We start from the raw sequence: 115,343 nt of genomic DNA, 5'->3' as shown, positions 1-115,343 counted from the left end.
TATAATAAACACTACTAAAAAATACGAAAAATTATTATATTCAAAAGTTACAAAAATAGGAAATACTACAACTGAAAAAATCACAAAAAAACTACGAAATTACATATCAGCAGAAAACAATTACTTTAAAACTCACATAATGGAAGATAATTTATTGCTTTATTCAGATATACTTTTAAGAGAAAACATAATAAAAGATAATAAAATTAGGTTGACATTAGAAATCAATAATAAAAAAGTTGAAGAGACAGTAGATTTGATAAAGTTGCCAGATATAAGCATATATAAATATTATTACGAAGGAACAAGTTTTTCACAAATTTCTACAGGAAAAAGTGATATTATTAAAAACAGTTTTACTAATAGTCACAATCTTAAATTTACGAAAAACTTACCGTTTTATTTTTACAAAATTAATGATAATTTGATAATAAAATATAATTCTTCGTATGACGATAATAATAACAAATTAAATGAAATGTTAACAAGTATTAACAATACCTTAAATATTAATAAGCTAAAAAACATAGTAATTGATTTAAGATATAATTCTGGTGGTCAAGTTAATCATATTAGAAATCTTGAATATGCATTATTAAGATGGGAGATAACCAATCCTGAATTAAACATTAAGATATTAACAGGAAATGCATCATTTTCTGCGGGCACTATGATAATAGATGAGATAAAGCGTAATTTTAAAAATGTTGAAATTATTGGAGAATATACAGGAGGACCTTCTACATGGACGACATCGGCTAATAGAGATATGATTTTTTTAGGTAAAAGCAAGCTTTTTATTTATAGTTCCGATTGGATGTATAGATATGATTATAACTACAAAGACGTGTTACATTGTTCTAACTTAAACAAAGGCGATGGAACAACATGGATACCAGATATATTTATCGAAAATCAAATACAAGATTATGCTGTTGGAAATGACAAGATAATGAACTATGCACTTAGAGATGAGGGAAATAATTCATTGATTGATAAGATAAAGGAAATTTTTAGATAATAGGACTAAAAAATGTGAATACAATTTTGAATTTTATGTGAGGAGTATTATGGTAGTGAAAGTTAGAAGGAAAATGTTAATCAAAAATAATATTATTTTCATTGTAAGCTTACTATTTTTTGTAATATTGACCACAAGTTTTAATTATGAGACTAGTGTGCAAAAATTAGATGAAGTAACAGAGTTTGATATTGAAAATGGGAATTTTGAAATTTTAAAAAATAAAAAAATAAATCCAAATCAACTTATCTCAAAAAAAGATTACCAAAATATTATTATCAATATAAGAGATTTTATGCTTGAAAATCATATTTTTTTTGATGAATTAAATAGAAAAGATTTTCGGAAAAAATGTGATAAATTAATCAAAGCTAACGTACAACATAATATTATAGATACACAATTGGATTGTAGACTTTTGTTAACTAGTTTAAAACAGGGACATGTTGGAATTGACGATATATTTTTTACAAAAATTTTGCCGATTTATATAGAGAAAATAGATAGTAAGTATTATATATTAGCATGCGAAAGAGAAAACAAGGAATTATTGGGAAATGAAATATTAGAAATTAATGATATTAAAATAGATAAAGTTATAAATGTATTACAAAAATATATTTATGGTGAAAATAAAAACTTTTCAGAATATATTACTTGTAGATTTATAAATTGTTATGATTTGCTTTTAAGAGAGGGCATGGCTAGTGGCAATAAAGTAAAGTTAAAATTAAATAATAACGGAAGAATAATTCAAAAAAATATTGAAATAATAGATAATAAGAGTATTTTGCTTTCTGATATAAAAGTATACGATAAATATTTAACAATTAAAGATAATACAGAATTACAAAAAAATATTAATGAAATTTATAATGAAATTTTATACCCGCTTAATTCAATATATGATTATGAAAAATTATATTATATTGAAAGAAAAAAAGATTCTTTAGTAATAAGATATAATTCATGTAGTGAAAACGACAAATATGATATAGAAAAATTTGCTAATCAAATTTCTAACTTTATGTATTCTTATAAACCAAAGAACATAATCATTGATTTAAGAATTAATGGTGGAGGTAATAATGCATTATATCTAGGCATATTAAAAAAGATAAAATTTTATCAAATGATTCATTCTAATACAAGCATTAAATTATTAATTGGGCAGTCGACTTATTCATCAGGAGGAGATGCAGCAAATTTGACAATTAAAAAATTAAATAATGTTGAGATTATAGGTAAAGGATCGGGTTTTCCAGTTAATAGAACGTCAGGAAATTATAAGCTTTGTTATGTTGGAGGTATATATTCATTTATAAAATATTGTCAAGATATATACGAATTTGATTACGGAATTATAGATGTCTTTAAACATAATTACAAGAATTATAACTATTCTGAAAACATGATGACACCAGATTTCTATGCAGAACAATCATTTTCAGATTACATGATAGGAAATGACCCTGCTATGAATTATGCATTGAGAGATGAAGGAGAGAGTTCCTTGTTTGATAAAATAAAGGGATTTTTATGTTCTAAAAATTAAAAAGTTTTTATTAGGATAATATTAGCTAAATATAAATTTATTTTAATAGGAGGAAATGAATGAAGTTATTACTAGATGGAAGAAATCCAGGAGTAGAAACAATCAATAACGATGCCTGCAGTATTACTGAATCTAATTGTGGTAATTTAAGTTGCAATTGTTTCGGGATAAATTGTGAAAATTGCAGGATAAAATTGTTTAATGAGAAAATGAATTTTAAAAATAAAATTATTAACCTATTAGTAGTTATCATATTTATCATGACTACTACTGGTTTTAAATACATAGATAAATTTGATGAAGATACTACACGTATGTATATTTCAAATGAGAATATTAATAAGCTGGAAACTGTGGACATAAATCCACAAGATAAGATAGATATAGAAGAATATAAACAAATCATGAAAGAATTCAGAGATTTTATGGTAGAAAACCATATTTTGTTTGATAATGTTTCAAGAGAAGAATTTAAACGTGAATGTAATAATATTATCAGGAATGCGAATACTAAATCATTATTAGATATGCAGTATGATATGAAATTACTTATGGCAAAGCTTGGACAAGGACATGTACAAGTTATATCCGATTATGAAAATTCATATTCAAATATTATATTAGAGAAATTTCGTGACGGATATTATGTATTTGCAAGTTCGCAAAATGATATTATCGGAAGTAAAGTATTGGAAATAAATGGAATTAATATAGATGAAGTAATTAAACGAATATCTAACTATGTATCTGGTGAAAATGAATCATTTCGTAATAAATTAGCATGCCAGAATATATTGATGATGAATTTATTGAGAAAAGAGAATATAACAAAAAACCATAATATAAGGTTAACTCTAAAAAAAGACAATAATAAATACAATTATAATATAAAATCAAGTGATTTCCCCAAAATTAAAGTAAATAAAATAGAAATAAATAATAAACAATTCTTTACATTCAATATTGGTGAATTTTATTTTAATAATTTAAAAGATGAATTCAATAAAATCAGACCAATACCAAAAAATAAACCAAAAAATAAATTATATTACAATGAAATTAAAAATAATAGTCTAATAGTGCATTATGATTCAGCTCTTGAAAATGAAAACAGCAGTATTTATGAGTTAGAAAAAGATTTTAATGAAAAATTGATTAGCAAAAATCCTAAATGTATAGTTATTGATTTAAGGCTAAATGGGGGTGGGTCTGATTATCTTTTCGAGAAGATAATAATGAAAATAATGCAATATCAATCAAAAAATGAAAATGTAAAGATTAAACTTTTAATAGGAAGGAATTCTTATTCTGCAGCAGGTGATAATGCATTGAGTATATTAAAAGTTTTAGATAATGTAGAAGTTATTGGAGAAAACTCAGGATTTCCTGTGAGAATGGCATCAGGCGCTTTGAATTTATTTTATGTAAAAAGATTTCAAGTATTAGGAACATATTGTCCTAAAGTCTTTAGTAATGATTACATGCTTAGTGATGTATATAACCATAATTATAGGAATTACGATTATATACATAATACAATGACACCAGACTTCCACGCAGAGCAATCTTTTGCAGATTATATGATAGGAAATGATCCTGCAATGAATTATGCACTGAGAGATGAAAAATAATTAAGATTTTTTAGTGATCAGGTTGTCAATTTAATTAAATACTAACTAATCACAATGATGATAGTACAAAAGACCACAGAATTCGAAATGATTCGTGGTCTTTTTGCTTGTGGATAATTATTTTTGAATTATTAATTTATCAACTGGTCTGTCAAACTCTTCGGGGTGCAAATCATTTACTAATTGAAAATCATAGACTATGGATACTTTGTAGGAATCCTCGCCGATTTTGTCGATGAATCTGTCGTAGAATCCTCCGCCGTAGCCAATTCTGTATTTGTTTTTGTCAAAGCATAGTCCAGGTACTAGCATGAAATCAAACTTGGCATTTGATTCAACAGGATTTTTGGGTTCTAGGATTCCGTAAGCTCCAGGAGCCAAATCATCCATGCTTTTGATTTCTACTGCAATCATGTGCCCTTTTGATTTTACATAGGGAACGTATACTTTTTTTCCTTGTTCCAACAAATCTTTTATGAGTTGGTGAGTATTAAATTCAGATCCAAAGCTTACGTACACAAAAAAGCTTTCAGATTTTTTGAATTCTTCTAAGTTTTCCAATTCTTTTAAAAGTTCATCGTCGATTTTTTGTTTGTCAGAGATGGAGTCTCTTTGTTTTAACATTTGTTTTCTAATTTCTTTTTTGTTCATTTTCATCACCTAAAAATATATATACCCTAAAAAGATTTAAATATCCAGTTGTTTAAAAATTTAAAAAGTCTGTGATATAATTAGGTTTACGAGGTGAAAAATGTTAGAATTCGTTCATGTCGATAAGACATATAAAAATAAAGTGTGCGCACTAAACGATTGCAATTTTAAAATAGAACAAGGTGAATTTGTTTTTTTGATTGGACCAAGTGGTGCGGGTAAATCAACTATTACTAAACTAATACTTAAAGAGATAAATCCAGATAGAGGTAAGATTTACCTTTACGGTGAAGACATAACCAGATTAAAAGCGAGGAAGGTTCCTAAATTAAGACAAAGTATAGGGATGGTGTTCCAAGATTTTAAATTATTGGAGAATAAGACTGTGTACCAAAACATAAAATACGTTATGCAAATTTTGGGAAAGAGTTCTTCAGAGATAAAATCTACGATTGATACTGTGCTTGATTTGGTAAATTTGAAAGACAAAAAGAATGCGTATCCACACGAATTATCCGGTGGGGAAATGCAAAGAGTGTGCATTGCACGTTCAATGGTTAATAAACCAAAACTACTTATTGCAGACGAACCTACGGGGAATTTGGATCCAGTTACAAGCATGGACATTGCAAATGCGTTGGTCAGAATAAACGAACGTGGTACGACTGTGATGATGATAACTCACGAGAAGGATATCGTGAACAAATTACAAAAAAGAGTAATTCAATTGGACAAGGGTATTATTGTTAGAGATGAAGAAGGTGGAATGTATGAGAAGAATTAGAGTTATGATATCCACTTTGAAAGAAGGATTTGTAGGGATTTGGAAAAACAGATCAATGGGACTTGCATCTTTGACGACGATTTCTCTGGCGCTTTTGATTTTGGGATCTGTAATTATATCTATGTTGACGATGAATCAAGCTGTAAAAGACATCGAAGGAAAAGTTAATCTTGTCAATGTTTACTTGGAAAATGGAATACAAGAGGACAAAACGAAAAAGATTGAACAGTTTATCAAACAAAAAGATGGCGTTAAGGATTTGAAGTATGTGTCTAACAAACAAGCTATGGAGAATTTCTCCAAATCTTTGGATGATAAAACTTTGATTGAAGGAATGGAATCAGCTTTTCCTGCATCATTTGAAGTTACATTGAAGGATGTAAATGACGCTGAAAAATACGTGAGAGAATTTCAAAAAATAGATGGAGTTGAAAAGGTAAGCTTTTACAAGGATTTGATAGCAAAAATCTCAAACGCATCTAGAATTGTAAAATACGCTGGATCAATTGTAGTGGCAATATTGGTGATGATTTCAATTATAAATATTTCAAACACAATCAGATTGACAGTGTATGCTAGAAGAAAAGAGATTGCTATTAAGAAAAATATTGGTGCATCTAATTTGGTAATTTCTGCACCGCTTGTTGTAGAGGGAATATTTTTCGGAATTATTGGTGCTGTTGTTGCTTTTTTGGCTTGTTATTACCTGTACAGATATGGATATTTGAGGTATAATAAGACTGTGTATGGATTGATATCAACTTATTTAGTTCCACCGGTAATGATTAGGTGGGATTTGTTGAAGATTTTTATCAGTCTAGGTATCGGAATTGGGGCATTCGGTTCCGTATTAAGCAGCAAAAAATATCTCAAAATATAAGGAAGGAATTATGAAGAAGAAAATTGTCGCATTAGCCTTGTGCATGATGCTTATGACTAATGCAGTGTATGCAGACAAATTAACCGAATTAAATAACGAAAAAAAAGCAAAAACTTCGGATTTAAACGAATCTAAATCCAACCTAAATAAATTAAAAGATGACAAAAACGCTGAGATGGAAAAGTTGAAAAACATCAACTTAAAACTAACTCAAACGCAATCAGAACTTGCTATTCAACAACAAGAATTGGCGAAAATCAACAAATCAATAGATGATACTAAAAAAGAGATCGAAAATTACAAATCTAGTATCAATCAAAAAACAAAAGAATTTCAAAAAAGATTAAAGGGAATGTACATATCAAAAGACGGTGCAAAAGTCGATGTGCTTTTCGGATCTGGAAATTTGAATGATTTATTGAACAATGTAAGTTTGATGAATTATATTGCTAGATTTGACAAAAATCTATTGAACGATTTGAAACACGAAAAAATTTCATTAGATTACAAACAAGACGAACTAAAATCCAAAATGCAAACAATGGAAATTGTAAAAAAGAATTTGGAATTAAAAGTCGTAGCGTTAAACGATACATTAGCTGAACAACAAAAATTAATCGACGATATTTCTAAAAATGTAACCATGACTGAATCAGAAATATCTTCATTAATAAAAGAGCTTGAAAAAATCGACGGCAAAATCGATGAAGAAAAAAAGGCAATACTACAAGCAAAATTACTAGCAGCACAAAGAGCTCAAGCTGAAAAAAGAAGACGTGAAATGGCGCAAAGAAATAAAGCCATCAACACAAACATTTCAGCGCCAGTAATCAATAACGACGGAGCGTACTTACAATGGCCTGTACCATCATCTCACAGAATGACTTCTTTTTATGGATGGAGAAGCGATCCATTCGGAAGAGGATCGGGGTTCCACACAGGACTTGATATTGCAGCACCAATGGGAACACAAATCGTATCTGCAGAAGATGGAGTTGTAGTTCACGTTGGATGGAGTGGTGGCTACGGAAATCTTGTAAAAGTTCAACACGATAACGGATCGTTGACATATTATGGACACTTGAGTGGATTTAATTGTAGCGTAGGTCAAAGAGTAAAACGTGGACAACTAATTGCATATATGGGATCAACTGGATATTCAACAGGACCTCATCTTCATTTTGAAGTTAGATTCAATGGTCAACACACTGATCCATTAAACTATTTAAGATAATTATGAAACTAAGTTAGCAATAACTTAGTTTTTTTAATGCAATAAATCACCAGAAAATATTTGGAGAAATATATAACCAAATGTTTGACAATTAAGTGTTTTATTTGTAAGATGGAGTTATAGAAAACGATTGACAATATTTAAGGGGAAATAAAATGAAAAAAACTAAGAGAATTCCAAAAATATTTTTATTTGTATTAACGTGCATTCTTGCATTAAATATGAAATCAAAAGGATTTGCACAGAATGAATTGGATAATGAAATTCTTACATTTCCAATAGAAGATAATTTGAAATTAGGAAATTACAATCCCGATGATTTAAGAGTTAAACAATTGGGAAAAATTGAATTAAACAGAGTACTTACGAAATCTGAGTATGAGAAAGATATGAAGAATTTTATAAGTTATTATTTGGAATGGCAAGCTTATTTAGGAAATTCTACAAGAGAAGAATTAGAAAAACTTGGGGAAGAACTGTTGAAAACATCAGATAATAAAACGGTTTCTGATTTAAACTTGGATTTTGCAAAATTAATTGCAAACACTAATGATGGACATACCTCAGCTATGTATGAAATAGGCAAAAGCTGTATGCCAATTAAGATTAGAATTATAAATGGAGATTATTACATAATTAATACAACACCTGAATACGAAGATTTATTATATTCCAAGATATTAAAACTTGCCGATATTGATACCAAGGACATAACAGAAAGATTATACAAATACACTTCAGCAGAAAATAAATATTTCAAAAAAACGATAATAAAAGATTTCTATCTATATTATGGAGATGCACTAGAAAAAGAAAATATAATTAAAAATGGAGAATTAAAATTACAGATAGAAACTGATGGCAAAAAGCTTAATAAAACAATCAAAATGATAGATCTGCCAGATGTTAAAATAAATAAATATCATTATGAAAATACGGATTTTTCTCACATCATATACGATATGACAGATATTGCAAAAAATAAATTCACAAAAAATGACAAGATGAGATACATGCAAATGAAACCATTTCATTATTATATAAATGATAATAACTTAATCATCCAATACAACAATTGTTATAATACTGATAAAGATAACATCTTGGAAAAGATGATAGAAAAAATGGATAAAGATGTTTCAGAAAATAATGTAGAAAAAATAATTGTAGATGTTAGATACAACACAGGTGGTTGGCCAGCACATGCAAGAGAACTTGAATTGGCACTGAAAAGATATCAACTATTGAATCCTAAATTGGAAATAAAATTATTAACTGGATCAAAAAATTACTCTGCTGGATCATTGTTCGTAGATGGAATCAAGAGAAATTTTGATAATCTTCAGATAATTGGGGAAAATACTGGAGGACCTTCTGGGTGGACGACAGAAGTGTCAACAATTATGTATTTAGGAAATAGTAAATTATTTGTCAAAAAATCAAGTGGAGTTAGAAGATACGATTATACATTAGAAGACGTAGTACACTGTTCCAATCTTAATAAAAGAGATGGATTGACGTGGTATCCCGATATGTTTATCGAAAATCAAATCCAAGATTACGCCATTGGAAATGACAGGGTTATGAATTACGCATTGCAAAAACATTAACTTCAAATATAGCGAGGAGATTTATGAAAAAATTAAAAACAATAACTTTGGTGTCTGTGTTAATAATAAGTCTGTTATTTACAAGCACAAATATCTTTGCAGAAAATGAACTTGATAATATAGAGGTGCTTACATTCTCTGTAGATAGCATGTATAATAAGGGAAACTTGGACACAAACAAGGAAAAACACAAAAAACTTGGAGAGATAGAATTAAATAGAGTTTTATCAAAAGAAGATTACATAAAAGATGTTAATAATTTTAAAAGCTTTTATATCCATGAACAAGGATATCTGGGAGGATACACAAAAGAACAACTAGATTCGGATATTGATAAATTACTACAAAATCCTACAGGAAATACCGTTGGTGATTTGAATTTGCAACTTGCTAAAATAATATCTAACATGAACGATGGACACACAACTGCTATGTATTTTTTGGGGACAGAGCGATTCCCGTTCAGAATAAAAATAATTGGCAACGAATTCTACATCATAAACACAACAGAAAAATACAAGGACTTATTGTATTCCAAAATTGTAAGCATAGAAGGTGTAAAATCGTCAGAAATATTGAAAATAGTGAGCAAATACATTTCTGCAGAGAATGAAACTGGAAGGAAAAATATTTTACATCATGGTTATATGTTATTCACTGATTTACTTAAAAAAGAAAATATAATAAAAGGAGATAAAGTACATTTCCAAATTTCACAAAATGGAAAAATCGTTGATAAAAAAGTAGACACCATTAAAACTGATAATGTTGGGATATACAAAAATTACTACGATAACGAAAGTTACAATCAAATAATGTACGATACTAGTGAATTAAAATGGGACGCATATACAAATTGGGATAAAGAACAATTCACAGAAAATAAAACATTTTACTTCTATAAATCAAACAGAAATCTAGTAATTAAATATAATTATTCTTATGATATGAATAAAGATAACGTATTAAAAGACATGATAACTAAAATGCAAAATGAAATACAAGCAAAAGATATCGACAACATCATATTAGACATCAGATATAATGGTGGTGGCATGTTTACACACGCAAGAGAATTAGAGTTTGCAATAATGCAATATCAATTATTAAATCCAAAAATCAATATTAAAATGTTAATTGGTGAAGAAACTTTTTCAGCAGGCATAAGAATGATAGATAGTGTAAAAAGGAACTTAAAAAATGTACAGATGATTGGAACAAATACTGCGGGAGCTTCAAATTATAATATGTCTGGAGGAAATATTGTATATCTTGGAAAAAGCAGACTATTCATCTACACATCAGGAGAAATGAGAAGATATGATTATACTTACAAAGATGTTATACACTCTTCGAATTTAAATAAAGGTGATGGATCAACGTGGTATCCTGATATGTTTATCGAAAATCAAATCCAAGATTACGCCATTGGCAATGACAGGGTTATGAATTACGCATTGAGAAATAATTGATATTAGTGTATCTGATTATAACGAGAGGAGATATTGTGTATGAATAGCAAAATAAAGTTAGTAGTACTTACTATATTTCTAATAATGACAACTAGTTTTGATATACAGGATGAAATAATAAAGATTAATGAACAAGATTTGATTGATTCACTTAATACTAATAATATTGAAGAATATGATTCTCATGTAATTTTAGGTGATATACCAATTAGTTCAGAAAAATATAAGAAGCAGGTTAGAGATATAAGAGATTTTATGCTGGACAATCATGTTTTTTATGAAGCAGAGAACATGGGTGAAATTACAAATTCTTATAATAAATTGTTGAATGATTCAGACAATAAAACAGTGAAGGACTTAAACCTTGATTTAATGAAAGTATTTTCAAAGTATAGGCAAGGACACGTTTCAGTAAATACAGTATATAATGGAGAACCATCAGTTTTTATTGACGAAAATAATGGCAAATATTACATAGTCGCAACTACAGATAAATACAAGAACTTACTTGGTACAGAGGTCATAAGCATAAATAATATTAAAATGAAAGATATTATAGATAGATTAGAAGCTTACGCTATTGGTGAAAATGAAAGTTTTAGAAATCTTACTAAAAATTCATTCTTGAATTGTCATGAAATATTGAAAAAAGAAAATGTGTTAACAGAAGAACAAAACATTTACGAATTGAAAATAGGAGATAAAATAGTAAAATTAGATTTACCATTTGAAAAATCAAAAGAGTTTATAGTTAGTAAATTAAAAATTAACGGAAGGAAAACTGAACTAATAAATGTTAAACAGAAAAATGACAATAAAGATAAGTATACTATCATCAAACCTCTAAAATTATCAGTAGACAACAACAAGCTACACTATATTGAAACAAAGGATGACAATTTGATTCTTAGGTATAATTCCTGCAAAGAAAATGAGAATTACAAGATTGAAAAATTTACCAAGGATGTTTGCGACCAATTAGACAACAACAAATTTTCAAATATAATTATCGATTTACGATATAACCTTGGAGGAAGTTCATTTCATATCTACAATATATTTGGTAAAATGATGGCGTATCAGGGAGCAAATCCAGATACAAAAATAAAAGTTCTGATAAGCAATCAAACATACTCAGCTGGAGGAGATTGCGCTTTGCTATTTGTGAAGAACTTTCATAATGTCGAAGTGATTGGGAAAAATAGTGGGTTTCCAATATCAACGTCTGCAGGAGATGTAAATGTCGCATATACAAAAGATACGTATATTGGAATAAATTACTGCACAACTGTTTTTAGACAACACTATGAAGATGTAGATTCATTTTTGTTTAATTACAAGAATTTTGATTTTGAAAAGAATACAATGAAACCTGACTTTTACGCATCGCAATCATTCGCGGATTTCATGATAGGAAACGACCCTGCGATGAATTATGCGTTAAGAAATGAGGGGAATACTTCGTTGGCTGAGAAAATTAAAGGCGTTTTTAAATAATTAAAGTTTACAATTTAAAAATTTGTTTCAGGAGGAAATATGGAATTATTAATTACACAATATAGAAAGTTTAAATTTAATAATAAGAATATGTTTTTGTTGATTTTGACCGTATTTTTTTTATTAATACTAAGCATAAGCTCTTTTGCAGATAGTGAATTAGATGATGTTGAAGTATTAACAATAGACGTAAATTCTATGTTTCAAGATGAAAATGTAGACTACAGTAAGCTTAAGACGACTGTTGTACAAAATATAGATTTTAATAAGACTTTAACTGATAAGGAATATAATACAGATTTATCTAATTTTCTTCATTATTTTAATCAATCTCAGTCTTATCTTGGGTATTCAACAGAAGATGAAATGAAAAAAGAATTAAATAAAATTATCCAAAACAAAACAGGCAGAACAGTTTCAGATTTGAAGTTTGATATGGATAAAATTATAGCTATGACCAATGATGGTCATGCTCTTGGCATGTTTAATGTAGGTAGTGCTTATTTACCGATAAAAATGAAAATTATTGATGACGATATTTACATAATTAATACTACAGAAAATTACAAGAATTTACTGTATAGTAAAATTATTAGCATCAATGGAGAGTCTGCAAAAAGTTTGCTTGATAAGTTTTATAAATATGTTTCAGGAGAAAATGAATATTTTAAGAAAGCTAAACTTGAATCATATTACTTGAGTTATATTGATATATATAATAAAGAAAATATAAGTAAGAATAACAAGTTATCACTAGAACTAGAAAATGATGGCAAGATTCAAAATATCGATATAGAAGCTATAAAAATGGAACCTACTAAAATCTTCAAACAATATTTTGAAGGTAGTGAATCAAAGAGATTTGTTTATGATATTAATGATAAAATAGGTAAAAAATTCGTACAAAATAATAAGGAAAGATTTACCGATGACGAAGCATTTTATTGTTACGAAAGAGAAGGAAGCCTCATTGTAAAATATAATCAGGCAGCTGATAAAAGTGATGAGATTAGTTTAAAAAATCTAGAAAAAAATATGGATAGTATTATCAAGAAAAATAATACGAACAAGATCATATTAGACCTTAGATACAATAATGGAGGAGAAACGACACATTTTAGAGAGCTATCTAGAAAACTACAAACATATCAAATATCAAATCCACAACTTGAATTCAGAGTTTTGACAGATTACAATTCTTATTCAGCAGCGACATTTTTAATTGATGATATTAAGAGGGGGTTAAATAATGTTACTATAGTAGGTAATTTTACAGGAGGACCATCTGGTTGGACAACATCTGCAGGTTCTATGTTGTATTTTGGAAATAGTCACCTATTTATTTCATCTGCATCAAGTTATTTATTTAGATTTGACTATAACTATAATGATATAATGCACTGTTCTAATCTTAATAAAAGAGATGGTTTGACGTGGTATCCTGATATGTTTATCGAAAATCAAATCGAAGATTACGCCATTGGCAATGACAAGGTTATGAATTATGCTATTAACAATTAAATAATTTAATTAATATCTTCTTTTATTTATTAAAAGAGGATATTTTTTTAATTAAAAGCACAATAATCTTAGACAAATTGTAACTCAATTTTAATACAAAAAATCGTTAATCTGTTATACTATATATTAGTTAGAGGTGATTTATGAAAACATTTAAAAAAGTTTTTATTGGATTGGGGCTTTGCTTATTGGTGTATCTAAGTTTTTCTGTAGGAAATGCTACAGGAAAAAGAACAGCGATTACCAATGAAAATGGTATTCCATTAGCGAAGATCAATAAGATTGAAAACTTGATTGACCAATATTATCTTTTTGATATAGACAAAAACAAGCAACAAGAAGGAGCTGTGGAAGGCTATGTAAAAGCTTTGGGAGATCCTTATTCTGAGTTTTTGACTAAGGAAGAGATGGATAGTTTGAATCAACAAACTGAGGGAGAATATGCAGGTGTTGGAATTGTGGTTACTCCTTCTGAAACTGGTGCGATAACTGTTGTTAGTGCAATCAAAGGTAGTCCAGCTTTTGAAAAAGGCATCAAAAAAGATGATATTATACTTAAAATTAACGGCAAGGATTACAATGCATCACAAATGAATGATGCTGTAAAAGTTATGAAGGGTAAACCTAATACAGATGTTAAGCTTACTATTGCCAGAATGGAGAATAAAACTAGTAAGATTTTCGATGTAAATATTACGCGTCGTATGATTAGTTTGACTACTGTTAATTCTCAAAAAATTGGAGATATTGGATATATCAACATAACTCAATTTGATAGGAAAACTGACAAGGAGTTTATCGAACAATACGAAAATTTGAAAAAGCAAAATGTGAAATCAATTGTTTTGGATTTGCGTAACAACCCTGGTGGTTTGTTGGATTCTACGGTTAAAATAGCAGATTATCTTCTTCCACAAGGAGTAATAGTTAAGACTGTAGATAAGAATAAAAAAGAAGATGTTCAAAAGAGTGATGCTTCAGAACAAAATCTACCAATGGTAGTTCTTGTGAATGGTTCAAGTGCATCTGCATCTGAAATTTTGACAGGGGCTTTGAAGGATTACAAGAAAGCTACGATTGTCGGAGAGAAAACTTTCGGAAAAGGTATCGTTCAAACGATTATTCCTATGGATAAAGGCGAAGGGTTGAAGCTTACTATTAGCGAGTATTTTTCACCAAATGGCAACAAAATTCACAAGCAAGGTGTTAAACCAGATGTTGAAATCAAATTAGATGAAAAAGCTAAGGGTATCGGAGTTGAGTTTATGAACGAAGATAATCAACTTCAAAAAGCTTTAGAGATTTTAAATAAAAAATAGGAGAAATTATGAGAGAAGAAAGAGAAGCGAGAAGAAAACGCAAGAGAAGAAAAAAAATAATCAGCTCAATAGTTCTTTTGGTTTTTGTATTGGCTGTAGGAAGTTTTGTTGCAGTAAAAGTAGCCAACAGCGAACAAAGTCTTAATCCAAAAGTAGCTGAGAATTCTTCTAAGAAAACGAACAAAAAAAACGTTGAGAAAAAAGAAGAGCCAAAACCAGATCCGAATAAATTAATGAAGGGTTCAAATCATATTTTAAAAGCAGATTCGTATGCTTATGATGCCAAAACAATTAGTCAATTTATTAGACCAACAAAATCTGAGGGCTATGTTAAAAACACTGACAACAAAAAAATTTGTTTCTTGACTTTTGATGATGGTCCAAATCACAGCATAACTCCACAAGTTTTGGATGTATTAAAGAAAGAAAATGTTCCTGCTACATTTTTTGTAGTAGGTAAACATGTTTCACAAGATACAAAAGATATTTTGGAACGCCAATTAAATGAAGGTCATGCAATTGCTCTTCACTCTTTTGAACACGATTATTCAAAATTATATCCAGGAAGAGTTGCAAACGCTGATAGAATTAAAAAGGAAGCAGAAATGGCACAAAAAGCATTGCAAGATGTTCTTGGTCCAGATTTTAAAACAAGCGTGTGGAGATATCCAGGTGGACACATGAGTTGGAAACAATTAAAACCAGGCGATGATGCATTAGAATCTTTGGGAATTCACTGGATTGACTGGAACAGTTTGGTTGGAGATGCTGAACCAAAAAGCAGAAGACCTACGACTGTGGAAGGCATGGTTGAATTTGCAAATACTTCATTAACTTATCAAGCTGAACAAGATTTGGTTGTAGTTTTGTGTCACGATGCACCAGGAAAACAACTAACTGTTGATTCACTTTCAGCAATTATTAAAAATTTTAAAGATAAGGGATATGAATTTGGAATTTTAAAATAATTTTAAAATTATAAATATTAGCTTAAATTTGCCACAATTAAATTATTATGCAGAGCACCTTTTTGATAAGGTGCTTTTTTAATGTTTTAAATCCTACTAACTATATATAGTATGAATAAAAATCAAAAACCCACATATTGATACTATCTGTAGTATTTGATATAATAAAGCAGTAATAAAAATCAAGTAAAAAAGATTTTAATCATATAAAAAAGGAAAGAGAAGAGGGATTGCAAATGCTAACTGTAGAAAAAAGAGACGGACGACAAGTTGAATTTGATGCTAAAAAAATTGTCGTTGCGATAGAAAAAGCTATGAATAGTAGTACAGGAATTTACGAACCGAATTTGGCTGAAAAAATCGCCAACGAAATCGAAGGATACGCCAAAACGATTGGAAAAGTTTTGAGTATTACTGATATTGAAGACCAAGTTTATTATAAGTTAATTCAGTACAACAATCCCGCTACGGCAAGAGCGTACGAAAATTACAAAGCCGTACAAAAATATAAGAGAGAAACTAACACTACTGATGAAAGTATAATCGGTTTGTTGGAAGAAAGTAACAAGGATTTGTTAGAAGAAAACTCCAACAAAAATGCAGTGATAGCTTCTACTCAAAGAGATTTAATAGCTGGTGAAGTTAGTAAGGATATTGCTAGAAGAAAGCTTATTCCTCAAGATTTGCTTCAAGCTCACGATGAAGGAGCAATTCACCTTCACGATATGGATTACATAATTCAACCAATGTTTAACTGTTGCCTTGTAAATATGAAAGATATGCTTGATAAGGGAACAGTTGTAAACGGCAAATTAATCGAATCGCCAAAATCATTCCAAGTTGCATGTAATGTAATGACTCAAATAATCGCACAAATAGCAAGTAATCAATACGGTGGTCAAAGTATCGATATTAGATGTTTGTCAAAGTATTTGAGAAAATCTTACGAAAAGAATTTGAATTTGTGCATCGAAACTCTTGGAGACATCGACATGGCTGAAAAAATGGCAGATAAGATGACTCAAAAAGATTTGGAATCGGGAATTCAAACAATCCAATATCAAATCAATACATTGATGACTTCCAATGGACAAGCTCCTTTTGTGACTTTGTTTATGTTTATTGAAGACCACGATGAATACAAGGAAGAAACTGCAAAGATAATAGAAGAAATTTTGAAGCAAAGAATTCAAGGAATTAAAAATGAAGCAGGAGTGTATGTTACACCAGCATTCCCTAAGTTAATTTACGTTTTGGATGAGAACAACATTCACAAGGACAGCGAATTTTATCATTTGACTTCACTTGCAATTCGTTGCACAGCTAAGAGAATGTACCCTGATTACATTTCGGCTAAGAAAATGAGAGAAAACTACGAAGGAAATGTGTTCAGTCCAATGGGATGCAGAGCGTTCTTGTCACCATGGAAAGATGAACATGGAAACTATCAATTTGAAGGTAGATTTAATATCGGAGTTGTTACGATTAATTTACCACAAATCGGAATTCTGGCAGATGGCGACGAAGATAAATTCTTCGAAATATTAGACAAAAGATTAGAAATGTGTAAGCGTGCAGGAGTGTTGCGTTACGATTTACTAAAAGATGTCACTAGTGATTCTTCTCCAATTCATTGGCAACACGGAGCTATCGCGAGACTTAAACCACACACACCAATCAAAGATTTGTTGATAGGAGGATATGCGACTGTGACTTTGGGTTACATTGGAATTTACGAAGCAACGCTACTAACAATTGGTGAAAGCCACACAAATCCAAAAGGCAAAGAATTTGCAATGAAAATAATGGATATCATGAATGAAAAAATAAAACAATGGAAAAAGGAAACTAATCTAGGATTTGCATTGTATGGAACTCCAGCAGAAAGTCTAACTCACAGATTTAATAGTATAGACAGGGAAAGATTCGGAGTAATCGAAAATATAACAGATAAAGGTTACTACACAAACTCATTCCACGTTGATGTAAGAGAAGAAATATCTGCTTTTGAAAAGTTCTCATTTGAATCGAAATTCCAAGATAAATCATCAGGCGGATGTATTTCTTATGTAGAAATTCCAAACATGAGCAAGAATTTGAAAGCTTTGGAAACTCTTGTCAAATACATTTACGATAATATTCAATACGCAGAATTCAACACAAAAAGCGACTATTGTCAGAACTGTGGTTTCGATGGAGAAATTACAATCAACGAAGATGGTGATTGGCAATGCCCACAATGTGGAAACAAAGACCATGCTACGATGAATGTTGTTAGAAGAACTTGTGGATATCTTGGAGAAAATTTCTGGAACGAAGGAAGAACAAAAGAAATCAAAGATAGGGTATTACACATTTAATGAATTACGCACAAATCAGACAATACGATGTGGCAAACGGTCCTGGAATTAGGTGCACGTTTTTTGTAACAGGGTGCAGCCTCAATTGCAAGAATTGTTTTAACAAAGAATACCAAGATCCCAATTTTGGAGAAAAATGGACCGATACGCAAACAAATCAAGTAATAGATTATTTGAACCAAGAAGAAATTGATGGACTCACAATTTTAGGTGGAGAACCATTCGAATCTTGCGATGATTTGATAGAAATTGTGGGAAAAATCAGAGAAAATACGAACAAAAGTATCTGGATTTTTTCGGGATACACTTACGAAACACTTTCTCAAAAACAAAACTGCAAAAAACTATTGGACATGTGCGATGTACTTGTTGATGGAAGATTCGTAGAAGAATTAAAAGATTTGAGATTGAAGTTTCGTGGATCTTCAAATCAAAGATTGATTGATTTGAACAAGACCACAATGGACGACATCATATTAGTTGATGAAAATAAATTATAAATAAACCGTTAGAATCAGCTGGTTCTAACGGTTTCGTTTTGCAATTAATTACATATTAGATATTATATTTTTGATAAATGAGCCGACGGTTTTGCTAAACATTTCAGGAGATTTAATGTAGCAGAAATCATTGGTGAAGATTTCTTTATCAAAAGTCAAATCGTCTTGTGATCCAGTGAACACACCTAGTAATTTTATTTTTTGCATTCTAGTCAAGAATACTTCTTTTGCGCTGTCTTTTACTGCCAATTCTCCGACATAATCTTCTGCTTTAAATCTGGTTTTGCCGACAAAATTGAGATTTACGATATTGTTGGGCTTACCATCTGTTAGCATTATCAAAAGTTTTGACTCCATTTGTTCCGTCATAATATTTCTCATAAATTTGAGTGCCAATCCGTCTCTGTTGGAGCCTTCTGGGTGATAATGGAAAATATTTTTGCAGTTTTGTTCATCGTAGTCTTTGAATTTTGTGATTATCAAATAATCGTACATATTTTGAAAACCAAGTACACGAACTTTTATCGATAAATCACTTAATGCTTTCGCTATAACATAAGCTTCTGCAGCTATGATTTCCTTTTTTTCGTTTTGGCTTGCAGACATATCCAATAACAAATCCACAGACATGGGGCTGTTTTCGCTTTTATAGATTCTGTTAAAAATCTTATTGTCGTTTAATTTTATGTGACGCCAAGCTCTTTTGATGTCAATCGTTCCAAATGTCGATCTTCTGACATCATCATCTTCATTTTTCAGAAGTGCTTGTTTTAGCATTTCAGATAACACATTCACTTGACGATTGTAAATGAGGATATTTTTTTCAAAATGTTTAAGATTTTCATTGTAAGACTCCAGCAATAAACTTGTTCTGTAATTTTCGATTCTTGTAGAACTTGCATTGACGATGTGAAAATTCACATCAGAGTGAATATCAGTAGACAATTTGTTTTTCAGAGAATTCAGAACAGATTGATCCACTATGCTTTTTCCGTACAATCTTTCGATATTGGTGTGAACATCCTTGGTACGAGAAGTTTTTTGGATAGGATTGTCGCTGTCGACGTCCTCATCTTCTAATAACTTGTACAAATCTTCAGTAAATTCTTGTGATCCGATTGAGTATTTTTCAAGTTGAGAAACACTTTCTTGTTTTGTTATAATTTTCTGGTTAGTTTTCTTAATAACAGGTTTGACTTCTTTTTTTATCTTTTCAAAATTATCATCCACAGAATTTGTCTTATATGAATAGAAGTATTTGTTCACAATTTTAATCAACAGATTTATAAGAGACATGCTATTATCGCACTTTGTTTTAGTCAAAATCAAAATTTCCCTGATGGATTTGTGAGTAGTCCAAGGCTTGTCAGTGTAGTGATATTTCTCTAATTCTTCAGAAATGTTTCTAGGATTGGACCTATAATATTTGTCAGAATAGTATTGTTTCTGTAATCTGTCAAAATCTTCAAGTCCATTTCTTTCGGTAATCATTTTATCTCTTAAATTATTATATAAAATTATTATCAAAATCGTGAAGATATCCGTTTTATTCGACACATTATCAATTATTTTCATGGCGGATTTTATATCGTAAAATCTATGAGAAAAGCCAAAAAGTGCCGTCTGGAAAATCTCTGCATTGATGTTTTCTTTTGTAATCAAATCCAAATTAGGGTTGATGTTGTAATCATCACTCAATAGCCAAAACAGATTTTGAAATCTTGAATCTTTCATTATTCAAAAATCTCTTCCGGTTTCAAATCGTCCTTAAATATAGTGTCGATTATATCCTGTACGATTGTTTTTTCAAATTCATCAAATGTTTTGTTCACTATACCAAGTTTGAGACTGGATTTTACGCTCAAACCTCTTTTCATAGCATGAATTGAAGACAATAAACCCCTCAAATCTATACATCTTCCAGAAATTTCAGAATTCAAACTTTTTTCTTGTAAATCCATGAAAAATTTCACGAACATTTTTTGTGCAGTGTCTGTCAATGAAAACTCTTCTGAAAGTATTTTGTTCAGAGTTTTTTCGTCTGTTTTTGGCATATCTATCACGAAAAATCTGGATAACAACGCCTCATTGATTTCACGAGTACCAGCGTATCCGTAATTCATTGTAGCTAAGAATCTTGTTTTATCGTGAATGTCTACTTTTTCAAAACCAGGTATATCTATAATTCGACGATAATCCAAAACGGAGTGCATAATAGCAACAGAATCGTTCTTAGCCATATTAATCTCATCGAACACGCAGAAACCTCCATTCAATGAAGATTCCAACACTGGACCTGCTCTGAAAATAACTTCATCGTTTTTCAAAGTATCCATACCAATCAAACTTTCAGAATCCGTGTTTACATGAAAAGAAATATTCCATTGTGGTCTTTGGAAAATATATGCCAAATTATCACACAATATATTCTTGCCGGTTGCTTTAGGACCAACCAATAGCAAATTATTCGCTTCCAAAATGCTTGTTATAGCCATCTCCAAAACTTCTTTTCCATAGTAGTTAAATCGTGGTTTAGGAATTCTGGATTTGAATTTGTCATCTACATCATTGTCCTTCAAAAAGTTTTCTACATCTTTTATTAAATTTTTATTTATATTTTGTGATTCAAGTAAATTAATCATATTACCTCTTTCATAAACTATCTAATTTGTGACATTAGTATGATATAATAAATTAAAAGAAATTGGAAGTAGGTGAATAAATGAAGAAAGCATGGGGAGGTTTCGTAAAAGGATTTGCGAAATTTTTGGATGGATTTTTCGGATTTTTAATAGCATTTATAGAAACATTGGTGAATTTAACTGTGGGATTTAGGTATGTACTAGGATCCATACTATCCTTCGGTTGTATATTTATATTGTTCTTTCCTTATATATTTTTCAAATACAAATGGATTACATTTACGGTTTTGTTCATAACGATATTTCCTATTTTGGGTAAAGGATTCGTCAATTATCTAAAATATGTAAAATATTCTATGGTTGAATTCTTACTTGGATACGGGGATTATTATCTCAATAATTCACAAACAAAATACACCTCTTATTCTGATTACAAGAAAAAATACATCTTCAACAAACAAGAAGAAGAAAGAAAAGCGCGTGAAGAACGACAAAGACGTGAACAAGAAGAATGGACTAGAAGATTTAACGAATGGTTCAATCAAAATGGATTTGACTTTAATGATTTTGGATATTATCAACAACAAGGTCAATACGGTGGATACAACCAAGGTTACGGACAACAAGGGTATGGATATCAAAATCAATACCAAAATCCAGTGGACGATTTTGTAAAAACTTATGAACAACACTGCGATACATTAGGAGTGGGATATAACGCAGATAAGTACGAAATAAAATTAAATTACAGAAAGCTTGCCAAGAAATACCACCCTGATATAAATAAGGCAGCTGATGCAACTGCGAAGTTCCAAGAAGTCAACAACGCATACGACTTTTTGTCCAATGAGCAAAACATTGAAAGATATAACAGAATCAAAAACAAAAAATAGTATATTGCTGGGAGAATATCTCCCAGTTTTTTATTAGGGAAACTTAAAAAAAGCCTTGACAAATTACGAGAAATGGTATAAATTAAAACAAATACAACATAAATAATATAATCAATAATGAAGTTTAAGAAAAAACAAAATGCTCAACATTGTTATATAATTTAACAATGAAAATGAAAAAATGAAAGGAAATTAAAATGAAAAATTATAATGGTAGAAGAAAATCAACAAAAAAATTAACTATTGTTTTATGTATGATGGTTTTTGCAATTGTATTTGGTTCAACAGTTTATGCAGTTAAATTAGTTAATGAACAATCCAAAGTTAATGAATTAGAATTGCCTGAATTAGATTCTATGAAGATAACAAAACAAATAAAAAATGGAGAAAGAAATATAAAATCACAATCTATCTCTAGGGAGAATTATAAACAAATACAAGAACGATTGGGAATTTCCCTTTTAAATAGTGAACTTTCAAAAGACGATAAGTATATGATTACAGATGTTGAAACTGACAATAAAGATTATGCGATAATCAAGTGTGATAATTATATTATTGGAGACACATCGAACTACTCTTACAATGAAGAAGATGGATTTTATAGTTATGATGAAGGAAACTTGTACAAATCTCCAATATCACTACAAGCAGATATAGTTTTAAGTGAAACTCAGCTTAATAATTTATGGACTACTGATTATTTGGGAATGTATAGTTTCGTAGAGCAGTTCGTTTCAGAACAAGGGTATAAAGTTAATTTAATTGAAGAAACAATTGACGGAAATCAACCACAAAATTTTGTATCTAAAAAGACAGCTGTTTTCGTAGCGGATGGAATTAGATATACATTGACAGGTAGAACAACAGTTGAAAATATGAAACAAATAGTAAATTCAATGAAATAAAGTATTTGGGTGCTGCACAATAAAACGTGCAGCATTTTTTATTGTAAAAAACAGAAAACTTTAATCACAAAAAGCAAAACTTTGTCTAAATTTTTAAGAATTTATTTTTCATTTTAAAAAATGTAAATTAAAAATATCAAAGTTACAGCAATCAAAAAAATATAATAAAAATGTTTTCATTTATACATATAGCAATTTTTATAAAAAATTCAACAATATATCTAAAATCAATTTAGATTTAAAAAATTATATGGGTTATAATAGGTAGATGTGAGGAAGTGAGTTTATGAAAGATGTAATCAATAAAATAATTGAGATTGATAAAAAAGCACAGGATTTGGATGAAACTTTTCAAAATGATCTTGTGACTGAACAAAAAAAACAAAAAGAAGCTATAAGACAGCTTGAAGACAGATATCAATCAGAATCTGTAACTAAACTTAATTCTGTCCATGACGATATTATTAATAGCCAAAACAATAATATCAAAAATCAAAAGAAGAGTATTGAAGAAAAGAAAAATCACTTGAAGGAAATCTTCGATAAGAACGAGGATAGATTGGTGGATAAATTCTTCAACATTATTACGGAGTAATTATGGGATCTGCAAGATTATATAGTGCGCTTAATACTAAGATTTCTAAGATTAGCTCAGAGCTTTTGTCTGATGAAGATTTTAAGAAATTATTAGAAGCTGATACTAATAAGGATCAATATGATTATCTTTTGAAATTGGGAAAGATTGAGGGTGAATACGCAAACGAGGGCGTGAGTCAGTTTGAAAATAGTCTTAATGATAAGATGATTAGAACTGAAGAAAAGTTGAAGTATTATATGAACGGCAGATACAAGGATTTTTATAATTCTTTGTTGGAGTATTATGTCGTTGAAGATATTAAAACTTTGGCACGTGTTATCGTTAGAAGGGAATACACCGATAGGTTGAATGATAATCTTATAGTTCTCAAGGATACAAAATTTTCTCGAATTTCTTCGTCGACTACGATTCAAGATTTTGTGGATATGTTAGATGAGCCATACAAATCTATTGTCGATAGGTACAAGGAAGAAAATCGTCACAGAATTTTGTTTTTTATTGAGATGAACTTGGATAGAAATTATTATTCAAACATTATCAAGATGAGTCAAGGTTTATCGAAACAAGATTCTAAGATTGTCCAAGATTATTATGGTGAAAAAATCGACTTATTGAATTTGGAATGGATTTATAGAGCTAACAAATATTATGAAATCAATAGCGAGATTATTTTCAACTTTACGATTTTGGGCGGTAAATTGTTCCAATTGGACGATTTGAAGAAGATTTCGTATATGGATTTTGATGATTTGATAAATTTTATTTCCGAAAGTAAGTATTCTTTCTTGGTTAATACCGACAATGATATTGATTTGTACATGGATAGGAGAGTTTACAGATATCTTTATTTCAAGGCTATGGATTTGCTACATACTAATAAGTACAATATTTCGAAACTTATTGCGATTGGCGAATTACTTGAGTTTGAAAAATTTGATATTGAAAAAAGTGTGGAATCTAAGAGATTTAATTTGGATTTTGAAAAGTCCAAGTCTTATCTGATTAGAAGAGTTTAAGGAAGTGGTAAATTGAGAGCAGAAAAAATGTACATGATGAATGTAGTTGGAAATCTGAAGTATCTTGAATCCACTATAAAAGATTTGTTGGATATTGGAAGTGTCGAACTTACTGATAGTTTGAGCCAAATCGAAAACAATACTTTTATCGTTAATATCAATAGTGAAAATATCGAAAAAACTATGGAGTTTAATAATGTTACTGGTTTCGAAAACAGGGATATTAAGGAATTGAATTCTATTGCTGATAATTTGAAGGATATTTTCAAAATTGATTTGAGAGATGAGAGATTAAAAAGAGAGTACAACGAAGATGAAATCAAAGACTTCTACGGTTCTATTAAATATAAGGTGGACAAGATCTACGATTGTGAAAACCAAATTGATGAAAATAAAAAAGAATTGGAAGATTTGTATTTGATTGAAGATTTGGATGTATCTATTGAAAGCTTGTGTGATATGAAGTATTTCGATTATCGCTTTGGCTATTTGTCTAAGGAAAATAGATTAAAGTTGAAGAAAAACTACGATAATATCATGGCAAGTGTACTTCATTTGGCAAGTAAGAACAAAAAGGAAGTTTATGTAGCTATTTATCCAAAAGATGTGTCCATTGAAACAGACAGAATTTTGAGATCGTTGAATTGGACTGATATCAATATTAATAAAAATAGAAAAGAGGTTCCAAAAGAAATAATTTCCAAAATTGAATTGGAAAATGAAAACTTGGGAGCTGAAATCTCAAAATTAAATCAAAGCTTAAATGAGATTTACAGAGATAACAAAAGCAAAATCATTGATATGGTGATTTCTGCTAATTTGTTGATTCAATTAGAAGATGTGAAGAGTTTACTGGCAAGAAGTGAAAACTACTTTTACTTGGCAGGATGGGTTCCTGAATCAGCTAAGAGTGTTGTTCAAGAAAAATTATCAGCATACGATGATATGTTCATTAATTTCTTGGATGCAGATGAAAGTGGACTAACTCCTCCCACCAAGCTCAAAAACAACAAATTTTTTAAGCCGTTTGAGCTTTTAGTTAATATGTATGGCACTCCAAATTACAAGGAAATCGACCCTACTGTATTTTTCGGGTTGACGTATATGTTGTTGTTCGGTGCTATGTTTGGGGATTTGGGACAAGGCGCTGTGATGTTTGTAGCAGGTGTCTTATTAGCGAAATTCAAAGATAAGATGATGGGCGGACTTCTTGAAAGAATTGGTGCAAGTTCCATGGTGTTTGGAATTCTTTACGGTTCTTTCTTCGGACTAGAAGGAATTATTCCGGCATTGTTTTTGAAACCATTTGAAAATATCAACAAAGTTTTGATTATAGCTATTGGACTTGGTGTCGTACTTTTACTGATGGCTTATGTTTTAGGATTATGTAACAATTACATTTTCAAAGATGTGCAAGAAGGACTTTTCGGACAAGAAGGGTTGGCAGGATTTTTGCTATTCTTGTTATTCTTATTATTAGCTGCAACAGTTGCATTAGAATTGCACATTGTTTCTGTTGGAGTGATTGCGGCGTGTATGTTGATTGTGATTTTTGTCATGATTTTCAAAGTTCCATTGACGCAACTTTTGTACAAGAGAAGACCTCTTCACAATGGTTTGGATGTTACAGGTTATTATGTTGAAAGTTCATTTTCAATTATTGAAACTTTGATTTCAATGTTTTCTTCAACTGTATCATTCATAAGAGTAGGGGCATTTGCTATCAACCACGTTGGTTTGTTCTTGGCATTTACATCTATTGGTAAAATGATTGGAACTAATGCAGGTAACATAGCTATGATAATCGTAGGAAATATCGTGATTTTGGGTCTTGAAGGTTTGATTGTGTTCATTCAATCATTGAGACTTGAATATTATGAATTGTTTAGTAAATATTTTAAGGGTGATGGAATTTTGTTCCAACCAACTATAAAGAGAATTTAAAGGAGATAAATTTATGTATTTTATTTTAATTTCAACAGCAATAATAGTTTTATTGACTATAGGTTCAGGTGTTTATTTGTTATACAACAACACTGATTCATCAAAAACAAAATTAAAGAAAGCATTAAGAACTAATCTTTTTGCTATAATTCCATGTCTTGTAATGGCATTTGTATTCTTAATGCCTAACTCTGCATTTGCAGAATCTGCTGCTGGTGCAACTAATGGTCTTGGACTTTTGGCAGCTGCTTTGTCAACAGGTCTTGCAACAATTGGTACTGGTTATGCAGTAGGTGTTGTAGGCTCATCAGCATTGGGAGCTGTTAGCGAAGATCCATCATTATTAGGTAAATCATTAATTTATGTAGGATTAGCAGAAGGTATTGCAATTTACGGATTGGTTATTTCAATTCTTATTTTGCAACAATTATAATTATGAAATCCGTAATTATAAGTGCGGATAATGTTACAAATCTTGGTATGCGCCTTGCTGGAATCACAGGTTTAGTTGCGAAAAACGAAGCTGAAATGAAGAGAGCTTTTAAGGCTGCAACTATTGATGATACTTTGGGCGTTGTCATTATCACTGAAGAAGTGTTCAATACTATAAAAGATGAAGTGACAAAACACAAAGACAAGGGTAAGAAGCCGTTAGTTGTAACAATACCCGGAAGAAAAGGACTTGAAGACAAAGATTTCTTAATGAAATACATTAAGGGGTCTATAGGAATTAAGGTAGATTAGAGGTAGAAATGATTTTATTAGAAAAGAAATTAGATATTTTTAACAAAATAATCTATGCAAATAAGAAAAAAGATTATGAAAAAAAACTTCTTGAAGTAAAAAACTCTAATCAAAATGAGCTAAAAAACTACGAACAAAAATTAATTGATGAATACAATTTAAATTTGAAAAAAAGAACCAGAAAAGCTGAACAAAAATCTATCGAAAAATTGAGAACTGCTGAACAAGAAAGCAGAAGAGAGCTTTTGGTTTTAAAAGAAAATGTATTGCAAAAATTGTTTGATAATGTTACTAAAAAAATATTGGATTTTGTGAAGACTGATGAGTATAAAGAAAGATTAATCAAGAACATTGAAGAAAACTTGACTGATTTGGATTACAAGGTAGTGTTGTTGGTTTTACAAAACGATTATGATTATGTAACTAAGAATTTCAGTTCAGAAAAAGTCGAAGAAATCAAATCCATTGCGAACAATTACTTGGGTGGATTTATGATTCAAGATGTAGAAGAAACGGTGAATTTTGATTACACTTATTTGTCAAAAATGCAAGATTGCAAACATGAAATGGGTGAAGATATTCATAATCTAATGACAGGCGGTGATATCAATGAATAATGGTAAGATTTTTTCTATTAATGGTCCTGTAATAAAAGGAAGAAATATGACCGATTTCACAGCGAAAGAAATGGTGTTAATCGGTGAAAAGAAATTAATCGGAGAAGTTATCAGCCTTGAAGATGATATCGCAGTTATCCAAGTTTACGAAGAAACTGAAGGATTGAAAAAGGACGATGAAATTTATCACACTAATAAACCACTTTCATTAAAATTAGGACCTGGTTTATTGAAAAATATGTTTGATGGAATAGAAAGACCATTAAAAGAAATAAGAGATAAATTTTCAACTTTCATTCCAGAAGGTATCGGACTTATTTCCATCGACGAAGAAAAATTATGGGATGTCACTATAAAAGTTAAAAATGGTGATACAGTTACTCAAGGACAAATAATAGCAGAAGTTCCAGAAACAGAAGCTATCGTTCACAAAATTATGATTCCAGTTGGAGTTAATGGTACTGTAAAAAATGTGCTTGATAATGGCAAATACAATATTGAGACTACTATTATGCAAGTGGAAGATGATTTTGGAAACTTAACAGATATAAAATTGTACCAAGACTGGCCAATCAGAATTCCAAGACCTTCCAAGGAAAGACTAGATGTCGATCGCTTATTGGAAACTGGTCAAAGAATTTTAGATGTGTTCTTCCCTCTTGCAAAAGGTGGTACTGTAGCAATTCCTGGTGGATTTGGTACAGGAAAAACAATGACACAACACCAATTAGCAAAATACGCCGATGCAGATATTATTATTTACATTGGTTGTGGTGAACGTGGTAATGAAATGACAGAAGTATTGGAAGATTTTCCAAAACTTATCGATCCAAATAACGGTAAGCCACTTATGGAAAGAACTGTGTTGATAGCCAATACTTCCAACATGCCAGTAGCAGCCAGAGAAGCAAGTATCTACACTGGAATTACAATGGCAGAATATTTCAGGGATATGGGATATGATGTGGCAATCATGGCAGACTCCACTTCTCGTTGGGCAGAAGCTCTTCGTGAAATTTCAGGAAGACTTGAAGAAATGCCTGCAGAAGAAGGATATCCTGCATATCTTCCATCTAGAATTGCACAGTTCTACGAAAGAGCGGGAATTGTGAAAACTTTGAACGACAACGAAGGATCAGTTACAATTATCGGAGCTGTTTCACCAGCTGGTGGGGATTTCAGTGAACCAGTTACAGAAAACACTAAGAGATTTGTAAATGTGTTCTTAGGTTTGGATAAGGACTTGGCATATTCAAGACACTATCCAGCTATTAACTGGATGAGTAGTTATTCTTCTTATGTAGAAAAATTAAGAGATTATTACGAATCTAAACTTGGCGAAGATGTTGTAGATTTGAGAAATCAAATGCTTAAATTGTTATACGAAGAAGACAAATTAAAAGAAATAGTAATGCTTGTTGGTGAAGATGTTCTTCCAGACGATCAAAGATTGATTTTGGACATTTCAAATGTAATGAAGCTAGGATTTTTGCAACAGAATGCTTTTAGTAAGGTGGATACTTATGTTCCTCTCAAAAAGCAAGTTGAAATGCTTAAAACTATCAAATTATTATACGAAGAAGGACACAAGGCAATCAAAGAACAAATTCCTATTTCTCAAGTAAAAAATGCAGATTTGTATTCAAAAGTTATCGCCATGAAGAACACAATTTCTAATGAAGATTTAAGTGGAATAAAAGATTTAAATGACGAAATCAAAGAATTTTATAGCGATTTGATTAGAAAATACGAAAAGTAGGTGATTTTATGATAAAAGAATACATTAAACTAAAAAAAGTTGAAAGTTCAATTATAGAAGTTGAAAATGTAAATGAAGCATCTTTTGGGGAAGTTGTCGAAGTAAAATCATCTGCATCAGATAAATCAATGGTCGGTAAAGTTGTAAATATTAGCGATGATACTGTTACAATCCAAGTTTTTGGTGACAGTACAGGAATGAGTACACAAAATACTAAAGTTAGATTTTCACAAAGACCATTTGAAATAGCTTTGTCAGAAGATATTTTGGGAAGAAAATTCAACGGAATTGGTCAACCAATAGATGATGGAGGAGATATTTACGCAGCAAAACGCTACAACGTAAATGGACGTGCCATCAACCCGGTTTCCAGAGTTTATCCTAGGGATTTCATCCAAACAGGAATTAGTTCGATAGATTGTTTGATGACTTTGATTAGAGGACAAAAACTTCCAGTATTTTCTGGATCTGGAATGAGTCACAATAGATTGGCTGCACAAATCGTTCGTCAAGCCAAAATCAAAGGCGCAAACGAAGATAACTTCGCTATTGTATTTGGAGCGATTGGTGTAAAACACGACGAAGCAAGATTTTTCGAAGATACTTTCAGACAATCTGGTGTATTGAATAATGTGTGTATGTTTGTAAATTACGCTGATGATTCAATAATGGAAAGAATTATTACTCCAAGAGCGGCACTAACTGCAGCGGAATACTTGGCTTTCGAAAAAAATTATCACGTTTTGGTTATCATTACTGATTTGACAAGTTACGCAGAAGCTCTTCGTGAAGTTTCATCAAAAAGAGAAGAAGTTCCTTCTAGAAAGGGCTATCCAGGATATTTGTATTCTGATTTGGCATCATTGTATGAAAGAGCAGGTATGATTAAAGATGCAGAAGGCTCTGTAACTTTGATTCCAATTTTGACGATGCCTAATGACGATATCACTCATCCTATTCCAGACTTAACAGGATATATTACTGAAGGACAAATTGTTTTGGAAAGAAGTTTGATGCAAAAAGACATATATCCACCAATCAATGTTCTTCCATCTCTTTCAAGACTTATGAAAGATGGTATTGGTGAAGGATACACAAGAGAAGATCATCCGGATGTAAGTAGCCAGTTATTTTCAAGTTATTCTCATGTTCAAGAAGTCAGAGATTTGGCACAAATTATCGGAGCAGATGATTTGAGTGAAGCTGATCAAAAATATTTGAAATTTGGAGACGAATTTGAAAACAGATTTGTAAAACAAGATTATTATGAAAACAGAGAAATAGAAGAAACACTAGATCTTGCGTGGGATTTATTGAAGATTTTACCAGAAAACGAATTGGACAGATTATCACCAGAAATGATAAAACAACATATGAATAGGTGATTATATGGCGGTTTATAAGATGACTCCTACAAAGGGGAATTTAATAAAAGCTAAAAAGACATTGGATTTTTCCAAAAAAGGTTACAATCTTTTGGATAAAAAAAGAACTGTCCTCATCAAAGAAATGATGGGACTAATGAAAAAAGCACAAACTCTTCAAGATTCCATCGAAAAAGAATTCGATGAAGCTTACGAGCTTTTGACAGAAGCATCCATAACAGTTGGAACTGATAGACTTGAAGAAATTTCCCATTCGATTAGTCACGAAAAAGAATTCGATATAATTTACAAATCAGTAATGGGAGTTGAAGTTCCGAATATTGTATATCCAAAATCAAAAGCCGAAGCACAATATGGTTTCTTCAGAACTAATGCCTCATTCGATAGGGCTGTTCTTGCATTCAACAAAATCAGAGAAACTATTTACGAATTGGCTGAAATGGAAAATGCAGTGTATAAATTGGGTAAAGAGATTAAAAAAACTCAAAAACGTGCCAATGCGTTGGATAAAATACAAATTCCAAAATACGAACAATCCATCAAAGATACTGAAGATATATTAGCTGAAAAAGAAAGAGAAGAATTCTTCAGATTGAAGATGGTAAAAAAGAAGAAAAAATAAATTTCGGTTGGGCAGTTGATTTGCCTGACCGTTTTTTTTGTTATAGTATAGATATAACAAATCAATTTAAAGAAGAGATGAGAACTTGATAAAATTTTTAGCACAATGTATTTGGTGGCAAGATATTGGAAAACCAAAGAAAATTTCTGAAAATATTTTAAGAATATTGTATATTGCATTAGAATTATTTATCAGCTGGTTGTTGATAATATATTTGACAAATTTCAGCTTGAATAAAGTTGTTTATGTGATTTTGTCTGTTTATGTAGTGTTATCTTTATTGACATTCGGGGCTATTAAATCGTATGAGTTGGAAATATATGAAGACAAACCTCTTTTATCTTGGGGATTGTGGATTTTAGGATGGCCACTTTCTTTAATCGGCTTATTCTTTTTAGCTTTTAATAAAGAAAATATTTTGAAAATAACTGAAAAATAATTTTAGGGAATTCTAAAACGAATTCCTTTTTTTGTTTGTGATTGATGTGTGTTTGGGGTATTATATAAAGAGAGGTGATTTTATGTGTAATTGGGATTTGTCCAAGATGTATAAGGACAAAAATGCAATCGAAAAAGATATTAAATTAGTTAACGAAAATATTAATAAAATTGATGAGTTGAAGAAAAATGAAAAGGATAATTTCGTAAAAATATTGGATTTACTTTTCGAAACTGACAGAGTAATGGATAATTTGTACACTTACGCTTCAATGAAAAAGGATGAAAACAGCAAGGTTTCAGATAGTGTAAAATTGGAATTGGAATTGTCATCATTGTACAACAAGCTACAATCTAGATTTTCTTTTGTTGAACCATTTGTTTTATCATTAAAAGAAGATGAACAAGACAAACTTATCAGAGAAAATCCAAGTTATGAAATATTCTTCAAGAAGATTTTGAGATTTAAGGAACACACTTTATCTGCAGAAGAAGAAAACATTATTTCTCTTATGAGTGAAGCTATGTCAAGCCCTCACAATGATTTCTACAGTTTGCAAAACACAGATATGGAATTTCCTTATGTAGAATCAATCGATGAAAAGCTTACAAATGCTAATTTTGTTCCACTATTATCTAAGCTTCCACGTGAACAAAGAAAAGAAGTTTTTGAAAAATATTACGATGAATTAGCTAAGTACAACAATACTTTTGGCTCTACTTTGTATGCAAATATCAAAAATTTGGTTATACTATCTAAAATCAAAAAATACGACAGTGCAAGACAAATGGAATTATTCAACGACGATGTTGAAGAAGTTGTGTACGATAATTTAATCGACATTGTGCACGAATACTTGCCATACATGTACAAATACTACAAGGCAAGAACAAAATTGTTAGGATTAGATGAGCACCACATGTACGATGTTTATGTTCCATCTACAAAAGGTTTTGACCGTGAAATTCCATTTGAAGAAGCTAAGAAAATGGTGATTGAAGCTGTAAAACCAATGGGAGAAGAATATCAATCTATCATGAAGAAGGCTTTTGAAGAAAATTGGATTGATGTTTATCCAAAAGATGGCAAGAAACCAGGCGCTTACAGTTGGGGATCATACGATTCTTATCCATACATTTTATTAAACTACACAAATGATGTGGATTCTGTGTTCACTTTGATTCACGAATTGGGTCATTCAATTCATTCATATTATTCAAGAGCTAACAATGAGTTCAAATATGCAGGCTATACTATATTTGTTGCAGAAGTTGCAAGTACTTGTAACGAAATGTTGTTGTTGGATTATATGATTAAAAACGCTAAGAATGACGATGAAAAACTATACTTGTTAGATCATCACATCAACTCATTCAAATCAACAATTTTCAGACAAACTATGTTTGCAGAATTTGAACGAGAAACTCACAAATTAGTTGAAGAAGAAAAGGCATTAACTGGAGAAGATTTCAACGAAATCTACCTTAACTTAAACAAAAAATACTTCGGAGATAGTGTTGTATCAGATGATTTGATTAAGTACGAATGGTCAAGAATCCCTCATTTCTACACTAACTTCTATGTGTATAAGTATGCTACAGGTCTTAGTTCATCATCAATCTTGTCACAAAAGATTTTATCGGGAAATGAGCAAGATTTGGAAAACTACAAGAATTTCTTAAAAGATGGTAACAAAAACTATCCTCTAGTACAACTTAAAAACGCTGGAGCAAACATTAAAGATAAAGAAGTTTTGAGAACTGCTTTTGAAGTTTTTAAAGAAAAAGTATTAGAATTTGAAAAAATTGTCAATAAATAGGGGAGAAATTCATGAAATATAAATCATTACACACATGTATCAGAGTAACTAATTTGCAAAAATCAATCGAGTTTTATGAAAAAGCATTGGGAATGGAAGTTACTAGCAAGAAAGATTTCCCTGAAGATGAGTTCACACTTGTGTATATGACAAGTGATCACGACTATGAAATCGAACTGACTTATAACTACGGAAAGACAGATTATACTCATGGCGATTTCTACGGTCACATGGCTTTTGAAGTTGAAGATTTGAAAAAATCACACGAATATCACAAATCTTTAGGTTATGAAGTTGATGAATTAGGTGGACTTGAAGGTGTTGCAACATTTTATTTCATGAAGGATCCAGATGGATTTAACATCGAAATAATTGGTAAATAGTATGAATCTTGAGTTAAAACATGTGAATAAATCTTTTGGAGATAACAAAGTTTTAACCGATATTTCATTTAAAGTTGAAAGCGGACGTGCTTTTGGGTTTTTGGGTAGAAATGGAGCCGGAAAAACTACAACTATGAGAATCATTACGGATGTTTTGAGTGCTGATAGTGGACAAGTTTTGATTAACGGCTCTCCCATTAATTATAATGAAGTTAATATCGGATATCTTCCAGAAGAAAGAGGATTGTATTCCAACGAAAAAGTGTTCACGCAATTGTATTATTTTGCCAGACTCAAAGGTACAGATAGAAGAAGTGCTCTTCAAAATGTAAGATATTGGTTGGATAGGTTTGATTTGGCAAAATACAAGAACAGAAAATTGTCCACTTTATCCAAAGGTTTAAGGCAAAAAGTTCAAATCATTTCTGCTCTTTTAAATGATCCAGATATTTTGGTTCTTGATGAGCCGTTTTCTGGACTTGATCCAATCAATGCCCACGAACTAAAATTGGCTGTTGGAGAATTTATACAGAATCAAAAAATAGTTGTATTCTCCAGCCATTTGATGAGTTATGTAGAAGAATTTTGCAGAGATATATGCGTTATCGAAGAAGGTAGAATTATTTTGAATGGGGATTTGAATGAAATCAAAACTTCTATGGCTGAGAAGAAAATGCTACTTAATGCAAACAACATGGGAATTTGGGAATTAAAAGAACTGTTAGAAGCAGAAAATTTGATTTATCCAGATGCTGTTGTTAGAGAGTTCAAACTTTTGGTTAGACTTACTGAAAATGTAACAAAAGAAGATATATTAGAATTTATGATGCTCAATCAGATTGACATCAATTGTTTTAGCCAATATGAACCAAGTCTTCAAGATGTGTTCGTGTCAAAGGTTGGTGTTACAGAATAATGAAAAAATTCAGTAGAGTATTTAATTTTGAATTTAACTCCATAATCAGACACAATTCTTACTTGATTGCGACATTGGTAATTACGGTATTGGTGTTTTCTTTGTCTTTTTTGCCAAGAGTTATGCCATCTATTTTTAATAACGCCAATGCAGGGGCAAACAAAAACGCAACCGTTGATATTAATGCACTCACATTTAAAAACACATGCATTTATTCATCTAATAAGGATATTGACGTTGAATATTTGAAGACTATAATGGGTTTGGATAGCAAAGATGTGCTTACATCGGAGGCTGATGTAAAAAAAGCTGTAGAAAATGGTGAATACAATATAGGATTTGTAGTAGAAACTCCAACAAAGTTCAATTCTTATATCAAAAACAAAGAATTTATGGACGATCATTCCGAAAGGTTTACAAGGACTTTGGAAAAGTATAATTATGACAAAAGTTTAATTAATAATGGAGTAGATCCTGGAATAATTGAAAAAAATTCTAAAGCAAAGATTAATTTTACAGAAAAAGTTTTGAACAAAGACAGGTCACATTCATTTGTATTTTCCATAGTTTTTGTTATACTTTTCGATTTAATGATACTGTTCTACGGTAGTGTCATGAGTAACAATATTTCAAGAGAAAAGAAGGACAAGACAATTGAAGTGCTCTTATCATCTGCAAAGCCAAGTGTGTTTGTATTTGGTAAACTTTTAAGTTCAGCAGTTTTGGGAATAATCCAATACTTTATATTTATTATTGCGGGAATAGTCGGAATATTTGTCAATAAAAACTATTATCCAGAAGGCATATGGACGTTTTTCACAAATACTTTGAGTCTAAAATTCTTGTTGACTATACTTTTGTTTGTAGTATTTGGATTTGTTTTGTATTTGATATTGTTCCAAATTCTTGGACTTGCTGTAAAAAGAGCGGAAGAAGTTAATTTCCTAATAGTTCCAATATTTTTGGTACTCGTTGGATTATTCTTTGTAATAATCAATTCATTAGGAAAAGACAGCGATATATTGATTAAAATATTATCATTTGTGCCTTTTTCATCTGCAACCTTGATGCCGGTTAGGTTTTTGTTAAATGATGTTAAACTATTGGAAATAGGAATATCATTTGGATTGATGCTTGTAGTGATAGTTTTGTTGTTAATGAAAGCAATAAAAATGTATCGCAAAAGCGCAATGGAAAATATCGATTAAAATACTTGACAGAATATGCAAATAGTGTTAGTGTTATATTGTAACAATTAGATAATTATCTTATTAAGAGCAGTGGAGGGAATGGGCCCTATGAAACTCAGCAACCTATTAAATTAGGTGCTAAATCCCACAGGAAATCCTGAAAGATAAGTTTACACATCCTTACCTTTTCAGGTGAGGATTTTTTTATGGAGGTATCATGAAAAACATATTTTTAACATCTGAATCAGTTACAGAAGGTCACCCAGACAAAGTTTGTGACCAAATTTCTGATGCAATATTAGATGCAATTATTAAAGAAGACAAAGATGCAAGGGTTGCTTGTGAAACTTGTTCAACAACAGGACTTGTTATGGTAATGGGAGAAATCACTACAACAAGTTACGTGGACATCAGATCAATAGTTAGAAAAACTTTGGCTGAAATTGGCTATGATAATGCAGATTATGGTATTGATGCAAGAACTTGCGCAATCATCACTTCATTAGAAGAACAATCTACAGATATCGCACAAGGCGTTGATGAATCTGAAGAATACAAGGGCAACAAATCAGACGAATACGATAGATACGGTGCAGGAGACCAAGGAATGGTATTTGGTTATGCAACTAATGAAACAGAATCAGGATTGCCATTGCCATTGGAATTATCACACAAATTAGCTAGAAGACTTGCTACTGTAAGAAAAGAAAAAATCTTGAATTATTTGAGACCAGATGGCAAAACACAAGTAACTGTTGAATACGAAAATGACGCTCCAAAAAGAATTGAAGCTATAGTAGTTTCAACACAACACGATCCAGATGTTGATTACGAACAATTAAAAGAAGACATCAAAAGAGAAGTTATCTTGAAAATCGTAGATGAATCTATGATTGATGAAAATACAAAATTCTTCATCAACCCAACAGGAAAATTCGTAATTGGGGGACCAATGGGAGATGCTGGACTTACAGGAAGAAAAATCATCGTAGATACTTATGGTGGATTCTGTAATCACGGCGGTGGAGCATTCAGTGGAAAAGACCCTACAAAAACTGATAGGTCAGCAGCATATTTTGCAAGATATATTGCAAAAAATGTCGTAGCAGCTGGACTTTGCGACAAATGTGAAGTAGGTTTCTCTTATGCAATCGGAGTTGCAAAACCAATCAGTATGTTCATCAACACATTTGGAACAAATAAAATCGAAGAAGAAAAAATTATTGAAGCAATAAATGAAAACTTTGATGCAAGACCAAAAGCAATAATCGACAAATTAGATTTACAAAGACCTATTTACAGAGATGTTGCAAGCTACGGACATTTTGGACGTAATGATTTGGATTTATCATGGGAAAAATGTGACAAAGCTGAAGCTTTGAAGAAATATCTATAAAATAAAAATCGGTGAATGTTAAAATATTTCAACATTCACTGATTTTTTTAGTACTTTTTTAGTACTCCAAAAAAAATAGATAGCTAAAATTAGCTATCTAGAGTATGTATGGCGGGAAATGGTAGGAATCGAACCTACCCGGGCAGCTCCTAACTACCTGAGACGGTTTTGAAGACCGCAGGGCACACCAGCACCCATCAATTCCCAAATACCTTAATATTATACCAAAAACAAAGTTAATTTACAAATTATTTTACAATTAATTCACAAAAATGTAATAAATACATAATAGATAGGGCAATGCACAAGCAAAGCCCAGTTCTATTATTTAAAATCTTTTACTTTAACCCTGTCATTTTCAATTCTTTTAGTGTACCCTTTAATGTCCAATGTTTCTAAAAGAGTGATAGCACTTTTTCTTGACATATTAAGCATATCTTTGAGTTCTTTTACATTCAAAGTTTTGTTGTTATTGAAATGATTATCGACAGTTTTGATGAATTTGTCGTAACATTTTTTAGAAATCAAAAAGTTATCTCTTAAAATTACGACGTCCTTTTGCAATAAAATCCCTAAAATAGTCTTGTCTTTTTGGTTGTGAACAACATTGTCTATTTTCAATAATTTGTCGAACTGGTTTTGACAAATATCTTGAAGCATTTTCTTTCTGATTTTTTCGTCTTCATCACTTAATTTAACTTTGTGACCTGTAGAGGAAACTATACCACTTTCTTCTATTAAAACTTCTTGGTCGATTAAATCTTTAATCATGTAATTAAAGAAAGGTCTGTCATCATCTAGTTGTAATTTTTTAAGAAGTTCTTCTTTATTAATTCCAGGCAATAAAGGATTTGTTTTGTGGAATGAAATTACGAACATTTTTAATTTACCTAATAATTTTAAGTAAGCTTCTTTTTCTAATACTTTATCATTTCTAATTACAACTTTATCTTCTTGTTTTAGTTCGTCTAATTCTTTTAAAACTTTGTCTTTTGATTCCGAAGAATAGAATACCAAGTCATCTATTTTAGTAGGAAAAATCTCGTCTCGAAGATAATTTAAGATGATGTCTTTGATTTTACCCTCTTCTTTGATTTTTAGATTTTCAATGATTTCTTCATCGAATAATTTATGTTTTCTAACAGAACCATCTATTATAATGCCGCCACCAATTGTAACTTGTGGTGAAAATTGTCTCAAAATAAATGGGTCGGACGTTTTTGCATAAATTTTTTCTTCAAGTCTTATTTGAACCAGTGCTTGAGTTCCTGGTTGTATTACTTGCTTATCAAGAGGGACAACTCTTCCAAAAATTTCTTTTGTTCCGTGGAATAGTCTGACTCTGTCCCAGTGGTTAAGAGGTGAGGCACTTTCAAGTAGCGTAAGTCTAACATCTATCATATTAAATGCTTTCAATGAGTTTTTCTTAGCTATTACATAACCTCTGTCTATTTCATCTAAATTAAGATTTATATTCAAAGCAACCCTCTGTGATGGGTGAGCTACATTCACATTTTTGTTATGGACTTGAATATTTTTAATGTTGATATCTTTTTCTATTGGATAAATAAAAGATTCTCCCTTATGAATATCTCCGTCTAATAAAGTTCCTGTAACAACTGTTCCAATTCCTTTTACGTTGAACTTTCTGTCAATATTCATTCTGTAATCTCTTTCTGCATGTTTTTGCTTTAAATTCTTGGATTCAGAATCTATCATTTGAATTAAATTATCTATTCCTCTTTTCGAAATAGAATCTACTTCGCAAATAGGACAATTTTCAAGGAAAGTTCCTTTTACTAATTCTTCAACTTGTTCGATTGTTTTTTCAGTTTCTTCATCAGTTGCCAAGTCTCTTTTGGTTAAAACGACGATGCCTTCGGTTTTATTTAAAAATCTAAGTATATCCAAATGTTCAACAGTTTGAGGCATTACACCTTCCTTACTATCGATACATAAAAGAATCATATCCATTCCAAAAGTACCGGTCATCATATTTTTTACGAATTTTTCGTGACCTGGTACGTCAATTATTCCAGCTCGTTGACCACTTGGAAGATCAAAATAGCTAAAACCTAAATCGATAGAAATTCCTCTCTTTTTTTCTTCCGGTAGTCTATCAGTGCTATTTCCGGTTAAAGCTTTTATTAATGTAGTTTTTCCATGATCAATATGGCCTGATGTACCTATAATAAAATCCATATAACCTCCAATTAATTTACTAATTCATATTATATCATATTTTTCTATTTTGTATAAAACATAAGGAAATTATTTTCATAAATTTTTGTACAAACATATTAATTTAATTAAATGAAGTAATAACAATTCAAACTTATCAATTACTTTATCAATATAACAAAGTTGATTATCCGAATAATGCATTACAAAGAATACATATGCAATAAAAGTGCGGAAATATGATAATATTTAAAATGATAATGAATATTAATGTGGTTTTCAAATATAATACTAATTTACTTTAGGCAATATAAGTGGTATAATTAAGAATATAAAAGAAAAAATAATTTTAATAACGGAAGGAAAACAATTTTATAGGAGGATTTTAATGAGTTTTACATTTGACTTAAAAGAACGTGCTTCTCAAGTCGAAGAATTTCGAGAATTTGTAAGAAGCAAAAAGGATATTAAAGGTCCTTTGATGCCCGTTTTACAACGTGCACAAGATGAATTTGGTTATTTGCCTAAGGAAATTATTACAATGATTTCTAAAATATTAGACATTCCTTTGTCAGAAATTTACGGTGTTATAACTTTTTATGCACAATTTTCTTTGATTCCAAAAGGAAAATACGATATTCAAGTTTGCGAAGGAACTGCTTGTTATGTAAAAGGAGCTCAAAGAGTTTCTGAAAAACTACAAGAGATTTTGAAGATTCCAGCAGGTAGCACTACTGAAGATCAAAAATTTTCTATCACACCATGTAGATGTGTTGGTTTGTGCGCATTAGCTCCAGTTATTGTTATTAATGGCGATGTGTACGGTAAGGTAGCTGTTAATGAATTAGAATCAATTGTTAGTAAATATAATTAGTTATTAGGGGATTTGTTATGAATATTGAAAAACTTAATGAGATAAGAGAAGAGTATGCAAAAAATATCAAAATGCGTGAACTCGTAAAGGATAAAATTTATGTTGAACATACTAATCCAAAAGAAAAACAAATAGTTGTGTGTGGTGGAGCTGGTTGTGAAGCTACAGGCGCTAAATCTTTGATTGATGAGTTTAACAAATATATAGAAGAAGAAAAAATCGAAAACGTAGTGGTTGTTCCAGTAGGATGTATTGGACTTTGCGAAACTGGTCCTAACGTTGTTGTATATCCTGAAGGAATTTTCTACACAAGAGTTAAATTATCAGATGTTAAGAGCATTGTCGATAAATCTATTGTAAATGACGAAGTTGATGAAGATGTAGTTTACGAAAATGCAAAACAAGACGATAAGATTTTGAAATACAATTCAGTTGATTTCTACGATAAACAATTTAAGATAGCTTTAAGAAATGTAGAAAAAATTCAATTAGAATCTTTAAATGAATATATTGGTGCAGATGGTTATCAAGCTTTACATAAAGCCATTTTTGATTTAGACCAAAAAGAAATAATTGAAGAAATGAAGAAATCAGGATTGAGAGGTCGTGGAGGAGCAGGTTTCCCTACAGGTAGAAAATGGGAATCAGCTTATAAAGTAGAGAATAATCAAAAATATGTTATCTGCAACGCGGACGAAGGAGATCCTGGTGCTTTCATGGACAGAGCGATTCTTGAAGGAGACCCTCATTCAGTATTAGAAGGTATGGCTATTTGCGGTAGAGCGATTGGTGCTAATCAAGGTTTTATCTATGTAAGAGCAGAATATCCAATTGCTGTTAAAAGGTTGAGAATTGCGATACAACAAGCAAAAGAAATGAATCTTTTAGGAAACAACATTTTTGGATCTGATTTTTCATTTGATATCGAATTGAGATTGGGTTCAGGAGCTTTTGTATGTGGTGAAGGTACTGCCTTGATGGAATCTATCGAAGGAAGACGTGGAATGCCTCGTACTAAAATATTCAGAACTGCTGAAAGAGGATTGTGGGATAAACCAACTATTATCAATAACGTTGAAACATTTGCTAATGTTCCAGCAATTATGTATAAAGGTGCAGATTGGTTTACAAGTTTTGGTACAGAAGGTTCACCAGGAACTAAAGTATTCGCTTTAGGTGGTAAAGTTGTAAACACTGGTTTGGTAGAAGTTCCAATGGGATCTACTTTGAGAGAAATAATATTTGATATCGGCGGCGGAATTAAAGATGGCAAGAAGTTCAAAGCTGTTCAAACAGGTGGACCATCTGGTGGATGTATTCCAGAAGAATTCCTGGATACTCCAGTTGATTTCGAATCATTAGGAAAAATCGGTTCAATCATGGGATCAGGTGGAATGATTGTAATGGATGAAGACGACTGTATGGTTGATATTGCTAGATTCTTCCTTGAATTTACTGTAGATGAATCTTGCGGTAAGTGTGTTCCATGTCGTGAAGGTACTAAGAGAATGCTTGAAATTCTAGAAAAAATCACTTCCGGAAAAGGTGAAGATGGAGATATCGAAGCATTAGAAGAATTGTGTGATACTATCACATCAGCTTCACTTTGTGGTCTTGGACAAACGGCTCCAAATCCAGTTATCTCAACATTAAAATACTTCAGAAATGAATATGAAGCTCACATTTACGATAAGAAATGTCCTGCTCATGCATGTAAGGCACTTTTATCATATGAAATTACAGACAAATGTATAGGTTGTACAAAATGTGCTAAAAATTGCCCTGTAAGTTGTATAGAAGGAGAAGTTAAGAAACAACACGTTATCGACAAATCTCAATGTATAAAATGTGGTAATTGCGAAACTGTATGTCCTGTTCACGCAGTAGTTAGGAGATAGATAGTATGATTACTGTAACTATTGATGGAAAAGTAATTCAAACTGATAAGCCTAAATTCATTATCGATTTAGCAAGAGAAAATGGGATTGATATTCCAAATTTATGTTACGATAAAAATTTGGCTGTGGTGAGCGCTTGTAGACTTTGTTTAGTTGAAGTTGAAGGAAGCAAAAAATTAATGACTGCTTGTTCTACTTTGGCAAAAGACAATATGGTTGTTCATACTAAAACTGATAGATTAATAAAACACAGACAAAGAATTCTTCAAATGTTGTTGGATTCTCATCCAAATGATTGCTTGACTTGTCAAAAATCCGGTGAATGTCAATTACAAAAATATTCTTATGAATACGGAGTAAAATTCAGAGAACATGACGGAGCAAGAAGAGAAAAATTAGTTGATGATTCTTCACCATACATCATTAGAGATGATAGTAAGTGTATATTATGTGGTAAATGCGTAAGAACATGTAATGTTATGGATGATAGAAAAATTCTTAATTTCTCAAATAGAGGATACGAAACAAGAATTAACTTAGATATCAACGATACATTTGAATCTTCTTACTGTATTTCTTGTAATAGATGCGTAGTAGCTTGTCCAGTAGGTGCATTGATGGATAAGAGAGCTATGAATTTAGGAAGAAAATGGGAGTTAGAAACTAAGAAAGTTCAATGCAAAGTTTGCGAATACGGTTGTGAATTTGAAGTCTTGAGAAAAAATGGAAAGAATCTTGCATTGAGAGCATTAAGTCCAGAAAATGGCAGACCACTTTGCTTAAAGGGTAGATTGACTACAGAATTATTGAATGTGGATAACCCAAAACAACCTTACAAAAAGATTGGCGGAGAATTTGTCGAAGCTAGCTGGAATAATGTATTAGGTTTGGATAAGATTCTAGACAAAATCGAAAAAATAGATAATTAATATATAAATAAAAAGAATGAATAGGTGAGATAATGAATAGAGAACAATTAATATCAATTATTGATGATGCTGTAAATAGAGAAGATGATTCGTATACATTTTACAAAGATGCAGCTGAAAAAGCTGAAGATCCACAAACTAAAAGTCTTTTTGAAAGACTTAGCAAAGAAGAATTAAAGCACAAAGATTACTTACAAAAATTCTTAGAAACTAAAGCTGAAACTATCAAAATTGATGATAGCGAAGATTATAATTTATCACAAGACATTGATAGACCAAGAATGACTACAGAAATGGACTTCAGAGATGCTATCAAAGTAGCTATCAAAAGAGAAGAAGAAGCTATGCAATTGTACGCTGATATTGCAAATTCTTGCTTAGATAAAGCTGAACAAGATATTTTTGCTGGATTATCTAAAATGGAAAAATTGCATAAAACTGAACTAGAAGAAATATTTTTGAATGTAGGGTTTAACGAAGTTTGGTAGGTGTAATATGTTAAATATAAATATTGATGGTATTGATGTTCAAGTTGAAGAAAATACCACTGTATTAGAAGCGGCGCATAAAATAGGGATTGATATTCCGACATTGTGCCACGATAAATACCTGAGCGAATTTGGCGGTTGTAGAATGTGCTTAGTTGAGATAGAAGGATCCAGAAAACTTCAAACGTCATGTTCTACTATGGTCAAAGACGGAATGGTTGTTAAGACAGAAACTGATCGTTTAGTAAAAACTAGACAAAATATACTTAAACTTTTGATGATGAATCACCCTAAAGATTGCCTAACTTGTTCAAAAGTTGGTAGTTGTAGATTACAAGATTTGTGCTACAGATATGGTGTTAAAAATCCAGAAGTATTAGGCAAATACGGTAATTACGACATAGAAGTTCAAAATCACGAAGTTGATGATACGAATCCATTGATTTTTAGGGACCAAAACAAATGTATTTTGTGTGGAAAATGCGTCAGAGTTTGTGAAGAAGTTCAATGTACACATACAGTAGATTTTAAAAATAGAGGATTTGATTCTTATATTTCTACAGCTTTTGATCTTCCTTTATCTAAGGAAAATTGTCGTATGTGTGGACAATGCATAAGCGTGTGTCCAACAGGTGCATTAATCAATAAACAATTAAAAGATACAAGACCTTGGGAAGTTGAAAAAGTTAAGACAACTTGTCCATTCTGTGGAACAGGATGTCAATTCAATTTAATTGTAAAAAATGGAAAAGTTCAAGGTGTTGAACCATGTGATGGTTATGTAAATCAAAACGCACTTTGTATCAAAGGTCGTTTCCATACAGATATGATTCACTCGGACGAAAGATTGACTACTCCATTGATTAGAAAAAATGGAGAACTGGTTGAATGTAGTTGGGATGAAGCTATAGGTTATGTTGGAAATAAACTAAGAGATATCAAGATGGAATTTGGTCCAGATTCTATTGCTGGTTTAAGTTCGGCTAGATGTACAAACGAAGATAACTTTGTATTCCAAAAAATGATGAGAGCAGCGATTGGAACAAACAACGTCGATCACTGCGCCAGAACCTGACACGCTCCAACAGTTGCAGGTCTTGCAGCTACATTAGGAAGTGGAGCTATGACAAACTCTATAGAAGAAATTCTGGGTGCAGAATTATTGTTTGTTATAGGTTCTAATGCTACTGAAGCACATCCTATTATTGGTAATAAGATGAAACAAGCAGTTAAAAAAGGAACTAAACTTATAGTTGTAGATCCAAGAAAAACTGGCTTGGCGGAAGAAGCGGATATTTGGTTAAGATTAAATCCAGGTACGGATGTATTCTTATTAAACGCTATGATGAAAGTTATCATAGAAGAAGGATTAGAAGCCAAAGATTATATTGAATCACGTGTTGAAAACTTTGAAGGCTTGAAGAAAACTGTAATGAAGTACGATTTGGATGAAGCTGAAAAAGTTACAGGTGTGGACAAGGAATTAATCAGACAAGCAGCTTTGTTGTACGCAAAGACTGAAAAAGCTGGTATATTTTACACGCTTGGTATCACAGAACACACTCATGGAACAGAAAACGTAATGAGCTTGGCAAATCTAGGAATGTTAACTGGACACGTTGGTATTGAATCTGGAGGAATCAACCCTATCAGAGGACAAAATAACGTACAAGGAGCATGTGATTTAGGAGCATTACCTAACACTTATCCTGCTTATGCAAAAGTTACTGATCCAAAAGCTCGTGAATTTTTCGAAAGCGTATGGAAGACTCCATTGAGTCCAAATCTTGGATACCAAATCCCTGAAATGTTTAATCAAGCAGTGAAGGGAAATGTTAAAGCAATGTATATAATGGGAGAAGATCCTGTTTTATCAGATCCAGATGCAAATCACGTTAAGAGAGCTTTGAACAATTTAGATTTGTTAGTAGTTCAAGATATATTTATGTCTGACACAGCAAAGCTTGCAGATGTTGTATTCCCTGCAACTTGCTACGCAGAAAAAGATGGAACTTTTACAAATACTGAAAGAAGAGTTCAAAGAGTTAGAAAAGCTGTTGCTCCTCCGGGACAAGCTAGAAATGACTGGTCAATTTTATGCGATGTAAGTAAAATCATCAATCCAAATGTATTCTTTGATTATGAAACGAGTGAAGATGTATTTGAAGAAATGAGAGTAACTATGCCAAGTTACAGAGGTATGACTTACGAAAGAATCGACAAAGTTGGATTACAATGGCCATGTCCTACAACATCTCACCCTGGTACAAAATACTTGCACAAAGGAATATTTGCAAGAGGTCAAGGTCAAATGATGGAAATAGAATACAGACCATCAGAAGAATTGCCAGATGAAGATTATCCAATGATTTTAAGTACAGGAAGAATGTTGTATCATTACAATATAACTACGAGATACTCAAAAGATTTGGATGGAGTAAGTCCTTACGAACTTGCAGAAATCAATCCAGTGGATGCAGAAAGATTGGGAGTAAAAGATTTGGATACTATTAGAGTTACATCCAGAAGAGGAAGTATCGTAACTCGTGTTGTAGTAACTGACAGAGTGTTACCTAATATGATATTCATGACATTCCACTACAGAGAATCTCCAGTAAACGAAGTGACATCAAATCACTACGATCCAATTACAGGAACTGGTGAGTATAAAGTGTGTGCAATTCATGTTGAAAAAGTTGATTTGCATCCAGATCATGAGGATACAATTCAAAGATTTGTTAATATGGCAACTTTATTATCAGACGAACACAAAAAAGATAAAAAAGTAATTTAAACAAACAAAAAAAGATCTCAGATTTTTAAAATCTGGGATCTTTTAAATTGCGATTATTTTAAAATATCTTCAATCAATTTTAGCAATTTGTCGTTTGATTGCTCATCCAAAATACAAAATCTAAAAAAGTATTCACTCAAATTATTAAATGATGCACAGTCTCTTATGATAAGAGCATGAGGAATTAATTTTTCTCTTAATTTATGCGCAGTTAATTTTTTGTCCAATATTTCGCATAGTACGAAATTCGATTTTGAAGGATAAACTTTCAAGCAATCTATTTTTTCTAAAGTAGATATCATTTTTTCTTTTTCACTATTAATAAATTCGAACACGTTTTTGTGGTAATAAGTATCCGTGAACATCTCGCCACCAAGAATGTCGCCAAAGATATTTATGTTCCACAAATTAGTGTGTTTATTTATTTCATCGTAAAGTTTTTTATTTCCAGTTATTCCGTAACCCAATCTTATTCCTGCAGCTGCGAAAAACTTCGATGTAGAGCGTATAACAAGCAGATTATCACATTTTTCAGTTAAATTTACTGCTGAATATTTGTCTACATCTGAAAACTCAACATAAGTTTCATCTATCATAAAATAGCAATTGCTTGATTTGATGAGTTCTTCAAGTTTTCTGTTTTCAATAGCGTATCCTGTTGGATTGTTAGGATTGGTTAATATTACAAGACTTACGTCATTTTCTTTTATCATTCTCGATAATTTCTCACAATCTATCGCAAAATCATTTGATTTATCCAAATCGTAAGAAATTATATTGGAGTTGATTTTGTTGAGTTCTCTTTCGTACTCAGAATAACTAGGGTTGAATATTATTGCATTTTTTGGATTGATTAGAGATATAAATGATGAAATCAAATTAGTGCTACCCGATGTAAGCAAGATTTTGTCTCTTGATACATTGGTGTATTTTTCAATAGATGATAATAATTGATCGTAATTTGGGTCAGGGTACACTCCGACTTTATTAAGATTATTTTCAAGCTTAGTCATCGCTTTAGGACTTGGCCCCAAAGGATTGACGTTTGAACTGAAATCCTTGATTTCATCTATATTAAATCCGTATTCTTTTTGAATTTCAAAAAGATTTGCTCCATGAGATGATTTCATTTTTTCTCCTTATAAAATATTAATACCTCTTGTTTTATCTAACAAAATTGAGATAGATTCTTCTCTGTTGATGTGGTGAATAAATTCACTCATCAATTCGCTCATATCTACAGCGTGGAACCATTCTTTGTTTTTGATTGACTCTGGTACGTATGTTAAGTTTGTAGAATAAACTCCGTCGATGTAGCCTTCTTTATTCATTTGATCGAATTTGTCAGGACCTTCAGTAAATAGTGCGAAACTTACTGCGCAGAATATTCTGTTTGCTTTTTGTTTTTTCAATTGTTTTGCAATATCAATAACAGATCCACCTGAGGCAATCATATCGTCTACGATTAATATGTCTTTGCCTTCTACTTCACGTCCGATGTATTTGTGTTCAATAATAGGGTTCTTGCCATCGACTACTTTAGTGTAATCACGTCTTTTGTAGAATAATCCTATGTCTTGTTTTAAAATATTAGAATAATAAATTGCTCTATCCATTGCACCGGTATCCGGTGAAATAATAATCATATTTTTCTTGTCTAATTCATCAGTAGTAATATTTTCTTTTTCTAAGAAGTGAGTAACTATTTCTGCTGTAGGATAGATATTTTCAAATGTCATCAATGGGATTGCGTTTTGTACGTTTGGATCGTGTACATCAAATGTGTAAATTCCATCTACTCCCATGTCTTCTAATTCTTGAAGTGCCATTGCACAATCAAGTGATTCTCTGGATTTACGTCTGTGTTGACGTGATGAATATAAAAGAGGCATCATTACATTGATACGAGAAGCCTTTCCATTAATTGCGGAGATAACTCTTTTGATATCTTGGAAGTGTTCATCTGGACCGATTATAGTTTGTTCGCCGAACATATTGTACTTTAATCCATAATTTCCAACGTCTGAGATGATTAAAATATCACGACCTCTAACTGATTCATCGATTGTAACTTTTCCTTCACCGTTACTAAATCTGGATTCTGTTATCTTTAACAAATAACTCTCTGTTGCACCGTTTTTTTTCATTAAAAGTTCGTCAACTTCTTTTGCCAAACCTTCAATGTTCTTCATTGCTATGATTCCAAGTTCTCCGTATGGAAACTCTTCAAATTTTGATTCTGACATAAGTCCTCCTTAAATACTACATTATATATAAAGAATATCACAAAAAATTTACGTATTCAAATTTAAATAACACAAACTATTTGATATAATCGGATAGGAAAGGTGTTTAATAATTTATGGAAAATAATGATGAAAAATTCATGATGAAAGCTATAGAACAAGCGAAGATTGCTTATGATATGGATGAAGTTCCTGTAGGATGTGTTATTGTAAAAGATGATGAAGTAATTGCTCAGGCTTATAACAGTGTGGAAAAAGACAATAATGCGACAATGCATGCAGAACTAAAAGCTATCAATCAAGCGACAGAAGTTATTGGAAATTTTAGGCTTGACGATTGCACTATGTATGTGACATTGGAGCCTTGCGTGATGTGCACAGGTGCTTTGGTGTATTCAAGAATACCAAAAGTTGTGTTCGGAGCTTTTGATAAAAAAAGAGGAGCTTGTGGGTCTTTGATTTCATTAAATGATTACGAAGGACTCAATCATAAAATAGAAGTAAAAAGTATTATGGAAAAAGAGTGTGTCGATTTGATGCAGAGTTTTTTCAGGAGGATTCGTGAAAAAAATAGAAATAAATAGATTAAGTGATTATTTGAAAAAAACATACGGCACGAAAGTTTACAAATTACCGTTAGATGGTGGATTCAGTTGTCCTAATAGAAAAAATTCTAAAGGTTGTATTTTTTGTTCTGAAAGTGGTTCTGGTGAATTTACTTTTAATGAGTATTCAATCAAAGATCAGGTCGAATTGCAAATTAAAAGATTATCCGAAAAGAAAAAAGCAGATAAATTCATTGCGTATTTTCAATCGTTCACCAATACTTACAAGCCAGTAAATGAACTTAGGGAAATTTACTCAGATGCTATTGATAACGAAAATGTGCTGGTGCTTGATATAGCCACCAGAGGAGACTGCTTAGATGATGAGAAGATAAAACTTTTGAGTGATGTAAACAAACAGGTAGATGTGTGGGTTGAAATGGGACTTCAATCCACTAAAAAATCTACGATAGAATTAATCAATCGTGCTTATAGCAATGATATTTATTTTGATATGGCAAAAAAACTTATGGATAATGACATTAAAGTAATCTCGCATGTAATTGCAGGCCTTCCCTATGAAAGTGAGGATGATTTTTTGGAAAGTGTGTATCAAACGCAAATGCATGATATTTGGGGAATCAAAATTCATTCATTATATATACAAACAGATTCAAGGTTGTACGATTATTATCTAAAAAATAAATTTAAAATTTTGACGATGGATGAATACACTGATTGGGTTGTAGATAGTTTCAAAATTTTAAATGAGGATACAGTTGTGCACCGAATGACAGGAGATGCTTACAAGCCAAAACTTTATCTTCCTAAATGGTCTTGTGATAAATTGAAAGTAATTTCTGAGATAAATAGTAAAATTAAAACATACAATACATAAAAAAATTTATTGAAGTTTTTGTGCGTTTGAAATATACTAACTTAGTATAGGAATATGGAGGGAATAACAAAAATGAAAATCCACATGGGGTTAGATGTAGGGTCAACTACTGTCAAACTTGTCATTATAAATGAAAACTACGAAATTTTATTCCAAGAATATACTAGACATCGTTCTGACATAGAAGAAACTACCAAAAATGTTCTTAAACAAGCATACGATTCACATCCAGAGTTCAAAAACAGCGATTGTACAATTATGGTCACTGGAAGTGGCGGAATGTATGTTGAAGATAATCTAAATATCGAATTTATACAAGAAGTTGTGGCTGGAACTACAGCTATTAAAAAATATATCCCTAATGCCGATGTGTGTATTGAGCTTGGGGGAGAAGACAGTAAGATAACTTATTTAAAAGGAAACGTAGAACAAAGAATGAATTCCATCTGCGCAGGTGGAACTGGAGCATTCATAGACCAAATGGCAGCTTTGTTAAAGACAGATGCATCTGGTCTTAACGAATTAGCCAAAGATTACAAGAAAATATTTTCGATTGCAAGTAGATGCGGAGTATATGCAAAAACTGACATTCAAGCTTTGATCAACCAAGGCGCAACAAAAGAAGACATGGCAGTTAGTGTATTCCAATCTGTTGTCAATCAAACAATATCAAATCTTGCTTGTGGCAGACCTATTGAAGGAAATATTGTATTTTTAGGTGGACCACTTTATTTCTTATCAGAATTAAGAAATAGATTCATCACAACACTAGATGATGGTGTGAACACATTCTACAGTCCTGAAAATGCTCAAGTATTTGTGGCATTGGGAGCAGCTATTGCATCAATGGATGAAGAGTCTGTAAAATACGAGGATTTGTTGAACAGATCTTATGACAAAAAACAAGAAATTAGTGATGAGTTAATACTTGAGCCGTTATTTAAAAATGAGAAAGAAAAAGAAGAATTTTACGAAAATCACAAGAAATCAAACGTGAAATTCAAAAATCTTGACGAAGTACAAGGAAACTTGTATTTGGGGATTGATGCGGGCTCAACTACTAGTAAAATTGTAGTAATTGATGAAGATTGCAACATTGTTTACGATTTTTATGCGAATAACCAAGGAAATCCACTTGATTTAGTTAAGGAACAATTATCTGTAATTTATTCTAAACTAAATGATAACCAAAAAATTGCAAGTAGTGGGATAACAGGTTATGGTGAAGATTTTATAAAACAAGCTTTGTCGGTCGATTTTGGTGAAGTAGAGACAATAGCGCATTTGACTGCTGCAAGATATTTTGATCCAGATGTTGATTTTGTTTTGGATATTGGCGGTCAAGACATGAAAGCTATGCATGTAAATGATGGAATAATTGATTCTATTCAATTAAATGAAGCGTGTTCTTCTGGTTGCGGATCATTTATTGAAACATTTGCTCACAGTTTGAATTTATCCGTACAAGAATTTCAACAAAAAGCACTTGAATCAAATAATCCTGTGGATTTAGGTTCAAGATGTACAGTTTTTATGAATTCGAAAGTGAAACAAGCACAAAAAGAAGGCGCCAGTGTCAGTGATATTGCAGCGGGTTTATGTTATTCAGTAATCAAAAACGCAATCCAAAAAGTTATTAAACTTAGAGATCCATCAAAATTAGGTGAACATATCGTAGTTCAAGGTGGTACATTCTACGGGGATGCGATACTAAGAGCGTTCGAAAAAATTACAGGTAAAGTTCCTACAAGGCCAAATATTTCGGGACTTATGGGAGCTATGGGAATGGCTTTGATTGCAAAAGAAAAATCAACAGGATATTCTACGATTTTATCTGAGGATGAACTTGAAAAATTTGAATATACTCAAGAACAAGCAGAATGTAAATATTGTTCTAACCATTGCAAATTGACGATAAATAAATTTGCAAATGGCAAAAAGTTTGTTACTGGAAATAGATGCGAAAGAGGAGCTGGAATTAGTCTGGATAAAAAAGACAAGCTTCCAAATATGTACGATTATAAAAACAAGAGATTATTTGGATATAAGAGCATTCCAGAAGATAAAGCAAGAGCGACTGTAGGAATTCCTAGAGTGTTGAATATGTACGAAAATTATCCGTTCTGGCATACATTCTTCACGAATTTAGGATACAGAGTTGTATTGTCTTCTAAATCATCAAGAAAAATTTACGAAAAAGGAATTTCTTCTATTACAAGTGAAACATGTTGCTATCCAGCAAAATTAGTTCACGGTCACATAGAAGATTTGTTAGAAAAAAATGTCTATATGATATTCTATCCTTCGGTATTTTTTGAAAAACAAGAATACGATAAGGCGAATAATCACATTAACTGTCCAGTAGTTACTGGATATCCGGAAGTTATTAAAAATAATGTCGATGGATTGAAAAACACGAAGTATTTCAACCCATTTATTTCATTCCAAGATAAAAATAAATTAAAAACAAGGCTTATCGACGAATTAAAAGAGCTAGGACTTTCTGATAAGGACATTTCAAACAGCGTTGATAGAGCGTGGGATGAACTTGAAAAATACAGAAAAGATGTAAAGGTTGAAGGGAAGAAAGCTTTATCCAAGATTCGTGAAATGGGCAAAAAAGCAATTGTGTTAGCTGGTAGACCTTATCACGTTGATTCAGAAATAAATCATGGAATTCCTGAACTGATTACTTCATTAGGTCTTGGAGTTTTATCAGAAGATTCTATAATTGATTATGATGATGACGTTGATAGCGATTTGAGAGTATTGGATCAATGGGTATATCACTCTAGACTTTACAGAGCAGCAGAAATTGTTGGAAACAGTGAAGATTTGGAAATGGTTCAACTTAATTCATTCGGTTGTGGAATTGATGCTGTAACTACAGATCAAGTTAATGAAATATTGTCTGCTAAAGGAAAAATCTACACTGTATTAAAAATCGATGAAATTAGTAACTTAGGTGCCGTTAAAATCAGAATAAGATCATTGATACAAGCGCTTGAAAAGAAAAACTTCGTTCCAAATGTGAAAAAATCATATCACGTTGAAAAAGTTGAATTCACTAAGAAAATGAAAGAAGAATACACAATCCTAGCACCGCAAATGGCGCCGGATCACTTTGAAATAATGGAATCTTTATTCAAAGATAATGGCTATAAAGTGGAATTTTTGAAAGATGTTAATTCAAAAGTAATCGACGAGGGATTAAAATATGTAAACAACGACGCTTGTTATCCATCTATAACTGTTGTTGGACAAATGATGGAAGCTATAAATTCTGGTAGATATGACACTGACAAACTAGCTTTGTTAATGAGTCAAACTGGTGGAGCATGCAGAGCAAGTAACTATGTTGGTTTCATAAGAAAAGCATTAAAAGAAGCAGGATATGAAAATATTCCTGTAATTGCTATTTCTTGGCAAAATATCGAAACAAACGAAGGCTTTAACCTTTCTCCATTAGTATTACAAAAAATGATAGTTGCAGTATTATATGGGGACTTGATAATGAGATTATCAAACTTCACAAGAGCCTACGAAAAGGAAAAAGAAACTGATACTTTAAAACAAAAATGGATTGAAGAATGTCAAAAGAGAGTTTTGAAATCAAGTTCAAAACTATTTAGACAAACTGTCGATGAAATTATTGAAGATTTTTCAAAAATAGAATTATTAGATATACAAAAACCAAAAGTTGGTATTGTAGGAGAAATTCTCGTAAAATATCTTCCTCAAGCCAATAATAATTTGCAAGATTTATTGGAAAAAGAAGGCTGCGAAGTAGTAATGCCTGATTTGACAGATTTTGTACTTTATTGCTTGAGAAATGAATACCATAAGGGAAACTTCTTATCCAAATCAAAGTTCACAGGATTCATGTGCAATATGGGAGTAAATTTGATTGAACATTACAGAAAATACATCAGAAACCAATTAATCAAATCGAAGTTTACTCATCCACTTAAGATACAAGAACTGGAAGATTACGCACAAGAAGTTGTATCGCTAGGAAATCAATATGGTGAAGGATGGTTGTTAACTGCAGAAATGATAGAATTAATTCATATAAACGCTAACAACATTGTATGTATCCAACCATTTGGTTGCCTTCCTAACCATATCACAGGAAAAGGAGTCATTAAGAGAATTAGACAATTATATCCACAAGCAAACATAATTCCAATTGACTACGATCCTGGCGCAAGTGAAGTAAACCAAATTAATAGAATTAAACTTATGCTTTCACAAGCAAAGGAGAAAATTAATAATTAAAACTTACAAAAAATCAAATTTAATGTAAATTTTCATTGTTTTTGATATAATTAAATAAGTGTTAAGCCAAAGCACCGGTGAATCCGAGTGCTTTGTTCATTAAGAAAGTAATTGGAGGAAAGAATGAAAAAAAGAGCTGTTATTGTCTTTTTTATTTCGCTAGCACTATTTTTGGGAGTGTATTTTGGTGCTGGTAAATTTTTGGGAAGCTTAAAAACAACTGGCTCTGATATTAAAGGCGATGAATTAGGAAAAAATAACGTAATTGAACAAAATATACCGGATGAATTTTTGTTTGTCCTATTAGGAATTGACAAGGAAGTAAGTACAACAGATCATCAAAGATCTGATACTATAATGGTTTGCAAAGTTAACTTTAATTCTGGTAATGTGGACATACTGTCTGTGCCAAGAGATACTCAGATTAGATTGAATGGAAATATCCACAAAGTAAATGCTGCCCATGCTTATGAAGGAGCGAAGGGATCTTTAAAAGCGTTGAGAGATTTATTGGGAATAGATTTGGATTATTACGTTGAAGTTGATTTTGATAGTGTAGAACACATCGTAGATGCTATGGGTGGAGTTGAAGTTGATTCACCAGTGGAAATTAATCTTCCTACAATAAATATGCATATTCCAAAAGGAAAATCCAAATTAAATGGCCCTGAAGCATTACAGTATGTAAGAGCACGTCATCCATTCGGCGGATCTGATGACGCTAGAATTGAAAATCAACACTATTTTATAAAAACATTGATGGATCAATTATTGAGTCCTGCAAATATTACAAAAATGCCAAAGATGGTTGAAATATTCAAAAGAGATGTAAAGACAAATATTCCATTGGGAGATATGACGGCTTATCTTACAAAACTTCCTAACTTTTCATCTAGTAAAATACATAGCTATATACTACCTGGAGATTACAAAGACGATGGAATTAGTTGGTATATGGCTGATGAAGAACAATTACCAGAAATTGTAGACAGGTTATTTGCTGAATACAAACTGGATGATCAAACCACTAATGATAATGACAGAAAAGAAGATGAGGAAGAATCTCAAAATAATTAGCGGTTTTGTTTTTGGGAGGTATTTTTGTGGAAAGAAAGCAAGAACACATTGAAAATTATTTAAAATCAGAATACAGGGGCAATAACTTATTTGATTGTGTGTATTTGGAGCATACATCACTACCTGAAATAGATTTGAATGATGTCGATTTGTCGATGGAATTTAACGGCAAGAAAATTGACTATCCTTTCATGATAAACGCCATGACTGGGGGCGGAGATTCCTGCTGTGACATCAATGAGGATTTGGCTAGATTGTGTAAGACATTCAACATTCCAATGGCTGTTGGTAGTCAAAAAATAGCTCTTGTTGAACCAGAAGCGATTGAAAGTTTCGAACTTGTACGAGAAAATTTGATAAAAAATGAAAATATCGTAATAGGAAATCTTTCTGCAAGAGAAAGCTTGGAATCAGTTAAAAAAGCAATTGAAATGATAGATTCTGATATGTTTGGCCTTCACTTAAATCCAATTCAGGAATTGATTATGGAAGAAGGAGACAGAGAATTTTCTGGAATTAAAGATAACATTAAAAATATAGTAGAAAATGTAGATGTACCTATAATCGTAAAAGAAGTAGGTTACGGAATGAACAAAAAAACAATCTATGATTTATACAATTTGGGTGTTAGATACATTGATATTGCTGGTTTTGGTGGAACAAATTTTTCTGAAATAGAAGATAATAGAAGATTCGATATGGAATTTTCTGAATTTTACTGTTGGGGAATTCCTACGGCGAAGATTTTATTGGACATGCAAGATAAACCTGACGATTTGTTTTTGATTGCAAGTGGTGGGATAAAAACATCAATTGATATCGTAAAAGCATTAGTCCTTGGTGCAGATATGACAGCGATGAGTGGCGAAGTATTATCTTATTTAATGCATGGTGGTTATGAATTTGCTAAGGAATTTTTGGATAGCTTGATTTATAAATTAAAAATGCTTATGGTAATGCTCGGAGCAAAAAACATCAATGAGCTTAAAAATGTGGACTACAAAATATTTGGAAAATTAAAAGAAATTACAGAATAAAAAAAGTCATACAAATTTGATTTTAATATCAAATTTGTGTGACTTTTTTAAATGTATTTTTCTATTCTTTTTGTTACGAAACTAAAAACCAATGCTTTTAGCATATCTCCAGGTAAGAAAACTATCATACCAGTAAACAATAATTTCCACAAATCAAATTGTTTGTTGGATAATTTGAAAAATATTCCCATGTATGCGACACCAAAAGCATAAATTATAATTGATGACACCATGAACATAATAAAAAGATTTATCTTAGATAAGTTTCGTTTTTTGTATTTAACATAAAAAGTTTGTGCTAAAAAGCCAAGTATATAACCAAAGCTTGGTGAGAATATTGCCTGCATTCCACCTTTTCCTCCAGCAAAAACAGGAAGACCTATAAGACCAAGTATAATATATAATAAAACTGACATATTTGCGTATTTTTTACTTAAATAATATCCAGATGATATTGCGAACAAACTTTGTAGTGATATAGGAACTGGAAATAGAGGGATAATTATATATGATCCAATTATTATTAGAGCGCTAAATAAAGCGATTTTTATAAGTTCTTTTGTATTTGATTTATTAGTCATCTTGCTTTTCTCTCATGTCTTGTCTGTAATTTGCCATTACTTCGTGGAAAATTTCTGCTGATGTTGGTGGAGTATAACTTAAAGCATTTGCTCCAGCATTGATCGTATCGATAACATTTTGCTCATTATCACCGCCTGTTGCAATTATTGGAAATTCATATCCAACTTTTTTCCTGATTTCTTCAACTAAAAATGCAGTTTTCTTTCCACCAGATACATTTAAAATATCTGCACCAGAATTGATTTTTCCTTCGATATCATCATATGCAGATACTATTGTAGCGACGATAGGTATGTCTAAAACTTTTTTCATCTGAACAATAGTTTCGTTTTTCATTGGGGCATTTACGATTACTCCGTAAGCTCCTAACATCTCTGCTTGTAATGCCATATTTACACTTCTAATTCCAGATGTAATTCCACCGCCTACTCCAGCAAAAACTGGAAGACTTGAAGACATTATAATAGCATTTGTGATTGATAATGTTGGGGTGAAAGGATATACTGCCATTATTGCGTGGCCATTTGTATTATTAATTATTGCAATGTCTGTTGTGAAGACAAGAGTTTTTATTCTTTTACCTAAAACTGTTATGCCAGATGCTTTGTACATAGCTTCTGGAATATGTACCATTCTGTGTCTCAAATTAGATTTTACTTCTGGTATAAATTTCTTTTCCATAAGATGCCTCCTTAAAATGAATTTCATATTTATATTATAATAGATAAAGCCATTCTAGCAAATCAAAAAAACTAAAAAATATTTTGGAGAATTGTTGTAATTCTTAGAAGATTATGGTAATATATATAGGTAAATCCTTGCTCCGGATAGGGGCCAAATAGACCACAAGGAGGTGTCATATGAATAAATATGAATTAGTGCTAATCTTTAAGCCAGAATTATCAGAAGAAGACAGAAATACTGTATTCTCAAGAATTCAACAAGTAATTGACGAAAATGGTAAACTTGAAGAAGTTCACGATTGGGGAAAAAGAAAATTAGCTTATGAAATTAACTACATTAAAGAAGGATACTATTATATTGTAAACTTCGATTTAGATCCACAATTTGTTAAGGAAATCGAAAGAAGATGTAGATTATTCGACCAAATCATTAGATACATGGTTGTTAGAGTAGACGAACAATAATCGTAAGAGGAGGAAATGTTTTGAATAATGTTAGTTTGATGGGTAGATTGACAAGAGACCCTGAAGTGAGATATTCAGCGAATACTCAATTAGCTAACGCTAGATTTAGTGTTGCTGTAGATAGAAGATTATCTAAAGAAAAAAGAATGGAAGCTGAAAACAACAATCAACCAACTGCGGATTTTATCAATTGCGTTGCTTTTGGAAGGACTGCAGAAGTTATTGGACAATATTTCCACAAAGGAAATAGAATTGCGATTACAGGTCACATTCAAACGGGATCTTATGAAAACCAACAAGGACAAAGAATTTATACAACTGATGTAATTGTCGATCAATTTGATTTTGTTGAATCAAGTAATTCACAACCAAATTCAGGTAACTATCAAGGTTACAACAATAACCAATCATTCAACAATAATTCTTTCCAAAACAATAATTTCCAAAATTCAAACGATATTCATAAGAGTAATGACGATTTCGGAATGGGAGACAATGCAGTTCCGACTGATATTGACGAACTTCCATTCTAATAGTAGGAGGTTTTAAAGATATGCAAAGAAGATTTAGACCTAGAAAAAAGATAGATCCATTCCAAAAGGATAAAACAAAAGTTATTGATTATAAAGATGTAAATATGCTTAAAAACTATATCAGCGAAAGAGGTAAGATTTTACCAAGAAGAGTAACTGGATTAAACGCAAAACATCAAAGACAAATAACTGATGCTATCAAAAAAGCTAGACAAGTTGCACTATTACCATACAGTGCTGAATAAGAAAAAATTAAGCTACCTTGATGGTAGCTTTTTTTACATATAAGGAGATATAAATGAGTTTAAAAATCGAAAAAACAACAACACCAAAACAAAAATACTCTAATAGTGAAGAATTGGGATTTGGAAAAATATTTACAGATCATATGTTAGTAATAGATTATGACAAAGAAAATGGTTGGCACGATGAAAGGATAATTCCATATCAAAATATTTGTCTTGATCCTTCTTCTATGGTTTTTCATTACGGACAAACTGTTTTTGAAGGGATGAAAGCTTATAAAAATGACGACAAAGTATATTTGTTTAGACCATTAGAAAATTTAAAAAGATTAAATAAAAGCAATGATAGATTGTGTATTCCACAAATCGATGAAGAAAAAGTTTTGGAATATTTATACGAATTTGTCGATTTGGAAAGAGATTGGATACCTGAAGAAGAAGGTTGCTCATTGTATATCAGACCTTTTATCATTGCAACTGATGCACAATTAGGAGTAAAAGTTAGTAATGAATATAAACTTATCATAATAGCTTCTCCAAGCGGATCTTATTACAAAAATGGTTTGAGCCCCGTTAGTATTTATGTAGAAAAAGATTATGTAAGAGCTGTAAGAGGCGGAATGGGAATGGCAAAAACTGGTGGAAATTATGCAGCTAGCATGAAAAGCCAAGATATTGCTCACGACAGAGGTTATTCACAAGTTTTATGGCTAGACGGTGTGGAAAGAAAATACATCGAAGAAGTAGGTGCGATGAATATATTCTTTGTGCTAAAAGACAAAGTTATAACGCCAATGATTAATGGAAGTATTTTGGAAGGAATAACTAGAAAATCTGTTATCGAATTACTAAGATACGAAGGTATGGAAGTTTCAGAAGAAAGAATTTCCATTGACGATATCGTAGATTATTACAAAAATGGAGAGCTTCTAGAAATATTTGGAACCGGAACTGCAGCTGTTATCAGTCCAGTTGGAAAGCTATTGTATGATGAATATGAAATGATTATTAACGATGGTCAAATTGGAAAAACTAGCCTTCACGTTTATGAAACATTAACTAATTTACAATTTGGAAAGATTGAAGATAACTTTAATTGGAGAGTTGAGATTTAAACGTTAAAAGTCATATTCCAAATAATTTTATCTTGTATTTATGGTATAATGAATACGATAAGTAATATTTGTCAGAGGAGTTAAAATGAATAAATACAGAAACATAGTATTGGGAATTTTAGATGCTATAATCATTAATATATCGTATGTTGTAGGATTGCTTTTAAGATTTGACGGACAAGTACCTTCAAGATACATGAGTTACTATCTTAAATATGCAGCAGCAGTTACAATAATACAAATTTTGATACTTTTTATTTTCAAAATGTACAAGGTAATGTGGAGATATGCAACATTTGAAGACTACTTAAAAGCTGGTGTGTACACTGCTATTGCAAGTGTTGGTTCTTCATTGTTTTTGATTTTGGTAAAATCAACTCTTCCAAGATCAAGCTTTTTGATTGCCCTTGTTTTTGAAGTTGTATTGATTTTAATAGTTCGTATGATTGCAAGAACTCAAACTGATAAAAAATCAGCTGTCGAACAAACTATCGAAGGACAAGTTAATTCAATGGTAATAGGAGCAGGTGCAGCTGGGGTTTTGATTGTTCGTGAGATGCTAAATCATCCTGAAATGAAATCTAAACCTGTGTGTATACTTGACGATGATAATACGAAAATAAACAAAAGCATATCTTCAGTTCCGGTTGTTGGTGACACAAGTGATATTGTTAAAAAGGCACATGAGTACAACGTTGAAGAAATTGTTTTAGCGATACCAACTATAGATTCAGATCGTAAGAAACAAATTCTTAATGAATGCGAAAAACTTAATGCAAAAGTTAAAATAATGCCTGGTTATTATGAATTTATAGATTCCAAGGTTGATTTGAAAGATTTAAGAGATGTTCAAATCGAAGACTTGCTTGGACGTGACCAAGTAGTATTGGATAAAGAAATTCTTAATGAATTTTTGAACAATAAAGTCGTAATGGTAACTGGCGCAGGTGGATCAATAGGTAGTGAGCTTTGTAGACAAATATTAAAATATAAACCAAAAAAATTGGTGATGATTGATATCTATGAAAACACTACTTATGATATACAAAATGAAATTTTGAGAAATGATCCTGATGCACCAATTGATGTTATTATAGAATCTATAAGAAACTTCGATAGAATGAATGCGATTTTTGGAATTCACAAACCAGATGTTGTGTTCCACGCTGCAGCTCACAAACATGTTCCTTTGATGGAACATTCACCACAAGCAGCTGTTTTGAACAATGTATTTGGAACGAAAAATATAATAGATTGCTGCGATATTCATAACGTCAAGAAATTCGTATTAATATCTACAGATAAGGCGGTTAATCCGACATCTGTAATGGGTTGCACAAAGAGAATTTGTGAGCTATTAGTACAATCTAAAAATCAAATTTCTAAAACAGAGTATGTGGCAGTTCGATTTGGAAATGTGCTTGGATCAAATGGTTCAGTAATTCCACTATTCAAAAAGCAAATTCAAGAAGGTGGACCAGTTACTGTTACCCACAAGGATATCATTAGATATTTCATGACAATTCCTGAAGCTTGTCAACTTGTTATGCAAGCTGGAGCAATGGCAGAAGGTGGAGAAATATTTGTGTTAGATATGGGGGATCCTGTTAAAATAGTAGATTTGGCTAAAAAATTGATAAAGTTATCAGGTTTGGAATTGGACAAAGACATCAAGATAGAATTTACAGGACTTAGACCTGGAGAGAAACTTTACGAAGAAACTTTGATTGAAGCTAATAATATAAGTAAGACAAAATATGATATGATATTTGTAGAAGAACCGGTGGTTCACGATATAGAAAAATTATCTGACGACTTAGTAGATTTGAAGAAAACTACAGAACAAAACTCTAAGTTAGTAATTGTAGAACAATTGCAAAAGATCGTACCAAATTATACTCCGGATGTAGAACATCAATAAAAGAGGTGGAATATGGCTGACAAGAAAAGAAAATCAAGCTACAGTGATATTAATAAAAAATACGATTTTTCAAGCGGCAGAGTTTCAGAAAGCGAAATGAGGCGCAGAAAGAAAAACGCCGAGAAAAATCGTAGAGAAATGAGACGACAAAGAAATAGTTACAATCATGAACAAGACATGGGCAAAACAATAGTTTTGACTCCAGAAATGGTTGAAATGGAAAGAAAAAGAATAGCTAGACAAAAAAGAATAGCTAGAAAGAAAAAGTTGAGAAGAAGAAGAATTATTTCCGCAATAGTGGCAATAGTTTTGATACTTTTAATTATTTTTGCTGTTAAGAAGATTACAAATAAAAATAACGCAAAACCAAAACAACAAACAACGATCACTAACCAAACACCAGTAAAACCACAACCAGTTGTTCAATCATTAGTTAAGTTCTCAAAGACAAATAAAATGACTAATTTGTATGAAAAGAGCGAAAAAGTATCCACAGTTCTTGAACAAATTCCTAACAATGCTTATGTAAAGTATTATTCAGATCAAGGAGATTTTTCATACGTTGTGTATAATGGCAAAAAAGGATACATTTTAAAATCTGATTTGTCAGATATAGAAAACAAAAATCAATTCAAAGTAATAAAAGGCGTATTGATTGTAAATAGTGACTACACATTGCCATCAGATTACGATCCAGGAATTGATGAAGATGCTCGTAAATCATTTACTTTAATGGTTAATGATGCAAACAAAGACGGTGTAATATTAAGAAGCGTAAGTGATTATAGATCATTCGAACAACAATCTAAGTTAGAAGATGTAGAAGATGTAAAATTCGTAAAAGCTGGTACTTCTGAACATCAAACAGGTCTAGCATATGATTTGATAGGAGAAGATTACACACTTAAATACAAATTAGATTTCTCAAAATCAAAAGAATACAAGTGGTTGATGGATAATGCTTATAAATACGGGTTCGTATTAAGATATCCTGAAGATAAGAAAGATATAACAGGCTTAAGCTTTGCTCCATGGCACTTCAGATATGTTGGAATTGATTTGGCGAAAATCCTTCACGACCAAAATTTGACATTGGAAGAATACCTTAAAGTTGCTGATGAAAATGTAACAAAGACAGACAACAACAAAGAAGATAGCGACAAACAAGACAACGAAGAAAAAGAACCATCAAACTCTGTAGAAAACTCTGAGAGAAAATCGGATAGTGAAAACTCAAATAATAACAGAGATAACTCTGATAACGAAAACTCAGAAAATTCAGACAAAAAGAGAAACAATCAAAATTCTGAAGATGATGGACAAGATAATAATAAAAACGACAGAAATAACGACAACAATGATAACAATAATTAGAGGTGAAATATGATTTATTTAAACAATGAAAACTTTGATGAAGAAGTAATCCAAGCAAAAGGAAAAATTTTGGTAGATTTCTATGCAGATTGGTGTGGACCATGCCAAGGACTTGCTCCAATAATTGAAGAAATTGATGAAGAAAACAAAGACGAAAACATCAAAATCTGCAAATTAAATGTAGATGGAGCACAAGAAATCTCTAGAAAATACAAAGTTATGAGTATTCCTACAATTTTGGTATTTGAAGATGGAGAAATCGTAAAATCTACAGTTGGTTTGGTAGAAAAAGAATATATTTTGGATATGCTTAAATAACAAATCTAATAGCTTGCGATAAGTCTAATCTCAAAAAGGGGTTAGACTTATTAATTATTGTTTATATTGGAGGTTTAACATGAAAAGAAAATCATCAAAGAATGGAGTAAAAAAACCTATTTATAAAAAATGGTGGTTTTGGATCATAGTAATTATAGCCCTGATGGGAATTATAGGAAGTCAAGGAAATGAGAATAGTAGCAAAAATAACGAAAAACAGTCTATAAAGGCTTCGGATTCAGATAAAGATAATGAAAAAACTAGTTCTAAACAAGAAAAAGATGTAACTTTTACGGTTACAAAAGTACGAAATGATAAAACTGGAAGATGGAGAATTGCTACTATATCAGAAGATATTGAAATTCAAAATTATGCCTTAAAGTATTATAAAGATAACTTTAAAAAGGACGATGAAATACATGCTATAGTAAATTTTTACAATAAAACCACTACTAGAATATCAGTTATTGGGAATATGTTAGATGTTGCAATACATGATTACGTTGACAAAGAAGAGCATGATGCAGATAAATTATTTGGAGGTACTCTTTTAAAGGAATACCACATAAACATAGAAACAGGAAAAATTGAAGAGGTTAAGTAAAATCAAATAACTTATAATAAGTCTAATCTAAAATGGGGTTAGACTTTTTTGCGCGAAAAAATTTTGAGATTAGTTCTTTTTTAATAAAAAGTTAAAAAAATAAAAGGGGGCTTATATTTTTACGAAAAACATTGTATAATAAAGGTGAGATAGAATATAAAGAAATTGTAAATTTTATGTAAAAATTTACAAATATTCTAAGGTATAAAATTATGGAGGTATAATATGATAAACAAAAAAATAATTAGCGTAGGTGCAGGAATAATAGCAGGAGCTATTGGTGGAAAAGTTTTAAATTCAAAGCTAGCTAAAAAAGCTGCTGTTAGTACAGTTGTTGGAGGATTAAAAGTTAAAGAATCTATCGATAAAACTGTTGAAAATATTAGAGTTTCTGCAGAAGATGTTATTGCAGAAGCAAAAGATGTAAAAGAAAGAGAAGAAAAAGAAGAAGCTAAGAAAAACGATGAAATGGACATCGAAAAAGTAGCTGAAGAACAAGAAGAAAAAACTGAAGAAAAAGTTGAAGATAAAAAAGAGGAAGAAAATAAATAATGAGAGCGTCAATAGCCCACAGAATAAAGGGCAGATGCCGTTTTGTTTATGAAGATAATTTAAAAAAAGAAAATCTTAATAAACTTAAATATTGTATAGAAGAAGTTAGTGGAGTGAGATCATGTAAGATTTCACTTCTTACTAATTCTATTACTGTTAGTTATGATGAAAACTGTGTTTCGAAATTGGCGAAGTTTATTCTTGATTTAGATATGGATACAATTGAGAATACATCAATAGATAATGTAGATTTTCAAGCACAATCAGAAAATGATTTGTTTAATATTCTGAGAAATGCGATGTATCGAAGAATCTTTTTCAAATATATGCTTCCTGCTCCAATAGGAACAGTTGCATTGTTCTTTAGAGCTTATCCGTTTATAAAAAATGGAATTAAATCTTTACTCAATAGAAAACTAAATGTTGAATTGTTGGATGCAACAGCTATTTCTGTATCTCTTGCAACAAGACAGTTTGCAGATGCTGCGAATATTATGTTCTTGTTGGGATTAGGTGAAGAAATAGAAGATTATACAATGAAAAAATCTCAAGAAAATTTGGCACATTCTTTGGCATTGAATATAGATAATGTATTTGTCATTGAAAATGACGAAAAAATCATTAAAAATATTAAAGATGTTGAAATTGGAGATATTGTCGAAGTTGAAATGGGTAATAGTATTCCTGTTGATGGAAAAGTCATTAAGGGTGTTGCCATGGTTAACGAATCTTCATTCACTGGAGAATCAAATCCTGTCAAGAAAACGTCGGGTAGTGTTGTATTTGCTGGAACTGCAATTGAAGAAGGTTCTATTCTAATCGAAACGGCGAAAAAACACGATGATTCAAGATTATCTCATATTATCAGTTTGATTTCAGAAAGTGAAAAGAACAAGTCACTCGCTCAAAAGAAAGCTGAGAACACGGCTGATAGTCTTGTGAAGTATTCATTTATAGGCACAGCATTGACTTATTTGTTCACAAGAAATCTTCAAAAAGCTAAGTCGTTCTTAATGGTGGATTTCTCATGTGCATTAAAATTAACTATTCCAATTGCCGTAATGAAGGCGATTAGTCAAGCATCTGAAGAAACAATCCTTGTAAAGGGCGGAAAATATTTGGAAAACTTGTCTGAAGCAAATACGATTGTGTTTGACAAAACTGGTACGTTGACAAAATCTGAGCCAAGAGTAGCAAAAGTAATAGCTCTCGATAAAATTTCGGAAGATGAGTGCTTAAGAATAGCGGCTTGTCTTGAAGAACATTTTCCACATTCGATTGCTAAAGCTGTGGTTGAACACGCAAAGCATAAAAATTTGAAGCACGAAGAAATGCACTCTAAACCAGAGTACATTGTTGCTCATGGAATCAGAACTAAGATTGTTGACAAGGATGCCTTGATTGGATCTGAACATTTTATTCTTGATGATGAGGGAATAAAAATTAATGATGAAACAAAACAAATTATAGATAAATTAAAAGAAGATTATTCGCTATTGTACTTGGCATTTGCCGGTAGATTAATCGCTGTAATTTGTATTGAAGATCCTCTAAGAGATGAGGCTTGTGATGTTGTAAAATCATTGAGAGATTTGTCGTTTACAAACATCACGATGTTAACTGGCGATGCAGAAAATTCTGCTCACGGTGTTGCTTCACTATTGGATTTGGATTATTATCAATCACAAGTTTTACCTGAAGATAAGCAAAACTATATTTTGCAAGAAAAAGAAAAGGGAAATAAGGTTGTAATGATTGGCGATGGTATTAACGATTCTGTTGCATTATCTAGCGCAGATGTGGGAATTTCAATGCATCAAGGAGCAGATATTGCGAAGGAAATCTCGGATATTTCGATTGGATCAGACAGCTTAGAAGGGCTTGTTGATGTTGTAAAATTATCAAAAGCAATGAAAAAAAGAATCGATTCTGATTATAGACAAATCGTAGGATTCAATTCAACTTTGATAATATTAGGAGTTATGGGAATATTGACCAATACTTCATCGGCACTCCTTCACAATTTATCAACGGTTATGATTGCCGGTAGAAATATGAATAAATACAAAATATAATTTAAATAAAAAAATCTCGTAATCGACAAAAGTAATGCCTCTTTAAATCCGGACACGGAAATAAGGAGGCAGTACAAAATCGGTTACGAGATTTTTGTTTATTAATCTTTAATATTTTGTATACTTTTCGAAAGTATTATCAATTTTTTGTATGATATAATTGATTAAAGTGATTTTAAGGCTTCTATAGCTTTATCGTAATCAGGGTGATTTGTATTTTCTTTTACGTATTCAACGTATTTAACTTCGTTGTTTTCATCTAAAATTACAATACCTCTGTTAAGAAGACGGAATTCTTCCATAACGAAACCATACTTCAAACCAAAATCTAAATCTTTGTGATCGCTTAGGACTAATAGGTTGTCGATTCCTTCAGCTGCACAGAATCTTGATTGTGCAAATGGTAAATCACAGCTAATTGTAAATATAATTGTGTTGTCAAATTCACTAGCTTTTTTGTTGAATTCTTTTGTTTGGAATTCGCAAACACCAGTATCAATTGATGGTACTACAGAAATTAATTTTTTCTTTCCATCGTAATCAGATAATTTTACTGGTTTTAATTCTGCGTTTAAGCAAGTGAAATCTTGCGCTTTATCTCCTACGTTTACTTTAGTTCCTAATAATGTTACAGGGTTGTTTCCAAATGTTGTTTCTTGTCTTTTGTCCATGTTATAGACCTCCTTATAATTTCATTTTCATTCAAATGGTTTATACCCAAAAAATTATTTAAATAAACAAGAGGAGTTGATTTTAATGAGCACAGCTACAATTATTATTGTATTAATTAGCGTTGCGATTTTGGCGTTATTCTTTAAGATTTCTTTTAAATTGGGGATGCATGCACTTTCTGGTTTTGTAGGAATTTTTATTTTAAATATTTTCTTAAGTTTTTTTAATATGCATATTCCATATAATTTGATTGATATGTTGATTGTCGGTATTTTTGGAGTTCCGGGATTGATTGTTTTATTTTTATATTATTTTGTTATCTAACAAGAAATTATCAACTAAAATATTAAATTTGTTGCGAAGAAATCACTTATTTGGTATAATTAATAGAGATTTTAGATTACTTAGGAGGAAAATAAATGACTAACTATAAATTAGATATGCAAAAAAGAGACAAAGTTGGCTCTAATGCAGTTAGAAAATTAAGAGTAAAAGAAATGGTTCCAGGAGTTATTTACGGAAAAGACTTAGAACCAATTAATGTATGTGTTGATGAAAAAGAATTAAGAAAAGTTCACTTAATGGCAGGAACTTCAAGCTTAATCGATGTTAAAGTTGATGGTGAAGATCACACTGTAATCATAAGAGAAGTTCAAAAGCATCCATTTAAAAATCAATATGTTCACGTTGATTTCAAAGCAATCAAAATGGGAGAAGTTGCAAACTTTACTATTCCAGTTGTATTAGAAGGAAGAGATGAAATCAGAGTTCAACCATCTGTATTGATGCAATTCTTGGAAGAAATCGAAATCGAATGTTTACCAAAGAACTTACCAAACGAAGCTGTTGTATCAGTTGTAGATATGCAAATTGGTGATACTTTCGAAGTAAAAGACTTGGATGTATTCAAAAATGCTGATATAAAAGTTCTTGAAGATGAAACAGAAGCAGTATGTTCATTATCTGAACCAAAAGAAGAAGTAATTGATGATGAAGATGAAGAAGTATCTGCAGATGTTCCAACAGTTGGTGAAACTGAAGAAGAAGACGCAGAATAATAAATAGAAAAAATAAAGCGAGTTAACTCGCTTTTTTTATAGGATAAATTATGTTTATTACTTTTGAAGGTCCTGACGGCAGTGGGAAATCAACCATAATTCAAAAAGTTTACGATTATTTAATCGAGAATAATTACGATGTAATTAAAACTAGAGAGCCTGGTGGAAGTCCCATTGCTGAAAAGATCAGGAATTTGATACTTGATACTGAAAACACCGAAATGGGTTATAGAACAGAAGCCTTGTTATATGCAGCTTCTAGGGCACAACATGTTGAAGAAACAATTCTACCTGCATTAAACGAGAATAAAATTGTTTTGTGTGATAGATTTCTTATATCTTCCCTCGCATACCAAGGTGTAGGAAGAGATTTGGGAATTGAAAATGTTAGAAAAATTAATGAATTTGGTATAAATGGAGTGTTTCCTGATTTCGTTTTGTTTTTCGATGTTGATCCTATTACTACTTTGAAGAGAAAATCTTCCTTGGATACAGCAGATAGACTTGAAAAAGAGGGTAATAATTTCCATGAAAGGGTATATAATGGATATAAAGAGATTCTAAATTCTGAAAAGAATATAGAAATTATTGATGCAACTCAATCTGTAGAAGACGTATTTAATCAATGTATAAAAGTTTTAAAAAGGAGAAATGTTTTATGAAACTAGTTGTTGCAATTGTTCAAGATCAAGATGTATATAATTTAAATGCAGATCTTACTGAAGCTGGTTTTAGAATTACAAAGTTGGCTTCAACTGGCGGATTTTTGAAGACAGGAAACAGCACTTTGTTAATAGGTACTGAAGATGAAAATGTAGATAAATGTTTGGAAATCATTGAAAATGATTGCAAATCAAGAGAAACTACAACTTCAATGCTTTCTGTTAGTATGCCAGGAACTAACTACATATCATATCCTGTAGAGGTTATGGTAGGTGGAGCTACTGTATTTTTACTAGAAGTAGATAAGTATTTGAGATTTTAGGTGATTTTATGAAACTTATAGTTGTAATTATGGAAGATGACTTGAGCCATATTCTTTCAAAAGAATTGTTGGAGAACAAAATTTCTTCTACTAAATTATCATCAACAGGTGGTTTTTTGAAAAAAGGAAATACTACAATGTTGATAGGTACTGATGTGGAAAAAGAACAATCTATTTTAGATTTGATTAAAAAAGTATGTGACGAAAATGATATTGAGTCTGATAATGAATCAAAGGCTAATATTTTCGTTATGGATTTAGAGGATTTTAAAAAGTTTTAATGTTACCGAAAAACAAAACTTTGATAAATCAAGTCAAGAATAATAAAATTTCTAACCAATATTTACTATATGGTGAGAATTTAAACGAAATAAATTATGATGCTGAGGCTTTGATATACAATTTACTTGTTAGTAACTCAAATTTGAAGTTGAAGTTTGACAGAGATAAGTTATCCGATCTGTTGGTTATAGAACCTGAGAAAAATTCTATAACCATAGACAAAATCAGAGATATTTCAAAATTTGTATCCACAAAGCCTTTTGAATCTAATAACAAGGTCGTGTTGATAAAACAGGCTGATTTGATGAGGACAGAGGCTTCTAACGCTCTTTTAAAAAATTTGGAAGAGCCAAAGCCTTTTGTGTATTTTATACTACTTACAGACAATAAGAATAAACTTCTCAAAACTATTATTTCAAGATGTCAAGTAATTAATTATCTAAGTGAAAGAGAAAATGAAGAATTTGATTATACCACAGCTTTGGACATTTTGGATAAATCTATGGGGCAAAATCTTCTTACAATGTTAGATTCTAAGGAATATTTGTCAGATTTTCAAAAAGACACAGATGTATTGTTTGATTTTTTGATGGAGTTTTATTCGTCGTTTTTGAAATTTGTGAAGACTAAGGACGAGTCTTCTTTGAATAAAGATTTTGTGAAATTGTACAAGAAATATCCAAAGGCTAATGAGAGAATTATCGTGGATACTTTGGACAAGATTGAGTCTGTAAGAGGATATTTTAAAGTTAATGCGAATTTTGAGCTTTCTATGGAAGAGCTTTTATTGTATATAATGGAGGAAAACTATGCTTGATGTAACTGGTGTTAGTTTTAGACAAGCTGGTAAAGTGTATTACTTCGACTCCAATAATCTTCAATATAAACTAGGAGATCACGTAATTGTAGAGACTGCTCGTGGTATTGAGTATGGAGTTGTTGTAAAAGAAAATTTTGAAATTAATGAAAAAGAATTATCGTCTGATCTTAAACCAATCATAAGATTGGCTGATAGTGCAGATGATTATATTTATATGGAAAATAAAAAGAAAGCTAAGGAATCTATCGAAGTCTGCAAAGAAAAAGTAAAAGAATTCGGTTTGGATATGAAATTAGTGGACTGTGAATATACATTTGATAACAATAAGGTTATTTTTTATTTTACTTCAGATGAAAGAGTTGATTTCAGGGAATTAGTAAAAGAATTAGCGAGAATTTTCAGAATCAGAATAGAATTGAGACAAATTGGAGTGAGGGATCAAGCGAAGATTGCAGGAGGAATTGGTCCTTGTGGTCAAAGATGCTGCTGCAACAGATATATGAGAAATTTCAATCCAGTTAGTATCAAAATGGCAAAAGACCAATCATTATCTCTCAATCCTTCAAAAATCAGTGGGCTTTGTGGAAGACTTATGTGTTGCTTGAATTATGAGCAAGAAGGTTATGAGTGCAAATTAAAGAAAATGCCACATGTTGGTCAAAAAGTTACTACTGAGATGGGAGAAGGAGTTGTGACTGAAACTAATACTCTTTTGGAATCTGTGAAAGTAAAAGTGATGACAGAGGATCAAACTGAAGAATTAGTTCAAGTGAATGTCGACGAATTAATTGATTTTAATAAATGCGGTGGATGTAATCATAAATGTCATTAAGCACTTGCATTTATTTAAATATTGTGTAATAATGATTGTAGAGCATAAATACATAATACGCTCTAAAATTACAAGGGGGTAAAGCAATATGGCTTATAAAATTTCTGACGATTGTATCGCTTGCGGACAATGTAAACCTGAATGTCCAGTAGATTGTATTTCTGAAGGGGACATTTATACAATTGATCAAGACGCATGTATCGATTGTGGTTCTTGTGCTGACGTATGTCCAGTAGATGCTCCACATCAAGACTGCTAATTTTAGGGGAGAATTAGACTACTCATTTTTGAGTGGTCTATTTTTTTAATATGAAAAGAGAACATTTTATACCAAAAACAGATTTAAAAATAATTGCTGATGATGAGAAATTTTCTTTTACGATTGATTCAATTTTACTCACAGATTTTGCAAAAATGAAAAAAGGCACCAATCTAATTGATATTGGCTGTGGGACAGGAATATTGATGTTGAGATGTAATGCAATGTATAATTTGTCAAAATGCATCGGAATTGAAATTCAAAAAGATGTTGCAGATATGTTGAAAGAAACAATCGCGATTAATAATTTGGAAAATGTCGATATTATCAATGATGATTTTAAAAATGTCTACATCAAAAATGATTCAATCGACAATATAATAGTTAACCCTCCTTATCAAAAAAATGGTCATGGTATTTCTAACAAAAATACTAATTTTCATACATCGAGATACGATAATGAGATGAAATTGGAAGATTTATTTGAATTTGCAAAGTTGAAACTCAAATCTAATAGGTCTTTATTTATGATAAATAGATGTGAGAGATTGGTCGATTTGTTAAGTATTAGTAGAAAACATAATATGGAAGCAAAGAGAATTAGGTTTGTGCAATCGAGAATTTACGATAAGCCCAATCTCGTTATGATACAATTTGTGAAAAATCAGAAACCTTTCTTGACTTTTGAGAAAAATCTGATTATTTACAATGGTGAAGACTACACGGAAGAAGTGATGAATATATATGGAATTACAAAAGTCTAAAATTTACGTCGTGCCTACTCCTATTGGGAACTTGGCTGATATGACTTTGAGGTCGTTAGATGTTTTGAAAAATGTGGATGTGATTTATTGTGAAGATACCAGAAACACATCGAAACTACTGAATTATTATGACATTAAAACTCCTCTTGTAAGTTATCATAAACACAACGAGCAAAGTAGATCAGAGGAGATTATCGATAAAATTTTATTGGAAAATATAAATTGTGCGGTAGTAAGTGATGCGGGGATGCCTTCTATCAGTGATCCGGGACAAATTTTACTGGAAAAAGCTATAGATCGTGATGTCGATATTGAAGTGCTGCCAGGTGCGAGTGCTGCGATAACTGCTTTAGTGAGGAGCGGATTTGATAGTTTACAATTTGCGTTCTTGGGATTCGTACCTAGGAAAAATGCTGACAAAAACAAGTTTTACGAACAAATCAAAAACGCGACTATGACTACAATAATATACGAATCGGTTCACAGAGTTGAAGCGACAGTCGAAGAACTCAGTGAGTTTTTGGGAGATAGAAAAATTTGTGTTTTAAGAGAACTTACTAAAATTCACGAGTCCGTTATGAAAGGGACTTGTGCTGAAGTTATCGAAATGTTGAAGAACGAAACTGTAAAAGGTGAATTCGTAATTGTAATCGACAAACTCATCGAAGAAAATGAAGAGATAGATGTAAAAGAAAAACTTACAGAACTTATAAACGATGGAATATCGAAGAAGCAAGCAGTGAAGATTGTTAGCGATATGTACGGATTGAAAAAGAACGATGTCTACAAAGAGAGCTTAGAATTATGATTTCAAAAGATTTGATGGATGAAGTATCCTATTTGAATAAAAGACTTAAAAATAGGAAAAATATCTCTAAATTAAGCAGAGAAAATATCAGAAATTTAATTACAGATGAGATTGGGGACATCAAAGTTTATGATAGATTTGATGTTAATAAGTTAAAAGAAATTAAAAAATCAGGTAGTATTTGCGTTGTAGACGGCTCAGTTAATAGAATCGGTGCAAATTATCCTAATTATGTGGAGTTTTTTCAGTCTATGGCCCTTCTAAGTTCTGACCAAGAGCCGTTGGTTAAGGCGGATATTTTGTGTCCATTGGTGGATGAGTTTTCAGAACATGACCAGTTTCAAATCTCCAAACAAACATTGTGTGCTACAGAACTTGAGGTAGCGATTGAAGCTGTAAAAAATCATGGTATAAAAATACTTATGATGGATGGAACTCTAATGAGATATGCACTTGAAGCGGAAGATTTATATGAAGATTTGGTCGATCTTTGTTATGAGGAACATGTTTTACTAGTTGGAGTTGTCGAGGAAATCAGCACGAAGATTATCATGAACACATTTCACGAAAACGGAAAAAATGTAGGTATGCTTTTCGACAGAGAAGCTTTGTTCAATGTATTAGATATGAATGAAGGTTTTGTAGTAAATGAACATAAATCCAGAAAAAAAGAGTACAATATAGAACAAGCTTTCATCAGAACTTCCAAGGATCCTTGCGTAATAGCTATCGACATTCCCTCACAAAACATGAATGATTTTGATGAAATAATTTCTTTTGTACTTACAATGTCCGATGAAAATACAAGAGGAGTGCCATTTTTGTTGGATTTGGTTGACAAGAAAACTAGGATTGACAACAAACAAGCTGAAATATTGGCTAAGAAATACTTGGATACTGAAATGTACCAATCGATATTTAGATCTCAAAGGAGTAAAAGAGTTATATAATGAATGATTTAGATTTTAGAGTAGTCGGAATGACCGATCAAATCGAATGTTTTGTAGCTAGTAAATACGATAGACTTAGAGTCAATGAGTATATGATTGTGGAAGATATCAAACAAGGGGATATTTTGTGTCAAGTCACAGAAACTCACAGTGTTAATGAATTTATGGAGTCAAACACCGCCGATTCTTATATAACCAAAGAACAAATTCTAAAACTTCAAGCAGTAGGATACAACATTTCTGAAGGAATCAAATACATTTACAAATTCAGAGTGATGGACGATCCAGCATTTGCGATTGAAGCAGGATCTACAGTTAGAAAACCGAAATTTGATGAGATTAAACATTTATTTTATTCTGGTACAATTGACAAATCGCTTGAAATAGGAATTATAAAAAACACAGAAGAGATTTATAAAACATGTCCCGTTGAATACAAAAATTTGTTGAAAATCATGGATTCTAATCAAAAAGTCCACAATCAAGAAGAATTGGTTTATTTATTTAACTACTACAACATGATTGAATATCCGCATATTGGTATTTTTGGAGGATCGGGTTCTGGTAAATCATACGGGTTGCGAGTAGTTATCGAAGAGCTAATGAAAAAATCTGTTCCTACGATAGTGTTTGATCCACATAATCAAATGGTTTTTAAAGATAGAACTATGGAAAATTACGGGATAGATTTTTCTGACAAATTTGAAGTTTTAAAAGTTGGGGAAGATTTGGGGATTAATTTTCCCGATTTGAACAGATATGAGCTTATAAGTTTGATAGAAACACAAGGAGAACTCACAGAATCCATGAAATCTGCTTATGAAGCTATCCTCGACAAAGACTCAATAACACAATCGAGTGCAAATGCTTTTTTGGATTATTTGACAACCATATCCACAGCCTTGTCTGATAAGGAAGATGACACGACGGGATACTATGAAAGATTTTCACAACTTGTAAACGTGGATTCACTTCAAGCTGTTATCAGAAGATTTAATAGATTACTGAACACAGATATATTCTTGAACACTTCGCAAAAACTTTTCGAAGCACTAAGAGACGGTAAAACAGTTATCATACAGGGTACGCAAAAGATGCTAAATTTGTACGCATCGTACGCGGTGAATTCTTGTTACAGAAAAAGAAGAAGATATGTTGATGCTATGACAAACGAATATTTTCCGATTATATGCATGGTTTTTGATGAAGCTCACAACTTCTGTGGCAGCGATCAAGTATCTGTTACAAGAAGAATAATTAAAGAGATCGCCCAAGAAGGTAGAAAATACGGAGTGTTCCTAATATTAGCATCGCAAAGAATGGCTGCAATCGAACAGACTACAATTGCACAGTTGTCAACAAAGTTTATTTTCAGAATATCAACTGAAAAAGACCTTGAAGTTATCAGAAAAGAAACTGATTTGTCATCTGAAGAAATACGAAGACTTCCATATCTATCAAATGGTGATGTATTTATCTCTCAAGCTCAAATCGGAAAAACATTGTTTGCCAGAATTAGATTGGCTTATACTACACAACCAAAATTCAAAAATCCTTTTGATGAAATGTATCGAATGTTGGAAATAAATGTTCAAAAGAAAAATGAATCGGATATGGAATTATTTAAAATGTTGAAAGAAGATAACGTATTTCCAATAACTCTTGATTTATTTAGGATTTGTAAGATAATCGAAGAAAGACATAATGTAAAACTGAGTGTTAGTGAATTGGAAGACAAGTTAAATAAACTTAGCAATGATGGATATATTACCAAGAAAAAATCTATCATGGGAGAAAGTTACTTTTTAAAAGAGGAATAATATGAAAGTTAGTTTAAATACGAAAGTTATGAACGTTTTTTGTGGTACAAATTCAAAAATAAGATTGAACAAGTTATTCGATTATATGCTTGAATGTTCCATTAAACAGGAAGAAATTCTAAAAGAAGAGCTAAAAGATTTGAATGGAAGTTGGATTATATATCAATGGGATGTTGATATAACTGAAATGCCCGAAAAGTTTGACGATTTGACAATACAAACTTACCACACTTATACAAGAAAATTCTACGCTTTTCGTAACTATGATGTTTTCAGAAACGGAAAACTAATTGTACGAGCTAAAACAAAATGGTTGCTTGTTAATCCTGAAAAGAAGCTTCCTATGAGAATAGATGATGAACTTGGAGTGATTTACGGAAGAGAAGATGGTTATGATATTGTTCAAAAGGATTTGAAACTAATAGACGGAGATTATGAAAAGTGTGGCGAATACACAGTAAGAAAAACAGATATAGATTATAATTATCACGCGAATAATGCTCGATATATAGAATGGATTGAAAATTATCTGGATGATGACACGATTAAAAAAGTGGAAGTTTTATATAAAAAAGAACTTAAATTAGATGAAAGTGTGGAGATTTATAGATTAGTTGAAGATTCCGTCGTTTATTTCAAATTAATTTCTGATGGAGTTTTGAAAACAATTATAAAAATTACGAAATAAATTTAGCTCACAAAATGAATTTTTTGTTTTGTGAGTTTTTTTATTATGAATTTTAGGTAATAGCTAAAATTTCGCAAAAAAATAATTGACAAAATAAAACTGTTGTTATATAATTCTAAGATACAGTATAAAAATGGATAATTATGCTATAAAGTAGATTATTTAGGAGTTTAAGATAGTATAAGGGGTGAAGTATATGCATACTGAAAAGTATGGAGTAACGGACAGAGTTAGTTTTTCTAGGAACGAAAATGTTTTGGGACTTCCAAATCTTATTGGTATTCAAACTGATAGTTTCGATTGGTTTGTAAAAAAAGGTATTAAGGAAGTTTTTGAAGATATTAGTCCTATAAAAGATTATGCGGGTAGTCTTGTTTTGGAATTTGTGGATTATTATTTTGAGGAAAATCCAAAATATACAATCCAAGAGGCAAAAGACAGAGATACTAACTATTCTTGCCCGTTAAAAGTGAAAGTAAGATTAATTAACACCGACACAGAAGAAGTAAAAGAACAAGAAGTTTTTATGGGTGATTTCCCTTTGATGACAGACAGCGGTACATTTATCATCAATGGTGCTGAAAGGGTAATTGTAAGCCAACTTGTAAGAAGTCCTGGTGTTTACTTCGCCGAAGAAATTGATAAATCAGGTAACAGCAACTTCGCATCTACAGTTATTCCAAACAGAGGTGCTTGGCTTGAAATGGATACTGATGCAAGTGGTGTAGTGAATATTAGAATCGACAGAACTAGAAAATTACCTGTTACTACATTACTTAGAGCTTTATTATTTGATACTGATGATGAAATAATTGAAGCTATGGGAGATTCTGAAATTTTAAGAAAAACTCTCGAAAAAGAAATTTCAAAAGACAGAGAAAGTGCTTTAATTGAAATTTATAAGAAATTAAAACCAGGAGATCCTGCATCTTTAGAAAGCGCAGAACCTTTGATAAACAACATGTTCTTCGACAGTAGAAGATATGACTTAGCAAAGGTAGGACGTTACAAATTCAATAAAAAATTATCTTTGAGAGATAGAATTACTAATCAAAAAGCAAAAGAAGATGTTGTGGATACATCAACAGGAGAAATATTAGCTACTGCAGGAGATTTGATTACTGAAGAAATGGCAATCGAAATCGAAAATGCAGGTATCAATGTTGTTGATGTTATCGGACACGAAGGTCAAAGTGTTCGTGTTATTGGTAACCACTTTGTTGATTTGGATAGTTTTGGTTTGGATATGGATTTATCTGATTTGAATTTGTCAGAAAAAGTTTATTATCCTATTATGGAAAAAATCTTGGAAGAAAATGATGACGAAAAATCAATCAGAAGAGCAATTGAAGAAAATGTTCATCAATTATCTCCAATTCATATAATCCATTCAGATATTTTGGCATCCATTAACTACGAATTCAATTTATTCTTTGGAATTGGTTCAACTGATGATATCGACCATTTAGGTAACAGACGTGTAAGAACTATTGGTGAATTGTTACAAAATCAATTTAGAATTGGTCTATCAAGAATGGAAAGAGTTGTAAGAGAAAGAATGAGTACACAAGACCCAGACTTGGCAACTCCACAATCATTAATCAACGTTCGTCCAGTTACTGCAGCAATCAAAGAGTTCTTTGGTTCAAGTCAGTTGTCACAATTCATGGAACAAACAAATCCATTGGCAGAACTTACTCACAAGAGAAGATTGTCAGCTTTAGGACCAGGTGGTTTGTCAAGAGACAGAGCAGGCGTTGAAGTTCGTGACGTTCACGATTCTCACTACGGTAGAATCTGTCCAATAGAAACACCAGAAGGACCAAACATCGGTCTTATAACTTCTATGACAACTTATTCTACTACTAATGAATATGGATTCTTAGAAACTCCATACAGACGTGTTGACAAAGAAACTGGAGAAGTTACTGAAGATATTGTTTATTTGACTGCTGATGAAGAAGATAAATATATAATTGCACAAGCGAACGAACCATTGGATGAAAATTCTAGATTTATAAATGAAAGAGTTTCTGGTCGTGGTATCAGCGGCGAAAATGATATTTATCCAAGAGAACTTATCGACTACATGGACGTTAGTCCGCAACAAATCGTATCTGTAGGTACAGCTATGATTCCTTTCTTGGAAAACGACGATGCTACTCGTGCGTTGATGGGCTCAAACATGCAAAGACAAGCAGTTCCATTGTTGGCAACTCAAGCACCAATTATCGGTACTGGAATTGAACACAAAGCTGCTAAGGACTCTGGTGTAGTAGTTAAAGCAAAACACAAAGGTACAGTTACTAAGGTATCTTCGGATATGATTGAAATTACTCGTGATGAAGATAGAAAAGTTGACAAATACACTATTCGTAAGTTTAAAAAGGCAAACCAAGGTACAACTTTCAACCAAAGACCTATCGTAAATAAAGGTGACAAGGTTGATGTTGATGATATAATCGCAGACGGTCCAAGTACAAACATGGGAGAAATGGCTTTAGGTAAGAACATTCTTATTGCATTCATGACTTGGGAAGGATACAACTACGAAGATGCGATGTTATTAAACGAAAAATTAGTTGTTGATGATGTATTGACATCAGTTCATATAGAAGAACACGAATCAGAAGCTCGTGAAACAAAATTAGGCGCTGAAGAAATCACTAAAGATATTCCAAATGTCGGAGAAGATATGAGAAAGAATCTTGATGATGAAGGAATTATTAGAATTGGTGCTGAAGTAAAATCAGGAGATATTTTAGTTGGTAAAGTTACTCCAAAAGGAGAAACAGAATTATCTGCTGAAGAAAGATTATTGAGAGCTATATTTGGCGAAAAAGCTAGAGAAGTAAGAGATACTTCATTGAGAGTTCCTCATGGTGAATCAGGTGTTGTTGTTGATGTTAAAACTTATTCAAGAGCAAACGGCGATGAATTATCTCCTGGTGTTAACAAGGTAGTTAGAGTATTCGTAGCTACTAAGAGAAAAATCATGGTAGGGGACAAAATGTGTGGTCGTCATGGTAACAAAGGTGTCGTTTCAAGAATTATGCCAGAAGAAGACATGCCATACTTACCAGATGGTACACCAGTTCAAGTAGTTCTTAACCCATTAGGGGTACCAAGTCGTATGAACATCGGACAAGTACTTGAAGTTCACTTGGGACTTGCAGCTAGTAAATTAGGTTGGAAAGTTGCTACACCAGTATTTGATGGTGCAAGTGACATTGAAATAGAAGATGCTTTGGAAGAAGCAGGATATCCAAAGACAGGAAAGATTTGGTTAAGAGATGGTAGAAGTGGAGAATACTTCGACAACCCAGTAACTGTAGGATACATGTATATGTTGAAACTGCATCACATGGTTGCAGAAAAAATCCACGCTAGATCAACTGGACCATACTCTCTTGTAACTCAACAACCATTGGGTGGTAAAGCTCAATTTGGTGGTCAAAGATTTGGAGAAATGGAAGTTTGGGCGTTAGAAGCATATGGTGCAGCTCATACTCTTCAAGAAATTTTAACAGTAAAATCAGATGATGTTGTAGGTCGTGTTAAAACTTACGAAGCTATTATTAAGGGCGAAAACATTCCTGAACCAGGAATTCCAGAATCATTCAAAGTTTTAATTAAAGAACTTCAATCATTATCTTTGGATGTTAAATTACTTGATGAAAATAATGAAGAAGTCGAATTGATAGAAGAAGAAGATGATTCTACAGAATTCGGCAGCGATGATAGACTATAAGAAAGGAGAGGGCTCCTTGGTACAAAAAAATACTTTTGAAGCTATGAAAATTGGTTTGGCTTCACCAGACAAAATCAGACAATGGTCTTGGGGAGAAGTTAAAAAACCAGAAACTATAAATTATAGAACACTAAAACCTGAAAAAGAAGGTTTATTCTGTGAAAAAATATTTGGACCTACAAAAGATTACGAATGTAATTGTGGTAAATACAAAAGAATAAGATACAAGGGTATTGTATGCGAAAAATGTGGTGTAGAAGTTACTAAATCAAAAGTTAGACGTGAAAGAATGGGCCACATTGAACTTGCGACTCCTGTAAGTCATATCTGGTATTTCAAAGGAATTCCATCACGTATGGGATTGTTATTGGATATGAGTCCTAGAGCACTTGAAAAAGTTCTTTATTTTGCATCATTTGTAGTAATAGATCCAGGTAAAACTGATTTATACGAAAAACAATTATTAACTGAACAAGAATATGAAGAATACTGTGATAAGTACGAAGAAGATGTTGATTTCAGAGCCAAAATGGGAGCTGAAGCAATCAAAGAACTTCTTCAAAAAATAGACTTACAAGAAGAATACAAAAATTTAACTGAAACTTTCGATGAGGCAACTGGACAAAAGAAAGTTAGAATTTTAAGAAGACTTGAAGTTGTAGAAGCATTCATCGAATCAAAAAATGATCCTTCATGGATGATTATGGATGTAATTCCAGTAATTCCACCAGATATCAGACCAATGGTACAACTTGAAGGTGGAAGATTTGCTACAAGTGATTTGAATGATTTATATAGAAGAGTAATTAATAGAAACAATCGTCTAAAAAGATTATTGGACATTGGATCTCCTGAAATCATTGTAAGAAACGAAAAAAGAATGCTTCAAGAAGCAGTAGATGCTCTTATCGACAATGGTAGACGTGGTAAACCTGTAACAGGACCTGGTAATAGACCATTAAAGAGTTTGTCAGATATGCTTAAAGGTAAATCTGGTCGTTTCAGACAAAACTTGTTAGGTAAGAGAGTTGACTATTCTGGTCGTTCAGTAATAGTTATCGGACCAAACTTGAAATTCTATCAATGCGGTCTTCCTAAGAAAATGGCTCTTGAATTATTCAAACCATTTGTAATTAGAGAATTAGTTAAAAGAGAAATTTCACATAACGTTAAAAATGCTAAGAAATTAGTAGAAAGAGAAAACGACAGAGTGTGGGATGTTTTGGAAGATATTATAGTCGATCATCCAGTATTATTAAACCGTGCACCGACATTGCACAGACTTGGTATTCAAGCATTTGAACCAATATTAGTTGAAGGAAAAGCTATCAAACTTCACCCATTAGTATGTACAGCATATAATGCGGACTTTGACGGTGACCAAATGGCAGTCCATTTACCACTTTCACCAGAAGCTCAAGCAGAAGCTAGACTTTTGATGTTAAGTACGAATAACATTCTTGCACCAAAAGATGGTAAGCCAATTACAACTCCTTCACAAGATATGGTATTGGGTTCATTCTACATGACTACTAGAAAAGAAGGTCAAAAAGGTGAAGGCTTAATCTTCAAAGATATAGATGAAATGATGCTAGCTTATGCAATGCATTATGTAACGTTACAAACAATAGTAAAAGTTAAACGTGACAGTGTGAATAACGATGGAACAAGCAAAATTGTAGAAAGCACTGTTGGTAGATTTATCTTCAACGAAGGAATCCCTCAAGATTTGGGTATGGTAAATAGAGAAGAAGACCCATATTCACTTGAAGTTGATTTGCAAGTTGACAAGAAAATGCTATCTAAAATCATCGATTTAACTTTCAGAAAATATGGAAATATCAGAACTGCTGAATTGTTAGACTACATCAAATCTATGGGATACAAGTATTCTACAATTGGTGCTTTGACAATATCAATGGGAGATATTACAATTCCTGATTCGAAAAAAGTTATCATCGAACAAGCTGAACAAAGAATTGATATGGTTCAAGATATATACCTTCAAGGGGATATTACAAACGAAGAAAGATATAAGAAAGTTATCGAAATTTGGGAACAATGTATTAAAGATGTAACTAAAGCGTTGATGACAAACCTTCCTGCTGATAACAACTTGAATATAATGGCCGTTTCTGGAGCCCGTGGTAGTGAAAACCAAATCAGACAATTAGGTGGTATGCGTGGTCTTATGTCCGATACTGCTGGTAACACTATCGAAATTCCTATCACATCAAATTTCCGTGAAGGTCTTTCAGTACAAGAATTCTTTATTTCAACACACGGTTCAAGAAAAGGTCTATCAGATACCGCTCTTAGAACTGCAGACTCAGGATATTTGACAAGAAGGCTTGTAGATGTATCACAAGATGTAATAATAACTGAAGATGATTGTGGTACTGATGAATATATTGTTGCAAAAGAAATCAAAGACGGCAACAGACAAGTTGAAGATTTGAAATCTAGAATTATCGGTAGATACGCATTCGAAGATATTCTCGATTTAGATACTGGAGAAATCATCGTTCATAAAAATGATATGATTAATGAAGCTATTGCTGAAAGAATAGAATCAAAAGGTATCAAAGAAGTTAAGGTAAGAAGTGTTCTTGGATGTAAGATGAAGCACGGTGTTTGTGCTAAATGTTACGGTAGAAACTTAGCTACTGGTAAGCCTGTAAACATTGGTGAAGCAGTTGGAATAATCGCAGCACAATCAATAGGTGAACCGGGTACACAATTGACAATGAGAACTTTCCACTCAGGTGGTATAGCTGGAGTAGGAATCACATCCGGTCTTCCTAGAGTTGAAGAATTATTTGAAGCTCGTAAACCAAAAGGACTTGCATACATTACTGAAATAGAAGGTACTGTAAAAATCCAAGAAAACAAAAAGAGAAATGATGTTATCGTAACTGCTGAAGACGGTGAAGAAAAAGTTTATCAAATTCCATACGGCGCTCACATTAGAGTTAACGAAGGAGATCATGTTGAAAAGGGAGAACCATTAACAGAAGGTTCAATCAATCCACAAGATATTCTTAGAGTTAACGGGGCTGAAGGCGTTCGTGATTATATAATAAGAGAAGTTCAAAAAGTTTATAGATTACAAGGTGTAGACATTGACGATAAGCACATTGAAATTATAATCAGACAAATGATGAGCAAAATTAAAATTGAAGAAAGCGGAGATTCAGGATTCTTATCAGGCAGTGTAGTAGATGCGAGAGATTTCAAGATGACTAATGAACAACTTGTCAAAGAAGGCAAAACTCCTGCAACAGGAACTCATTCGTTAATGGGTATCACAAAAGCATCACTTGCAACTGAAAGTTTCTTATCTGCAGCATCATTCCAAGAAACTACAAGAGTATTAACAGAAACATCTATTAAAGGAAAAGTTGATCACTTAATAGGCTTAAAAGAAAATGTAATAATTGGTAAACTAATACCTGCCGGTACAGGAATAGCAAAATATGACAGAATTGAAGTAGATTATGACGGTAAAGCTGAAGAAGATATGATTGAAGCTGAAAAAGCACAAGAAATAAATGAATCTGAAGTAGAGGAAGAATCTACAGTAAAATCTGGAAATTACGAATCATTACAAGATGAAGATAAATAATATTTAAGAATTAAGGGATGTGAATTCGCATCCCTTTTTTTATAAAATTGAGGAGTTTTGATGAAAAAGGATACAAACATCATAGAAATAAAAAACTTAAGTTTTCAATATGAAGGTTCATCAAAAAAAGTATTAAAAAACTTAAACATAGATATTAAAGAGGGAGAATTCATCTGCGTATTAGGTCATAATGGGTCTGGAAAGTCTACATTAGCAAAACTCATTAATGCTCAATATATTCCAACAGAAGGGGATATCTTAGTTGGGAATATGAATACAAAAGATGACGATAATTTGTGGAATATTCGTGAAATGTGCGGGATGGTGTTCCAAAATCCTGACAATCAATTGGTAGCGACAATCGTCGAAGAGGATGTTGCATTTGGTCCCGAAAACTTGGGAGTACCAAGAGAAGAACTTAGAAAAAGAGTAGATGAATGCCTCGAACTTGTGGGAATGAGTGAGTACAAGAGACATTCACCGGCGCTATTATCTGGCGGTCAAAAACAAAGAATTGCAATTGCAGGTATACTAGCAATGAATCCAAAGTGTTTGCTAATGGATGAGCCGACAGCAATGCTCGATCCACAAGGACGAAAAGACATCTTAAATACTGTTTTGAAACTAAGAGAAATGGGCAAAACTATAATCCACATTACCCATTACATGGAAGAATGTGTAAATGCCGACAGAATAATCGTGATTAATGAGGGTGATGTAGTGCTTGAAGGAACTCCAAGGGAAGTTTTCTCAAATGTCGAACAAATGAAAGAAATTGGTCTTGATGTTCCAGAGCCTACTGAAATCAGCTACCTTTTAAATAAATCAAATATAAATGTGAGAGCTGATGTCCTTACTGTAGACGAACTCGTTGAAGCTTTGGAGAGTGTTAGGTGATAGATATGAAGATAGAATGCAAAAATTTAGAACATATTTATAACAAATCAAATCCATTTGAAAAAGTAGCCCTCAAAGATATCAATTTAGAGATAAATCTTGGAGAATTTATTGGAATTATAGGACACACTGGAAGCGGCAAATCAACACTAGCACAACATTTAAATGGATTATTGGAACCAACAGGTGGCGATGTTTTGGTTGACGGGATATCAACAAAGACAAAAGTAAAAACAGATATAAGAAAAAATGTTGGATTAGTATTTCAATATCCAGAGTATCAACTATTTGAAGAAACTTGCTACAAAGACATTGAATTTGGACCGAAGAATTTGGGACTTACAGATAAAGAAATCAAAGAACGTGTAGAGTGGGCTTGTGATGCTGTTGGTTTGGATGTAGAACACATGAAAGAAAAATCACCATTCGAATTATCCGGAGGACAAAAAAGAAGAGTTGCAATTGCAGGTGTTTTGGCGATGAAACCAAAATTTTTAGTACTAGATGAACCAACTGCAGGGCTCGATCCATTGGGACGCGATATGATTTTAAATCAAATAAAACAACTTTTTGAAAGAGAAGACATGACAGTTATTTTGGTAAGTCATAGCATGGAAGATATCGCAAAACTTTGCAACAGAGTAATTGTTATCGACAAAAGTCAGATCTTTATGGACGATACACCAGAAGTTGTGTTTAGTAAAGAAAAAGAGCTACAAGAAATAGGACTTAGCATTCCACAATCTACACAAGTTGTGAGAAGATTGAAAGAAAAGGGAATAGATTTAAAAACGGATTGCTTGAATGTTGAGCAAGCCTATGAAAGCATCAAAAATGCTATGGAGGCAAAATCATGATAAAAGATATAACAATTGGTCAATATTTTGCATCTGATAGTATTATTCACAAGCTTGATCCAAGAGTAAAGGTAACATTTGTATTTTTATATATTATTGCGATATTTCTTATAAGTAAACTTTGGGTATACGCACCTGTATTGGTGTTCCTAATAGCTATAATCAAAATTTCAAAAATAAAACCAAATTTTGTATTCAAAGGAGTTAAACCACTTCTTCCAATTATTTTGTTGACTTTTATACTTAACGTATTGATGACACCAGGTGAAGTTGTGTGGAAATGGAAAATATTTACTGTTACAAAATCAGGATTGAACTTGGGATTTTTTATGGCATTTAGATTGATATTCTTGGTTTTAGGTACGAGTTTATTGACCTTGACAACATCACCAATCGAATTGACAGATGCTATGGAAAAAATGCTTCATCCCTTTGCTAAAATAGGATTTCCTGCTCATCAATTTGCAATGATGATGACGATAGCTCTTAGATTTATTCCGACGTTATTTGAAGAAACAGACAAAATAATGAAAGCTCAAATGGCTAGAGGCGCAGATTTTGAATCGGGAAATATAATCAAGAGAGCTAAAAACCTCGTACCACTTCTAGTTCCATTGTTTATAAATGCGTTAAAAATAGCAGGAGAACTTGCAGTAGCCATGGAAGCTAGGTGTTATCGTGGAGGAGAAGGAAGGACAAGGCTGAATGAATTATCCTATCAAAAGCGAGATTTCATAGCTTATGCTGTTATTATTTTATTATTCATTTTAATTATTGTGAGTAGAATAATATGAAAAATATAAAACTGACAGTTCAATATGATGGTTCAAAATTTTACGGATGGCAGAAGTTGAATGATTTGCCATCCGTACAATTAGAAATAGAAAAAGCAGTGACAAAAATGGTTAATCAACCAGTCAAAATAAATGGAGCTGGAAGAACTGACAAAGGAGTTCATGCAAAAGGTCAAGTATGTAACTTCATTGTTGACACTGATATTTCGGCAAACCAATTTCTAATGGGAGTCAACCACTTCACGAGTGATTCAATTGTCATAGTAAAATCAGAAGAAGTGGATTTGGATTTTCATGCGAGATTTAGTGCAAAATCAAAGACATATAAATACATTTTATGCAACAAATACTATATGGAGCCTTGGTTTAATGACTATAAGGGTCATAGAAAATACTACTTAGATTTTGATTTGTTGCTAAAATGCAGAGATATGCTCATTGGAAAACATGATTTTACATCATTCGTTAATGATTTGGAAGAAGATACCAATCCAATTAGAACTATTGATGAAATTACAATCGAAAGAATAGACAACGATATTGTATTTACATTTAAGGCGGAAAGCTTTCTTAGGAATATGGTTAGAATTTTGGTTGGAAGCATGGTTGATGTAGCCAGAGGGAGAAAAAGCATAGAATGGCTTAAAAATGCTTTGGAAAATAAAGACAGACAGTCTGCAGGAATTACGATTGAACCTTGTGGATTGTATTTAATGGATATCGAATATTAAAAGGGGGAGTAAATGAAAAACTTTACCAGAAAACTCATCAGCGTACTTATGATACTAATGATGATGTTTGTTTTCATTGACACCGAATCTTTTGCAGAAAAAGATACATTTGTAATAGGAATGGAGGCGAACTACGCACCGTTTAACTGGTCACAATCGACAGATGAAAATGGAGCCTATCCTATTGAAAACAGCAAAGGTGAATATGCAAACGGATACGACTTGCAAATAGCTAAAAAAATCTCCGACAGTTTGGGCAAGAAATTAGTTGTAGTAAAAATGGAGTGGGACGGACTTGCACCGGCAGTTATGAGCGGAAAAGTTGATGCGATAATTGCAGGAATGAGTCCAACAAAAGAAAGAAAAGAACAAATTGATTTTTCAGATACTTATTACAGTTCTGATTTGGTAATTGTAACAAAAAAAGACAGTAAATATATCAAAGCAAAATCATTAAATGATTTAAAAGATTTTAAAATTACTGGTCAATTGAACACATTCCACTATACAGTAATTGATCAAATCAAAGATTGCGACAAACTACCAGCAATGGAAAGTTTTCCATCAATGCTGTCTGCAGTTTTGGCGGAGAAGATAGATGGATATGTGGCCGAAAAACCACAAGCATTAAGTGCAGAAGCATCTAATGCTGAGCTTTCATACATTGAATTTGAAAAAGGTTCGGGATTTGAAACATCAGCTGAAGATACATCAATTGCAATCGGTGTGAAGAAAAATTCTGATTTGACAGAAAAAATCAACGAAGCTTTGAAGAAAATAAGTCCAGAAGAAAGAGATAAGTTGATGCAGGAAATGGTAAGATTGAACGTGGAAAAAGACCAACCACAAGGATTCTTATCAAAAGTAAAAAGCATTTTTAATGAATACGGATCACTTTTCTTAAAAGGGGCTTTGATGACATTGTTTATAGCCAGTGTTTCGACAATTATTGGATTTCTAATCGGAATACTTGTTGCAGTTATTAGAAATATGAAACTAGATAAAGATAAAAACAAATTTACTTATTATCTTCACAAAGTTATCAATTTTATTTTAGCTTGCTATGTTGAAATATTCAGAGGAACACCAATGATGGTACAATCAATGTTGATTTATTTTGGAGCCAAATTATATCTTGGAATTGATATGGCGCCAATTAGTGCAGCTTTGTTCATTGTTAGTGTCAACACAGGAGCTTATTTGTCAGAAGTTGTACGTGGTGGAATTAATTCTGTCGATGTCGGACAAATGGAAGCTTGTAAGGCTTTGGGAATGACCCACGGTCAATCCATGATTAATGTAATATTGCCACAAGCAATCAAAAACATTTTGCCATCTATAGGAAATGAGTTTGTAATCAACATTAAGGATACATCAGTATTGAACGTAATCAGTGTTACAGAATTATTCTTCGTATCTAAATCAATTGCAGGCTCAACTTATAATATATTTGAAACTTATGCAGTTACTTGCATTATATATTTCGTGTTGACATTCTCTTTAACAAGACTTTTATTATTTATTGAAAAGAAATCAAATAACAGAGAATACGTAATGGAAGCTACTACTGGAGGAATGTTCAATGGAAAATAAAATAATAGAATTACAGCATTTGAAAAAAAGCTACGACGGAGTAGAAGTTCTAAAAGATATCAACTTTACGATATCAAAAGGAGAAGTTCTATCTATAATCGGATCATCAGGTTCTGGTAAGTCTACTATGTTAAGATGCATCAATTTACTTGAAAAACCAACAGGTGGAGATATTTTGTATCATGGAGAATCCATACTTTCTTCCAAATTTAATCAAAATAAATTCAGATCCAAAGTAGGCATGGTATTTCAACAATTTTATTTGTTTGAAAATATGAGTGTCTTGGATAATTGCACTGTCGCTCAAATCAAAGTTTTAAATAGAGACAAGGAATCTGCAGTCAAAGAAGCTAAAAAATATTTGGAACTTGTAGGAATGATAGATCATGCACACAAAAAACCTAGCATGCTATCAGGTGGACAAAAACAAAGAGTTGCCATTGCTAGAGCATTGTGTATGAATCCAGAAGTTTTATTGTTCGACGAACCAACATCTGCACTAGATCCTGAAATGGTTAACGACGTATTGCAAGTAATGTCAAAACTTGCAGAATCTGGAATGACAATGGTTGTGGTAACACATGAAATGCAATTCGCAAGAGATGTGTCCACAAGAGTTTGTTTCATGAATGAAGGTTACATCATTGAAGATACAGATCCAAAAACAATGTTCACAAATCCAAAACACGAAAGAGTAAAAGAATTCTTGAAAAATTATTTGAATAACTAAAATAGACACCCTTTATCACACATGATAAAGGGCGTTAATTTTATCTGATATTTCTAATATAATTGTGAATTACATAGTTGTTGTTATATTTGCTGTACAAATTATAAGGACTGTAGATTGAATTGATTTGAAGTTTATCTGAACTACCAAATGAAACCTTGAAATCAAATGAAGTGTTTGGATTTGATTCACACCAAGCTTTTACAGTGAAATCTGTTGGTGATGTTGCAGTTTGTTGTTTTATAAACATTGTTGCGACACCATTTGAATCAGTTGTTTTTGTAATTGTTTGATCGAATCCTTTTTGATTTCTAATTCTAATATTTAATTTTAAATTAGCAATTTTCTTGTTGTTTTCATCTGTAGCAAATATTTTAATGTTCGCTGTATCATTAAGATTGTATGACTTTTTGTCTGTTACGAACTTCAAATTTACAGTTTGTTTTGTTTCAGGTTTGTTTTCTGATTCTTTAACAATAAGTGTTGTGTTTGCTGAAGAATTTTTGTAGCCGGTTTTTGAAACTGTGGCTTCAATATAATATCTTCCTGGTTTTTCTGGTCTGAATGTGTAGTAACAATTACCGTAGCTATCAGTTCTAAATCTTTTTTCTTGTTTATTATCATTTTCATCAGTGATGCTTAATACTACATCTGCACCTGAAATTCTTCTTGTATTAGTCTTAGAAGTTACAGTTATCATAGAATTTTGGTTCAATTTGATTTCTGTATTGTCCAAATCAACTTTAGTTTCAAAAGCTATTCTGTTATCTTTTACTTCAAAACTTACATTATCTTCGTTAGTATTGCCTTTTGAATCTGTCGCAGTGATATTTACATCGTAAGTTCCAGCTTCATCCAATTCGTCGGCTTTTAAATATAGTATAGATTGTCCACGGTAGTTTGTAGTCAATTCTTTTTCTATTAATTTCTTAGATGGTTTGGTAATTGTGAATTTGACTTTTGCACCTTTTATATTTCGTTTGTTTGAATCTGTTACTACAGCGGAAATATTATTAGTATTACCGATAGATATTGAATTTCTGTAGACATTGGACTTAATATTTACTGCCATATTGCTTTCAGGGCTGTCACCCTCTACATAAATTACAGCAAAGTTTGAAACATTTGAACCGTCTTTTGCTTTGGCAAATATTTTAACTTTACCTGGATTGTTGCACACAACCATAGCATTATCTACTGATGCGATGTTTTCATCTGAACTTTCCCAAGTTATATCGTGATTTTTGGCATTTGCAGGTAATATTCTAGTATCAATTCTGAATTTGTCTCCGACTTTTGCTTTTTTATAGGAAGGATACATAATAATACTTTGTACTTTAACATCTTTGTCAACACTATCATCAATATTTGGCTTTTCATTTTCTAGTACGTTAACTCTGATGTATTGCAAAATTCTAGGATTGTCTGCAGACTTAACAGTTACATAGCATTGTCCAGGATTTAAAGCTCTTATTAATCCAGAATTATCTACAGCACACACATTTGTGTTAGAGGATGACCACATCAATTCCTTGTTTGTAACATTTTCTGGATAAACTTTTGCATTGATTTGTGTGTCTTCTCCTTCTCTTAAAGAAATATTATCTTCTGACACTGTGATTTTATTTACTCTAATTTCTTGATCGGGTTCAGGAACATCTGGTTGTGGAGTAGGATCCACTGGATCAGGGTCTGGTGTTGGATCGATATTGGTTCCTGAATATGGTTTTGTGAAAGCTTTTAAGCATACATTTGCGTTTGCTCTGTTTCTCGCCAAATCAGACCAATTATATCCATCGTTAGAAATAAATGATTGATTGTATCCAGATCTTGCTCTTGAAGAATATCCGTAAATCATAGATTCAATTGGAATAGGGTAGCTGTAACCAGGAGTTGTAAGTTTTACAATTGGTGCAAAATAAGCTCCTGCATTTATTTTTTGTGGATTGAATTTGACAGTTGTATATCCTGCGTTTTCCACAGTTCCACGTGCAACCAAAACTTTATCATTGAAACCACTATTTCCACCGATATTTGTATTTACATAAATTTCGTATTGGGCACCGTTTGATGGAACGAAGAAACCAACCTCGTCGATTTGGCTAGTTCTACTAACAGGACCAAAAATATTTGAAAACCAACCAGTTTGATTGTAGCCGATGCTATCTGTCATTCCTAAATCGTCATAATACCATATGGATTTATTTCTATCTTTTTCCTTTAAAACAAAAATGCAGTTTCCCTTGGAAATGTGAGCATCATAATAGGATACGTGATAATATCCACCTTGATTTCCCCAACGATCGCCCCAACTATTTTTTACAAGCCAAGCGCCGTCTCCAGGTGGGGTTAGCCCGAAATTGTATCTTGAATAATCATCGTCCCATCCTATAATAGTTACAGCGTGATTTTGCCAACCATAACCAGGATTGTAATGACTCATAGTATAGAAATTAGTATAATTTGTGTCACCATTTACAGTTGTGTAAGATGCACCGTATCTCATTATTGCTCTTTTTAATCTATCACGATCTTGATTATTGTTTACATCTGGAATGTACAAAGCTTCCTTCAATTCCTTTGCTGGAAGTAAATTATATGGAGAGCTAAAATCGTAAGCAGAATAAGGATCGTCTTTTTCCCAAATTGGTCCAGACCATCTTGATAGATAAGCTGCAGCGACTGCTCTTGTACCACCTTGATCAGGACCCCAGTCAAAACCATGAGTGTTTCTCAAATGTTTTTCAGAAAAATCTGTGAATTGACCATTCGTGAGCATATTCGATTCTGCAGAACCATAAGTAGCAAACGCCCAACATGATCCGTTTGGTCCCTGAGCTTTTACGGGAGTAACTCTGTTGTGCTGACGCAAATCGTAGTTTGCAGGAATTCCATAAGCCTTTTGTCTTGGAATGTCTTCCTTTTGATTAAACAAATCGTAGTTTGTATTAACCAAGAAAGGATCTTCGTTTGAGCCGTAGTTTTTAGTAGTCTTAGGACTACTCATTTGCCTGCTAAATGCGGGATTACGAGGCGCTTCAGAAAAATCGATTTCTTTTACAGTTAAATCATCGTTTAATTTGAATTTGTTTTGACTTTCTGCAAAACTTGTAGAAAACAGTGATTGCAACGTAAAAACCGCAATAAAAAGCAATAAATTTTTTCTTTTCATATTCAACTCCTTGCAATGATTTTAAATATTAATTCAGGACTAAAATAGTATACATAACACTATTAAGAATTAACAACTATATTATACTACTTTTGGAAGAATAAATATACATCTCGAACAAATTCATAAAAAAGCGGGATATTGTGATTTTCAATCTTTTAATACTGTAGTATGTTAAAATCCATTTTAAAAAATGTAATTTTTTAAATAATTAACGTAAAATTTCCTTAATAATATAGATTTTTTGAAATTATGTGATATAATAAACTCAACAAATACCAAAAACTAAATTAATAAATATCTAGACTTAAAATAACTTTTAAAATTAGAGCATATTTATTAAGGCTATTAATTTAGTAGTATATTTCAATAGGAGGTCGTTATGAAAATCAAAAAAATTCTGAGTCTACTACTAGGAACAGTTCTAGTTTCATCGATGTTAGTTACTGGTCCAACGTTTGCAGATGAAAACAAAAATTCTAAACTAGAATTAAGTCCTGTTGAAAATAGTTTTGAAGAAAATTCCAAGGATGACGAATTGTTAATCTCTCCATTGAAGACATCTTACGATTCAGTTCGTTCAGCATCTAGAGCAGCATTACCAGCAAAATATGATTTGAGAAAAACTAACAGAGTTTCTTCAGTCAAAAATCAAGGACAAAATGGTTCCTGCTGGACATTTGCTACATATGGTTCCATGGAGTCTTATTTAAAATTATTTGGAAAAGAATTTGATTTTAGTGAAAAACACATGAGAAACATGCATGGGTTCGATTGGGGTCCAAATGATGGAGGTAACAGAGATATTGCAACTTCATATCTTGCGAGAGGAACTGGTCCGATTCTAGAAAAGGACGATCCTTACGATGCTTACATCAATGTTTCACCTACAAATGTCAAAAGAGCTTTTGATCTTGATAAAGTTATATATCTTCCAGATGTTCACAATGCAAATGAAACAAATGTTATCAAACAAGCTATTATGGAATACGGTGGAGTGTACACAACTTTAAGTTCTCAAAAATATTACGAAAAGAAAGAGACTAAAAGTTATTACAATCCAGGAAGTGGAAAAGCAGATCACGCAGGAACAATTGTAGGATGGGATGATAATTTTTCAAAAAATTTATTCCAAGCAAAGGCTCCTGGAGATGGAGCATGGATTGTAAAAAATAGTTGGGGAACAAGCTTCATGGATGGCGGTTACTATTACGTATCATATTACGATGGTTTCTGTGGTAAGTCCAATGCAGTCTTCATTCCTCAAAGAAAAGATCCTAATGCTGTAATTTCACAATACGACGATTTCGGAGCAACAAGAAGTGTTGGATACAATATGCAAGGCTACATTGCGAATGTATTTACTTCTGATGAAGATCAAACAATTTATCAAGCAGGTTTGTTCACAGTTGCGATGAATACACAATACAAATTGTACATTGTAAGAGATTTGCAATCTACAGATGATTTGGCAGCCAAAAGAGAAGAAATCGGCAGCGGTGTAATTGAATATCCTGGATATTACACATTGGATACTACACAAATCAAAGTAAAAAAGGGAGAAAAGTTTGCAATAGTAGCGTACATGGATTCATCAGCTGCTAATTACAAATATCCAATGCCTATTGAAATGCCGATTGCAGATTATGCTTCAAAAGCAAAAGCACAAGAAGGTCAATCCTATGTTTCATCACAAGGTGAAAAATGGACTGATTTGACTAAAGAAGTTAAAAACGCAAATGCTTGTATCAAAGCTATCGGAACTACTGGAGAAGTTCTTCCAAGAGATACAGTTCCAGAAGTTGATCCGGATGAAGTAATCGAAGAACCAACTTCAATCACTGTAAAAGAAGGTAGCCAAGGATTCATAAGCGTTAAGAAGAAAGGAAAACTTCACGCGACAGTTCAACCAGAAAAATTTAACAACGATCCAGTTGTTTTTGAATCATTGGATAAAAATGTTGCAGTTGTAAAGAACGACGGAACAGTATATCCAGTAAATGTTGGAAATGCAAATATTTTGATAAAAACAGTCGATGGAAAAATTACACAAAGATTTAATCTATTGGTAGCTCCAGAAGGAATTAGAGTTCCTGATAGAAAAATGATTGAAGTAATAGGGGATAATGATTACGATCCAAAAACAGATCCGGATAATACAGAAATCCCAGTTATACCACCTAAACCACCAATAGATAATCAAGAATTAGATCCTAAAGTTGTTAGAAGTTTGGGAGTATCAGTTCCATCAGTGACTATCAAACAAGGCGATAAGTTTAATTTGGATCCAAAAATTTTAACTTATCCACAAACTGCTACAAGAAATTTTGATTTTAGTATAAGTAACACTGACATAATTGACATTGATTCAAAATCAGTGATTACTGCTAAAAAAATTGGAAGAACAAAGGTAGATATAAAAACAAAAGAAGGATTACAAACAAGCATTACAATAATTGTAATACCAAAAGAAAAAGGCGAAATTACTGTTGAAAAGTTTGCACCATCTAAAAGACACGCTGGTATATTCACTGTATTTATAGATGTAAAAGAAGGAGACAGAGGATATTCTGGTCCAGCAAAATTAACAGTAAAAAGTGGCAATAGAAAATTAACTAGGACAATATATTTCAACTCAGGTCATGCACAATCTAAATTCCACGGAGGTCAATTTGGAGTGTGGAGAAAAGATTTCGAAGCGACTATAACTATTAGAAATCACGAAGAGACCATAAAATTTGGGTTTTAATCAATAACGGGTAGTGCCGATTGTTAAACAAAATATTTAGTTCATAGGAGGGAAATATGAAACATTTAAAGAAATCATTAGCAATGATTTTAGTGTTCGCTATGACTTTTATAGCTGTTGCACCTTTGAGTGAAGTTTTCGCAGATTCTTTGGAAGTACAACAAGAAGAACCTAAACTTGAAATCTCAGAATTAAAAGAAGGTTTGACACAAGCTGTAAAATCAGTTGAAGACATAGAACCAGCTGATGAAAAGTACAAGGAAGTTATGGATCAGTTTTATGAAGCACATGATTTCTTAGACAAAGAAATCAAAGTAGCTGAAATGAAACAACGCCAAGCAGTAGGAAGTGCAGAAGCTGTAGGAGCATTAGAAAACACAATCTATGATTTATCTACAATTCCAGTAAGAGTACAATTGATGATTAGAATTGGTAGAGCAATCAGATTTGCAACTACTGAATTATCTAACAAAGTTGTAGCAGCTCACACTAAAATAACAGAATATATAATAACTGGTTTATTATATGCTGTTAATCCTTTTGCTAGTGAAGCTCAAATTATGGATTACATCCAAAAATTTGATCAATTGGAACAAGAATTGTTAGCTTATCCTGATTTAGGGCCAAATGATATAGCCACTATCTACAAAAAAGCTGCAGTTTGGAGAGAAATCAGAGAAGCTAAAAAAGTACGTGCTTCAAGAACAAGATTTGGTAATTCATTTATCGTAAGAGAATTAAGTGAAGAAATTTCAAAAACAGTAGGATTGCAATTCAGAATCACAGTAAAATGTGGTGAATTAGACGAACAAGTTAAGAAACTTCACGAAGCAATGGAAAAAATTACTGGACCAAAAATCAAGGCTGAAAAAATTGAATTTAAAGAAGGCAACATGGGAGCCATCTCAATCAACAAAACAACAACAATCAGCCCAATAGTAAGACCTAACGAAGTTAAAGACAAAGAAGTATTCATCTACTCATCAAATGCATTCATGGCAAGAGTCGTTGGAAAAACAATCATTCCACTAAGAACTGGAACTGTTATGATTACAGTAGTTTCAAAAGATGGATATGCAAAATCAAACTTTGAACTTCACATCGTAGAACCTGGTCACAGCGTGGAAGGAATTCCATTCTTACAAGCTACAGGAGAAAACTCAGAATACCTTAACACTAATACAAATGGTGGCGGGGTAGTTGGAGATAACTCTTCAGTTGGAAAAGATCTTTATGAAGTTAAAAATATTGGTTTCTCAGTAAAATCTACTACATTAAAAATTGGAGATACATTTGATTTAGCATCAAAGACATTTGTATTCCCTGAAAATGCATTAGAAAAAGAAGTTTCTTACAAATCAGACAACGAAGCTATCGCAACAGTTAATGAAAAAGGAACAATCGAAGCAGTTGCAGAAGGATCAACTACAATAACGGCAACTACAAAAAACGGAGTAACTAATAAATTCAAACTAAACGTAATCAAAAAAGTTGACAAAGACGAATATCAAATAACAGAAATCAACCCTTCAGAAAGAAAAGCTGGAATATTCTCAATCGAATTCAAAGCAACTAAAAATGGTAAAAAGTACAACGGACCAGCAAAAGTAACAGTGTCAAACACTAAAAAAGCAATTGAAAGAGAAGTTTACTTCAACAACGGAGTTGCATCAGTTAAATACAACGGATTTGAATTTGGAACATGGGTTAAAGATTTCAACGTTAAAATCGAATTAAAAGACCAAGTAAAAACATTTGAACTAAATTATTAGGAGATGAAAAATATGTTAAAAAAAGCATTATCAGTAGTATTACTATCTAGTATGTTATTGGGAACAGTAGCACCAGCAGTATCTTATGCACAAGAAGATAAACTTGAAATCGTTCAAGGCGCAGAAGAAACTGAAAAATTAGGAATTGATGAAGCAGAAGTTTACAAAAGACAAATCAAATCAATTCAAAACGAAGTTAACTCAATCCAAGTTAAAAGAGAAGACGAACAAGAAATGGTTGACAAATTCAACGAAACTTCTCTTGAAATCAGCGACAAAATAGACCAAACAGCAGTAGGAATGGGAGTAGCAGATATTTATGATTTATCATCTATTCCACAAAGATTATTGTTATTGGGAAGAATGGGAAGAGCAATCAGATTCGCTACAACTCAATTAAGATACAAAGTAGATGCAGCACATGCAGAAATCGCTGAATATATCTTCGGAGGATTTGTAATCGCAGCATCTCCATTCCACACAGTTGAAGACATGAAAGTTTACATGGCACAATTCGAAGCATTATCACAAAAATTACTTAGCTACCCAGATGCTGGATTGAATGATACTGCAAACATCTATGTAAGATCTGATTTGGATCACAAATTAGCAAAAGCTAGATCATTAAAATATCACGAATTGAAAAATATGTCTGATGCAGTAATCAAAAAATTAAACGCTGAAATCAGTGAAATTACAGCTTTAAGATTAAGACCACAAGCAACTGTAGCTGAAATTTACCAATTAGGCGATAGATTAGACCAAGCAGTATTCGAAGCATTAAACAGTGAAGATTACAGAGCTACAAAAACAGAAATCGAAACATTAAAAGAAGCTATGAACAAAGCTATAAGAGCTAGAAGACATGGCGACAAGAGAGTTGAAGTTGGTAAAGCAATTGACCGTGCAAAACAAGAATTGGCAAAAATCAGACCATCAAGTGTTATTGCAGCTCAATTAGTACAACAATTCCAATCTTACTATGAATAAAATTTATTAAGATTAGAAAAATAAACTAAAATGGATGTTCCTCATTATAAATGAAACATCCATTTTTATTTTTGTCATAAGTAAAATTGGATTTATTAATAAGTTTAAATTATAATATTATAGTAATCTGTAAACTTAAATTAATTACTAGAGGGGATAAGAAGTGGAAAACTTAAGTCAAGATATCACTATATTCAAAGCTGATGCATTTGAAATTTTGCCGAAATTAAAAGATGAAAGTGTAGATGTAATTCTGACGGATCCACCATATTTTTTATCAAATGGAGGAATAACCTGTAAAGGTGGTAAGATAGCTTCTGTTGACAAAGGAAATTGGGATAAACCTAAAATACCAATTGAAACATTTTATGAAGAATTTCTTATACAAGCCAAGAGGATTTTAAAGCCAAATGGTACTATATGGGTTTTTGGAAGCATGCATAATATTTATTGTATAGGATATTTTTTGCAAAAATTGAATTTTAAAATTTTAAACAATATAACTTGGGAAAAATCAAATCCGCCACCAAATATGTCCTGTAGGATGTTTACTCACTCAACAGAAAATATTATTTGGGCTAGAAGAGAATACTCTAGTAAACATTACTTTAACTATGACTTGATGAAAAAAATTAACGGTGGTAAGCAAATGAAGGATGTATGGATTACACCAGTAATAAAAAAGAGTGAGAAAGTATTTGGTAATCATCCTACTCAAAAACCAATTAAAATAATTGAAAGAATTTTATTAGCTTCATCAAAAAAAGGAGACACTGTACTTGATTGTTTTATGGGTTCCGGCACAACTTTAGAAGCTTGCATTAATTTAAATAGAAAAGGTATCGGAATAGAATATGAAGAAGAATATTACGAAATAGCAAGAAAAAGATTATTGAATGCGTTGAGAAAGTAAAGGTGAATAGTTATGGATTATTATGAATTTAAAAAAATAGATACGCATAATAAAATTAATTATTTTTTAGATACACTTAGTTTAACTAATAGAACTCCAGAATATTATGTTAATTGGAAAAAGGTTACAACAAATACTAGAGAATTTGAAATTGAATTAAATACATTAAATTACTTAATTGGAAAAGATGATATATTAAATGAAGCTAGAAATTTATTTAATAAACAACCTGATTTATTAAGGACAATACCTATTTTATTAGGGTGTAGAGATAGATATATTAATGTTCTTTTTATTAACGAAAATGAAATGAATATTGAAGGAATAGACTTCAATAATATTGACATTACAAATATTGAAAGATATATAGATTTTATCAATGAATCTGGACTTTTTAAGTTTATGAAATATCATGCAAATAGAAGTTTAGTTGACTATGTTTACGGAGTGGAAACAGGAATTGATTCTAATGCTAGGAAAAACAGATCTGGTAAAACAATGGAGTCAATTTTAACAAAAATTTTAAAAGATATTGCAGATAAATATGGGTTTGAACATTTAGAACAAGCTACATCTAGTAAAATTTATGATTCTTGGGGTATTAAAGTCCCTGTTGATAAATCAGCAAGAAGATTTGATGGAGCACTGTTTAATCCATTTAAAAACAAAGTTTATGTATTTGAAACTAATTATTATGGAGGAGGAGGTTCTAAATTAAAATCTGTTGCAGGTGAATTTAGAACATTAAATAATTTGATTGAAAGCTCTGTTGATGATGTAACTTTTATTTGGATAACAGATGGTCAAGGATGGAAAACTTCGAAGATTCCTATGGAAGAAGCTATGGAAAGTATTGAACATATTTATAATTTGAAAATGATTGAAGATGACTATTTAGAGTGTGTACTAGAAAAAAGCAAGGAGATATGATTGACAAATAATAAATTAATACCATTTACAAAATGGACGGGAGGAAAAAGACAGTTAATACCAGAGTTAAGAAAAAATATGCCAAAAGCATATAACAATTATTATGAGCCATTTGTAGGTGGTGGAGCATTATTTTTTGAAATTAAGCCAAATAATGCAATCATCAATGATATTAATTCAGATTTGATAAGATGCTATACGTCAATAAGAGATAACCCTTATGAATTGATTAGTTTATTAAAAGAACATTCGGAAAAAAACAACAAGGAATACTATTTAAAAATCAGGGAGCTTGACAGAAAATTAGAATACGAATGTTTATCGGATGTTGAAAAAGCAGCTAGAATGATGTATATGCTCAGGGTAGATTTTAATGGATTATATAGGGTAAATAGTAAAGGACAATTTAATGTTCCTTATGGTAAATATAAGAAACCAAAGATAGTTAATCATGAGTTACTAGAAAATATAAGCAAATACTTAAATTCGTCATCAATAGAAATACTTAACGTTGATTTTACTGAGGCTGTAAATTCTGCAAATGAAGGAGATTTTGTGTATTTCGATCCTCCATATATACCAATTTCAAAAAGTAGTTCATTTACATCATATACAAAAGATGGATTTAATTTAGAAGATCAAATTAAGTTAAGAGATACTTTTATAGAACTTGATAAGAAGGGAGTTTTTGTAATGCTATCCAATTCAGCTTCTCCAAAAGTTTATGAACTATATAAAGACTATTCAGATAAGATAAAAGTTGTAGGTGCAAAGAGAATGATCAACTCAGTATCCTCAAAAAGAGGGAAAATTGATGAATTGATTATAACAAATTATTAAGATGTTTAATATTTTTAAATTAAAGAAGATGCTTATCAGAGATTAGATGAGCATCTTCTTTTTAGTAAAATTACAAAACTATCTAACAACGACGGCGTATTTTTTGATGTTGTATCTGCTATCAAAAAGTGAGCGGGATATCCAATATCCGTCTGGTTTATCTTCTGCTGGATCTACTATGTGCATTCTGTTTTTGTCGTAGCCATCTACTACCATTACGTGTGCGTTGTAAAGTGCATTTTTGCCCCAGAAATAATCTTTGAATGTTGGATTTCTGAATTTATACGTAGCAAAGAATATTACAGGGTTTCCTTTTGAGATTTCTTCTCTTATATATTCTGAAGATTTGCTAGAAATATTTTCTGCGTTTGCGTATTTGTTAGCCCATTTTGTTAAAGGTTCTGGAAGTATTGATTGGTAAATTCTTTCATCGATATTAAAAGGAGAACCCGCAAATCCGTTATTCGGGTTGTTGTCTTTTGCTAGTGGCATTTCTTTTATAAATTGGTTAATATTCGTGTTAGTTTTAATGTTTTTGTAGTGGAGACATTGAAGTAATGATGCTGCTTCGCATCCCATTGGCAAACCTGCTTTGTTTTGGTTGATTTGAGATACATTTAATAATACGTAGTCTTTTTTAGGTGGAGTTTTTCCGATTATTTCATTATATTTATGATGAAGTCCACCACCGATTAATGTTATTTTATTTGGATTTAATTTATTGAAGAAATTTTTCTCTGTTATTGTTAGATTGTTTTTTGTTGATGCAAATATTATCGGACTTTTTTCATTTGCTGCAAATGGTGCCACTGTAACGCAATCTATCAATTCAGAAAATCTTTGATCGCCGTTTTTGGCTAAGAAAATAGATTTTGAATTTTTGAAAAATGTGTCGGCTATTTTCATACTTGTATCATTTCTGTTTTTTCCATAAATGATTATTGGATTTGGGAAATTTTTGGATAATTTTGCTGTAGCTCCGCCTATTAGATATGTGTTATTGAATGTATAGTTTCCATGTTTTTCTTTAAATGATTTTATATCATTTCCTACGAATAAAATTGGACTATTCATACGACATGCAGCTGCACTGACACTTGCTGAATCTACGATTGATTTGGTAGAGTGAACTAAAAATGCATTGTCGAACTGTTTTGTTTGGTTGAGATTAGAAAGTTCTTTTGCTATTTCAAATGATGTATCAATTCTGTCTTTTCCAGATATTCTTCTTACATTATAACCTTGTTTTATTAGATTTGTTTCTTGTGATTTGGAAATACTTTGAGTGCCACCTACAAGTATAATATTTGTAGATTTAAGTCTTTGGATTTCTTTTAATGTAGATTGGTTAATTTTAGCAAAATCTGTTAAAAGTATCGGGCTATTTATTTTATGTGCCAACACTCCTACTGACAACGAATCTGCAATTTTTTCTGAATTTACTATTATTGCTGTGGTGGATGTTTTAGGATGCGAAATCTTTGATATTTGTAGGGCTGTTTCGTATCTATTTTCACCCTCTATTGATACTTTTTCGATTTGCTTTTTTGAAAATGTTGGCGTTGATATTGAAAGTGCTAATATAAATGCCAATACAACGATTTTAAAATTTTTAAAGTTTTTCATTTTTAACTCCTAACCTAAAGATCTAAGGGGTCCGATATATTCAAGCTCACTCCATCCAATATATACTCTTGTAAGATGAGGAAAGAATACTGAAATTATTTTGAAAAGCAAATCCTCTTGTCCGTAGACTCTTACTTGTGAGTAGTTTAGATGCAAAATTACAAAGAAATTTATTATTGGAATTAGTAGTGCCAGGGATGCGATTCCTGTTCCATAAACTATTTTGAACAATAGCCAGATATTTAATAATGGTACAAAACTCCACAGTCCAAATATTCCAGCTTTTTCAAACATTTTCCACAATCCTATTGCATTTATTACATATAAAAATAATACAATTGTTGTTGTAATCACTTTAATCACTCCTTTATATTATTATAGCATTTTTAAAACAATTTATTGGCATTAGCGTGAGAAATTTTGTATAATTTTTATAAATATTTGACAAATTATTAAAAATATATTATTATAATTCTATTAAAAGCTGTGATCAGAACGGAATATTTTGATTGATTTTACAGAGAATCCTGTATGGTGAGAGGGATAAATTAAGAAATATTCGAATCATCTGAAAGAAGCTCACAGATCTAATAGGTTTGTGCGTATTACTTGACGTTACAAGAAATGAGAGGTTTACACAATTAGGGTGGTACCGCGGTTTATTCGTCCCTTGGAATTAATTTTCCAAGGGATTTTTTAATTATTTTATAAGGAGATTTGTTTATGAAAAAGTTTAAGGAGCTTTCTAAGAAACCTGTTAAGGAACGTGAACAGGCTACTAGTAAGTATTGGAAAGAGATTGATCTTTTGAATGAAACTTACAACAGTAGAGATGAAGAAAATAGATATGTATTTTACGATGGCCCTCCAACTGCAAATGGGAAACCAGGAATTCATCACGTTATAAGTAGAACTTTAAAAGATATGACTTGCAGATACAAAACTATGCAAGGATACAAAGTTTATAAAAAAGCTGGTTGGGATACTCATGGTCTTCCAGTTGAGATCGAAGTTGAAAAGAAACTTGGTCTTCACGATAAAAAAGAAATCGAAAATTACGGAGTAGAAAAGTTCAACGAAGAATGTAAGAAATCTGTATTTTCTTACAGAGAAAAATGGCAAGAAATGTCAGATAGAATGGCATACAATGTAGATATGGATGATCCATATATTACTTTGGACAATAATTACATTGAATCAGTATGGGCATTGCTTGATAAAATGTACAAGGACGGATTGATTTATGAAGGAGCGAAAATTCTTCCATATTGTCCGAGATGTGGTACTGGTCTTGCATCACACGAAGTTGCCCAAGGATATGAAAATATCAAAACTACAACAGGATATGTTAAATTCAAAAGAAAAGATGCAGATGAATATTTCTTGGCATGGACTACAACTCCTTGGACATTGCCATCAAATGTTTGTTTGACAGTACATCCTGATATTGACTATATTTTGGCAGAAAAAGACGGAGAAAAAATATATCTTGCAAAAAACAAAGCACACGATTTGTTGGGTCACGAAGGCGAAGACTACACTTTAATCAAAGAATTAAAAGGTAAAGACATGGAGTATATGGAATACGAACAACTTTTACCTATTTATGATGTTAACAAAAAAGCATTTTATGTGACTTTGGCAGATTATGTAACTGTTGAAGATGGTACAGGAATTGTTCACACAGCGCCAGCTTTTGGGGAAGACGACTATCAAACAGGAAGAAGATACGATTTGCCATTAATCAATCCTGTTGATGAAGAAGGAAAATTCGTTGGCGGTCCATGGGATGGTCAACAAGTTATGGATACAGATCCAGAAGTTTTACAAAGATTAAAAGAAGAAAACAAATTATTTAGGAAACAAAAAATTGAACACAATTATCCTCACTGCTGGAGATGCCACACACCACTTATCTATTATTCAAAACCATCATGGTACATTGAAGTTAGCAAATTAAAAGATAAATTAGTTGAAAACAATAACGGTGTGAACTGGTATCCAGATCATGTTGGAGAAGGAAGATTTGGAAATTGGCTAGAAAATATTAAAGACTGGGCAATTTCTAGAAACAGATACTGGGGAACTCCATTAAATATTTGGAAATGTGATAAATGTAATCATACACTTTCTGTTGGTTCAAGAAAAGAATTAAAAGAGTTAGCTATCGAAGATATAGATGAAAATATCGAACTTCACAGACCATACGTTGACGATGTTCACATTAGATGTCCAGAATGTGGCGAAATAATGACTAGAGAAAAAGACGTCATTGACGTTTGGTTTGACTCTGGAGCTATGCCTTTTGCACAACAACACTGGCCATTTGAACATACAGATGATTTTGATAAAGTGTTCCCAGCAGATTTTATCAACGAAGGAATTGACCAAACACGTGGATGGTTCTATTCATTGTTAGCTATTTCTACAATGATTACAGGAAAAGTACCATACAAAAATGTTTTGGTAAATGATTTAATCTTGGATAAAGATGGAAAGAAGATGAGTAAATCGAGAGGAAACACAATTGATCCGATTGAACTATTCGACAAATACGGAGCAGACGTTGTTAGATTCTACTCACTTTATGTATCTCCACCATGGATTCCAACAAAATTTGATGTAAGTGGTTTACAAGAAGTTGAAAGTAAATTCTTCAGATCATTCAGAAACACTTATAACTTCTTCCAAATGTATGCAACAACTGATGAAACAGACCCTACAGAATATTTTGTAGAATACGAAGACAGAGCTGTAATTGACAAATGGATTTTGTCTAAGTTTACAAATCTACAAAAATTCTACTTTGAAAATATGGATCAATTTGAATATACAAAAGTTGCAAGAGAAATTTCTAACTTTGTAATAGAAGATTTATCAAACTGGTACATCAGACGTAACAGAAGAAGATTCTGGAAAACAGAAATGGATGATGACAAAAAAGCTGTTTACAACACAACTTACGAAATATTAGTTGGACTTACAAAATTAATTGCTCCATTTACTCCATTTATAGCAGAAGAAATGTATCACGATTTAACAGGCGAAAAATCAGTTCACTTAGCTTATTTCGATAAGGTAAATGAAGATTTAATCGACAATAAATTAGAAGAAAAGATGGAAATGGTAAGAACTTTTGTAACTCTTGCAAGAGCTTCTCGTGAAGAAGTGAATATTAAAGTTCGTCAACCATTGAAGAAAATCGTCCTAGATGAAAGATTTAAGGATAAGATTGAAGAGTTCAAGGATTTAATCAAAGAAGAAATCAACTTAAAAGATATCGAATACAAGAAGGATTTATCAGAATTCATGAATTACGAACTAAAACCTAACTTCAAAGTTGCAGGTAGTATTCTTGGTAAACACATCAAATCTTTTGGAAATTATTTGAAAGATATAAACGCCAAGGATTTCGTATCAAAACTAGACAAATCAGATTTGAATATTAAATTAGACGATGAAGACATTGATATCAAGAGAGATTACGTTGATGTAAGAATTAATTCCAAAGAAGGATTCGATGTGACAATGCAAGGAGATTATTTTGTAATCTTGGACACAGAAATCACTGATGAATTATTGATGGAAGGATATGCGCGTGAACTTGTAAGTAAAGTTCAACAAATGAGAAAATCAAATGACTTTGATGTTTTAGATAATATCATCATCAAAATCAATCCTACAGATGATATTAAAAAAGCAATTGAACAATATGAAGACTTCATAAAAGATGAAACATTGACTGTCGATATAATTATTGATGAAAATGTAGATGGTGAAGATGTTGATTTGAATGGAGAAAATGTTAGAATTGAAGTTATAAGAAAATAACGAATTAGCCTACTGATTAATTTCGGTAGGCTTTTTTGCACTCAAAAGTATACAAAAAGTCAACAAGTGAAAAAACTAATTGAAACTGTACTACACTAATGGTATACTTTTATCAGATGAGGTGCAACATGAAAAACAAAAACACGATTTTAAGAGCGATTTTAGTATTTGCATTTAGTGTAGTAGTAATTTTTTTCATAAAAAACAAAATTGGAGCAGATGATGCTTTTGATGTAATAAAAAAGATAGGACCAGTTTTCATAGCAGCATGTGTTCTGACTATGTTTATGTTTTTTCTATTGGAAGCTATATCATACAAATATCTTCTAAGTATACAAGGTTATGATGTATCATTTACAAGGTGTTTCGGATATACATTTACTGATTATTTTTTCAGTATGATATCTCCAGGTGGTAGCCTTGGACAACCGTTACAATATCACACAATGAGGACGGATAACATTGATTCATTGACTACAATTAATTCACTACTTTCTTTTAATTGGATTTATCATTTGTCTATGGTAATTATTTTCTTTGTAGCAATGATTTTTGGATTAGTAGGTAAAATTGCGGCGATTTCTGAATTTAAATACTTGGTTATGTATGGAATAGTGTGTCAATTGGTCTTGGTAATCGGTATAGGATTTTTGATGTTTGATAGTGAATTGGCGGCTAGAGTAATTAGATTTTTTAACACGGTATTTTCTAAATTTAAACTTTTGAGACGTTTCAGTAAATCAGAAGAAGATATTACAAAAACAATTGAAGAACACAAAAATTTCGGAAAATTTTTGATAAATAACAAAAAAGTTTTTGCGAAATTATTGTGCATTTCGATTCCGATGCTTTTGTTTTCATTTGCAATTCCTGCAATCTTATACAAATCATTTGGACTAAATTCATATAATTTTATGACTCTGGTTCTGATCCAAGCTGTGGTTACAATTTCATTCGAAAGTGTTCACATTCCTGGAGGTGTAGGAGTTATCGAAGGTAGCATGATGCTTGTGTATTCTTCTTTTATGCCAAAATCATTGGCATTTAGTATTATGGCAATCAATAGATTTGTTACATTTTACTTAGCGGTTCCTTTTGCAGGGCTATACTTTTTATTAGTGAAGACTAATCGTAAAAATTATCAGAAAAACAACAGTCTTATAAAACTGAATCAAGAACAGTAGATCGATCTATTAATTTAGATCGATTTTTTTATTAAAAAATGATACGTGTTAAATATTTTTTTAATCAAATGGGTATATTATATATGGTCAATATATTTGGTGCATGATATTGTACTTATTAAAAATAACAAATTTTATCATTGATTTTGAGAGGGCTTATGATATGATAAATAAAAGAAATATTTTTTTAAGTACATAATGAAAAGCTTTTATTTATGAAAACAAATCCGTATTTTATGGATTTTATATATAAAAAATTTTATAAGGGGTGAAAGGTTTGAAAGAGTTTTATAATAAGTATTTTATGAAACAAAAAATGATGCATCCTGTTATGTTTGCTCTTTTGCCGATTGCTGTAGTGGCGATATATTTTTATGGGCTAAGAGTGTTAGCTTTGTTTTTGCTAAACATAATTGTTGCATGCCTTGTTGAATATTTATCTAACGCGAAGATATTCAAAAGAAACAAAATATCTGAAGCAGCTATTGTCACATCCTGTTTGTATACAATGACATTACCACCATCTATTCCTTTTTGGATTTCAGCGGTTGGTATAGCGTTTGGTATATTTTTCGGGAAGATGGTTTTTGGAGGATTTGCAAAAAATGTTTTCAATCCAGCCTTAGTGGCTCGTGTATTTATTTATGTTAATTTTCCTCAACAAATGACTATTTATTGGAACAAAGCTGTAGGAGGTTTTCCTGGAGGATTTGGAACTTATTTAACTCAATCATTGGATTCTATGACACAACCAACTCCAATGACAGCTTTCAAAGTTAACTCAGCATTTGAAACAATCCCAACGTTAATCATGGGACAAATTCCCGGCGTTATCGGTGAAACTTGTAAAGTTTTAATTATAATTGGGGCAATTTACTTGATTTATAAAAAAGTTGCAAGTTGGCAAATTATGGCAGGAAGTGTACTTGGTTTTTGCGCATTAAGTTTAATTTTTAACGCAGTAGGTGTAACCTCTGTTCCTAATCCTATTTACGGAATGTTAATGGGAGGATTCTTATTCGGTACAGTGTTCATGGCGACAGATCCAGTATCTGCAGCTAAGACTCCAATTGGTAAATGGATTTATGGTTTCATAATAGGAATTGTAACTGTAATTATAAGAGGATTTGCACTATTTGCAGGTGGTGTTATGTTTGCAGTTCTTATTGGCAATACTTTTGCACCAATAATTGATTATTGTGTAAATAAAGTTAAAGCTAATAAAAAAGCAAAAGCAAATAAGGAGGTCAAGGTTAATGGCTAAGAAAAAATCAGTCGTATATCCAGTAATTTTTATGTTGGGATTAACACTAGTTTTGACATTAGCGTTGGCTTTGTTAAATCATGTTACAACTCCTACAATAGAATTCAATCAAGATATCGAATTAAAACAAAAAATTTTAAATGTATTTAATATCTTACCTGAAGATACTTCTGCATCAAACATTGACAAGACTTTTAAAGACAATGTCGAAGAAGAAGACTATAAAGGCAATAAACTTTACATTTTAAAACAAGATGGCGAAGAAAAAGCTTATGCAGTTCCTATCAACGGACCTGGTCTTTGGGGTTCAATCAGTGGATATGTAGGAATAACTAAAGATATGAAAAAACTTGTTGGAATAGAATTCATTAAACAAGACGAAACTCCTGGTTTGGGTGGACGTATTACAGAAGATGAATACAAAAACCAATATAGAGATTTGGATATTTCAAAGCCAGTTGACGGTAAAATTGTAATCAATAAACCAGCAAACGGCGGTAACATTGATGCTATAAGTGGTGCAACTCAAACATCTACATTTGTTGTTAATATGATTAATGAAGATGTGAATGAGTTTATTGAGAATGGAGGTAAATAATGGCTAATTCAAATAAATATACTAAATTATTGAAAAATGGATTGCTTGATGACAACCCTGTTCTTATTCAAGTTATTGGAATTTGTTCCACATTAGCAGTAACAAACTTGTGTATGAACTCCTTGGTTATGGGACTCGCCCTAGCGTTTGTTACAGGATGTTCATCGTTTTTGATTAGTTTACTTAGAAAAGTAACTCCAAAACACATTCGTATGATGGTTCAAGTATTTATTATTTCGTTCTTCGTAATAATAGTTGATATTTTCTTAAAGGCTTACATGCCAGAAATGAGTAAAACATTAGGACCTTATGTTGGATTGATTATTACCAACTGTATAATAATGGGACGTGCAGAAGCATTTGCTATTAGTAACGATCCTGTAAGTAGTTTTGTAGATGGTGTGGCATCAGGTTTGGGTTATACTGTAGTTCTTGTGCTTATAGCTTTAGTCAGAGAATTGTTGGGATTCGGTAGTGTATTTGGATTCAGAATAATGCCTGAAAGTTTTGTGCCTTGGACAATGATGGTTATGCCACCGGCAGCATTCTTCATTTTACCTATTGTTATGTGGATTGCTAATGCTCATCTTAAAAAGGAAGGAGATGCTAAGTAATGACAATTAGTCCTTTAGTTATATTTTTTGCATCAATCTTTACTTCGAACATGATTTTCTCAAACTTTTTGGGGATGTGTTCATTCATAGCAGTAAGTAAAGAAATTGAAACTGCAACAGGATTGGGAATAGCTGTAACATTCGTATTGACAATCACAACTATAATCAACTTTTTCTTATACAAATTAGTTGTTAGATTTAATATAGAATATTTGAGATATATAATATTTATTATATCGATAGCAGCATTTGTTCAATTATTGGAAATGATTTTGGAAAAATACATTCCGAACTTGTATTACGCATTGGGAATATTCTTGCCACTTATCACAGTAAACTGTGCGATTTTAGGGGTAAGTTTGTTCATGGTAATCAGAAACTACAATTTCTTGCAAACAGTTGGATTTGCAATAGGAAGTGGACTTGGTTGGATGCTAGCAATTGTATCAATGGCAGGAATTAGATCCAAAATCAAAGATTCATCTGTGCCAAAAGGTCTCCAAGGATCTCCTCTAACTTTAATTATAACTGGAATCATGGCGATGGCATTCATCGGATTCTCTGGTATAGTTCAAATATCATAAGGAGGAATCATGGGACAAATAATTATTACAACAATTGTAGTGTCTGTGTTGTGTGCATTATTTGCATTGTTGCTTTCATTTGCAGATAAATACATTGCAGATTATGGTGAAGTAAAACTAACTATTAATAACGATAAAGAATTTACGGTAGATGGTGGAGATAGTTTATTATCTACACTTAGAAACCAAAAAGTATTCATTCCTTCAGCTTGTGGGGGGAAGGGATCATGTGGTTATTGTAAGGTGAAAGTTTTGGATGGAGCAGGTCCTGTACTTGCTACAGAAAAACCAATGTTAACAGAAGATGAACTTAACGATAGCGTTAGATTATCTTGTCAGGTAAAAGTTAAAAAAGATATTTCGATTCAAATTCCAGAAGAATTATTTAATGTAAAAGAATACGAAACAACTCTTGTTGAAAAGTTACCTTTGACTGATAGAATAACTAAGTTTAGATTTGAACTTCCAGAAGGAGAAACAATCAAATTTAAGCCAGGTCAATATGTACAATTAAAAGCAGAAGAATATCCAAAAGGCGATGGATATGAAGGATCAGATGAAGAAGTATTCAGAGCATATTCTATTGCATCTAGTATTAGAGATGAAAAACATATAGAATTGTTAATTGGTTATACCAAGGGTATCTGTACAACTTATTGCCACAAAGTTCTTAAAGAAGGCGATAAGGTTACTATTAATGGTCCTTATGGTGATTTCTACTATCATGATGAAGATACTGAAATTATATTGGGAGCAGCTGGAACTGGCTTCGCACCAATAAGATCTATCCTTAACCATATGAGAGATCATGATGTTAAGAGAAAAGCAAGATTCTACTTTGGGGCCAAAACTCCAGATGATTTATTCTTGTTAGATGAATTGAAAGAATTTGAAGAAGATTTGTACGATTTCAAATTTATCCCAGTATTGTCAAGAACAACTCCTGAAATGAATTGGGAAGGAGAAACTGGACATGCTGACGATGCAATCAAGAAATATTGCAAAGAAACTGGTAAGAACAGCTCAGCTTACCTATGCGGTTCACCAAGAATGATAGAGTCTTTGACAAAAGCATTGAACGAAGTTGGAGTAACTGACGACAGAATTTATTACGATAACTTCTAAAATACAAAGATCGATTGAAAACTGATTGTGAGTCAGAATTCAATCGATCTTTTTTTAGATAAATTTAGTTCTAAATTTGTTTGGTTTGATTTTTGGTGTTTCTTCGCTGTGACCTAAAGCAAGTGCACAAGTTATTTCATAATCTTCATCGATGTCTATAGATTGTAAGAATTTTCTAATGTGTTCGCTATCATAAGAATCATAAAATTGATTAATCCATACATTTGCTACATTTAGTTCACAAGCTTTTAACATCATATTTTGCATTATACATCCACAGTCGAATTTTCTATTTCTGTTATCGTGTGGACTCAAAATCAAAATCATATTTTTGCAATTATAAAATCCGTTGTAGTTTTCATTGTTTAAGTGCTTTCTGATGTATTTTAATAAGCTTTCCATTGTACTATCATCAGAAATAGCGACGATTATGTTGTCTTGTTTATTCATACCGGTTGGAGCATAGGTTCCAGCTTCTACGATTTTTTTCATATCTTCTATTGATACTTTTTTAGATGTAAATTTTCTTCTCGATCTTCTGTTTTTGATAATATCCATAATTGCCTCCTATATGTTATAATTTTAATACTGGAGGAGATATTTTGCAATTTGTTAAAACAAAAGAAGATTGCCAAAATCTAATGGATGTCGTCGCTGACACTGCAAGAATTTTGCTCGAGAGTGGTGCAGAAACATATCGTGTAGAAGATACAGCTTTTAGAATGAGTAAAAGTATTCAAAAAGTTAATAAAATAAATGTATTCGTATCTTATACATGTATAATTATATGTTTGAGTTTTGATTTTGGAGATCTTGTTACTATGAGAAGAACAATTCCAAAGGCGACAAATTTGTGGAAAATTCATCAAATCAATAATTTTTCCAGAAATTTTGTAAAAGATGTGTACACTTTGGATGAATCAATAGAAATAATAAACAAAATAGATAATAGAGCTGTAGATAAAAAATTGTACATCCTAGGGGCATCCGCAGCTTCAGGATTATTTGCACATTTATTAGTAGGTGGCATTATTGAACCTGTCGTAGCTTTCTTTATATCTATATTAGAAATGCTAGTTTTTAGATTTTTTCAACGAAAAGAAAACCCACAATTTGTTAATACATATATTACAGTTGCGTTTATGACATTTCTAACTTTAGTTACATTGAAAATTTTTGGAATGTTTAGTGTGGCTTTGGATATGAACAGTATTATCGTTGGATGTATCATGCCGTTTGTTCCTGGCGTTTCCATTACAAACTCTGTAAGAGATGTACTTAGTGGGGACTTATTATCTGGGATAAGTTCTATGATTAACGCTGTGATTACAGCGTTGAGTATAGCTCTAGGTGTTGGTAGTATATTGTATTTTGCGGTTATGATGGAGGCGATTTAATGATATATATAATTATAGAATCAATCATTTCATCATTTGCCACATTAGGATTTTCGCTATTTTACGATTCACCAAAAAGGTCTTATAAAATAGTTATGGTATCTGGATTTGTAGCGTGGTTTGTTTACAAATATTTAACAATGATTTTAGACAATAAATTTATCGCAGCTCTGTTTGCATCAATTGCTGTAGGAATAATAGGAGAGATAGCTTCAAGAAAAGTTCACATGCCAGTTACAGTTTTTGTAATACCAGGAATAATTTCTTTAGTTCCAGGGGCAGATATGTATTACACAATGTATTACACAATTCAGCAAAATTCTAAACTAGCTTTTTCACATGCGAGAAATGCTATGTTATTTGCCGCCAGTATAGCTCTTGGAATACTTGTAGCATCCTTATCATCTAAGTCGATTAAGCATAATACAATAGAGCATTTACAAACAAATTCGATTTTTAAAATAAAAAACAAAAAAACACTTGACAAAAAATAAAAACCTTGATATTATAAATAAGCACTTTGAGTTAAGTGCTTTTTAAATTACTTAAAAGAAAGTAATGCATGTAAAACGAAAATAAAAAAAGTTTTACAAAACACTTGACAAAATGAAATGATGATAGTAAACTATAATAGTTCACTAAAGTAACATTTCAAGAAAACACATTTTGAAAGAAAAATATTTCGAAAAAGTGTTGACAAAGAAAAGTTGGTATGATATACTAACAAAGTCGTTACGAAAGTGCGAAGAAAGTTGTCATTAAGACAACAAACTATAGAACCTTAATAAATTAAATAAAGTAAATACTTTGAGAGAAGTACAAACCAAACAATAATTCGGTGAGAATAAAAAA

The 115,343-nt window shown here is 31.7% G+C and carries 99 protein-coding genes, 1 tRNA gene, 1 pseudogene and 1 riboswitch (1 of these 102 running past the window's edge); of the genes and pseudogenes, 87 read left to right on the top strand and 14 right to left on the bottom strand.

The genetic code is table 11. The features are described 5' to 3' along the window. The 3 genes from GKG00_RS00500 to GKG00_RS00490 all read left to right on the top strand — a co-directional run. A protein-coding gene (locus tag GKG00_RS00500; protein ID WP_154253662.1) for a S41 family peptidase crosses the window boundary here: on the top strand, positions 1-1,021 show its 3' portion. The gene continues 482 nt to the left of window position 1, outside the view; only the last 1,021 of its 1,503 coding nucleotides appear in the window; its start codon lies off the left edge, out of view; it ends in the stop codon at positions 1,019-1,021. Between the two features lie 157 nt (positions 1,022-1,178). After that, positions 1,179-2,576 carry a hypothetical protein gene (locus GKG00_RS00495; RefSeq protein WP_154253660.1) on the top strand — a complete coding sequence of 466 codons (1,398 nt, stop codon included), beginning with the start codon at positions 1,179-1,181 and terminating at the stop codon, positions 2,574-2,576. Positions 2,577-2,635: 59 nt separating this feature from the next. Beyond that, entirely contained in the window at positions 2,636-4,207 is a 1,572-nt protein-coding gene (locus GKG00_RS00490) for a hypothetical protein (RefSeq protein WP_154253658.1), read from the top strand. Between the two features lie 117 nt (positions 4,208-4,324). On the opposite strand, the gene GKG00_RS00485 is transcribed toward GKG00_RS00490, so the two are convergent. Further along, positions 4,325-4,858, bottom strand: coding sequence for a 5-formyltetrahydrofolate cyclo-ligase (locus GKG00_RS00485; RefSeq protein WP_154253657.1), 534 nt, complete (start codon positions 4,856-4,858; stop codon positions 4,325-4,327). Positions 4,859-4,958: 100 nt separating this feature from the next. On the opposite strand from GKG00_RS00485, the gene ftsE reads away from it, so the two are divergent. The 11 genes from ftsE (at position 4,959) to nrdG (ending at position 19,003) form a co-directional block, all read left to right on the top strand. After that, a complete protein-coding gene (gene ftsE / locus GKG00_RS00480; RefSeq protein WP_002837266.1) occupies positions 4,959-5,642 on the top strand; it encodes a cell division ATP-binding protein FtsE in 684 nt (227 codons plus the stop codon). Further along, on the top strand, positions 5,629-6,522 hold the full coding sequence (gene ftsX / locus GKG00_RS00475; protein WP_094230154.1) for a permease-like cell division protein FtsX: 894 nt from the start codon (positions 5,629-5,631) through the stop codon (positions 6,520-6,522). Before ftsE ends, ftsX begins: the two co-directional genes overlap by 14 nt. A gap of 10 nt (positions 6,523-6,532) precedes the next feature. Then, positions 6,533-7,756 carry a M23 family metallopeptidase gene (locus GKG00_RS00470; RefSeq protein ID WP_154253655.1) on the top strand — a complete coding sequence of 408 codons (1,224 nt, stop codon included), beginning with the start codon at positions 6,533-6,535 and terminating at the stop codon, positions 7,754-7,756. Positions 7,757-7,911: 155 nt separating this feature from the next. Next, positions 7,912-9,366: a peptidase S41 gene (locus GKG00_RS00465; protein ID WP_154253653.1), complete on the top strand. Its 1,455-nt coding sequence runs from the start codon at positions 7,912-7,914 to the stop codon at positions 9,364-9,366. Positions 9,367-9,389: 23 nt separating this feature from the next. After that, positions 9,390-10,838: a S41 family peptidase gene (locus tag GKG00_RS00460; protein ID WP_154253652.1), complete on the top strand. Its 1,449-nt coding sequence runs from the start codon at positions 9,390-9,392 to the stop codon at positions 10,836-10,838. 39 nt (positions 10,839-10,877) lie between these two features. Then, positions 10,878-12,335 carry a peptidase S41 gene (locus GKG00_RS00455; protein WP_154253650.1) on the top strand — a complete coding sequence of 486 codons (1,458 nt, stop codon included), beginning with the start codon at positions 10,878-10,880 and terminating at the stop codon, positions 12,333-12,335. A 39-nt stretch (positions 12,336-12,374) separates the two neighbouring features. Further along, positions 12,375-13,856 (top strand): peptidase S41, encoded by a 1,482-nt coding sequence (locus tag GKG00_RS00450; RefSeq protein WP_241673624.1) that lies wholly within the window; start codon positions 12,375-12,377, stop codon positions 13,854-13,856. Positions 13,857-13,999: 143 nt separating this feature from the next. Beyond that, positions 14,000-15,175: a S41 family peptidase gene (locus GKG00_RS00445; RefSeq protein ID WP_154253648.1), complete on the top strand. Its 1,176-nt coding sequence runs from the start codon at positions 14,000-14,002 to the stop codon at positions 15,173-15,175. A gap of 8 nt (positions 15,176-15,183) precedes the next feature. Further along, positions 15,184-16,143, top strand: a complete 960-nt coding sequence (locus GKG00_RS00440; protein WP_154253646.1) for a polysaccharide deacetylase family protein — start codon at positions 15,184-15,186, stop codon at positions 16,141-16,143. A 236-nt stretch (positions 16,144-16,379) separates the two neighbouring features. Beyond that, positions 16,380-18,503, top strand: coding sequence for an anaerobic ribonucleoside-triphosphate reductase (nrdD, locus tag GKG00_RS00435; protein ID WP_154253645.1), 2,124 nt, complete (start codon positions 16,380-16,382; stop codon positions 18,501-18,503). Further along, a complete protein-coding gene (nrdG, locus tag GKG00_RS00430) occupies positions 18,503-19,003 on the top strand; it encodes an anaerobic ribonucleoside-triphosphate reductase activating protein (protein WP_094208906.1) in 501 nt (166 codons plus the stop codon). Before nrdD ends, nrdG begins: the two co-directional genes overlap by 1 nt. A 48-nt stretch (positions 19,004-19,051) precedes the next feature. On the opposite strand, the gene GKG00_RS00425 is transcribed toward nrdG, so the two are convergent. Beyond that, on the bottom strand, positions 19,052-20,737 hold the full coding sequence (locus tag GKG00_RS00425) for a hypothetical protein (protein ID WP_154253643.1): 1,686 nt from the start codon (positions 20,735-20,737) through the stop codon (positions 19,052-19,054). Further along, positions 20,737-21,645 (bottom strand): AAA family ATPase, encoded by a 909-nt coding sequence (locus GKG00_RS00420; protein ID WP_154253641.1) that lies wholly within the window; start codon positions 21,643-21,645, stop codon positions 20,737-20,739. Before GKG00_RS00420 ends, GKG00_RS00425 begins: the two co-directional genes overlap by 1 nt. An 80-nt stretch (positions 21,646-21,725) precedes the next feature. On the opposite strand from GKG00_RS00420, the gene GKG00_RS00415 reads away from it, so the two are divergent. The 17 genes from GKG00_RS00415 to metK all read left to right on the top strand — a co-directional run bounded on the left by GKG00_RS00415 (position 21,726) and on the right by metK (position 38,274). Continuing rightward, complete coding sequence (locus GKG00_RS00415; protein ID WP_154253639.1) at positions 21,726-22,538, top strand: DnaJ domain-containing protein; 813 nt, start codon at positions 21,726-21,728, stop codon at positions 22,536-22,538. A 197-nt stretch (positions 22,539-22,735) separates the two neighbouring features. Then, a complete protein-coding gene (locus GKG00_RS00410; RefSeq protein ID WP_154253638.1) occupies positions 22,736-23,446 on the top strand; it encodes a hypothetical protein in 711 nt (236 codons plus the stop codon). Between the two features lie 286 nt (positions 23,447-23,732). Beyond that, positions 23,733-24,041 (top strand): hypothetical protein, encoded by a 309-nt coding sequence (locus GKG00_RS00405; protein WP_154253630.1) that lies wholly within the window; start codon positions 23,733-23,735, stop codon positions 24,039-24,041. A gap of 2 nt (positions 24,042-24,043) precedes the next feature. Next, complete coding sequence (locus GKG00_RS00400) at positions 24,044-25,060, top strand: V-type ATPase subunit (RefSeq protein WP_094208901.1); 1,017 nt, start codon at positions 24,044-24,046, stop codon at positions 25,058-25,060. A 12-nt stretch (positions 25,061-25,072) separates the two neighbouring features. Further along, positions 25,073-27,004 (top strand): V-type ATPase 116kDa subunit family protein, encoded by a 1,932-nt coding sequence (locus GKG00_RS00395; RefSeq protein ID WP_154253629.1) that lies wholly within the window; start codon positions 25,073-25,075, stop codon positions 27,002-27,004. Positions 27,005-27,017: 13 nt separating this feature from the next. After that, positions 27,018-27,437, top strand: coding sequence for an ATP synthase subunit C (locus GKG00_RS00390; RefSeq protein WP_094207412.1), 420 nt, complete (start codon positions 27,018-27,020; stop codon positions 27,435-27,437). Positions 27,438-27,439: 2 nt separating this feature from the next. Further along, positions 27,440-27,748, top strand: coding sequence for a V-type ATP synthase subunit F (locus GKG00_RS00385; RefSeq protein ID WP_060790370.1), 309 nt, complete (start codon positions 27,440-27,442; stop codon positions 27,746-27,748). 8 nt (positions 27,749-27,756) lie between these two features. Next, positions 27,757-28,365: a hypothetical protein gene (locus tag GKG00_RS00380; protein ID WP_154253628.1), complete on the top strand. Its 609-nt coding sequence runs from the start codon at positions 27,757-27,759 to the stop codon at positions 28,363-28,365. Then, positions 28,358-30,124 (top strand): V-type ATP synthase subunit A, encoded by a 1,767-nt coding sequence (locus GKG00_RS00375; RefSeq protein ID WP_154253627.1) that lies wholly within the window; start codon positions 28,358-28,360, stop codon positions 30,122-30,124. Before GKG00_RS00380 ends, GKG00_RS00375 begins: the two co-directional genes overlap by 8 nt. Before the next feature lie 8 nt (positions 30,125-30,132). Next, the gene (locus GKG00_RS00370) at positions 30,133-31,509 is read left to right on the top strand and encodes a V-type ATP synthase subunit B (RefSeq protein ID WP_154253626.1); all 1,377 of its coding nucleotides are present in this window, start codon (positions 30,133-30,135) and stop codon (positions 31,507-31,509) included. Positions 31,510-31,513: 4 nt separating this feature from the next. Further along, complete coding sequence (locus tag GKG00_RS00365; protein ID WP_094207409.1) at positions 31,514-32,131, top strand: V-type ATP synthase subunit D; 618 nt, start codon at positions 31,514-31,516, stop codon at positions 32,129-32,131. Positions 32,132-32,216: 85 nt separating this feature from the next. Further along, entirely contained in the window at positions 32,217-32,570 is a 354-nt protein-coding gene (locus GKG00_RS00360; RefSeq protein ID WP_154253625.1) for a hypothetical protein, read from the top strand. Positions 32,571-32,652: 82 nt separating this feature from the next. Further along, on the top strand, positions 32,653-34,389 hold the full coding sequence (gene pepF / locus GKG00_RS00355) for an oligoendopeptidase F (RefSeq protein WP_154253624.1): 1,737 nt from the start codon (positions 32,653-32,655) through the stop codon (positions 34,387-34,389). An 11-nt stretch (positions 34,390-34,400) separates the two neighbouring features. Beyond that, positions 34,401-34,772, top strand: coding sequence for a VOC family protein (locus tag GKG00_RS00350; RefSeq protein WP_154253623.1), 372 nt, complete (start codon positions 34,401-34,403; stop codon positions 34,770-34,772). Between the two features lies 1 nt (position 34,773). Then, positions 34,774-35,688 (top strand): ATP-binding cassette domain-containing protein, encoded by a 915-nt coding sequence (locus GKG00_RS00345; RefSeq protein ID WP_154253622.1) that lies wholly within the window; start codon positions 34,774-34,776, stop codon positions 35,686-35,688. Beyond that, a complete protein-coding gene (locus GKG00_RS00340) occupies positions 35,688-36,896 on the top strand; it encodes an ABC transporter permease (RefSeq protein ID WP_154253621.1) in 1,209 nt (402 codons plus the stop codon). The genes GKG00_RS00345 and GKG00_RS00340 overlap by 1 nt, the downstream gene beginning before the upstream one ends. Before the next feature lie 57 nt (positions 36,897-36,953). Beyond that, a riboswitch (SAM riboswitch) is annotated at positions 36,954-37,049 on the top strand. 46 nt (positions 37,050-37,095) lie between these two features. Further along, positions 37,096-38,274 carry a methionine adenosyltransferase gene (gene metK / locus GKG00_RS00335; protein ID WP_102163653.1) on the top strand — a complete coding sequence of 393 codons (1,179 nt, stop codon included), beginning with the start codon at positions 37,096-37,098 and terminating at the stop codon, positions 38,272-38,274. 109 nt (positions 38,275-38,383) lie between these two features. Here metK and GKG00_RS00330 read toward each other — a convergent pair. Next, positions 38,384-38,480, bottom strand: a tRNA-Sec gene (locus GKG00_RS00330). A 118-nt stretch (positions 38,481-38,598) separates the two neighbouring features. Next, positions 38,599-40,476: a selenocysteine-specific translation elongation factor gene (selB, locus tag GKG00_RS00325; protein WP_154253620.1), complete on the bottom strand. Its 1,878-nt coding sequence runs from the start codon at positions 40,474-40,476 to the stop codon at positions 38,599-38,601. A 367-nt stretch (positions 40,477-40,843) separates the two neighbouring features. Between selB and GKG00_RS00320 the strand changes: the two genes are divergently transcribed. From GKG00_RS00320 to fdhF, 5 genes and pseudogenes are all read left to right on the top strand, one after another. Continuing rightward, a complete protein-coding gene (locus GKG00_RS00320; protein WP_154253619.1) occupies positions 40,844-41,329 on the top strand; it encodes an NAD(P)H-dependent oxidoreductase subunit E in 486 nt (161 codons plus the stop codon). A 17-nt stretch (positions 41,330-41,346) separates the two neighbouring features. Continuing rightward, positions 41,347-43,227 (top strand): NADH-quinone oxidoreductase subunit NuoF, encoded by a 1,881-nt coding sequence (locus GKG00_RS00315; RefSeq protein WP_110057837.1) that lies wholly within the window; start codon positions 41,347-41,349, stop codon positions 43,225-43,227. A 5-nt stretch (positions 43,228-43,232) separates the two neighbouring features. Continuing rightward, positions 43,233-44,156, top strand: a complete 924-nt coding sequence (locus GKG00_RS00310; protein ID WP_094207399.1) for a 2Fe-2S iron-sulfur cluster-binding protein — start codon at positions 43,233-43,235, stop codon at positions 44,154-44,156. Between the two features lie 32 nt (positions 44,157-44,188). Next, positions 44,189-44,644, top strand: a complete 456-nt coding sequence (locus GKG00_RS00305) for a ferritin family protein (protein ID WP_094224940.1) — start codon at positions 44,189-44,191, stop codon at positions 44,642-44,644. A 7-nt stretch (positions 44,645-44,651) separates the two neighbouring features. After that, positions 44,652-47,342: pseudogene (gene fdhF / locus GKG00_RS00300) on the top strand (formate dehydrogenase subunit alpha); the annotation flags it as partial. 149 nt (positions 47,343-47,491) lie between these two features. Here fdhF and GKG00_RS00295 read toward each other — a convergent pair. Then, entirely contained in the window at positions 47,492-48,568 is a 1,077-nt protein-coding gene (locus GKG00_RS00295; protein ID WP_154253618.1) for a histidinol-phosphate transaminase, read from the bottom strand. Positions 48,569-48,577: 9 nt separating this feature from the next. After that, positions 48,578-49,684, bottom strand: a complete 1,107-nt coding sequence (locus tag GKG00_RS00290) for a ribose-phosphate pyrophosphokinase (RefSeq protein ID WP_094207395.1) — start codon at positions 49,682-49,684, stop codon at positions 48,578-48,580. A 116-nt stretch (positions 49,685-49,800) separates the two neighbouring features. Between GKG00_RS00290 and tadA the strand changes: the two genes are divergently transcribed. The 5 genes from tadA to fni all read left to right on the top strand — a co-directional run bounded on the left by tadA (position 49,801) and on the right by fni (position 57,519). Then, a complete protein-coding gene (tadA, locus tag GKG00_RS00285; protein WP_154253617.1) occupies positions 49,801-50,268 on the top strand; it encodes a tRNA adenosine(34) deaminase TadA in 468 nt (155 codons plus the stop codon). Next, positions 50,246-51,127 (top strand): TIGR01212 family radical SAM protein, encoded by an 882-nt coding sequence (locus GKG00_RS00280; protein WP_346962819.1) that lies wholly within the window; start codon positions 50,246-50,248, stop codon positions 51,125-51,127. The genes tadA and GKG00_RS00280 overlap by 23 nt, the downstream gene beginning before the upstream one ends. 72 nt (positions 51,128-51,199) lie before the next feature. After that, a complete protein-coding gene (locus GKG00_RS00275; protein WP_154253616.1) occupies positions 51,200-55,405 on the top strand; it encodes an acyl-CoA dehydratase activase-related protein in 4,206 nt (1,401 codons plus the stop codon). A 123-nt stretch (positions 55,406-55,528) separates the two neighbouring features. Beyond that, complete coding sequence (locus GKG00_RS00270) at positions 55,529-56,482, top strand: LCP family protein (RefSeq protein ID WP_154253615.1); 954 nt, start codon at positions 55,529-55,531, stop codon at positions 56,480-56,482. Between the two features lie 26 nt (positions 56,483-56,508). Continuing rightward, complete coding sequence (gene fni / locus GKG00_RS00265) at positions 56,509-57,519, top strand: type 2 isopentenyl-diphosphate Delta-isomerase (protein ID WP_346962818.1); 1,011 nt, start codon at positions 56,509-56,511, stop codon at positions 57,517-57,519. A 47-nt stretch (positions 57,520-57,566) separates the two neighbouring features. On the opposite strand, the gene GKG00_RS00260 is transcribed toward fni, so the two are convergent. Both GKG00_RS00260 and GKG00_RS00255 read right to left on the bottom strand, forming a co-directional pair. Next, entirely contained in the window at positions 57,567-58,100 is a 534-nt protein-coding gene (locus tag GKG00_RS00260; protein ID WP_094224932.1) for a biotin transporter BioY, read from the bottom strand. Then, positions 58,093-58,782, bottom strand: a complete 690-nt coding sequence (locus GKG00_RS00255; protein ID WP_094224931.1) for a hydrolase — start codon at positions 58,780-58,782, stop codon at positions 58,093-58,095. Before GKG00_RS00255 ends, GKG00_RS00260 begins: the two co-directional genes overlap by 8 nt. 179 nt (positions 58,783-58,961) lie before the next feature. Here GKG00_RS00255 and rpsF point away from each other — a divergent pair, with 179 nt between their 5' ends. The 10 genes from rpsF (at position 58,962) to GKG00_RS00205 (ending at position 67,986) form a co-directional block, all read left to right on the top strand. Then, positions 58,962-59,249 (top strand): 30S ribosomal protein S6, encoded by a 288-nt coding sequence (gene rpsF, locus GKG00_RS00250; protein WP_002835043.1) that lies wholly within the window; start codon positions 58,962-58,964, stop codon positions 59,247-59,249. Positions 59,250-59,269: 20 nt separating this feature from the next. Next, complete coding sequence (locus GKG00_RS00245; RefSeq protein ID WP_002835042.1) at positions 59,270-59,782, top strand: single-stranded DNA-binding protein; 513 nt, start codon at positions 59,270-59,272, stop codon at positions 59,780-59,782. 20 nt (positions 59,783-59,802) lie between these two features. Further along, the gene (rpsR, locus tag GKG00_RS00240; protein WP_002835041.1) at positions 59,803-60,027 is read left to right on the top strand and encodes a 30S ribosomal protein S18; all 225 of its coding nucleotides are present in this window, start codon (positions 59,803-59,805) and stop codon (positions 60,025-60,027) included. Between the two features lie 53 nt (positions 60,028-60,080). After that, positions 60,081-61,142: a branched-chain amino acid aminotransferase gene (locus GKG00_RS00235; RefSeq protein WP_154253613.1), complete on the top strand. Its 1,062-nt coding sequence runs from the start codon at positions 60,081-60,083 to the stop codon at positions 61,140-61,142. An 85-nt stretch (positions 61,143-61,227) separates the two neighbouring features. Next, on the top strand, positions 61,228-63,063 hold the full coding sequence (locus GKG00_RS00230) for a nucleoside-diphosphate sugar epimerase/dehydratase (protein ID WP_154253612.1): 1,836 nt from the start codon (positions 61,228-61,230) through the stop codon (positions 63,061-63,063). Positions 63,064-63,075: 12 nt separating this feature from the next. After that, entirely contained in the window at positions 63,076-64,437 is a 1,362-nt protein-coding gene (locus GKG00_RS00225; protein ID WP_154253611.1) for a D-alanyl-D-alanine carboxypeptidase family protein, read from the top strand. Between the two features lie 9 nt (positions 64,438-64,446). After that, positions 64,447-64,755 (top strand): thioredoxin, encoded by a 309-nt coding sequence (trxA, locus tag GKG00_RS00220; protein ID WP_154253610.1) that lies wholly within the window; start codon positions 64,447-64,449, stop codon positions 64,753-64,755. A 79-nt stretch (positions 64,756-64,834) separates the two neighbouring features. Further along, positions 64,835-65,359, top strand: coding sequence for a hypothetical protein (locus GKG00_RS00215; protein WP_154253609.1), 525 nt, complete (start codon positions 64,835-64,837; stop codon positions 65,357-65,359). Between the two features lie 225 nt (positions 65,360-65,584). Next, positions 65,585-65,911, top strand: coding sequence for a DUF6110 family protein (locus tag GKG00_RS00210; RefSeq protein ID WP_094207385.1), 327 nt, complete (start codon positions 65,585-65,587; stop codon positions 65,909-65,911). Continuing rightward, positions 65,911-67,986, top strand: coding sequence for a heavy metal translocating P-type ATPase (locus tag GKG00_RS00205; RefSeq protein ID WP_154253608.1), 2,076 nt, complete (start codon positions 65,911-65,913; stop codon positions 67,984-67,986). Before GKG00_RS00210 ends, GKG00_RS00205 begins: the two co-directional genes overlap by 1 nt. Positions 67,987-68,150: 164 nt before the next feature. Here GKG00_RS00205 and tpx read toward each other — a convergent pair whose 3' ends face one another. After that, positions 68,151-68,657 (bottom strand): thiol peroxidase, encoded by a 507-nt coding sequence (tpx, locus tag GKG00_RS00200; protein WP_094206001.1) that lies wholly within the window; start codon positions 68,655-68,657, stop codon positions 68,151-68,153. 85 nt (positions 68,658-68,742) lie between these two features. Here tpx and GKG00_RS00195 point away from each other — a divergent pair, with 85 nt between their 5' ends. The 21 genes from GKG00_RS00195 (at position 68,743) to GKG00_RS00095 (ending at position 90,902) form a co-directional block, all read left to right on the top strand. After that, positions 68,743-68,982: a pro-sigmaK processing inhibitor BofA family protein gene (locus GKG00_RS00195; protein ID WP_110057849.1), complete on the top strand. Its 240-nt coding sequence runs from the start codon at positions 68,743-68,745 to the stop codon at positions 68,980-68,982. A gap of 95 nt (positions 68,983-69,077) precedes the next feature. Next, positions 69,078-69,716, top strand: a complete 639-nt coding sequence (locus GKG00_RS00190; protein WP_154253607.1) for a 50S ribosomal protein L25 — start codon at positions 69,078-69,080, stop codon at positions 69,714-69,716. 50 nt (positions 69,717-69,766) lie between these two features. Further along, positions 69,767-70,378 (top strand): dTMP kinase, encoded by a 612-nt coding sequence (gene tmk / locus GKG00_RS00185; RefSeq protein ID WP_094207381.1) that lies wholly within the window; start codon positions 69,767-69,769, stop codon positions 70,376-70,378. Next, complete coding sequence (locus GKG00_RS00180) at positions 70,375-70,701, top strand: cyclic-di-AMP receptor (RefSeq protein WP_002837271.1); 327 nt, start codon at positions 70,375-70,377, stop codon at positions 70,699-70,701. The genes tmk and GKG00_RS00180 overlap by 4 nt, the downstream gene beginning before the upstream one ends. Before the next feature lie 8 nt (positions 70,702-70,709). After that, positions 70,710-70,982, top strand: coding sequence for a cyclic-di-AMP receptor (locus GKG00_RS00175; protein ID WP_002835026.1), 273 nt, complete (start codon positions 70,710-70,712; stop codon positions 70,980-70,982). Continuing rightward, on the top strand, positions 70,982-71,800 hold the full coding sequence (locus GKG00_RS00170; RefSeq protein ID WP_154253606.1) for a DNA polymerase III subunit delta: 819 nt from the start codon (positions 70,982-70,984) through the stop codon (positions 71,798-71,800). Before GKG00_RS00175 ends, GKG00_RS00170 begins: the two co-directional genes overlap by 1 nt. Further along, a complete protein-coding gene (locus tag GKG00_RS00165; protein WP_094207379.1) occupies positions 71,793-72,635 on the top strand; it encodes a stage 0 sporulation family protein in 843 nt (280 codons plus the stop codon). The genes GKG00_RS00170 and GKG00_RS00165 overlap by 8 nt, the downstream gene beginning before the upstream one ends. Before the next feature lie 88 nt (positions 72,636-72,723). Continuing rightward, complete coding sequence (locus tag GKG00_RS00160; RefSeq protein ID WP_002835022.1) at positions 72,724-72,894, top strand: 4Fe-4S binding protein; 171 nt, start codon at positions 72,724-72,726, stop codon at positions 72,892-72,894. 50 nt (positions 72,895-72,944) lie between these two features. Then, the gene (locus GKG00_RS00155; protein WP_094207430.1) at positions 72,945-73,658 is read left to right on the top strand and encodes a methyltransferase; all 714 of its coding nucleotides are present in this window, start codon (positions 72,945-72,947) and stop codon (positions 73,656-73,658) included. Continuing rightward, complete coding sequence (gene rsmI, locus GKG00_RS00150) at positions 73,639-74,466, top strand: 16S rRNA (cytidine(1402)-2'-O)-methyltransferase (RefSeq protein ID WP_154253605.1); 828 nt, start codon at positions 73,639-73,641, stop codon at positions 74,464-74,466. The genes GKG00_RS00155 and rsmI overlap by 20 nt, the downstream gene beginning before the upstream one ends. Further along, positions 74,463-75,416, top strand: coding sequence for a DNA double-strand break repair nuclease NurA (locus tag GKG00_RS00145; protein WP_154253604.1), 954 nt, complete (start codon positions 74,463-74,465; stop codon positions 75,414-75,416). Before rsmI ends, GKG00_RS00145 begins: the two co-directional genes overlap by 4 nt. Continuing rightward, positions 75,416-77,236, top strand: coding sequence for an ATP-binding protein (locus GKG00_RS00140; RefSeq protein WP_154253603.1), 1,821 nt, complete (start codon positions 75,416-75,418; stop codon positions 77,234-77,236). Before GKG00_RS00145 ends, GKG00_RS00140 begins: the two co-directional genes overlap by 1 nt. A 1-nt stretch (position 77,237) precedes the next feature. Then, the gene (locus GKG00_RS00135) at positions 77,238-77,924 is read left to right on the top strand and encodes an acyl-ACP thioesterase domain-containing protein (RefSeq protein WP_154253602.1); all 687 of its coding nucleotides are present in this window, start codon (positions 77,238-77,240) and stop codon (positions 77,922-77,924) included. Positions 77,925-78,120: 196 nt separating this feature from the next. Beyond that, the gene (locus GKG00_RS00130; protein ID WP_154253601.1) at positions 78,121-81,675 is read left to right on the top strand and encodes a DNA-directed RNA polymerase subunit beta; all 3,555 of its coding nucleotides are present in this window, start codon (positions 78,121-78,123) and stop codon (positions 81,673-81,675) included. Then, the gene (gene rpoC, locus GKG00_RS00125) at positions 81,662-85,300 is read left to right on the top strand and encodes a DNA-directed RNA polymerase subunit beta' (protein ID WP_194164428.1); all 3,639 of its coding nucleotides are present in this window, start codon (positions 81,662-81,664) and stop codon (positions 85,298-85,300) included. The genes GKG00_RS00130 and rpoC overlap by 14 nt, the downstream gene beginning before the upstream one ends. A 60-nt stretch (positions 85,301-85,360) precedes the next feature. Then, positions 85,361-86,197, top strand: coding sequence for an energy-coupling factor transporter ATPase (locus GKG00_RS00120; protein ID WP_154253600.1), 837 nt, complete (start codon positions 85,361-85,363; stop codon positions 86,195-86,197). A gap of 5 nt (positions 86,198-86,202) precedes the next feature. Next, positions 86,203-87,054, top strand: coding sequence for an energy-coupling factor transporter ATPase (locus tag GKG00_RS00115; protein WP_154253599.1), 852 nt, complete (start codon positions 86,203-86,205; stop codon positions 87,052-87,054). Further along, complete coding sequence (locus tag GKG00_RS00110) at positions 87,051-87,848, top strand: energy-coupling factor transporter transmembrane component T (RefSeq protein ID WP_154253598.1); 798 nt, start codon at positions 87,051-87,053, stop codon at positions 87,846-87,848. The genes GKG00_RS00115 and GKG00_RS00110 overlap by 4 nt, the downstream gene beginning before the upstream one ends. After that, the gene (gene truA / locus GKG00_RS00105) at positions 87,845-88,579 is read left to right on the top strand and encodes a tRNA pseudouridine(38-40) synthase TruA (protein WP_154253597.1); all 735 of its coding nucleotides are present in this window, start codon (positions 87,845-87,847) and stop codon (positions 88,577-88,579) included. Before GKG00_RS00110 ends, truA begins: the two co-directional genes overlap by 4 nt. Before the next feature lie 12 nt (positions 88,580-88,591). Continuing rightward, entirely contained in the window at positions 88,592-90,172 is a 1,581-nt protein-coding gene (locus GKG00_RS00100) for an ABC transporter permease subunit (protein ID WP_154253596.1), read from the top strand. Beyond that, positions 90,162-90,902 carry an amino acid ABC transporter ATP-binding protein gene (locus GKG00_RS00095; RefSeq protein ID WP_094207367.1) on the top strand — a complete coding sequence of 247 codons (741 nt, stop codon included), beginning with the start codon at positions 90,162-90,164 and terminating at the stop codon, positions 90,900-90,902. Before GKG00_RS00100 ends, GKG00_RS00095 begins: the two co-directional genes overlap by 11 nt. A gap of 40 nt (positions 90,903-90,942) precedes the next feature. Here GKG00_RS00095 and GKG00_RS00090 read toward each other — a convergent pair whose 3' ends face one another. Further along, positions 90,943-94,074: a lectin like domain-containing protein gene (locus GKG00_RS00090; RefSeq protein WP_154253595.1), complete on the bottom strand. Its 3,132-nt coding sequence runs from the start codon at positions 94,072-94,074 to the stop codon at positions 90,943-90,945. A gap of 382 nt (positions 94,075-94,456) precedes the next feature. Between GKG00_RS00090 and GKG00_RS00085 the strand changes: the two genes are divergently transcribed. The 6 genes from GKG00_RS00085 to GKG00_RS08850 all read left to right on the top strand — a co-directional run bounded on the left by GKG00_RS00085 (position 94,457) and on the right by GKG00_RS08850 (position 102,268). Then, positions 94,457-96,823 (top strand): lectin like domain-containing protein, encoded by a 2,367-nt coding sequence (locus GKG00_RS00085; protein ID WP_154253594.1) that lies wholly within the window; start codon positions 94,457-94,459, stop codon positions 96,821-96,823. A 56-nt stretch (positions 96,824-96,879) separates the two neighbouring features. Further along, positions 96,880-98,595, top strand: coding sequence for a CAMP factor family pore-forming toxin (locus GKG00_RS00080; protein ID WP_154253593.1), 1,716 nt, complete (start codon positions 96,880-96,882; stop codon positions 98,593-98,595). A 12-nt stretch (positions 98,596-98,607) separates the two neighbouring features. After that, the gene (locus GKG00_RS00075; protein ID WP_154253592.1) at positions 98,608-99,585 is read left to right on the top strand and encodes a CAMP factor family pore-forming toxin; all 978 of its coding nucleotides are present in this window, start codon (positions 98,608-98,610) and stop codon (positions 99,583-99,585) included. 163 nt (positions 99,586-99,748) lie between these two features. Next, positions 99,749-100,498, top strand: coding sequence for a site-specific DNA-methyltransferase (locus tag GKG00_RS00070; RefSeq protein WP_206670711.1), 750 nt, complete (start codon positions 99,749-99,751; stop codon positions 100,496-100,498). Positions 100,499-100,510: 12 nt separating this feature from the next. Further along, a complete protein-coding gene (locus GKG00_RS08855; RefSeq protein ID WP_172976485.1) occupies positions 100,511-101,428 on the top strand; it encodes a type II restriction endonuclease in 918 nt (305 codons plus the stop codon). Further along, positions 101,429-102,268 (top strand): DNA adenine methylase, encoded by an 840-nt coding sequence (locus tag GKG00_RS08850; RefSeq protein WP_172976484.1) that lies wholly within the window; start codon positions 101,429-101,431, stop codon positions 102,266-102,268. A gap of 78 nt (positions 102,269-102,346) precedes the next feature. On the opposite strand, the gene GKG00_RS00060 is transcribed toward GKG00_RS08850, so the two are convergent. Both GKG00_RS00060 and GKG00_RS00055 read right to left on the bottom strand, forming a co-directional pair. Continuing rightward, positions 102,347-103,894, bottom strand: coding sequence for a cell wall-binding repeat-containing protein (locus tag GKG00_RS00060; protein ID WP_154253591.1), 1,548 nt, complete (start codon positions 103,892-103,894; stop codon positions 102,347-102,349). A gap of 9 nt (positions 103,895-103,903) precedes the next feature. Beyond that, positions 103,904-104,248: a DUF5684 domain-containing protein gene (locus tag GKG00_RS00055; protein WP_094207361.1), complete on the bottom strand. Its 345-nt coding sequence runs from the start codon at positions 104,246-104,248 to the stop codon at positions 103,904-103,906. Between the two features lie 369 nt (positions 104,249-104,617). Between GKG00_RS00055 and ileS the strand changes: the two genes are divergently transcribed. From ileS to GKG00_RS00020, 7 genes are all read left to right on the top strand, one after another. Further along, complete coding sequence (ileS, locus tag GKG00_RS00050) at positions 104,618-107,725, top strand: isoleucine--tRNA ligase (protein WP_154253590.1); 3,108 nt, start codon at positions 104,618-104,620, stop codon at positions 107,723-107,725. Between the two features lie 128 nt (positions 107,726-107,853). After that, on the top strand, positions 107,854-108,909 hold the full coding sequence (locus GKG00_RS00045; RefSeq protein WP_154253589.1) for a lysylphosphatidylglycerol synthase transmembrane domain-containing protein: 1,056 nt from the start codon (positions 107,854-107,856) through the stop codon (positions 108,907-108,909). A gap of 268 nt (positions 108,910-109,177) precedes the next feature. Then, positions 109,178-110,173, top strand: coding sequence for an RnfABCDGE type electron transport complex subunit D (locus GKG00_RS00040; RefSeq protein ID WP_346962817.1), 996 nt, complete (start codon positions 109,178-109,180; stop codon positions 110,171-110,173). Beyond that, on the top strand, positions 110,166-110,771 hold the full coding sequence (locus GKG00_RS00035) for an FMN-binding protein (protein ID WP_154253587.1): 606 nt from the start codon (positions 110,166-110,168) through the stop codon (positions 110,769-110,771). Before GKG00_RS00040 ends, GKG00_RS00035 begins: the two co-directional genes overlap by 8 nt. Next, positions 110,771-111,385, top strand: a complete 615-nt coding sequence (nqrD, locus tag GKG00_RS00030) for an NADH:ubiquinone reductase (Na(+)-transporting) subunit D (RefSeq protein ID WP_154253586.1) — start codon at positions 110,771-110,773, stop codon at positions 111,383-111,385. The genes GKG00_RS00035 and nqrD overlap by 1 nt, the downstream gene beginning before the upstream one ends. Further along, a complete protein-coding gene (locus tag GKG00_RS00025; protein ID WP_002837117.1) occupies positions 111,385-111,969 on the top strand; it encodes an Rnf-Nqr domain containing protein in 585 nt (194 codons plus the stop codon). Before nqrD ends, GKG00_RS00025 begins: the two co-directional genes overlap by 1 nt. A 9-nt stretch (positions 111,970-111,978) precedes the next feature. Beyond that, a complete protein-coding gene (locus tag GKG00_RS00020) occupies positions 111,979-113,094 on the top strand; it encodes a 2Fe-2S iron-sulfur cluster-binding protein (protein ID WP_094205972.1) in 1,116 nt (371 codons plus the stop codon). 54 nt (positions 113,095-113,148) lie between these two features. On the opposite strand, the gene GKG00_RS00015 is transcribed toward GKG00_RS00020, so the two are convergent. Then, positions 113,149-113,652: a nitroreductase family protein gene (locus tag GKG00_RS00015; RefSeq protein WP_094207355.1), complete on the bottom strand. Its 504-nt coding sequence runs from the start codon at positions 113,650-113,652 to the stop codon at positions 113,149-113,151. Positions 113,653-113,696: 44 nt separating this feature from the next. On the opposite strand from GKG00_RS00015, the gene GKG00_RS00010 reads away from it, so the two are divergent. Next, a complete protein-coding gene (locus GKG00_RS00010) occupies positions 113,697-114,491 on the top strand; it encodes a threonine/serine exporter family protein (protein WP_094207354.1) in 795 nt (264 codons plus the stop codon). Next, positions 114,491-114,985, top strand: a complete 495-nt coding sequence (locus GKG00_RS00005; protein WP_154253585.1) for a threonine/serine exporter family protein — start codon at positions 114,491-114,493, stop codon at positions 114,983-114,985. The genes GKG00_RS00010 and GKG00_RS00005 overlap by 1 nt, the downstream gene beginning before the upstream one ends. Positions 114,986-115,343 lie beyond the last annotated feature (358 nt).

The organism is Finegoldia sp. BIOML-A1 (genome assembly GCF_009678325.1).
Lineage (GTDB): Bacteria > Bacillota > Clostridia > Tissierellales > Peptoniphilaceae > Finegoldia > Finegoldia magna.
Note: the sequence above shows the minus strand (reverse complement) of the source record. Positions and strands in the feature narration are given on the sequence as shown.

Bases quoted from the DNA above. Each gene is read 5' to 3' on its own strand.
- GKG00_RS00490 (WP_154253658.1), top strand. From the start codon at position 2,636: ATGAAGTTATTACTAGATGGAAGAAATCCAGGAGTAGAAACAATCAAT.
- GKG00_RS00485 (WP_154253657.1), bottom strand. From the start codon at position 4,858: ATGAACAAAAAAGAAATTAGAAAACAAATGTTAAAACAAAGAGACTCC.
- ftsE (WP_002837266.1), top strand. From the start codon at position 4,959: ATGTTAGAATTCGTTCATGTCGATAAGACATATAAAAATAAAGTGTGC.
- ftsX (WP_094230154.1), top strand. From the start codon at position 5,629: ATGAGAAGAATTAGAGTTATGATATCCACTTTGAAAGAAGGATTTGTA.
- GKG00_RS00470 (WP_154253655.1), top strand. From the start codon at position 6,533: ATGAAGAAGAAAATTGTCGCATTAGCCTTGTGCATGATGCTTATGACT.
- GKG00_RS00465 (WP_154253653.1), top strand. From the start codon at position 7,912: ATGAAAAAAACTAAGAGAATTCCAAAAATATTTTTATTTGTATTAACG.
- GKG00_RS00460 (WP_154253652.1), top strand. From the start codon at position 9,390: ATGAAAAAATTAAAAACAATAACTTTGGTGTCTGTGTTAATAATAAGT.
- GKG00_RS00455 (WP_154253650.1), top strand. From the start codon at position 10,878: ATGAATAGCAAAATAAAGTTAGTAGTACTTACTATATTTCTAATAATG.
- GKG00_RS00450 (WP_241673624.1), top strand. From the start codon at position 12,375: ATGGAATTATTAATTACACAATATAGAAAGTTTAAATTTAATAATAAG.
- GKG00_RS00445 (WP_154253648.1), top strand. From the start codon at position 14,000: ATGAAAACATTTAAAAAAGTTTTTATTGGATTGGGGCTTTGCTTATTG.
- GKG00_RS00440 (WP_154253646.1), top strand. From the start codon at position 15,184: ATGAGAGAAGAAAGAGAAGCGAGAAGAAAACGCAAGAGAAGAAAAAAA.
- nrdD (WP_154253645.1), top strand. From the start codon at position 16,380: ATGCTAACTGTAGAAAAAAGAGACGGACGACAAGTTGAATTTGATGCT.
- nrdG (WP_094208906.1), top strand. From the start codon at position 18,503: ATGAATTACGCACAAATCAGACAATACGATGTGGCAAACGGTCCTGGA.
- GKG00_RS00425 (WP_154253643.1), bottom strand. From the start codon at position 20,737: ATGAAAGATTCAAGATTTCAAAATCTGTTTTGGCTATTGAGTGATGAT.
- GKG00_RS00420 (WP_154253641.1), bottom strand. From the start codon at position 21,645: ATGATTAATTTACTTGAATCACAAAATATAAATAAAAATTTAATAAAA.
- GKG00_RS00415 (WP_154253639.1), top strand. From the start codon at position 21,726: ATGAAGAAAGCATGGGGAGGTTTCGTAAAAGGATTTGCGAAATTTTTG.
- GKG00_RS00410 (WP_154253638.1), top strand. From the start codon at position 22,736: ATGAAAAATTATAATGGTAGAAGAAAATCAACAAAAAAATTAACTATT.
- GKG00_RS00405 (WP_154253630.1), top strand. From the start codon at position 23,733: ATGAAAGATGTAATCAATAAAATAATTGAGATTGATAAAAAAGCACAG.
- GKG00_RS00400 (WP_094208901.1), top strand. From the start codon at position 24,044: ATGGGATCTGCAAGATTATATAGTGCGCTTAATACTAAGATTTCTAAG.
- GKG00_RS00390 (WP_094207412.1), top strand. From the start codon at position 27,018: ATGTATTTTATTTTAATTTCAACAGCAATAATAGTTTTATTGACTATA.
- GKG00_RS00385 (WP_060790370.1), top strand. From the start codon at position 27,440: ATGAAATCCGTAATTATAAGTGCGGATAATGTTACAAATCTTGGTATG.
- GKG00_RS00380 (WP_154253628.1), top strand. From the start codon at position 27,757: ATGATTTTATTAGAAAAGAAATTAGATATTTTTAACAAAATAATCTAT.
- GKG00_RS00375 (WP_154253627.1), top strand. From the start codon at position 28,358: ATGAATAATGGTAAGATTTTTTCTATTAATGGTCCTGTAATAAAAGGA.
- GKG00_RS00370 (WP_154253626.1), top strand. From the start codon at position 30,133: ATGATAAAAGAATACATTAAACTAAAAAAAGTTGAAAGTTCAATTATA.
- GKG00_RS00365 (WP_094207409.1), top strand. From the start codon at position 31,514: ATGGCGGTTTATAAGATGACTCCTACAAAGGGGAATTTAATAAAAGCT.
- pepF (WP_154253624.1), top strand. From the start codon at position 32,653: ATGTGTAATTGGGATTTGTCCAAGATGTATAAGGACAAAAATGCAATC.
- GKG00_RS00350 (WP_154253623.1), top strand. From the start codon at position 34,401: ATGAAATATAAATCATTACACACATGTATCAGAGTAACTAATTTGCAA.
- GKG00_RS00345 (WP_154253622.1), top strand. From the start codon at position 34,774: ATGAATCTTGAGTTAAAACATGTGAATAAATCTTTTGGAGATAACAAA.
- GKG00_RS00340 (WP_154253621.1), top strand. From the start codon at position 35,688: ATGAAAAAATTCAGTAGAGTATTTAATTTTGAATTTAACTCCATAATC.
- metK (WP_102163653.1), top strand. From the start codon at position 37,096: ATGAAAAACATATTTTTAACATCTGAATCAGTTACAGAAGGTCACCCA.
- selB (WP_154253620.1), bottom strand. From the start codon at position 40,476: ATGGATTTTATTATAGGTACATCAGGCCATATTGATCATGGAAAAACT.
- GKG00_RS00320 (WP_154253619.1), top strand. From the start codon at position 40,844: ATGAGTTTTACATTTGACTTAAAAGAACGTGCTTCTCAAGTCGAAGAA.
- GKG00_RS00315 (WP_110057837.1), top strand. From the start codon at position 41,347: ATGAATATTGAAAAACTTAATGAGATAAGAGAAGAGTATGCAAAAAAT.
- GKG00_RS00310 (WP_094207399.1), top strand. From the start codon at position 43,233: ATGATTACTGTAACTATTGATGGAAAAGTAATTCAAACTGATAAGCCT.
- GKG00_RS00305 (WP_094224940.1), top strand. From the start codon at position 44,189: ATGAATAGAGAACAATTAATATCAATTATTGATGATGCTGTAAATAGA.
- GKG00_RS00295 (WP_154253618.1), bottom strand. From the start codon at position 48,568: ATGAAATCATCTCATGGAGCAAATCTTTTTGAAATTCAAAAAGAATAC.
- GKG00_RS00290 (WP_094207395.1), bottom strand. From the start codon at position 49,684: ATGTCAGAATCAAAATTTGAAGAGTTTCCATACGGAGAACTTGGAATC.
- tadA (WP_154253617.1), top strand. From the start codon at position 49,801: ATGGAAAATAATGATGAAAAATTCATGATGAAAGCTATAGAACAAGCG.
- GKG00_RS00275 (WP_154253616.1), top strand. From the start codon at position 51,200: ATGAAAATCCACATGGGGTTAGATGTAGGGTCAACTACTGTCAAACTT.
- GKG00_RS00270 (WP_154253615.1), top strand. From the start codon at position 55,529: ATGAAAAAAAGAGCTGTTATTGTCTTTTTTATTTCGCTAGCACTATTT.
- GKG00_RS00260 (WP_094224932.1), bottom strand. From the start codon at position 58,100: ATGACTAATAAATCAAATACAAAAGAACTTATAAAAATCGCTTTATTT.
- GKG00_RS00255 (WP_094224931.1), bottom strand. From the start codon at position 58,782: ATGGAAAAGAAATTTATACCAGAAGTAAAATCTAATTTGAGACACAGA.
- rpsF (WP_002835043.1), top strand. From the start codon at position 58,962: ATGAATAAATATGAATTAGTGCTAATCTTTAAGCCAGAATTATCAGAA.
- rpsR (WP_002835041.1), top strand. From the start codon at position 59,803: ATGCAAAGAAGATTTAGACCTAGAAAAAAGATAGATCCATTCCAAAAG.
- GKG00_RS00235 (WP_154253613.1), top strand. From the start codon at position 60,081: ATGAGTTTAAAAATCGAAAAAACAACAACACCAAAACAAAAATACTCT.
- GKG00_RS00230 (WP_154253612.1), top strand. From the start codon at position 61,228: ATGAATAAATACAGAAACATAGTATTGGGAATTTTAGATGCTATAATC.
- GKG00_RS00225 (WP_154253611.1), top strand. From the start codon at position 63,076: ATGGCTGACAAGAAAAGAAAATCAAGCTACAGTGATATTAATAAAAAA.
- trxA (WP_154253610.1), top strand. From the start codon at position 64,447: ATGATTTATTTAAACAATGAAAACTTTGATGAAGAAGTAATCCAAGCA.
- GKG00_RS00215 (WP_154253609.1), top strand. From the start codon at position 64,835: ATGAAAAGAAAATCATCAAAGAATGGAGTAAAAAAACCTATTTATAAA.
- GKG00_RS00210 (WP_094207385.1), top strand. From the start codon at position 65,585: ATGATAAACAAAAAAATAATTAGCGTAGGTGCAGGAATAATAGCAGGA.
- GKG00_RS00205 (WP_154253608.1), top strand. From the start codon at position 65,911: ATGAGAGCGTCAATAGCCCACAGAATAAAGGGCAGATGCCGTTTTGTT.
- tpx (WP_094206001.1), bottom strand. From the start codon at position 68,657: ATGGACAAAAGACAAGAAACAACATTTGGAAACAACCCTGTAACATTA.
- GKG00_RS00195 (WP_110057849.1), top strand. From the start codon at position 68,743: ATGAGCACAGCTACAATTATTATTGTATTAATTAGCGTTGCGATTTTG.
- GKG00_RS00190 (WP_154253607.1), top strand. From the start codon at position 69,078: ATGACTAACTATAAATTAGATATGCAAAAAAGAGACAAAGTTGGCTCT.
- tmk (WP_094207381.1), top strand. From the start codon at position 69,767: ATGTTTATTACTTTTGAAGGTCCTGACGGCAGTGGGAAATCAACCATA.
- GKG00_RS00180 (WP_002837271.1), top strand. From the start codon at position 70,375: ATGAAACTAGTTGTTGCAATTGTTCAAGATCAAGATGTATATAATTTA.
- GKG00_RS00175 (WP_002835026.1), top strand. From the start codon at position 70,710: ATGAAACTTATAGTTGTAATTATGGAAGATGACTTGAGCCATATTCTT.
- GKG00_RS00170 (WP_154253606.1), top strand. From the start codon at position 70,982: ATGTTACCGAAAAACAAAACTTTGATAAATCAAGTCAAGAATAATAAA.
- GKG00_RS00165 (WP_094207379.1), top strand. From the start codon at position 71,793: ATGCTTGATGTAACTGGTGTTAGTTTTAGACAAGCTGGTAAAGTGTAT.
- GKG00_RS00160 (WP_002835022.1), top strand. From the start codon at position 72,724: ATGGCTTATAAAATTTCTGACGATTGTATCGCTTGCGGACAATGTAAA.
- GKG00_RS00155 (WP_094207430.1), top strand. From the start codon at position 72,945: ATGAAAAGAGAACATTTTATACCAAAAACAGATTTAAAAATAATTGCT.
- rsmI (WP_154253605.1), top strand. From the start codon at position 73,639: ATGGAATTACAAAAGTCTAAAATTTACGTCGTGCCTACTCCTATTGGG.
- GKG00_RS00145 (WP_154253604.1), top strand. From the start codon at position 74,463: ATGATTTCAAAAGATTTGATGGATGAAGTATCCTATTTGAATAAAAGA.
- GKG00_RS00140 (WP_154253603.1), top strand. From the start codon at position 75,416: ATGAATGATTTAGATTTTAGAGTAGTCGGAATGACCGATCAAATCGAA.
- GKG00_RS00135 (WP_154253602.1), top strand. From the start codon at position 77,238: ATGAAAGTTAGTTTAAATACGAAAGTTATGAACGTTTTTTGTGGTACA.
- GKG00_RS00130 (WP_154253601.1), top strand. From the start codon at position 78,121: ATGCATACTGAAAAGTATGGAGTAACGGACAGAGTTAGTTTTTCTAGG.
- rpoC (WP_194164428.1), top strand. From the start codon at position 81,662: ATGATAGACTATAAGAAAGGAGAGGGCTCCTTGGTACAAAAAAATACT.
- GKG00_RS00120 (WP_154253600.1), top strand. From the start codon at position 85,361: ATGAAAAAGGATACAAACATCATAGAAATAAAAAACTTAAGTTTTCAA.
- GKG00_RS00115 (WP_154253599.1), top strand. From the start codon at position 86,203: ATGAAGATAGAATGCAAAAATTTAGAACATATTTATAACAAATCAAAT.
- GKG00_RS00110 (WP_154253598.1), top strand. From the start codon at position 87,051: ATGATAAAAGATATAACAATTGGTCAATATTTTGCATCTGATAGTATT.
- truA (WP_154253597.1), top strand. From the start codon at position 87,845: ATGAAAAATATAAAACTGACAGTTCAATATGATGGTTCAAAATTTTAC.
- GKG00_RS00100 (WP_154253596.1), top strand. From the start codon at position 88,592: ATGAAAAACTTTACCAGAAAACTCATCAGCGTACTTATGATACTAATG.
- GKG00_RS00095 (WP_094207367.1), top strand. From the start codon at position 90,162: ATGGAAAATAAAATAATAGAATTACAGCATTTGAAAAAAAGCTACGAC.
- GKG00_RS00090 (WP_154253595.1), bottom strand. From the start codon at position 94,074: ATGAAAAGAAAAAATTTATTGCTTTTTATTGCGGTTTTTACGTTGCAA.
- GKG00_RS00085 (WP_154253594.1), top strand. From the start codon at position 94,457: ATGAAAATCAAAAAAATTCTGAGTCTACTACTAGGAACAGTTCTAGTT.
- GKG00_RS00080 (WP_154253593.1), top strand. From the start codon at position 96,880: ATGAAACATTTAAAGAAATCATTAGCAATGATTTTAGTGTTCGCTATG.
- GKG00_RS00075 (WP_154253592.1), top strand. From the start codon at position 98,608: ATGTTAAAAAAAGCATTATCAGTAGTATTACTATCTAGTATGTTATTG.
- GKG00_RS08855 (WP_172976485.1), top strand. From the start codon at position 100,511: ATGGATTATTATGAATTTAAAAAAATAGATACGCATAATAAAATTAAT.
- GKG00_RS00060 (WP_154253591.1), bottom strand. From the start codon at position 103,894: ATGAAAAACTTTAAAAATTTTAAAATCGTTGTATTGGCATTTATATTA.
- ileS (WP_154253590.1), top strand. From the start codon at position 104,618: ATGAAAAAGTTTAAGGAGCTTTCTAAGAAACCTGTTAAGGAACGTGAA.
- GKG00_RS00045 (WP_154253589.1), top strand. From the start codon at position 107,854: ATGAAAAACAAAAACACGATTTTAAGAGCGATTTTAGTATTTGCATTT.
- GKG00_RS00035 (WP_154253587.1), top strand. From the start codon at position 110,166: ATGGCTAAGAAAAAATCAGTCGTATATCCAGTAATTTTTATGTTGGGA.
- nqrD (WP_154253586.1), top strand. From the start codon at position 110,771: ATGGCTAATTCAAATAAATATACTAAATTATTGAAAAATGGATTGCTT.
- GKG00_RS00025 (WP_002837117.1), top strand. From the start codon at position 111,385: ATGACAATTAGTCCTTTAGTTATATTTTTTGCATCAATCTTTACTTCG.
- GKG00_RS00020 (WP_094205972.1), top strand. From the start codon at position 111,979: ATGGGACAAATAATTATTACAACAATTGTAGTGTCTGTGTTGTGTGCA.
- GKG00_RS00015 (WP_094207355.1), bottom strand. From the start codon at position 113,652: ATGGATATTATCAAAAACAGAAGATCGAGAAGAAAATTTACATCTAAA.
- GKG00_RS00005 (WP_154253585.1), top strand. From the start codon at position 114,491: ATGATATATATAATTATAGAATCAATCATTTCATCATTTGCCACATTA.